This is a genomic window from Kribbella sp. CCNWLW201 (genome assembly GCF_037203805.1).
In the GTDB taxonomy this organism is placed as follows: domain Bacteria; phylum Actinomycetota; class Actinomycetes; order Propionibacteriales; family Kribbellaceae; genus Kribbella.
Genome location: NZ_JBBCBQ010000018.1, coordinates 1 through 111,751 on the forward strand (window position 1 = coordinate 1; position 111,751 = coordinate 111,751).

The 111,751-nt window shown below is 68.5% G+C and carries 112 protein-coding genes, 2 tRNA genes, 1 pseudogene and 2 riboswitches (1 of these 117 cut by a window edge); of the genes and pseudogenes, 66 read left to right on the forward strand and 49 right to left on the reverse strand.

The genetic code is table 11. From position 1 onward, the window contains the following. Positions 1–197 precede the first annotated feature (197 nt). Genes V9K99_RS41140 through glgX form a run of 6 tightly spaced genes read right to left on the reverse strand, consistent with a single transcriptional unit; the run spans position 198 to position 5,703 of the window. Positions 198–1,091 (reverse strand): transglutaminase-like domain-containing protein, encoded by an 894-nt coding sequence (locus V9K99_RS41140; RefSeq protein ID WP_337011429.1) that lies wholly within the window; start codon positions 1,089–1,091, stop codon positions 198–200. After that, positions 1,091–1,915, reverse strand: a complete 825-nt coding sequence (locus V9K99_RS41145) for a MerR family transcriptional regulator (RefSeq protein ID WP_337011427.1) — start codon at positions 1,913–1,915, stop codon at positions 1,091–1,093. Before V9K99_RS41145 ends, V9K99_RS41140 begins: the two co-directional genes overlap by 1 nt. Before the next feature lie 55 nt (positions 1,916–1,970). After that, a complete protein-coding gene (locus V9K99_RS41150; protein WP_337011425.1) occupies positions 1,971–2,357 on the reverse strand; it encodes a hypothetical protein in 387 nt (128 codons plus the stop codon). After that, positions 2,354–2,764: a MarR family winged helix-turn-helix transcriptional regulator gene (locus tag V9K99_RS41155; protein WP_337011423.1), complete on the reverse strand. Its 411-nt coding sequence runs from the start codon at positions 2,762–2,764 to the stop codon at positions 2,354–2,356. The genes V9K99_RS41150 and V9K99_RS41155 overlap by 4 nt, the downstream gene beginning before the upstream one ends. A 28-nt stretch (positions 2,765–2,792) precedes the next feature. Beyond that, on the reverse strand, positions 2,793–3,560 hold the full coding sequence (locus tag V9K99_RS41160; RefSeq protein WP_337011421.1) for an SGNH/GDSL hydrolase family protein: 768 nt from the start codon (positions 3,558–3,560) through the stop codon (positions 2,793–2,795). Between the two features lie 58 nt (positions 3,561–3,618). Beyond that, positions 3,619–5,703 carry a glycogen debranching protein GlgX gene (gene glgX / locus V9K99_RS41165; protein WP_337011420.1) on the reverse strand — a complete coding sequence of 695 codons (2,085 nt, stop codon included), beginning with the start codon at positions 5,701–5,703 and terminating at the stop codon, positions 3,619–3,621. A gap of 144 nt (positions 5,704–5,847) precedes the next feature. Here glgX and V9K99_RS41170 point away from each other — a divergent pair, with 144 nt between their 5' ends. The 6 genes from V9K99_RS41170 to V9K99_RS41195 all read left to right on the forward strand — a co-directional run bounded on the left by V9K99_RS41170 (position 5,848) and on the right by V9K99_RS41195 (position 11,713). Beyond that, positions 5,848–6,915, forward strand: a complete 1,068-nt coding sequence (locus V9K99_RS41170; protein ID WP_337011418.1) for a Gfo/Idh/MocA family protein — start codon at positions 5,848–5,850, stop codon at positions 6,913–6,915. Then, positions 6,912–7,949, forward strand: a complete 1,038-nt coding sequence (locus V9K99_RS41175; RefSeq protein ID WP_337011416.1) for a Gfo/Idh/MocA family protein — start codon at positions 6,912–6,914, stop codon at positions 7,947–7,949. The genes V9K99_RS41170 and V9K99_RS41175 overlap by 4 nt, the downstream gene beginning before the upstream one ends. A gap of 90 nt (positions 7,950–8,039) precedes the next feature. Beyond that, a complete protein-coding gene (locus V9K99_RS41180; protein WP_337011414.1) occupies positions 8,040–8,819 on the forward strand; it encodes an enoyl-CoA hydratase/isomerase family protein in 780 nt (259 codons plus the stop codon). Position 8,820: 1 nt separating this feature from the next. After that, positions 8,821–9,825 (forward strand): class I SAM-dependent methyltransferase, encoded by a 1,005-nt coding sequence (locus V9K99_RS41185; protein WP_337011412.1) that lies wholly within the window; start codon positions 8,821–8,823, stop codon positions 9,823–9,825. Between the two features lie 9 nt (positions 9,826–9,834). After that, positions 9,835–10,695 (forward strand): acyltransferase, encoded by an 861-nt coding sequence (locus tag V9K99_RS41190; RefSeq protein ID WP_337011410.1) that lies wholly within the window; start codon positions 9,835–9,837, stop codon positions 10,693–10,695. Between the two features lie 313 nt (positions 10,696–11,008). After that, complete coding sequence (locus V9K99_RS41195; RefSeq protein ID WP_337011408.1) at positions 11,009–11,713, forward strand: hypothetical protein; 705 nt, start codon at positions 11,009–11,011, stop codon at positions 11,711–11,713. Here the strand turns inward: V9K99_RS41195 and V9K99_RS41200 are convergent. Then, a complete protein-coding gene (locus tag V9K99_RS41200; protein ID WP_337011406.1) occupies positions 11,688–12,428 on the reverse strand; it encodes a class I SAM-dependent methyltransferase in 741 nt (246 codons plus the stop codon). The genes V9K99_RS41195 and V9K99_RS41200 overlap by 26 nt on opposite strands. 199 nt (positions 12,429–12,627) lie before the next feature. Between V9K99_RS41200 and V9K99_RS41205 the strand changes: the two genes are divergently transcribed. The 3 genes from V9K99_RS41205 (at position 12,628) to V9K99_RS41215 (ending at position 15,431) form a co-directional block, all read left to right on the forward strand. Beyond that, on the forward strand, positions 12,628–13,410 hold the full coding sequence (locus tag V9K99_RS41205) for an electron transfer flavoprotein subunit beta/FixA family protein (RefSeq protein WP_337011404.1): 783 nt from the start codon (positions 12,628–12,630) through the stop codon (positions 13,408–13,410). Positions 13,411–13,424: 14 nt separating this feature from the next. Continuing rightward, positions 13,425–14,381, forward strand: coding sequence for an electron transfer flavoprotein subunit alpha/FixB family protein (locus tag V9K99_RS41210; RefSeq protein ID WP_337011401.1), 957 nt, complete (start codon positions 13,425–13,427; stop codon positions 14,379–14,381). Positions 14,382–14,774: 393 nt separating this feature from the next. After that, a complete protein-coding gene (locus V9K99_RS41215) occupies positions 14,775–15,431 on the forward strand; it encodes a nucleotidyltransferase domain-containing protein (RefSeq protein WP_337011399.1) in 657 nt (218 codons plus the stop codon). On the opposite strand, the gene V9K99_RS41220 is transcribed toward V9K99_RS41215, so the two are convergent. Both V9K99_RS41220 and V9K99_RS41225 read right to left on the reverse strand, forming a co-directional pair. Further along, complete coding sequence (locus V9K99_RS41220; protein WP_337011397.1) at positions 15,428–15,904, reverse strand: pyridoxamine 5'-phosphate oxidase family protein; 477 nt, start codon at positions 15,902–15,904, stop codon at positions 15,428–15,430. The genes V9K99_RS41215 and V9K99_RS41220 overlap by 4 nt on opposite strands. An 11-nt stretch (positions 15,905–15,915) precedes the next feature. Continuing rightward, a complete protein-coding gene (locus V9K99_RS41225; RefSeq protein WP_337011394.1) occupies positions 15,916–16,500 on the reverse strand; it encodes a dihydrofolate reductase family protein in 585 nt (194 codons plus the stop codon). A gap of 119 nt (positions 16,501–16,619) precedes the next feature. Between V9K99_RS41225 and V9K99_RS41230 the strand changes: the two genes are divergently transcribed. From V9K99_RS41230 to ligA, 5 genes are all read left to right on the forward strand, one after another. After that, entirely contained in the window at positions 16,620–19,235 is a 2,616-nt protein-coding gene (locus tag V9K99_RS41230; RefSeq protein WP_337011392.1) for an ATP-binding protein, read from the forward strand. Positions 19,236–19,283: 48 nt separating this feature from the next. Then, the gene (locus tag V9K99_RS41235) at positions 19,284–20,486 is read left to right on the forward strand and encodes a cysteine desulfurase family protein (protein ID WP_337011390.1); all 1,203 of its coding nucleotides are present in this window, start codon (positions 19,284–19,286) and stop codon (positions 20,484–20,486) included. Next, a complete protein-coding gene (gene mnmA / locus V9K99_RS41240; protein WP_337011389.1) occupies positions 20,486–21,580 on the forward strand; it encodes a tRNA 2-thiouridine(34) synthase MnmA in 1,095 nt (364 codons plus the stop codon). Before V9K99_RS41235 ends, mnmA begins: the two co-directional genes overlap by 1 nt. After that, positions 21,577–22,557 carry a methionine synthase vitamin-B12 independent gene (locus V9K99_RS41245; protein WP_337011387.1) on the forward strand — a complete coding sequence of 327 codons (981 nt, stop codon included), beginning with the start codon at positions 21,577–21,579 and terminating at the stop codon, positions 22,555–22,557. Before mnmA ends, V9K99_RS41245 begins: the two co-directional genes overlap by 4 nt. A 77-nt stretch (positions 22,558–22,634) precedes the next feature. Beyond that, entirely contained in the window at positions 22,635–24,764 is a 2,130-nt protein-coding gene (gene ligA / locus V9K99_RS41250; RefSeq protein WP_337011385.1) for an NAD-dependent DNA ligase LigA, read from the forward strand. Positions 24,765–24,910: 146 nt separating this feature from the next. On the opposite strand, the gene V9K99_RS41255 is transcribed toward ligA, so the two are convergent. After that, on the reverse strand, positions 24,911–25,243 hold the full coding sequence (locus tag V9K99_RS41255) for a hypothetical protein (RefSeq protein WP_337011383.1): 333 nt from the start codon (positions 25,241–25,243) through the stop codon (positions 24,911–24,913). 81 nt (positions 25,244–25,324) lie between these two features. On the opposite strand from V9K99_RS41255, the gene V9K99_RS41260 reads away from it, so the two are divergent. Both V9K99_RS41260 and V9K99_RS41265 read left to right on the forward strand, forming a co-directional pair. Next, positions 25,325–26,314, forward strand: a complete 990-nt coding sequence (locus V9K99_RS41260) for a hypothetical protein (protein WP_337011381.1) — start codon at positions 25,325–25,327, stop codon at positions 26,312–26,314. Between the two features lie 20 nt (positions 26,315–26,334). Then, a complete protein-coding gene (locus tag V9K99_RS41265) occupies positions 26,335–26,559 on the forward strand; it encodes a hypothetical protein (RefSeq protein WP_337011379.1) in 225 nt (74 codons plus the stop codon). 61 nt (positions 26,560–26,620) lie between these two features. Here V9K99_RS41265 and V9K99_RS41270 read toward each other — a convergent pair whose 3' ends face one another. Next, entirely contained in the window at positions 26,621–27,268 is a 648-nt protein-coding gene (locus tag V9K99_RS41270) for an ACT domain-containing protein (RefSeq protein WP_337011377.1), read from the reverse strand. 222 nt (positions 27,269–27,490) lie between these two features. On the opposite strand from V9K99_RS41270, the gene gatC reads away from it, so the two are divergent. From gatC to gatB, 3 genes are read left to right on the forward strand one after another with little or no spacing between them, the layout of a single operon-like run. Beyond that, entirely contained in the window at positions 27,491–27,787 is a 297-nt protein-coding gene (gatC, locus tag V9K99_RS41275) for an Asp-tRNA(Asn)/Glu-tRNA(Gln) amidotransferase subunit GatC (protein ID WP_337011375.1), read from the forward strand. A 1-nt stretch (position 27,788) separates the two neighbouring features. Then, positions 27,789–29,294 carry an Asp-tRNA(Asn)/Glu-tRNA(Gln) amidotransferase subunit GatA gene (gene gatA / locus V9K99_RS41280; protein ID WP_337011373.1) on the forward strand — a complete coding sequence of 502 codons (1,506 nt, stop codon included), beginning with the start codon at positions 27,789–27,791 and terminating at the stop codon, positions 29,292–29,294. After that, entirely contained in the window at positions 29,291–30,787 is a 1,497-nt protein-coding gene (gatB, locus tag V9K99_RS41285; RefSeq protein WP_337011371.1) for an Asp-tRNA(Asn)/Glu-tRNA(Gln) amidotransferase subunit GatB, read from the forward strand. The genes gatA and gatB overlap by 4 nt, the downstream gene beginning before the upstream one ends. Before the next feature lie 51 nt (positions 30,788–30,838). On the opposite strand, the gene V9K99_RS41290 is transcribed toward gatB, so the two are convergent. The 5 genes from V9K99_RS41290 to V9K99_RS41310 form a co-directional block, all read right to left on the reverse strand. Further along, a complete protein-coding gene (locus V9K99_RS41290; RefSeq protein WP_337011369.1) occupies positions 30,839–31,363 on the reverse strand; it encodes a general stress protein in 525 nt (174 codons plus the stop codon). A gap of 81 nt (positions 31,364–31,444) precedes the next feature. After that, positions 31,445–32,602, reverse strand: a complete 1,158-nt coding sequence (locus tag V9K99_RS41295; RefSeq protein ID WP_337011367.1) for a PQQ-dependent sugar dehydrogenase — start codon at positions 32,600–32,602, stop codon at positions 31,445–31,447. 32 nt (positions 32,603–32,634) lie between these two features. Next, the gene (locus V9K99_RS41300) at positions 32,635–33,540 is read right to left on the reverse strand and encodes an LLM class flavin-dependent oxidoreductase (protein WP_337011365.1); all 906 of its coding nucleotides are present in this window, start codon (positions 33,538–33,540) and stop codon (positions 32,635–32,637) included. A 77-nt stretch (positions 33,541–33,617) separates the two neighbouring features. Then, positions 33,618–34,904, reverse strand: coding sequence for a cyclopropane-fatty-acyl-phospholipid synthase family protein (locus V9K99_RS41305; RefSeq protein WP_337011363.1), 1,287 nt, complete (start codon positions 34,902–34,904; stop codon positions 33,618–33,620). Then, positions 34,901–36,298, reverse strand: a complete 1,398-nt coding sequence (locus tag V9K99_RS41310; protein WP_337011361.1) for an FAD-binding oxidoreductase — start codon at positions 36,296–36,298, stop codon at positions 34,901–34,903. The genes V9K99_RS41305 and V9K99_RS41310 overlap by 4 nt, the downstream gene beginning before the upstream one ends. A 70-nt stretch (positions 36,299–36,368) precedes the next feature. On the opposite strand from V9K99_RS41310, the gene V9K99_RS41315 reads away from it, so the two are divergent. The 3 genes from V9K99_RS41315 to V9K99_RS41325 are packed head-to-tail and all read left to right on the forward strand — an operon-like array spanning position 36,369 to position 38,679. Then, positions 36,369–37,301 carry a 2-hydroxyacid dehydrogenase gene (locus tag V9K99_RS41315; RefSeq protein ID WP_337011359.1) on the forward strand — a complete coding sequence of 311 codons (933 nt, stop codon included), beginning with the start codon at positions 36,369–36,371 and terminating at the stop codon, positions 37,299–37,301. Between the two features lie 12 nt (positions 37,302–37,313). After that, positions 37,314–38,411, forward strand: coding sequence for a WD40/YVTN/BNR-like repeat-containing protein (locus V9K99_RS41320; RefSeq protein WP_337011357.1), 1,098 nt, complete (start codon positions 37,314–37,316; stop codon positions 38,409–38,411). Between the two features lies 1 nt (position 38,412). Next, complete coding sequence (locus tag V9K99_RS41325; protein WP_337011355.1) at positions 38,413–38,679, forward strand: MoaD/ThiS family protein; 267 nt, start codon at positions 38,413–38,415, stop codon at positions 38,677–38,679. A gap of 12 nt (positions 38,680–38,691) precedes the next feature. Here the strand turns inward: V9K99_RS41325 and V9K99_RS41330 are convergent, their stop codons facing one another. Both V9K99_RS41330 and V9K99_RS41335 read right to left on the reverse strand, forming a co-directional pair. Further along, on the reverse strand, positions 38,692–38,865 hold the full coding sequence (locus V9K99_RS41330) for a hypothetical protein (RefSeq protein ID WP_337011353.1): 174 nt from the start codon (positions 38,863–38,865) through the stop codon (positions 38,692–38,694). Positions 38,866–38,901: 36 nt separating this feature from the next. Continuing rightward, the gene (locus V9K99_RS41335) at positions 38,902–39,606 is read right to left on the reverse strand and encodes a hypothetical protein (protein WP_337011351.1); all 705 of its coding nucleotides are present in this window, start codon (positions 39,604–39,606) and stop codon (positions 38,902–38,904) included. 20 nt (positions 39,607–39,626) lie between these two features. Continuing rightward, a riboswitch (ZMP/ZTP riboswitch) is annotated at positions 39,627–39,707 on the reverse strand. A 64-nt stretch (positions 39,708–39,771) separates the two neighbouring features. Between V9K99_RS41335 and V9K99_RS41340 the strand changes: the two genes are divergently transcribed. Then, positions 39,772–40,770: a hypothetical protein gene (locus V9K99_RS41340; RefSeq protein WP_337011349.1), complete on the forward strand. Its 999-nt coding sequence runs from the start codon at positions 39,772–39,774 to the stop codon at positions 40,768–40,770. A 61-nt stretch (positions 40,771–40,831) separates the two neighbouring features. Here V9K99_RS41340 and V9K99_RS41345 read toward each other — a convergent pair. Continuing rightward, a pseudogene (locus V9K99_RS41345) lies at positions 40,832–40,987 on the reverse strand (CHAP domain-containing protein); the annotation flags it as partial. Positions 40,988–41,101: 114 nt separating this feature from the next. On the opposite strand from V9K99_RS41345, the gene ilvD reads away from it, so the two are divergent. Beyond that, positions 41,102–42,769, forward strand: coding sequence for a dihydroxy-acid dehydratase (gene ilvD, locus V9K99_RS41350; protein WP_337011347.1), 1,668 nt, complete (start codon positions 41,102–41,104; stop codon positions 42,767–42,769). Positions 42,770–42,991: 222 nt separating this feature from the next. Here ilvD and V9K99_RS41355 read toward each other — a convergent pair whose 3' ends face one another. Genes V9K99_RS41355 through V9K99_RS41370 form a run of 4 tightly spaced genes read right to left on the reverse strand, consistent with a single transcriptional unit; the run spans position 42,992 to position 46,818 of the window. Next, positions 42,992–44,491, reverse strand: a complete 1,500-nt coding sequence (locus V9K99_RS41355) for a tripartite tricarboxylate transporter permease (RefSeq protein WP_337011345.1) — start codon at positions 44,489–44,491, stop codon at positions 42,992–42,994. A gap of 1 nt (position 44,492) precedes the next feature. After that, on the reverse strand, positions 44,493–44,966 hold the full coding sequence (locus V9K99_RS41360; protein ID WP_337011343.1) for a tripartite tricarboxylate transporter TctB family protein: 474 nt from the start codon (positions 44,964–44,966) through the stop codon (positions 44,493–44,495). After that, entirely contained in the window at positions 44,963–45,949 is a 987-nt protein-coding gene (locus V9K99_RS41365) for a Bug family tripartite tricarboxylate transporter substrate binding protein (protein ID WP_337011341.1), read from the reverse strand. The genes V9K99_RS41360 and V9K99_RS41365 overlap by 4 nt, the downstream gene beginning before the upstream one ends. Next, positions 45,946–46,818, reverse strand: a complete 873-nt coding sequence (locus V9K99_RS41370) for an alpha/beta hydrolase (protein ID WP_337011339.1) — start codon at positions 46,816–46,818, stop codon at positions 45,946–45,948. The genes V9K99_RS41365 and V9K99_RS41370 overlap by 4 nt, the downstream gene beginning before the upstream one ends. On the opposite strand from V9K99_RS41370, the gene V9K99_RS41375 reads away from it, so the two are divergent. The 6 genes from V9K99_RS41375 (at position 46,817) to serA (ending at position 54,690) form a co-directional block, all read left to right on the forward strand. After that, on the forward strand, positions 46,817–47,938 hold the full coding sequence (locus tag V9K99_RS41375; protein WP_337011337.1) for an ArsR/SmtB family transcription factor: 1,122 nt from the start codon (positions 46,817–46,819) through the stop codon (positions 47,936–47,938). The genes V9K99_RS41370 and V9K99_RS41375 overlap by 2 nt on opposite strands. Positions 47,939–48,217: 279 nt before the next feature. Next, the gene (locus V9K99_RS41380; RefSeq protein WP_442914772.1) at positions 48,218–49,966 is read left to right on the forward strand and encodes an acetolactate synthase large subunit; all 1,749 of its coding nucleotides are present in this window, start codon (positions 48,218–48,220) and stop codon (positions 49,964–49,966) included. Continuing rightward, positions 49,966–50,601, forward strand: a complete 636-nt coding sequence (ilvN, locus tag V9K99_RS41385) for an acetolactate synthase small subunit (protein WP_442914771.1) — start codon at positions 49,966–49,968, stop codon at positions 50,599–50,601. Before V9K99_RS41380 ends, ilvN begins: the two co-directional genes overlap by 1 nt. Before the next feature lie 53 nt (positions 50,602–50,654). Continuing rightward, positions 50,655–51,674 carry a ketol-acid reductoisomerase gene (gene ilvC, locus V9K99_RS41390; RefSeq protein WP_337011433.1) on the forward strand — a complete coding sequence of 340 codons (1,020 nt, stop codon included), beginning with the start codon at positions 50,655–50,657 and terminating at the stop codon, positions 51,672–51,674. 110 nt (positions 51,675–51,784) lie between these two features. Next, positions 51,785–52,975 (forward strand): S1 family peptidase, encoded by a 1,191-nt coding sequence (locus V9K99_RS41395; protein ID WP_337011333.1) that lies wholly within the window; start codon positions 51,785–51,787, stop codon positions 52,973–52,975. A gap of 116 nt (positions 52,976–53,091) precedes the next feature. After that, on the forward strand, positions 53,092–54,690 hold the full coding sequence (serA, locus tag V9K99_RS41400; RefSeq protein ID WP_337011331.1) for a phosphoglycerate dehydrogenase: 1,599 nt from the start codon (positions 53,092–53,094) through the stop codon (positions 54,688–54,690). A 100-nt stretch (positions 54,691–54,790) separates the two neighbouring features. Here serA and V9K99_RS41405 read toward each other — a convergent pair whose 3' ends face one another. Then, a complete protein-coding gene (locus V9K99_RS41405; protein ID WP_337011329.1) occupies positions 54,791–55,357 on the reverse strand; it encodes an O-methyltransferase in 567 nt (188 codons plus the stop codon). Between the two features lie 145 nt (positions 55,358–55,502). Here V9K99_RS41405 and V9K99_RS41410 point away from each other — a divergent pair, with 145 nt between their 5' ends. From V9K99_RS41410 to V9K99_RS41440, 7 genes are all read left to right on the forward strand, one after another. Continuing rightward, positions 55,503–55,667: a hypothetical protein gene (locus V9K99_RS41410; RefSeq protein WP_337011327.1), complete on the forward strand. Its 165-nt coding sequence runs from the start codon at positions 55,503–55,505 to the stop codon at positions 55,665–55,667. Then, positions 55,664–56,713, forward strand: a complete 1,050-nt coding sequence (locus V9K99_RS41415) for a 3-isopropylmalate dehydrogenase (RefSeq protein WP_337011325.1) — start codon at positions 55,664–55,666, stop codon at positions 56,711–56,713. The genes V9K99_RS41410 and V9K99_RS41415 overlap by 4 nt, the downstream gene beginning before the upstream one ends. 47 nt (positions 56,714–56,760) lie before the next feature. Continuing rightward, complete coding sequence (locus V9K99_RS41420) at positions 56,761–57,852, forward strand: branched-chain amino acid aminotransferase (protein WP_337011323.1); 1,092 nt, start codon at positions 56,761–56,763, stop codon at positions 57,850–57,852. A 138-nt stretch (positions 57,853–57,990) separates the two neighbouring features. Further along, positions 57,991–58,389 (forward strand): hypothetical protein, encoded by a 399-nt coding sequence (locus V9K99_RS41425; RefSeq protein WP_337011321.1) that lies wholly within the window; start codon positions 57,991–57,993, stop codon positions 58,387–58,389. Between the two features lie 229 nt (positions 58,390–58,618). Continuing rightward, positions 58,619–60,208, forward strand: a complete 1,590-nt coding sequence (gene cimA, locus V9K99_RS41430; RefSeq protein ID WP_337011319.1) for a citramalate synthase — start codon at positions 58,619–58,621, stop codon at positions 60,206–60,208. Beyond that, positions 60,205–60,444: a hypothetical protein gene (locus V9K99_RS41435; protein ID WP_337011317.1), complete on the forward strand. Its 240-nt coding sequence runs from the start codon at positions 60,205–60,207 to the stop codon at positions 60,442–60,444. Before cimA ends, V9K99_RS41435 begins: the two co-directional genes overlap by 4 nt. Positions 60,445–60,627: 183 nt before the next feature. Then, positions 60,628–61,803 carry an alginate lyase family protein gene (locus V9K99_RS41440; protein ID WP_337011315.1) on the forward strand — a complete coding sequence of 392 codons (1,176 nt, stop codon included), beginning with the start codon at positions 60,628–60,630 and terminating at the stop codon, positions 61,801–61,803. Positions 61,804–61,826: 23 nt separating this feature from the next. On the opposite strand, the gene V9K99_RS41445 is transcribed toward V9K99_RS41440, so the two are convergent. From V9K99_RS41445 to V9K99_RS41465, 5 genes are all read right to left on the reverse strand, one after another. Next, on the reverse strand, positions 61,827–63,257 hold the full coding sequence (locus V9K99_RS41445) for an outer membrane protein assembly factor BamB family protein (protein ID WP_337011313.1): 1,431 nt from the start codon (positions 63,255–63,257) through the stop codon (positions 61,827–61,829). A 125-nt stretch (positions 63,258–63,382) separates the two neighbouring features. Then, positions 63,383–64,435 carry a ribonucleotide-diphosphate reductase subunit beta gene (locus tag V9K99_RS41450; protein ID WP_337011311.1) on the reverse strand — a complete coding sequence of 351 codons (1,053 nt, stop codon included), beginning with the start codon at positions 64,433–64,435 and terminating at the stop codon, positions 63,383–63,385. Further along, on the reverse strand, positions 64,432–67,227 hold the full coding sequence (locus tag V9K99_RS41455; RefSeq protein WP_442914773.1) for a ribonucleoside-diphosphate reductase subunit alpha: 2,796 nt from the start codon (positions 67,225–67,227) through the stop codon (positions 64,432–64,434). Before V9K99_RS41455 ends, V9K99_RS41450 begins: the two co-directional genes overlap by 4 nt. 142 nt (positions 67,228–67,369) lie before the next feature. Then, positions 67,370–67,522: riboswitch (cobalamin riboswitch) on the reverse strand. 60 nt (positions 67,523–67,582) lie between these two features. Continuing rightward, positions 67,583–68,164 carry a DinB family protein gene (locus V9K99_RS41460; RefSeq protein WP_337011307.1) on the reverse strand — a complete coding sequence of 194 codons (582 nt, stop codon included), beginning with the start codon at positions 68,162–68,164 and terminating at the stop codon, positions 67,583–67,585. 80 nt (positions 68,165–68,244) lie between these two features. Further along, the gene (locus tag V9K99_RS41465; protein ID WP_337011306.1) at positions 68,245–69,519 is read right to left on the reverse strand and encodes a Fic family protein; all 1,275 of its coding nucleotides are present in this window, start codon (positions 69,517–69,519) and stop codon (positions 68,245–68,247) included. Positions 69,520–69,624: 105 nt separating this feature from the next. Between V9K99_RS41465 and V9K99_RS41470 the strand changes: the two genes are divergently transcribed. From V9K99_RS41470 to V9K99_RS41480, 3 genes are read left to right on the forward strand one after another with little or no spacing between them, the layout of a single operon-like run. Further along, a complete protein-coding gene (locus tag V9K99_RS41470; protein ID WP_337011305.1) occupies positions 69,625–70,365 on the forward strand; it encodes a helix-turn-helix transcriptional regulator in 741 nt (246 codons plus the stop codon). Beyond that, positions 70,365–71,192 (forward strand): class I SAM-dependent methyltransferase, encoded by an 828-nt coding sequence (locus V9K99_RS41475; RefSeq protein WP_337011304.1) that lies wholly within the window; start codon positions 70,365–70,367, stop codon positions 71,190–71,192. The genes V9K99_RS41470 and V9K99_RS41475 overlap by 1 nt, the downstream gene beginning before the upstream one ends. Further along, entirely contained in the window at positions 71,185–71,484 is a 300-nt protein-coding gene (locus V9K99_RS41480) for a class I SAM-dependent methyltransferase (RefSeq protein WP_337011303.1), read from the forward strand. Before V9K99_RS41475 ends, V9K99_RS41480 begins: the two co-directional genes overlap by 8 nt. Positions 71,485–71,680: 196 nt before the next feature. Here V9K99_RS41480 and V9K99_RS41485 read toward each other — a convergent pair whose 3' ends face one another. Beyond that, complete coding sequence (locus V9K99_RS41485) at positions 71,681–72,178, reverse strand: MarR family winged helix-turn-helix transcriptional regulator (protein WP_337011301.1); 498 nt, start codon at positions 72,176–72,178, stop codon at positions 71,681–71,683. Between the two features lie 108 nt (positions 72,179–72,286). Between V9K99_RS41485 and V9K99_RS41490 the strand changes: the two genes are divergently transcribed. Further along, positions 72,287–73,123 carry a hypothetical protein gene (locus tag V9K99_RS41490; protein ID WP_337011299.1) on the forward strand — a complete coding sequence of 279 codons (837 nt, stop codon included), beginning with the start codon at positions 72,287–72,289 and terminating at the stop codon, positions 73,121–73,123. Here the strand turns inward: V9K99_RS41490 and V9K99_RS41495 are convergent. Both V9K99_RS41495 and V9K99_RS41500 read right to left on the reverse strand, forming a co-directional pair. Further along, positions 73,085–73,936 carry a 3-methyladenine DNA glycosylase gene (locus tag V9K99_RS41495; protein WP_337011297.1) on the reverse strand — a complete coding sequence of 284 codons (852 nt, stop codon included), beginning with the start codon at positions 73,934–73,936 and terminating at the stop codon, positions 73,085–73,087. The two genes, V9K99_RS41490 and V9K99_RS41495, sit on opposite strands and share 39 nt — an antisense overlap. After that, positions 73,933–74,415 carry a GNAT family N-acetyltransferase gene (locus tag V9K99_RS41500; protein ID WP_337011295.1) on the reverse strand — a complete coding sequence of 161 codons (483 nt, stop codon included), beginning with the start codon at positions 74,413–74,415 and terminating at the stop codon, positions 73,933–73,935. Before V9K99_RS41500 ends, V9K99_RS41495 begins: the two co-directional genes overlap by 4 nt. A 205-nt stretch (positions 74,416–74,620) precedes the next feature. Between V9K99_RS41500 and V9K99_RS41505 the strand changes: the two genes are divergently transcribed. From V9K99_RS41505 to V9K99_RS41530, 6 genes are all read left to right on the forward strand, one after another. Next, a complete protein-coding gene (locus V9K99_RS41505; RefSeq protein ID WP_337011293.1) occupies positions 74,621–75,409 on the forward strand; it encodes a fumarylacetoacetate hydrolase family protein in 789 nt (262 codons plus the stop codon). After that, positions 75,402–76,937, forward strand: coding sequence for a glutamate--tRNA ligase (gltX, locus tag V9K99_RS41510; protein ID WP_337011291.1), 1,536 nt, complete (start codon positions 75,402–75,404; stop codon positions 76,935–76,937). Before V9K99_RS41505 ends, gltX begins: the two co-directional genes overlap by 8 nt. Next, positions 76,938–77,849, forward strand: a complete 912-nt coding sequence (locus tag V9K99_RS41515; protein WP_337011289.1) for a CPBP family intramembrane glutamic endopeptidase — start codon at positions 76,938–76,940, stop codon at positions 77,847–77,849. It begins immediately after the preceding gene. 117 nt (positions 77,850–77,966) lie between these two features. Continuing rightward, a tRNA-Gln gene (locus V9K99_RS41520) sits at positions 77,967–78,038 on the forward strand. Positions 78,039–78,116: 78 nt separating this feature from the next. After that, a tRNA-Glu gene (locus V9K99_RS41525) sits at positions 78,117–78,192 on the forward strand. Between the two features lie 102 nt (positions 78,193–78,294). Then, positions 78,295–78,993 (forward strand): hemerythrin domain-containing protein, encoded by a 699-nt coding sequence (locus V9K99_RS41530; RefSeq protein ID WP_337011287.1) that lies wholly within the window; start codon positions 78,295–78,297, stop codon positions 78,991–78,993. 1 nt (position 78,994) lies between these two features. On the opposite strand, the gene V9K99_RS41535 is transcribed toward V9K99_RS41530, so the two are convergent. Beyond that, positions 78,995–82,309 carry a BTAD domain-containing putative transcriptional regulator gene (locus tag V9K99_RS41535; protein WP_337011285.1) on the reverse strand — a complete coding sequence of 1,105 codons (3,315 nt, stop codon included), beginning with the start codon at positions 82,307–82,309 and terminating at the stop codon, positions 78,995–78,997. 35 nt (positions 82,310–82,344) lie between these two features. Between V9K99_RS41535 and V9K99_RS41540 the strand changes: the two genes are divergently transcribed. Beyond that, positions 82,345–82,854 carry a 2'-5' RNA ligase family protein gene (locus V9K99_RS41540; protein WP_337011283.1) on the forward strand — a complete coding sequence of 170 codons (510 nt, stop codon included), beginning with the start codon at positions 82,345–82,347 and terminating at the stop codon, positions 82,852–82,854. On the opposite strand, the gene V9K99_RS41545 is transcribed toward V9K99_RS41540, so the two are convergent. Next, positions 82,855–83,574, reverse strand: coding sequence for an IclR family transcriptional regulator (locus V9K99_RS41545; protein ID WP_012922430.1), 720 nt, complete (start codon positions 83,572–83,574; stop codon positions 82,855–82,857). Positions 83,575–83,683: 109 nt separating this feature from the next. Between V9K99_RS41545 and leuC the strand changes: the two genes are divergently transcribed. From leuC to V9K99_RS41570, 5 genes are all read left to right on the forward strand, one after another. Then, positions 83,684–85,114 (forward strand): 3-isopropylmalate dehydratase large subunit, encoded by a 1,431-nt coding sequence (gene leuC / locus V9K99_RS41550; protein ID WP_337011271.1) that lies wholly within the window; start codon positions 83,684–83,686, stop codon positions 85,112–85,114. 13 nt (positions 85,115–85,127) lie between these two features. Next, positions 85,128–85,727 (forward strand): 3-isopropylmalate dehydratase small subunit, encoded by a 600-nt coding sequence (gene leuD, locus V9K99_RS41555; RefSeq protein ID WP_337011269.1) that lies wholly within the window; start codon positions 85,128–85,130, stop codon positions 85,725–85,727. Between the two features lie 290 nt (positions 85,728–86,017). Further along, positions 86,018–87,166: a magnesium/cobalt transporter CorA gene (gene corA / locus V9K99_RS41560; RefSeq protein WP_337011268.1), complete on the forward strand. Its 1,149-nt coding sequence runs from the start codon at positions 86,018–86,020 to the stop codon at positions 87,164–87,166. Between the two features lie 60 nt (positions 87,167–87,226). Next, positions 87,227–87,412: a hypothetical protein gene (locus V9K99_RS41565; RefSeq protein WP_337011266.1), complete on the forward strand. Its 186-nt coding sequence runs from the start codon at positions 87,227–87,229 to the stop codon at positions 87,410–87,412. 200 nt (positions 87,413–87,612) lie between these two features. Next, the gene (locus V9K99_RS41570) at positions 87,613–88,185 is read left to right on the forward strand and encodes an HU family DNA-binding protein (RefSeq protein WP_337011264.1); all 573 of its coding nucleotides are present in this window, start codon (positions 87,613–87,615) and stop codon (positions 88,183–88,185) included. Between the two features lie 101 nt (positions 88,186–88,286). On the opposite strand, the gene V9K99_RS41575 is transcribed toward V9K99_RS41570, so the two are convergent. Both V9K99_RS41575 and cofC read right to left on the reverse strand, forming a co-directional pair. Beyond that, positions 88,287–88,493, reverse strand: coding sequence for a hypothetical protein (locus V9K99_RS41575; protein ID WP_337011262.1), 207 nt, complete (start codon positions 88,491–88,493; stop codon positions 88,287–88,289). A gap of 1 nt (position 88,494) precedes the next feature. Continuing rightward, positions 88,495–89,166, reverse strand: coding sequence for a 2-phospho-L-lactate guanylyltransferase (gene cofC, locus V9K99_RS41580; protein ID WP_337011260.1), 672 nt, complete (start codon positions 89,164–89,166; stop codon positions 88,495–88,497). 16 nt (positions 89,167–89,182) lie between these two features. On the opposite strand from cofC, the gene V9K99_RS41585 reads away from it, so the two are divergent. Genes V9K99_RS41585 through V9K99_RS41595 form a run of 3 tightly spaced genes read left to right on the forward strand, consistent with a single transcriptional unit; the run spans position 89,183 to position 91,889 of the window. Further along, positions 89,183–89,986, forward strand: coding sequence for a lysophospholipid acyltransferase family protein (locus V9K99_RS41585; protein ID WP_337011258.1), 804 nt, complete (start codon positions 89,183–89,185; stop codon positions 89,984–89,986). Further along, entirely contained in the window at positions 89,983–90,987 is a 1,005-nt protein-coding gene (locus tag V9K99_RS41590; protein ID WP_337011256.1) for an NAD(P)H-dependent glycerol-3-phosphate dehydrogenase, read from the forward strand. The genes V9K99_RS41585 and V9K99_RS41590 overlap by 4 nt, the downstream gene beginning before the upstream one ends. Continuing rightward, positions 90,984–91,889 (forward strand): aminoglycoside phosphotransferase family protein, encoded by a 906-nt coding sequence (locus tag V9K99_RS41595; RefSeq protein ID WP_337011255.1) that lies wholly within the window; start codon positions 90,984–90,986, stop codon positions 91,887–91,889. Before V9K99_RS41590 ends, V9K99_RS41595 begins: the two co-directional genes overlap by 4 nt. Here the strand turns inward: V9K99_RS41595 and V9K99_RS41600 are convergent. Then, complete coding sequence (locus tag V9K99_RS41600; protein ID WP_337011254.1) at positions 91,876–92,589, reverse strand: hypothetical protein; 714 nt, start codon at positions 92,587–92,589, stop codon at positions 91,876–91,878. The two genes, V9K99_RS41595 and V9K99_RS41600, sit on opposite strands and share 14 nt — an antisense overlap. Before the next feature lie 163 nt (positions 92,590–92,752). Between V9K99_RS41600 and V9K99_RS41605 the strand changes: the two genes are divergently transcribed. Continuing rightward, on the forward strand, positions 92,753–94,771 hold the full coding sequence (locus V9K99_RS41605) for a sensor histidine kinase (RefSeq protein WP_337011252.1): 2,019 nt from the start codon (positions 92,753–92,755) through the stop codon (positions 94,769–94,771). Then, positions 94,768–95,412, forward strand: coding sequence for a response regulator transcription factor (locus tag V9K99_RS41610; RefSeq protein WP_337011250.1), 645 nt, complete (start codon positions 94,768–94,770; stop codon positions 95,410–95,412). Before V9K99_RS41605 ends, V9K99_RS41610 begins: the two co-directional genes overlap by 4 nt. Here V9K99_RS41610 and V9K99_RS41615 read toward each other — a convergent pair. Continuing rightward, positions 95,409–96,536, reverse strand: coding sequence for an ROK family transcriptional regulator (locus V9K99_RS41615; protein ID WP_337011248.1), 1,128 nt, complete (start codon positions 96,534–96,536; stop codon positions 95,409–95,411). The genes V9K99_RS41610 and V9K99_RS41615 overlap by 4 nt on opposite strands. Before the next feature lie 78 nt (positions 96,537–96,614). Here V9K99_RS41615 and V9K99_RS41620 point away from each other — a divergent pair, with 78 nt between their 5' ends. Together V9K99_RS41620 and V9K99_RS41625 are read left to right on the forward strand one after the other, a co-directional pair. After that, entirely contained in the window at positions 96,615–97,709 is a 1,095-nt protein-coding gene (locus V9K99_RS41620; protein ID WP_337011246.1) for a Gfo/Idh/MocA family protein, read from the forward strand. 11 nt (positions 97,710–97,720) lie between these two features. After that, positions 97,721–98,728, forward strand: coding sequence for a sugar phosphate isomerase/epimerase family protein (locus tag V9K99_RS41625; RefSeq protein WP_337011244.1), 1,008 nt, complete (start codon positions 97,721–97,723; stop codon positions 98,726–98,728). Positions 98,729–98,732: 4 nt separating this feature from the next. Here V9K99_RS41625 and V9K99_RS41630 read toward each other — a convergent pair whose 3' ends face one another. Beyond that, positions 98,733–99,116, reverse strand: a complete 384-nt coding sequence (locus V9K99_RS41630) for a TIGR03618 family F420-dependent PPOX class oxidoreductase (RefSeq protein WP_337011242.1) — start codon at positions 99,114–99,116, stop codon at positions 98,733–98,735. Positions 99,117–99,150: 34 nt separating this feature from the next. Beyond that, complete coding sequence (locus V9K99_RS41635) at positions 99,151–99,741, reverse strand: dihydrofolate reductase family protein (protein ID WP_337011240.1); 591 nt, start codon at positions 99,739–99,741, stop codon at positions 99,151–99,153. Positions 99,742–99,833: 92 nt separating this feature from the next. Between V9K99_RS41635 and V9K99_RS41640 the strand changes: the two genes are divergently transcribed. Continuing rightward, positions 99,834–100,334 (forward strand): winged helix-turn-helix transcriptional regulator, encoded by a 501-nt coding sequence (locus V9K99_RS41640; RefSeq protein WP_337011238.1) that lies wholly within the window; start codon positions 99,834–99,836, stop codon positions 100,332–100,334. On the opposite strand, the gene V9K99_RS41645 is transcribed toward V9K99_RS41640, so the two are convergent. Further along, the gene (locus V9K99_RS41645) at positions 100,275–101,006 is read right to left on the reverse strand and encodes a MerR family transcriptional regulator (protein WP_337011236.1); all 732 of its coding nucleotides are present in this window, start codon (positions 101,004–101,006) and stop codon (positions 100,275–100,277) included. The two genes, V9K99_RS41640 and V9K99_RS41645, sit on opposite strands and share 60 nt — an antisense overlap. Positions 101,007–101,054: 48 nt before the next feature. Between V9K99_RS41645 and V9K99_RS41650 the strand changes: the two genes are divergently transcribed. Beyond that, on the forward strand, positions 101,055–101,306 hold the full coding sequence (locus V9K99_RS41650; RefSeq protein ID WP_337011234.1) for a hypothetical protein: 252 nt from the start codon (positions 101,055–101,057) through the stop codon (positions 101,304–101,306). Here the strand turns inward: V9K99_RS41650 and V9K99_RS41655 are convergent. Then, positions 101,303–102,673 carry an MFS transporter gene (locus V9K99_RS41655; RefSeq protein WP_337011232.1) on the reverse strand — a complete coding sequence of 457 codons (1,371 nt, stop codon included), beginning with the start codon at positions 102,671–102,673 and terminating at the stop codon, positions 101,303–101,305. The two genes, V9K99_RS41650 and V9K99_RS41655, sit on opposite strands and share 4 nt — an antisense overlap. Positions 102,674–102,741: 68 nt before the next feature. Further along, positions 102,742–103,896 (reverse strand): MFS transporter, encoded by a 1,155-nt coding sequence (locus tag V9K99_RS41660; protein WP_337011230.1) that lies wholly within the window; start codon positions 103,894–103,896, stop codon positions 102,742–102,744. A 52-nt stretch (positions 103,897–103,948) separates the two neighbouring features. On the opposite strand from V9K99_RS41660, the gene V9K99_RS41665 reads away from it, so the two are divergent. Together V9K99_RS41665 and V9K99_RS41670 are read left to right on the forward strand one after the other, a co-directional pair. After that, complete coding sequence (locus V9K99_RS41665; protein WP_337011227.1) at positions 103,949–104,710, forward strand: DeoR/GlpR family DNA-binding transcription regulator; 762 nt, start codon at positions 103,949–103,951, stop codon at positions 104,708–104,710. Further along, positions 104,707–105,870 (forward strand): MFS transporter, encoded by a 1,164-nt coding sequence (locus V9K99_RS41670; protein WP_337011225.1) that lies wholly within the window; start codon positions 104,707–104,709, stop codon positions 105,868–105,870. Before V9K99_RS41665 ends, V9K99_RS41670 begins: the two co-directional genes overlap by 4 nt. On the opposite strand, the gene V9K99_RS41675 is transcribed toward V9K99_RS41670, so the two are convergent. Then, a complete protein-coding gene (locus V9K99_RS41675) occupies positions 105,854–106,972 on the reverse strand; it encodes a trans-sulfuration enzyme family protein (RefSeq protein WP_337011223.1) in 1,119 nt (372 codons plus the stop codon). The genes V9K99_RS41670 and V9K99_RS41675 overlap by 17 nt on opposite strands. Before the next feature lie 50 nt (positions 106,973–107,022). Beyond that, entirely contained in the window at positions 107,023–107,631 is a 609-nt protein-coding gene (locus tag V9K99_RS41680) for a TetR/AcrR family transcriptional regulator (protein ID WP_337011222.1), read from the reverse strand. A gap of 144 nt (positions 107,632–107,775) precedes the next feature. Here V9K99_RS41680 and V9K99_RS41685 point away from each other — a divergent pair, with 144 nt between their 5' ends. Beyond that, positions 107,776–108,906, forward strand: a complete 1,131-nt coding sequence (locus tag V9K99_RS41685; protein WP_337011221.1) for a D-alanine--D-alanine ligase family protein — start codon at positions 107,776–107,778, stop codon at positions 108,904–108,906. 43 nt (positions 108,907–108,949) lie between these two features. Here the strand turns inward: V9K99_RS41685 and V9K99_RS41690 are convergent, their stop codons facing one another. The 4 genes from V9K99_RS41690 to V9K99_RS41705 form a co-directional block, all read right to left on the reverse strand. Next, positions 108,950–110,164, reverse strand: coding sequence for an RNA polymerase sigma factor (locus tag V9K99_RS41690; RefSeq protein ID WP_337011219.1), 1,215 nt, complete (start codon positions 110,162–110,164; stop codon positions 108,950–108,952). A gap of 5 nt (positions 110,165–110,169) precedes the next feature. Beyond that, entirely contained in the window at positions 110,170–110,586 is a 417-nt protein-coding gene (locus V9K99_RS41695; RefSeq protein WP_337011217.1) for a YciI family protein, read from the reverse strand. 116 nt (positions 110,587–110,702) lie between these two features. Continuing rightward, on the reverse strand, positions 110,703–111,158 hold the full coding sequence (locus V9K99_RS41700) for a DUF3515 domain-containing protein (protein ID WP_337011215.1): 456 nt from the start codon (positions 111,156–111,158) through the stop codon (positions 110,703–110,705). A gap of 28 nt (positions 111,159–111,186) precedes the next feature. After that, positions 111,187–111,423, reverse strand: a complete 237-nt coding sequence (locus V9K99_RS41705) for an Lrp/AsnC family transcriptional regulator (RefSeq protein WP_026163142.1) — start codon at positions 111,421–111,423, stop codon at positions 111,187–111,189. 139 nt (positions 111,424–111,562) lie between these two features. On the opposite strand from V9K99_RS41705, the gene V9K99_RS41710 reads away from it, so the two are divergent. Beyond that, positions 111,563–111,751 carry the beginning of a thiamine-phosphate kinase gene (locus tag V9K99_RS41710; protein ID WP_337011213.1) on the forward strand. 774 nt of this gene lie beyond the right edge of the window, so 189 of the gene's 963 nt are visible here — the first part of the coding sequence; the start codon lies at positions 111,563–111,565; its stop codon lies beyond the right edge, outside the window.

Sequence of the window (111,751 nt, forward strand, 5' to 3'; positions counted from 1 at the left end):
CGATCCGCGAAGCGGACGCCGAAGGCGCCCTTGACGCACACCGCACCGACTAGCACCATCACGCAGCGGAGACCGCGAAACCACGACCCGTCTCCCCAACAAACCAACCCGCACCTGTACCGCAGCAGAACCCCTGCGGCATAAGCCCGGTACGACAACCGCGTCGCACTTGGTGCTACCGCGTTGGTGTAACTCGCCTACGCCGCTGGGCGTACGAGGTCGATCCACGTGTGTGGGGCGCCGGTGGGGGAGGTGATGTAGGAGCGGCCGGTGGGCCTCAACTCCGGATCGGCCTGATAGCGCTCGGCCAGTTCCTTGGTGGCAGCTTCGTCACCGTTGTCGGAGGCAATCAAGAGGGTTGCGATCTCGTCGGTGAGGTTTACGTCGGCGCCGTCGAGGGTGTCGGTCATGGTGCCCCAGTTGTCCCAGAGGAGGAGCTCGTCGCCTTGCAGGTGGGCGAGTTGGTGGTGGACGTAGTTGCGGATGAACCAGCCGCCGCTGATCGGGGAGCCGGGGTCGATGCCGAAGAGGGTCTCGTCGAGTTCGCCGGCGCGTACGCCGAGCCAGACCTCAGCAGCCGAGAGGAACGGACCGCGGGGTGCCTTGAGGAATGGGCCGCGCGGCATGTCCTGCAGATCGAAGGGTTCCTTTCCGGCCGGATCGAGTTGGGCGTCGATCATCACCCAGCGGTCGCCGTTCCAGTACTCCGCGACGACGTGGTCGTGGTGGTACCCGTCGCTGAAGTAGTCGCCGAAGCCGATCCGGCTGCGGGCCGGGATCCCCTTGTGCCGAAGGGCTGAGACGAACATCAGCGTGTAGTCCCGGCAGCACCCGACGATCCGGTCGACCGGCTCCCTTGGTACGGCGAGCGCCGTACCGTTGCGCTTCTGGTCCGTCGTCAGCATCGACGAAACCCAGCGGTGGTCGATCTCGGCCAGGCGGTCGCCGGTGAACGTGATCCCGCCGCCGCGGTAGTGGATGATCAGGTTTTGCACGACGGCCGCGATACCGCCGACGTCGTCCGGCAGTGCGTCGAAGAGGTGCGCGTGTACGCCGGGGTCGCTGTACTCGGTCTGAACCGCGTAGTCCATCAGTGCTTCCTTTCGAGTATGGGCTGAGCGATGTCGACGGCCGGCTGGTTGCGGGGGAGCAGGTGACAGTCGGGCAGATAGACCTCGCGCGGCGGACCGGCGGTCGCCTCCCCGGTCGAACGGACCCAGTCGTCGACCAGGTCGTAGGCGAGCATGATCCGCGGGTACACGCACTCGTCCATGGTGATGGTGCAGTACGCCTCCCGGTGGGCCGGTTCGACCCGGATCGCGATCGACCCGGACGGATCCACCAGCCCCTCGAACGGCACGCACACCTCGACGGTCGCCTCGGCCTCCGGTGTCACCGCACCGTGGTAGATCACCCACGACCCACCGGTCAGCGTCGCCCCGGCGGACTCGAGGTACCTGCGGATGTCGTCGGTCGAGGTCACGATCACCCCGATCAGCGACTGCTGGTCGGTGTCGGACCGGATCGCCGCGATCTTCGTCTCCGGTACGTCGCGAGTCAGCACCGGCCGGGGTGACAACCCAGGGGATCCCGACCGCGAGAGCCGGTCGCGCAGGTAGTCGAGTGTCGCCCGTCGAGCCGCGGTGGTCGCCTCCTCGGCCGCCCACCACCGGTCGAGCCGGATCAGTGCCTCCTCGTCCGATCCCGCCAGTACTTCGGCGATCGTGGTCAACGGCATGTCCAACTGCCGCAGCACACTGATCCGCCGGGCGCGCTCGAGCTGCTCCTCGTCGTACAGGCGATACCCGTTAGACGGGTCGACCTGCGCGGGTGGCAGCAGCCCGGACACGTCGTACAACCGCAACGCTTTGTGCGAGAGCCCAGTACGCCGCCCGAACTCACTGATCGTCAACACGAGAACATCAAACCCCCTGCCCCAAGGGCAAGGTAAAGCCCCGCCGGGTGAGGCGTCACACCGGAAACGCGTGTAGGTCCGGCTCTACCCAGCGGCGTCGTGCGGTCGGGGAGGCCAGGGTGCGTGAGTTGTAGAACCGGGTCAGGAGCCGCCTGTCCAGCAGGCCGGGGTTCCGTCGCAGCAACTCGTCGAACGTTTCACCCGGTGCCTCGGCCATGTGATACGCGGTCAGCTCCACCCACGCCCGGCTCACCGTCGCGTTGTACTTCTGTGGCGCCCCCGCATACCGCGCGGTCCGCTGGATGCCGTCACTGATCAACTCGACCGCCTGGTCAGTCCCACACCGCCGTACGGCGAGCCACGTCAGCTTCACGTGCTCCCGATGACCGAACCGCTCGGCGGTCGCCATCACTTCACCCATCAAGTCGTCGAACGTACTCACACCGCCCCCAACGCCGTCAGCACCCGCCGCGCCTGCTTCACCGAGCCGGCCGGGATCCCCTGCAAGGCCCGCCCTTCCAGCGATGCGAAAGCCTTCTGCACTCGACCCGCATTCTTCACACCAGCCGACGTCAGCGAGATCTCCACCGCTCGCCGATCACCCGCCCGCGGCGCGCGAGTGATGTGCCCCTTCTGCTCCAGCCGATCCAGTACGCCGGTCAGCGTCGTCGGCCGTACTCCGGCCGCGGCCCCGATCTCCGACACCGTCCGCCCGCGACCGTCGGCCAGATTCGCCAGCACGTTCAGCTCGGAAGCCGTCAGCCCCAGATCGGCCAGCTCCGTTCCCAGCACCTGCAACGTCACATGCGTGGCCCGCTGCAACACCACCAGCAACAACTCATCATCCACGGATCCAGATTATCCGGATCCGTAGTATTCAGCCAGTGACTTTCGCGGGCAGGGCGGCGAGGAGGGCGTCGGCGTGGCGGCGGTAGCCGAGGTTGTTGGGATGGAAGGAGTCGGGGGCCAGGAGACCGCGCCAGGGTGGGCGGGCGTGGCGGGAGACCTCGGCGACCGGGAGCCCGCGTCCGGTGGCGGTGGTGTTGATGAACTGGTTGATGCCGGTGACGTACGGGCTGCAGACGCCGCCGACCCGCCAGAATCGGTCCGGGACGGTCAGGTCCATCACCACCGACGACGACGGCAGACGGTCGATCACCGCGCGCAGGTGCGTCCGGAATCGCCGAGGTGGTGTGGCGAGAATGTCGTTGTTGCCGATCCCGCACGTCACCAACTCGGCACCGAGTCCCTCGACCAACGGCAGCTGGTCGTCCAGCACGTGACGGGTCTGCGCGCCGGAGCGGGACAGATTGACCACCCGCCACGGACGTCCGGTGCGGCGGAGTGCGTTGAGCACCTGGCCGACGTACCCATGCAACGGTGACGACGCCCCGAGCCCCTGCGCTGTCGAGTCGCCGAGCACGACCCACAGCGGCCCATCGGCGGCCAGTGCGTCCGAGTTCTGCCGGGTCCAGAAATCCGCGTAGGTCCGGGCCTGTACGTCGACGTAGGCGACCCCGTCGACCCACCGCTGAAACGCATGACGCGACGACGTCCGCTCGGCCTCACCCATCCGCATCACGGCTCGATGCAGCGCGCCGATCGGCGTCGTACGTTCGCGAGCCCCTCGGCGCAGCAACAACATTGGTCCCCCCCGGAAGTGAACAGACGGTGACCAATAACTGTACTTCCGGGATCAAGCCTCACAAAGCGCGCAGCAACACCAGACAGCGAGGCGCGAGCGGGACAGTGGCACCGGCTTCGACCTCGGTGACCATCGAGTTGCTGGTGTCGAGCACCACCTCGTACGCCGGCGCCCACGAAGCATCCGGTACGACGACCTGCCGGACCTCCGGTGTCGCGTTCAGCGCCATCAGGAACGAGCTGTCCGTCAGAGCGTTGCCCTCGGCATCGGTCGCCCGGAGTGCGTCACCGGCCAGGAACATCCCGATCGTCCTGAGACTGCCGTCGTACCAGTCGGCCTCGGTCATCTCGCCACCGTGCGGCGCGATCCAGGACAGGTCCTTGCGGCCGCCGTCGACCACGGGCTCGCCGGAGAAGTAGTGCCACTGACGCAGGACCGGGTGTGCTGCCCGGAGCGCGAGCAGCTTCTTCGTCAGCTCGAGATGATCGGACCAAGCCTCCGGCAACGACCAGTCGAACCATGACAACGAGCTGTCCTGGCAGTAAGCGTTGTTGTTGCCGTGCTGCGTCCGCCCGCACTCGTCCCCGGCGGTGATCATCGGTACGCCGGTGGACAGGATCAGCGTGGACATCAGGTTCGCCATCTGCCGTTTGCGCAAGGCGATCACGGCCGGGTCGTCGGTCTCGCCCTCGACGCCGCAGTTCCAGGACCGGTTGTCGTCGGTGCCGTCCCGGTTGTCCTCGTGATTGGCCTCGTTGTGCTTGTGGTTGTAGCTGACCAGGTCGCGCAGCGTGAACCCGTCGTGCGCGGTGATGAAGTTGATCGACGCGTACGGGTAGCGCCCGTCGTCGCCGTACAGGTCGCTCGAACCGGACAGCCGGTAGGCCAGGTCCTTCACCCCGTCGGAGGTGTTCCGCCAGACGTCGCGCACGCTGTCGCGGAACTTGCCGTTCCACTCCGACCACGGCGTGCCGAAGTTGCCGACCTGGTAGCCGAACGGGCCGATGTCCCACGGCTCGGAGATCAGCTTGACCCGGCCGAGCACCGGATCCGCCGCGACCTCGGCCAGGAACGGATGGTCGACCGTGTCCACCTCGTGCCGCTCGTTGCGGATCAGCGTCACGGCCAGGTCGAACCGGAACCCGTCGACGCCCATCTCCTCGACCCAGTACCGCAGCGAGTCCATCACCAGCCGGCGGACCTGCGGATGCGAGGTGTCGACCGAGTTGCCCGTCCCGGTGACGTCGTACATCGTCCCGCCGTGGCCGAGCCGGTAGTACGCCCGGTTGTCGAGACCGCGGAAACTCAGCGTCGGCCCGTCGAAGCCGCCCTCGGCGGTGTGGTTGTAGACCACGTCCAGGATCACTTCGATGCCGGCGGCATGGAACGCGGCCACCATCGCCTTGAACTCCGCGACCTGCTCACCGCGCGAACCCGACGACGAGTACGGCGCGTGCGGCGCGAAGTAGCTGAGGCTGTTGTAACCCCAGTAGTTCGGCAACCCTCGCGCGGCGATCGCCGGCTCGGTCAGGAAATGGTGGATCGGCAACAACTCGACCGACGTGACACCGAGGTCGACCAGATAGTTGATCACCGACGGATGCGCCAGACCGGCGTACGTCCCGCGCTGATGCTCGGGTACGTCGGGATGGAGTTTGGTGAACCCCTTGGTGTGCAACTCGTAGATGACTGTCTCGCCCCAGTGCACCGGCCGGCTGATCGGGGGCGGCGGCTCCGACGGGGCAACGACCACACTGACTGGGACATGACCCGCCGAGTCCCCGTCCGACGAGTCGTAGATCAGAGGACTCGAGTAATCGAGCGAGCCGTCGACCGCCCGCGCGTACGGGTCGAGCAGCAGCTTGGACGGGTTGAACCGCAACCCGTGCGACGGATCGAACGGACCGTGTACCCGGTATCCGTACCGTTGCCCATGGCCCACTCCCGGGACGAACCCGGTCCAGCACTCACCGGTATGGGCCAGATCCAGATTCCGCTGACTGCCGTCGTCCGCGATCAGCGCGAGTTCGACGCGTTCGGCGGCGGGGGCCCACAGGGTGAAGGTCGTGCCATCGGTCTGGACCACTGCCCCCAGGTGGAGCCCGGTGTCGAGAGCACTCGGGGCGGCGGTCGCTTCGGTCACCGGCACATTCTGCACAAGTCCTCTCAAACCGTCGCGGGTGCAGGGTGAGTTATCGATAACAATGTTCGTTGTGCTCGTGAGACGGTTGTTGCGAACGTCTGTGCGCAATGATACGCAAGGATCGTTACTAACTTACCCACCCTGGTGCGAACCGAAGCAGGATTTCTCCGGACTCGAGGAAGGGATCTCATGTCGGAACAGTTGGCCGGTCTGACCGTCGGCCTGATCGGCGCGGGCAACATCGCGCACGTGCACGTCTCCGCCTGGAAGGCACTCGGCGCGCGCGTCCTGGTGTACTCCGAGGCCGGCGCGGCCGAACTCGCCGACCAGTACGGGCTGGAGGTCGCGCCGTCGCTGGACGGCCTCCTGGCGGAGGTGGAGTTCGTCGACATCGTCACTCCGTCGCCGACGCACAAGGAGATCGCGCTGGCCGCGATCAAGGCGGGTCGCAACGTGATCTGCGAGAAGCCGCTGACGCTGACCGCGTCAGACTCGCACGAGGTGATCGCGGCCGCCGCGGCCGCCGGCGTGAAGATCTACCCGGCCCACGTGGTCCGGTTCTTCCCGGCCTACAGCGCGGCGTACGACGCCATCCGCGCGGGCCGGATCGGCGAGGTCGCCGTGGCCCGGTTCTTCCGCCAGGCCTCGTCGCCCGCGGGTGCCGGGTGGTACCGCGACGTGGCCCGCTCCGGCGGCGTGATCATGGACCTGATGGTGCACGACCTCGACCAGGCCCGGTGGCTGTGCGGCGAGGTCACCAGCGTGTACGCCGTACAGAACCCACCGACCGTGGACGGGATCAGCCCGGTCAACGTGGCGGCGCATGTCACCCTCACCCATGACACCGGCGCGATCAGCCATTGCCGTGCGACCTGGGGTGCGACGGGGACGAAGTTCCAATCCGGATTCAGTGTCGCGGGCGCGTCCGGCGTACTGAAGTACTCCTCCGAGGAGGACACCGGGTACTCCGAGGAGTTGCAGGACGGAGACGTCGGTGGCGACCTGCTCATCCCGGCGTCGACGCTGGGGGAGAGCCCCTATCTGACGCAGCTTCGTGAGCTCGCTCTTGGTCTGCGCGGTGGACCAGAGCCTCGGGTGCTCGCCGCTGACGGAGCGACCGCGGTCTACCTGGCTGAGGCTGCCCGGTCGTCCATGGAGACCGGCCGCACCATCGACATGACAACCTTCGACCCGTCGGGAGCAGTGGCATGAAGGTCGCAATCGCTTCGTTCGCTCACACCCACGCCTCGTCGTACGCGTCCTTGCTCGGTGCCATGCCGGACGTCGACGTACTCTCGGCCGACCCCGACGGAGCCTCCGCTCCCGACGCGGGCCCGCGAGGCTTCGCGTTTGCCGAGAAGCATGGTGTGGCCTACGTCGACTCGTACGACGAACTGTTCGACTGGGGCCCGGATGCCGTCGTGGTGACGAGCGAGAACGCATTGCACCGCGAACTGGTCGAGCGGGCCGCGGCTGTGGGTGCACACGTGCTCTGTGAGAAGCCGCTGGCCACTGAGGTCGCCGATGGCGAGGCGATGCTGGCCGCTTGCGAGGAGGCCGGTGCGATCCTGATGATCGCCTACCCGGTTCGGTTCGCGCCGTCGTACCTGCGGCTGCGCGCCTCCGTCGAAGCCGGGAAGCTCGGCGACGTATTCGCCGTACTGGGGACGAACAACGGGAAGATCCCGTACGACCAGCGGCAGTGGTTCACCGACGCGAAGCTGGCCGGTGGGGGAGCGCTGGTCGACCACACCGTGCATTGTGCCGACCTGATCGACGGGCTGACCGGTGGAGCCTCGGCAAAACGGGTCTATGCGGCCGCGAACCACGTCCTGCACCAGGACAAGGGGGTCGCCGTGGAGACCGGTGGGCTGGTCACGGTCACCTACGACAACGGGCTGTTGGCAACCATCGACTGCTCCTGGAGCGTGCCGGACAACGGCCCGACCTGGGGTGGCGTGTCCCTGCAGGTGACCGGGACCAACGGGTCGGTCGAGATCGAGCCGTTCCTTGCCCACGTCGGCGGGACGGACGCGTCCGGTGAGGTGTTTCTGCCGATCGGCACCAACCTGGACTCGTCGATGCTAGGCACTTTCCTGACGGCGGTCCGCGAGTCCGGTCCGGCGGTGGCTCGTACGGCGCCGGCCGTCGTACCGCAGCCGGATGGAACTGTGGGCCTGCGCACCCTCAAGATCGTCGACGCAGCGCGGCGATCGGCGCTCTCGGGTCAGCCGGTCGATCTGTAGCCTCCCCGCAGTACAAGTACGTCGAGTGGTCCGGTACGGTGCCGGGGTTGTGACCGACGGGCAGGACCCTGGATTGTAAGGAGCGAGGCGATGGGCGAGTTCGTCAACCTCACCGTGAGTGATGGTGTGGGCACGATCCGGCTGGACCGGCCGAAGATGAACGCGCTGAACGTCCAGGTCCAGGAGGAGATCCGGGCCGCCGCTCTCGAGGCGGCCGCGAACGACGAGGTCCGCGCGGTGGTCATCTACGGCGGCGAGCGGGTGTTCGCGGCCGGTGCGGACATCAAGGAGATGGCCGACATGTCGTACGCCGACATGGTCAAGCGCTCCGGGCCGCTGCAGTCCTCACTGTCCGCGGTCGCCGCGATCCCGAAGCCGACGGTCGCGGCCATCACCGGGTACGCCCTGGGCGGTGGCTGCGAACTGGCCCTGTGCGCCGACTACCGGATCGCCGCCGAGGACGCCAAGCTCGGCCAGCCGGAGATCCTGCTCGGCATCATCCCCGGCGCCGGCGGCACGCAGCGGCTGTCCCGGCTGATCGGTCCGTCCAAGGCCAAGGACCTGATCTACACCGGACGGTTCGTGGACGCCGCCGAGTCGCTCTCGCTGGGCCTGGTCGACAAGGTTGTGCCTGCCGCTGAGGTGTACGACGCGGCTGTCGCTTGGGCTGGTCAGTTCGCACGCGGCGCCGCGCTCGCGCTGCGGGCCGCCAAGGAGGCGATCGACTCCGGGCTCGGCGTGGACCTGGGCACCGGGCTGGAGATCGAGCGGCAGCAGTTCGCCGCGCTGTTCGCCACCGAGGACCGCGCGATCGGGATGAAGTCCTTCGTCGAGAACGGCCCCGGCAAGGCCGAGTTCAAGGGAATCTGAGTTGACCCCATCTGCTGACAAGTCCGTCGCCGACAGGCCCGCCGCCACCGCCGAAGAGGTCGAGGCGGCCTGGAACGACAACAAGCTCGCCCAGGTGCTCTACCACGACTGGGAGGCGTCGACGTACGACGAGAAGTGGTCGATCTCGTACGACGAACGCTGCGTCACCTACGCCCGCGACCGCTTCACCGCGATCGCCGGCTCGGACGGCTGGCCGTACGGCAAGTCGCTGGAGATCGGTGCCGGCACCGGCTTCTTCACGCTGAACCTCAAGCTGGCCGGCGTACTGGCCGAGGCCCATGTCACCGACCTCTCGCCGGGCATGGTCGAGGCGGCCAAGAAGAACGCCAAGACCCTCGGCTTCGCGATCGAGGGCCGGGTCGCCGACGCGGAGAAGCTGCCGTACGACGACGACACCTTCGACCTGGTCATCGGGCATGCCGTCATCCACCACATCCCGGATGTCGAACTCGCCTTCCGCGAGATGCTGCGCGTGCTCAAGCCGGGCGGCCGCTTCGTCATCTGCGGCGAACCCACCCGGTACGGCGACTTCGTGGCGCGCCGCCTGTCCCGCTTCACCTGGTGGGCGACGACGAACCTGACCAAGCTCCCGGCGCTGACCGACTGGCGCCGGCCGCAGTCCGAGCTGGACGAGTCGTCACGGGCCGCCGCGCTGGAGGCCGTAGTCGATCTGCACACGTTCGACCCGGACACGCTGGCCCGGATGGCCTCGCGTGCGGGTGCCGTCGACGTACGCACGGTGACCGAGGAGCTGCTGGCGGCGTGGGTCGGGTGGCCGATCCGCACGTTCGAGGCCGCCGTACCGGAGCAGAAACTCGGGTTCGGGTGGCGGATGTTCGCGTACAAGTCGTGGCTGCAGCTGTCCAAGGTGGACAAGGTGCTGTCCTCCGTCGTACCGGACGAGCTGTACTACAACGTCTCTATTACAGCCGTAGCGACCGGGGTGGTGGGGCGGGACAAGAACAGCGTGCCATCCGCGCAGTAGGGTGATTGGATGCGGTTGCTGACCGCGGCGAATCTGCGCTGGGTGGTGCGCCACCGGGCGTGGACGCCGTACTACCTGACGCGCTACTGGCGGTTCGCCTGGTTCAAGCTGCGTCACCCCGGCGTGATCACCGAGGGCTTCGTCTTCCTGGGCAAGAAGCTGGAGATCGTGGCGCGGCCCGGTCACGGCCGGATCATCCTCGGCAAGTGGGTGCACCTGGGGGACGAGACCCGGCTGCGCGCGCACGAGGGCACGCTGCGGATCGGCGACAAGGTGGTGTTCGCCCGCGACGTCACGGTCAACTGCTACCTGGACATCGAGATCGGTGCCTCCACGCTGATCGCGGACTGGACCTACATCTGCGACTTCGACCACAAGACCGAGGATCTCGGCCTGCCGATCAAGGACCAGGGCCTGGTCAAGTCGCCGGTCCGGATCGGCCCGGACTGCTGGCTGGCCACCAAGGTCACCGTCACCCGCGGAACCGATATCGGTCGCGGCGTGGTGATCGGCGCGAACAGTGTTGCCCGTGGCAACATTCCTTCGTACGCCGTCGCCGCCGGGGTACCGGCCGTGGTCGTTGCCGACCGCACCGCCCGGTACGCCGCCGACGCCACCCGGCGGGCCTACCTGGCCGGGCTGGCCGAGGCGAACGACCGCACCGCAGCCCGTCTCCGCGCCGGCGTTCCACTCGAGGTCCCGAGTAGGAGCGCCGTACCGGGGGAAGCTGAGGGTGATGGCAACGCTGCGGCTGGTGAGGGAAGTGACAACGAGGGGTTCTCAAGTTACTCACCGGTCGGGCACTATGTCCCACACGTTCGGTCGGACGGCGACCGGTTGACCGTCGGAGAGGAGACGCAGCGTGGCTGAGCAGACCGGGACCGACCCAACCGATCGGTCTCTGCTCGATCAGGCGGCGGCCGACGACTCGATCACCCAGGCGCGGATCCGCGCCGTGGACCCGGTTCCGATCGTGACCGAACCCGGCAGCGCTACGTTGGAACCAGCGCTTGAAACGAGTGCTGAACCGCCGGCGGCGGTTCGGAACGTGGGTGTGAACCGAAGGCTGGACCCAGAAGTGCAGGCAGTGGACGGCAGGACAGCGGCACCGGCCCCGCTCGCGGGGGCCCGGCGCAGGTTGTCGCCGCGCCCTGTCCCGGTCAGCCGGCGGAGGAGACCGCCGGTGCAGGAGACCGTGACGGCGACGGACGAGGAACCGACCCCGGCTGAGGAGATGGACGACGTGGGTACGCATGAGGAGAAGGCGGCGGACACCGAGAAGGCGGTGAAGCCACCGGAAGAGGGTGCCGACAAAGCTGCCGAGGCGAGCGGCCGTGGTTCGACCGCGACGGTGACGAAGCCGGCCCGGCCGAAGACCGCGGCGGAGATCGTCGCCGAGCAGCGGGCCCGGGAGAAGGCTGCGGCCGAGTCGGCCGCTCCTGTAAAGGATGCCAGCGGCAAGGATCCGGCGGAGACGTCGGTGACCAAGCCGGTGACCAAGGTGCCGGCCGCGTCGGTTGCTGCGAAGTCCGGTGCCGCAGGCAACAAAGCCCCGGCCGGGTCGTCCGGTAAGGGCAAGCAGGCGCTGAGTTCGGTGGGCTCCGGAGTGCGGAGGCTGCGGAACCTGATCGCCTCGCTGATCTGGCTCGTCGCGGTGATCGCGGCCGCGGTGCTGGCGCTCGGCGCGCTGTTCACCGCGCTCGATCAGACCAACCAGAGCAACGAGATCGTGCGCTGGGTGCTGGAACGCGGGCACGACCTGGTCGGCCCGTTCAAGGACCTGTTCCGGCTGGAGACCGCGAAGAACACCCTGCTGGTGAACTGGGGTATCGCCGCGCTGGTCTACCTGATCGCAGGCAAGATCATCGAGCGGTTCGTCCGGCCTTAGCTTTCGCGACGAGCAGCAGATCGAGGGATTCGTCCAGGTCGCCTGGGCGAATCTCGAAGTCGTCGTGGCGCGTGCTCGTCACCAACGTGGTCAGGTTGTCGTCCCAGGCGTCGTACCCGATCGCCAGTTGGGCGTCCACACAGGAGCCGTACTGCGCTTCCCACGTGCGCAGGCGGTTGCCGTGGTGGAGTCCGAGTGCGTGCGTGATCTCGAAGTGCGGCTCGAGCAGTTCGGCGAACTCCGCGGCCGTCAGCTCGCGCGTGTGGTACCAGTTCCCGCTCGGGAAGGTCAGCCGGTTCGGCGTGCTGAGGATGAGCGTTCCCTCGGGTGCCAGGATGCGCGCGCACTCGGTGATGAAGCGCGGCTGCTCCCACAGGTGCTCGATCGTCTGCAGCGAGGTGATCAGGTCGAAGGTCGCGTCGGCGAACCCGGTCTGGACGAGGTTGCCGCGGACCACATCGACCTGTGGATAAACGCGGCGGACGTGCCGAAGAGTCGTATCTTCATAGTCGAGACCGGTCACGGAGTCCGCCCCGGCCAGGCGGAGTTGCTCCGCGCCGTACCCCTCGCCGCAGCCGGCGTCGAGGACGCGGCCGGTCAGTGCCAGGTTGGCTGAGATCCAGCGGTAGGCGGCCTCGTGGCGCGCGAACCAGTAGTTCTCGTGCCAGATCCCGGGCGCAGTTCTCTCGCCGGTGAGCGGTAACGTCTCGGTCACCTGGGTCAGCCTAGTGTTTCTCGATGAAGCAGCGGTGTGTGTTTGCACGTCACAGCCGTGTCCACTTGTTCTGTGCCGTCGGCTCGGCTAAGCAGGCAGGGCCGGACTGTGATGGGACTCGCACGGGATTATGTTTCTCGTGAGTAACATCCGTGGCAGGCTTGGGAGAGACCGTTAACCAGAAGGGGTCCCACACGCTATGAAGATCGTCGTCTGCGCGAAGTTCGTGCCGGATGCCACCGCGGACCGCCGCTTCCGCCCGGAGGACAACACGGTGGACCGCGCCGGTGTCGACGGGTTGTTGTCCGAGTTGGACGAATATGCCGTCGAGACCGCACTGACCGTCAAGGAGTCCGGTGATGCCGAGGTGACGGTGCTGACCGTCGGCCCGGAGCAGGCCGCCGACGCGGTGAAGAAGGGTCTGCAGATGGGCGCCGATGCCGGTGTCCACGTTCTGGATGACGCGATCCATGGTTCGGATGCGGTGGCGACCTCGCTGATCTTGTCGAAGGCGCTGGCCAAGCTCGAGGCCGACCTGGTCGTGTTCGGGATGGGTTCGACCGACGGGTCTATGGGTGTCGTCCCGGCGATGGTGTCGGAGCGGCTCGGGCTGCCGGCCGTGACGCTGGGCTCGGACGTCACCGTCGACGGGCAGACCGTGCGGATCCGCCGCGACGGCGACACCGCGAGCGACACGATCGAGGGCACGCTCCCGCTGGTGCTGAGCGTGTCGGATCAGGCGAACGAGCCGCGGTACCCGTCGTTCAAGGGCATCATGGCGGCGAAGAAGAAGCCGGTGCAGACCTGGTCGCTGGCCGACCTGGAGATCTCGCCGGACCAGGTGGGCGGCGCGTCGGCTTGGACCGAGGTGGTCGAGGTGACCGCCCGTCCGCCGCGGACCGCCGGCACGATCGTCACCGACGAGGACGGTAGCGGCGCTACCCAGCTCGTCGAGTTCCTGTCCACCAACAAGTTCCTCTGAGGGGCGATCAGTTCATGTCGAACGTTCTGGTTCTCGTTGACCACACCGGTGGAAAGGTCCGCAAGACGACCGCGGAACTGCTCACCATCGCCCGCCGGCTCGGCGAGCCGGTCGCGGTCTACATCGGCGACGGTGTGCAGGACGCGCTGCCGGCGCTCGGTCAGTACGGCGCGACCAAGGTGATCGCGCTCTCGAACCCGGAGCTGTCCCAGTTCCTGGTCGCGCCGAAGGCCGAGGCGCTGCAGCAGGTCGCGGCCAAGATCGAGCCGTCCGCGATCCTGATCTCCTCGTCCGCCGAGGGCAAGGAGATCGCCGCCCGGCTGGCGGTCAAGCTGGACTCCGGCCTGATCACCGACGCCGTCGACGTCGCCGCCGGTGACGGTGGCCCGGTCACCACGCAGTCGGTGTTCGCCGGTAACTACTCGGTCCAGGCCAAGGTCACCCACGGCACGCCGATCATCACGGTCAAGCCGAACGCGGCCACCCCGGAGGCCGCGGAGACCTCGCCGGAGGTGGAGGAGTTCGACGTCTCGATCTCCGACGTCGCCAAGACCGCCAAGATCGTGGAGTCGAAGCCGCGGGAGGCGACCGGTCGTCCGGAGCTGACCGAGGCCGCGATCATCGTGTCCGGTGGTCGCGGGACCGGCGGTGACTTCGGTCCGGTCGAGGCGTTCGCCGACTCCCTCGGTGCCGCGGTCGGTGCGTCGCGTGCGGCGGTCGACTCGGGCTGGTACCCGCACGCCTACCAGGTCGGCCAGACCGGCAAGACCGTGTCGCCGCAGCTGTACGTCGCGGCCGGTATCTCCGGTGCGATCCAGCACCGCGCGGGTATGCAGACCTCGAAGACCATCGTGGCCGTCAACAAGGACGAAGAGGCCCCGATCTTCGAGCTGGTCGACTTCGGCGTCGTCGGCGACCTCCACAAGGTCCTCCCCGCCGCCACCGAAGAAGTCACCAAGCGCAAGTCCTGAACCACAAAGGCTGGGTCCCTTCCCCCGGGGACCCAGCCCCCCGACCGGAGCTCACCCCTCGACCTCCGGCCCCGACGGCCCGGCCCGGCTCCCCTCCCGAGCCGGGCCGTCGCACGTCTACGGTCGCGCTATCCCACCGCACGCAACTGGCCGGTGCGAGGCACCTGGCACGATCCGCCGTGGTGGTGGGTCAGCTAACCAGAGTGTGGGTAGGCCCATCGGACTTTGGTTGGCGAACCCACCCTCTGATGGGCTGACCTGCCGTGAGGTGGGCTGAAAACCCTCCCAGTCCGTGGGAAGGCAGCTGGCACGATGAAACCCGAGCTTTCTGGAGGCGGCACCAGGCGTCGGGGACTGGGCGGCCGAGGCCCGGGGGACGACTGAGGGGGACTTGTGGAGGAGCGGGTTTGGTATGACGAGGGGCTCGAGGGGGAGGAGTTGGTGTTTCAGCGGTTGTATGGGCCGTGGAAGGCGTCGACTCCGGTGGAGGCGCGGGAGTTGCTGGAGGGGTACGACGGGGAGTGGTGGATCGCCGGTGGTTGGGCGATCGACGCGTTCACCGGGGTACGACGGGAACATGAGGACGTCGACGTATCACTCTGGCGTCGCGACACCGAGAAACTGCGCACCTACCTGAAGGGCCGCTACGACGTCTGGTCCAACGCCGGTGGACGGTTGCAGCCACTGACGGACGAGCGCCCGGAACTGCCCGAGGACGCGGTCCAGATCTGGTTGCGCAAACATGCCTTGGCGCCGTGGGAGTTCGACCTGCAGCCCAACCCCGACCGCGACGGCCGCTGGGTGTTCCGGCGGGACCCGGCCCTCGACTACGCCCTCGACGACATCACCTGGATCGCGTCGGACGGCATCCGCTACCTCACCCCCGAAATGGCCCTCACCTTCAAAGCCCTCCTCAACCGCCCCAAAGACAACCAAGACCTCGCCGCCGCACTACCCAAGCTCACCGAAACCCAGCGGACCTGGCTCGCCGACATGATCGAGCACCTGCACCCCGATCACCCGTGGCTGGTCCGCATCCGCGAGAGCTAGACCCAGACCGGGCGGCGAGAGTCGATGCCCGTGCCGTACTCGGGGTCTCGGCCGCGGACGAGGATCCAGTGATCGGTGGCCCGGGCCCGGTAGAGGCGGAGGTCGGCGGGGGCGCGGAGCTCGTCGGCGGTGAAGGTGCGGAGTTCGCCGAGGCGGGCCGAGTAGAGGGCCGCGCAGCGCTCGAGTTCGTCGTCGGGGACCAGGCCGGCCTGGGCGCGGAGATAGACGGCCGACGCTTGGCCGATGGGGACGCTGGAGTCGAAGATGGCGATGCTGACGTTCGGGCGGCTGGTGATGTTGAGGGAGTGCTCGGAGTCCGGGGACGAGACCCAGTAGAAGTCGGTGTGGCCGTCGGGGGTGAAGTACACCGGCGTGATCCACGGGAGGCCGTCGGCGTCCACGGTGGCGATGGCCATGTACTTGTTCGCTTCGATGACCGCGGCTGCGCGCTGGTCGAAGATCTCCTGCGACATCACAGTTCCTTTCAGGCAACGTCGTACGTGAGGTGGGCCGCGGCCGGGGTGACGGCGGCGTCGCGCTGGATCAGTCGGACGGGTGCGATCGTCGTACGTTCGAACAGTGGGGTGCCCTCGCCGAGCACGATCGGCGTCAGGTGGATGCGTACCTCGTCCACCAGGCCGGCGTACAGGTACTGGCGGCACAGGTGACCGCCGCCCATGATCATCACGTCTTTGTCGCCGGCCGCGTCCTGAGCGCGCTCGAGCGCCTGATGGATCCCGTCCGTGGCGAACTCGAAGCCGTCCAGTCGCGCCCGCGCGGGCTTGTGCGAGGTGACGACGAAGATCGGCGGCCGCCCTTCGTCGGCAGTGGATTCAGGCCAGCCGTGCGGCCCGTCGATGAAGTCGAACGTACGACGGCCCACCAGCACCGCGCCGACGCCGGCCTGGGTCCGGTCGAGCGCCTCGCGGTCGGCGGCGGTCCGGTCGTCGCCGACGATCCAGTCGTGCAGGGGCTCGCCGCCGATGCCGAGGCCGTGGGCGAGATCCGCTCCGGGTCCGGTCACGAACCCGTCCAGCGACATGGTGATGTCGACCAACACGCGTCCCATCATCTGCTCCGTTCGCTTCGAGGAAGTGACACCAGACTGCGAGCCGGTGGTACGGAATGTCGTCCGTGCCCACCACCGAACCACCACGGATCGCACCGCCGCGCGGGCATGATGGGCTCGTGACCAGCCCGACGGAGGTGTCCGCCCGCGAGGCGGAAGTGCTGGCCGCGCTCGCCGGCGGACGCTCCAACGCCCAGATCGCGCGCCAATTGCACATCAGCGTGCGCACCGTCGAAAGCCACATCTCGTCGTTGCTGCGCAAGTACGGCGTCGCGGACCGCCGCGAGCTGGCCGGCCTGGCTGAGCTGTCGAACACCGATCACCGCGGCTTCACCACGCTGGCAAGCCCCGGTACGACGTTCGTCGGTCGCGAGCACGAGCAGACGGAGTTGCTGGCGGCCTTAGGCAGTAACAGGCTGGTGAGCCTGCTCGGCCCGGGTGGTGTCGGCAAGACCCGGTTGGCCCTGCGGGTCGCGGCCGAGGTCGGCGGTAACTATCCGTACGGCGGTGCGTTCGTGGACCTGGTCCCGGTCCGGCCCGGGTTCGTCGTGGCCGCGGTCGCTGAGGCACTCGGCGTACGCGAGCAACCGCCACAGACTCTGATTGACGCTCTGCTGGAGCGACTGCAACGAGGGCGGGCCCTGCTCGTGCTCGACAACTGTGAGCACCTGGTCGAGGAGGTCGGCGACCTGGTTGCGCGGATCCTGACCCAGGCGCCGGAGACCGCCGTACTGGTGACTAGCCGGGAGCGGATCGGTGTGGCGGGGGAGCGGCCGGTGCAGTTGGGTCCGCTGGCGCTTGGGTCCGAGGCAGAGCAGCTGTTTCGGGACCGGGCCGCCTTGGTCGCGCCGGAGCTCGACGAGCAGGTCACTACCCAGGTGTGCGCCGGGCTGGACGGCGTACCGCTGGCAATTGAGCTTGCCGCGGCTCGGGCTGGTTCGCTGGGACCAGACGGGTTGCTGGCCGCGCTGGACGACCGGCTGCGACTGTTGGCGGGTGGACGCGGGCCGAACGAGCGGCACCACTCCCTGGCACAGGTGATCGGGTGGAGCTACGAGCTGCTTGACGATGCCGAGCGAGCGCTGTTCCGGCGGCTGGGTGTCTTCGTCGGCGGGTTCGACCTCAGTGCGGCAGCGGCCACCAGCCCAGCGAGCAGTCGCGGTGAGGTGAGCGACCTGCTCGGCCGCCTGACCGACAAGAGCCTGCTGCACCGGACCCAGCTCGATGGCACCAGCAGGTGGCGCATGCTGGAGACGGTCCGCGTCTTCGCACTGGACGAGCTCGGCCGACGCGGTGAGTACGACGAGGTCGCGCTCAAGCACCTGGCGTGGGCCGACAGCACCGCCGACCGCCTGGAGACGCGACTCATCCAGGGTGACGACTGGCAGAGCGAGTTCGACCAGGTGACCGCGGACCTCCGGGCCGCGGTTGGTCGGCCGGAGACCGACGTACGACGGTTGGCGCGGCGACTGGCACACCTGACGTTCGCCCGGAAGCGGTTCGTCGAGGCCCGCGAGCACTACCTCACCGCAGCGGCACACGCTGCGGACGCGACTCAGCTGTACGACGATCTCCGCGACGCAGCCGATGCCGCTCTGGCGGTTGCTGACGGCACCCACGCCTACCAACTGATGGAGAGGGCAGCCGCCGCAGCGGACAACCAACAGCTCAGGCAGGATGCGCTCGCGTACGCCGTCGTGATCCGGAACCGTTACGAGGGCACCTTCCCAGAGACGGCGGACCGCGGCGCGAGCCTGCTTCCGGACGAACCCGGTCTCGACCGGGTGCAGGTCGACATCGCCCGCGCCTGGGTCGCACGGCCGGAGCTCGGACCCGCGGAGGCCGCGGTCGAGGCGGCGCGGCAGGCGAAGGATCCGCTCGCGGTGATGAACGCTCTGGACGTGTACGGCGCCGCCGTCGCTTCCGCCGGCCGGTACGAGGACGCGTGGCTGGCCGCCAAGGAGAGGTTCGCGCTCGGCGCTTCCCTCCCACACCACGATCCCCGGGCGGTCGCCGAGATCGTGGACGCGTTCCACGTCGTCTCCACGTCTGCGATCGCGGTCGGTGACCTGACGGAGGCAGTCCGGCTGGCTCTTCTCACCGACGATCCGGTGCACGGGCACCCGTACATCACCGCGCCACGGCGAATTCGTGCCTTCGCGCTCAGCGGGCTCTTCGACGAGGCCGTGCGCGCGGCCGACGTGATGTGGAACGGCTGGCGTGCCGCCGGATGTCCGCCGACCGCGTGGATGTCGTCGGCCGCGGCCGCCGCGGCGCTGGCGCACGGGCTGCTCGGCACCGGCCAGGCCGACGTCTGGCGGGCTCGCGCCCTGGAGATCGCCGGAGTCGACGAACCGGAGGACGCGCAGATGCTGTGGACAACCGCAGTCTTCGCCGACGCCCGCCTGGCCGTGCACCGGTTCGACTCCGGCGCCGAGGTCGGCGACGCCGAGAGGCTGGTCCGGCGTTGCTTCGCCGACTTCCCCCAACCGTGGTGGATCCCGTACGCGCACGCCGCGGGCGCCGAGTTGGCGGTCGTTGCCGCTCTGCCAGACGCCGAGCAGTACCTCGACGCGGCGGCGTCCGAGAACGGCTGGGCGGACGCCGTCCTGCTCCGCGCCCGCGGCCGGCTGACCGGCGACGCGGCCGCCCTCACCCAGGCGGCGGACCGGTTCGAGCGGATCGGGGCGGGTTTCGAGCACGACCTCACGCTCAGCCTGCTGTCCCACCGTTGAGGCCCGAGGAGCGGGAACAACCGGAACAGACATACCCTTGAATCCGATATGACTTCTTCCGACCGTCGCACGGTGTACCTGGACCACGCGGCGACGACTCCGATGCTGCCGGCGGCGATCGAGGCGATGAGCCATCACCTCGCGCGCACCGGCAATGCGTCGTCCCTGCACGGCTCCGGTCGCGCCGCCCGCCGGACGGTCGAGGAATCCCGCGAGACGATCGCCGCGGCGCTGGGGGCGCAGCCGAGTGAAGTCGTGTTCACCTCAGGCGGTACGGAGGCCGACAACCTCGCCCTGAAGGGGCTGTGGTGGGCCCGGCTGGCCGAGGACCCGCGCCGCCGCCGGATCCTGCTCAGTGGGGTCGAGCATCACGCCGTACTGGATCCGGCCGTCTGGCTGGCGCAGCACGAGAAGGCCGAGATCGAGTGGCTGCCGGTCGACGAGCTGGGCCGGGTGCGGCCGGACGACGTACGGCGGGCCGTCGAACAGGACCCGGAGTCCGTGTCGTTCGTCACGTTGATGATGGCGAACAACGAGGTCGGGACGATCCAGCCGATCCAGGAGATCGCCGCGCTGGCCCGCGAGTACGGCATCCCGGTGCACACCGACGCGGTGCAGGCAGTCGGCCAGGTGCCGGTGGACTTCGCCGAGCTGGGTGTGGACGCCATGACGGTGTCCGCGCACAAGCTCGGCGGTCCCTACGGGATCGGTGCGCTCGTCGTCCACAAGGAGACCAAGCTGACGCCGGTCCTGCACGGTGGCGGTCAGGAGCGCGACGTACGGTCGGGCACGCTCGACGCGCCCGCGACGGCCGGGTTCGCGGTCGCTGTGGAGCACGCGATCAAGCACCAGGCGGACGAGGCACGCCGGCTCACCGAGCTGCGGGACGCGCTGGTCAGCGGTGTGGTGAACACGGTCGAGGGCGCGCAGTTGTCGGGCGACCCGACGGATCGTTTGCCCAATAACGCACACTTGTCCTTCAGCGGCTGCGAGGGTGACTCGCTGTTGCTGTTGCTCGACGCGCGCGGGATCGAAGTCTCCACCGGGTCCGCGTGCAACGCCGGGGTCGCCGAGCCGAGTCATGTCCTGCTGGCCATGGGGTACGACGACCAGCGGGCGCGCGGATCGCTCCGGTTCACGCTGGGACACACGACCACCCGCGCGGATATCGACGCCGTACTGGAGAACATCGGACCGGTGGTGGAGCGGGCCAAGTCCGCCGGTCTGCAGAACGTGGGAAGGAACACCTGATGCGGGTACTCGCAGCCATGTCCGGCGGGGTCGACTCCGCCGTCGCGGCGGCGCGGATGGCCGAGGCCGGGCACGACGTGGTCGGAGTGCACCTGGCGCTGAGCCGCAACCCGCAGTCGTACCGCAGTGGCGCGCGCGGCTGCTGCACGATCGAGGACTCCCGCGACGCCCGCCGGGCCGCGGACGTGATCGGCATCCCGTTCTACGTCTGGGACCTGGCCGAGCGGTTCCACGCCGATGTGGTCGAGGATTTCGTCAGCGAGTACGCCGCCGGTCGCACCCCGAACCCGTGTCTGCGCTGCAACGAGAAGGTCAAGTTCAGCGCCGTACTGGAGCGGGCTCTGGCGCTGGACTTCGATGCGGTCGCGACCGGTCATTACGCGCGGATCGTGGACACGGCCGACGGCGCTCGTGAGTTGCACCAGGCCGTGGACCCGGCCAAGGACCAGTCTTATGTGCTCGGCGTGCTCACGCAGCAGCAACTGAAGCACGCGTTCTTCCCGCTCGGTGACACGGTCAAGACGGAAGTCCGGGAAGAGGCCGAGCGGCGTGGATTGTCGGTGGCGGCCAAGCCGGACAGCCACGACATCTGCTTCATTGCCGACGGCAACACTCCGGGCTTCCTCAGCAAGCATCTGGGCGAGGCGCCCGGCGACATCGTCGACGCGCAGGGCAACAAGCTCGGCGAGCACAAGGGCACCCACGGGTTCACCGTCGGTCAGCGCAAGGGGCTGCGGATCGGTACGCCGGCCGCCGACGGCAAGCCGCGGTTCGTGCTGGACATCAGCCCGGTCGACCGCACCGTCACCGTCGGATCGCGCGAAGAGCTCGCGGTGTCGGCGCTGACCGCGTCCAAGCCGCGGTGGTGTGGTCCCGCGCCGACCTCAGAGCTGCATGTGAAGGCGCAGCTACGCGCGCACGGCGAGCAGGTCGCCGTCACCGCGCGCCTCGAGGGTGACCAGGTGCTGGTCTCATTCGACGAGCCGACGTCCGCGGTCGCACCCGGTCAGGCAGTCGTCCTGTACGACGGCACCCGGGTGATCGGGTCCGCCACGATCGACACCGTGTCGCGGGTGGCGGCACAACACGCATGACAACTACTGGCCTGGGTTCGCTGCCGGGTGACGACATCCGGGAGTGGACCAAGGTTCTGCTTGGTGCTGTCGACATCCCGTTCCTGGCTGAGCTTCCGGTGCGTCCGTACGGCGACATGCTCAGCCGTGCGGTCGCCGTACTGACTCAGCTTGCTGTTGACCTGCAGCCGGCTGGGTGGCGGCTCACGGGTGGTAGTGACCCTCGGGCGAGTCTGGATCAGCGGCGGGCGCGTTCACTGCTGGCTGAGGATCTGGACGTGCTCGAAGAGCTAGCGGACGGTTACACCGGGCCACTGAAGCTGCAGTTGACCGGGCCGTGGACTCTGGCGGCCACGGTCGAGCTGCCGCGTGGTGACAAGGTGCTAGCGGACCACGGGGCTCGTCGGGACCTGGCCGAGGCGTTGGCGCTAGGCCTTGGTGACCATGTGGCAGAGGTGCGACGCCGGGTGCCTGGGGCGGAGCTCGTCGTACAGGTGGATGAGCCGGGTCTGCCCGCCGTACTCGCTGGAGCTGTGCCAACGGCGTCTGGGTGGAGCAAGCACCGGTCTGTGGACGGTCCGGGCGCAGTGGAGCTGCTGAGCCTCGTCACCACCGCTGCACCCACAGTGGTGCACTGCTGCGCTGCACGCCCACCCATCGAGGTCTTCACCAAGTCCGGTGCCACAGGTGTCGCAGTGGACATCTCACTCCTCACCAACGCCGCTTGGGACCAGATCGCCATCGCATCCGAAGCCGGGACCACCCTCTACGCAGGCGTGGTCCCGACGACTGGTCCACTGCCGAACCAGGAGCAGGCCGCCGATCCGCTGGTACGACGCTGGCGTGAGCTCGGTCTGGACCCGGAGCTCCTGAAGGAGGTCGTCATCACGCCGGCCTGCGGCCTCGCCGCCTCCCCGTCACCAGCCGACGCCCGCGCCCGCCTCGACCTCCTCCGCAAGACAGCAGACGTCGTCGCCGAGGCCGCGGACAACACCTAAGCGTCCGTGCCCGCACCACAGCGCGGCCGGTCTTTTCTTTCCCTGGAAACGTCGGTGGGCGGTTGTAGGTTTTGCCTATGAGCACGGAGATTCCGGAGACGACTGCCGCCGAACAGCCTGCCGCGCCGCCTGAGGTGCGTGAGCGGCATGCCGCCTTGAGCCAGGAGATCGAGGAGCACCGGGTCAGGTACTACCTGTCCACCTCGACCATCTCGGACGCGGACTTCGACGCGCTGATGCACGAGCTGGAGGGGCTCGAGGAGCAGTACAACGAGCTCCGGACGCCGGACTCGCCGACGCAGAAGGTCGGCGTACCGATCTCCACCCTCTTCACCGCGGTGCAGCACCCGACCCGGATGGAGAGCCTGGCGAACGCGTTCTCGGCCGAGCAGATGGAGGCCTGGGCCAAGCGGCTCGAGCGTGAGGTGACCGTCAAGCAGATCAACGACAGCGGATTCCTGTGTGAGCTGAAGGTGGACGGCCTGGCGCTCGACCTGGTGTACGAGAACGGTCGCCTGGTCAGCGGTGCGACCCGCGGCGACGGCCGTACCGGTGAGGACGTCAGCCTGAACGTCCGCACCATCAAGAGCATCCCGAACGAGCTGAAGGGCAAGGATCTGCCGTCCTTCCTGGAGGTCCGCGGCGAGGTCTACTTCCGGGTCGAGGACTTCGAGGAGCTGAACGCACAGCTGGTCGAGGCGGGCAAGGACCCGTTCTCCAACCCGCGCAACAGCGCCGCCGGATCGCTACGGCAGAAGGATCCGCGGGTCTCCGCGAGTCGCCCGCTGCGTTTCGTCGTCCACGGCCTGGGCCGGGTCGACGGGTATCACATCGGCCGGCTGTCGGAGGCGTACGAGCAGCTCAAGGCGTGGGGCCTGCCGGTCAGCGACCGCGCCCGCCGGGTCGACACGCTCGACCAGGTGAACGAGTTCATCGCGTACTACGGCGAGAACCGGCACTCCGTCGACCACGAGATCGACGGGGTCGTGGTCAAGGTGGACGAGGTCGACCTGCAGCGCGCGCTCGGATCCACCTCGAGCGCACCGCGCTGGGCGATCGCGTACAAGTACCCGCCGGAGGAGGTCACCACCAAGCTCCTCGACATCGAGGTGAACGTCGGACGGACCGGCCGCGTCACGCCGTACGGGAAGATGGAGCCGGTCCGGGTGGCCGGGTCGACGGTCGAGTTCGCCACCCTCCACAACGCGCAGGAGGTCAAGCGCAAGGGCGTCTGGATCGGCGACACCGTCGTACTGCGCAAGGCCGGTGACGTGATCCCGGAGATCCTCGGCCCCGTGGTCGAGCTGCGGCCGGACGACGCCCGTGAGTTCGTGATGCCGACCGAGTGCCCGTCCTGCGGTACGACGTTGCGCCCGATGAAGGAAGGCGATGTCGACATCCGGTGCCCGAACTCGCAATCCTGCCCGGCGCAGTTGCGGGAGCGGATCTTCCACCTGGCCGGGCGGTCCGGGTTCGACATCGAGGTGCTCGGGTTCAAGGCCGCCGACGCGCTGATCGGTGACGAGCTGATCACCGACGAGGGCGACCTGTTCGGGCTGACCGAGGAGGATCTGGCCCGCAGTTCGTTCTTCACCACCAAGGCCGGGGCGCTGTCGGCGAATGCTCAGCGACTACTCGCGAACCTCGAGACAGCCAAGACGCAGCCGCTCGCGCGTGGTCTGGTGGCACTGTCGATCCGGCACGTCGGCCCGACCGCAGCGCAGGCGCTGGCCGCCGTGTACGACGACATCGAGGCGATCCGCGCGGCGAGCGAGGAGGAGCTGTCCGAGATCGAGGGGGTCGGGCCGACCATCGCGCATGCGGTGATCGAGTGGTTCGAGGTCGACTGGCACCAGGCGATCGTCGACAAATGGCAGGCAGCCGGCGTCCAGTTGCGTCAGGAGCGCACCGGGCCGAGCGTGCCGCAGACCCTCACCGGCCTGTCGATCGTGGTAACGGGGACGGTCGAGGGCTTCAGCCGGGACGAGGCGACCGAGGCCATCGTGTCCCGCGGCGGCAAGGCCGCCAGCTCGGTGTCCAAGAAGACGTCGTTCGTCGTGGTGGGCGATTCGCCGGGCTCCAAGTACGACAAGGCCGTCCAGCTCGGAGTGCCGATTCTGGACGCGCCCGGCTTCCAGGTTCTCCTCGACGAGGGCGCCGAAGCAGCCACCAAGGTCGCCACCACGCCCGAGCCTGGTGACGCTTAGCACAAAACCGTTTGCAGCCCGGTGGATCCGGCGGCTCGGCTGAGCCGTCGGACTGTTAACTTTGCACGTCTATACGTGGGTCAAAAGGAGCGAATATGACGACGCCGCCGCAGGGACCGTGGGGTCCTGGGCAGCCGGGGGGCCAGTCAGGCGGGCAGCAAGGGGGACAGGGAGGCCAAGGCGGTTGGGGACAACAGCAACCTCCTGGCCAGGGTGGTGGCGGTTGGGGACAACGCCCCCAGCAGCCTCCACAGCAGGGCCAGCCTCCGCAGCAAGGCGGTGGCGGCTGGGGACAGCAGCCAGGACGACCGCAGCCCGGTCAGCCGGCCCAGGGCCAGCCCGGACGACCGGGTCCCGGCCAGCAGGGCCAGCCAGGCCAGAGCGGTGGTGGCTGGGGTCAGCGTTCCCCGCAGCAGGGCGGTAGCTCCTACGAGCAGAAGCCGTGGAGCCAGCAAGGCGCTCAGCAAGGTGGCTGGCACCAGCAGCAGGGCCAGCCCGGGCAGCCGCAGTGGCAGCAGGGCGGCGGCTCCAAGGGACCAGGTGGCATCGGCAAGGACAAGATGCCGCTGCTGATCGGCGGTGGCGTGGTCGGCATCGTGCTGATCGGTCTGCTCGTCTTCCTCGGCGTCAAGGCGCTCGGCGGCGACGACGAGCCCATCGCGAACCCGACCACCACGCAGTCCGGCGAGCCGACCGGCAACCCGACCAACGGCGGCGACAACAACGGTTCGCTCGGCAACGCGACCGGTCAGGCCAAGACGGCGACCGAGAAGCTCCAGAGCGCCGGCTACCTGTGCAGCGACCTGTTCAACACCGGTCAGGGCGCACACCGCGGCTGCTTCAAGTACGACGGCCCGACCGAGGCCGAGGCGGTCTTCCAGTTCCAGACTGACGGCACGATCATCGGCGTCCTGCTGACCTCGCAGAACGAGGACAACGTCAACAACGCCGCCGTCACCTTCGACGCGGCGCTGCAGGCGATCGGCAACGACACCTTCGGCGGCGACCAGGTCAAGAAGATCCAGGACGCGGTCAAGACCGGCCAGAAGGAGCAGAAGGTCGGCAGCACCTGGGGCGAGTTCAAGTTGCAGAACGACGGTGACGAGCTGCAACTGTCCGGCGGCAAGTCCGGGTCGGACTCGTTCGACCTGCCGCGGAAGAGCTTCGACACCACCGAGACGCAGCTGATCACCGCGCTGAAGGCGAAGAAGTACACCTGCACGACCTCCTGCAGCAAGCAGGTCGGCAAGTACGGCTCGCAGCGGATCTACTCCTACGCCAGCAAGGACGAGGGCATCCGGTCGCTGGAGATGAGCGCCTCGGGTGATCCCGACGACGTCAAGACCGCGCTGCCGGCCGCGGTGAACGACGCCTTCGGCGCGCTGAAGGGCGACGATGTGGCGGCCCTGAAGGCGTACGTTCAGGCGCACAACGACGGCAAGTCGTACGCTGCTTATGTAGCCGGATGGCGGATCGAGATCATCGCCAACAACGAGGACTCCTACGCGTCCTCGCGGATCTCGATCCGGTACGAGACGTTCTACGTCTGAGCAGGCGTGACAGGAGTCGGATGAAGTTCCCCAGGGAGAAGCGGGAGTCACGGACGGTGGTCACCCCACCGCCCGAGGCACTCCAGCGCGTCGACGGCGGCGGTCCCTGGGGCCCGACCCAGTTCGACCTCCCGGACCGCAGCGGCAGCAACAGCCAGACGATCCTGATCGTCGTCCTGGTCGGCGTCGTCGTACTGCTGATCCTGGCCGGCCTCTGGACCTTCGCCTACTTCCGCTTCAGCTAGAAACCTCGAAAGCCTCCCTCTCCAGCACCTGGAGGGGGAGGCTTTCTGTCGGTACGACGAGTTACGCGGTGGCGCGGATCGTGACGGCCAGGGAGGCCAGGTAGCTGAGGCGGGCCACTTCGGAGCCGAGGAACTCGGGGCCGCCGCGGCGGCCGATCACGAGAACGCGGCGGCCGGAGTCCAGTGGGGCCGCGACCAGCACCGACTCGGCCAGGCCCTTGTGGTCATCCGGAGCCGCCAGCGTCGTGGCCTTCTCCAGCGGCAGCCAGTTGTCGGCCACCTGCCCGAATTCCGGCGTCGCACTCGTTTCCAGCGCGACCTTCACCTCACTGCCGGTGCCGTCCAGCAGCGCAGCCCAGTCGGCGTGCAGTACGGCGGGTGACTGTTCGACCAGGATGTCGATTGCGTCCGCTGGAGCCGACGTCATCTGCTCGACGGCTTCGAGGTCCATGTGCAGTCCGCCGCCGGCGCCGTACCGGGAGAACCAGATGACCTCGACGCCGGCCACGCCGTTACAGGCGGAGACCAGGCGGTCGGGCAGGACACCGGGTGGCAGGTCGACCACGATGTCGTCGACGGCGGTGCCGTTCTCTCGCCGGTGTTCGACGATCTCGATCGCGTGGATGTCGGCGTTCACCTCACCGAGGGCGGTGGCCACCGTGCCCAGAGAACCGGGCCGGTCCGGGATGATCAATCGCAGCAGGAACACCGAACGATCATCTCCCAGCCGATCACCATGCGCGTAACGCCCTGTCGCGGCCAATGTTACAGAGCGGAACCCGGGGACACGCCCGGCCCTCTCGGCTGATGAACAAGAGCGCATTGTCCACAGGCCGGGGGATGAGGCAACACGAGCGTCACGGGAGCCCACTAGGATGGCCGGGTCCGGTCGGAAATCAGCCGGTCATCCTGCGAAACATTGGATCAGTTCATGCCTTCGATTACCCGCGAAGAGGTCGCGCACCTGGCGCGACTGGCGCGGATCGAGCTCACCGACGCCGAGCTCGACCACCTCGCACCGCAGCTCGACCAGATCATCGCCCTGGTCGGGCAGGTCAGCCAGGTGGCCGCGGACGACATCCCGCCGACCTCGCACGCCCTGCCGATCACCAACGTGATGCGCGAGGACGTGAATGTGCCGTGCCTCACGCCGGAGCAGGCGCTGTCCGGCGCGCCGGCCGCGGAGGAGCAGCGATTCCGGGTGCCGCGGATCCTGGAGGAGGACTGACATGAGCGAATTGATCCGTAAGACCGCGGTCGAGCTCGCGGAGCTGATGACGTCCGGTCAGGCCAGCTCGGTGGAGATCACCCAGGCGCACCTGGACCGGATCGCGGCCGTCGACGGTTCCGTGCGGGCCTTCCTGCACGTCGACACCGAGGGCGCGCTGGCGCAGGCCGCCGAGGTGGACAAGAAGCGTGTCGCCGGGGAGAAGCTCGGCCCGCTCGCCGGTGTCCCGCTGGCGCTGAAGGACGTGCTCACCCAGGAGGGTGTGCCGACCACGGCCGGCTCGAAGATCCTCGAGGGCTGGAAGCCGCCGTACGACTCGACCGTGGTCAAGCGGTTGAAGGCGGCCGGCATCGTCATCCTCGGCAAGACCAACATGGACGAGTTCGCGATGGGCTCCTCGACGGAGAACTCGGCGTACGGCACCACCCACAACCCGTGGGACCTGAGCCGGATCCCGGGTGGTTCCGGTGGAGGTTCCTCGGCGGCGATCTCGGCGTACGAGGCACCGCTCGCGATCGGCACCGACACCGGCGGCTCGATCCGGCAGCCCGGTGCGTTCACCGGCACGGTCGGGGTCAAGCCGACGTACGGCGGCACGTCGCGGTACGGACTGATCGCGCTGGCCTCGAGCCTGGACACGCCCGGCCCGTGTGCGCGGACGACGATGGACACCGCGCTGCTGCACGAGGCGATCGCCGGGTACGACCCGATGGACTCGACCTCGATCAAGCAGGCCGTCCCGCCGGTGGTCGAGGCGGCCCGGCGCGCGGATGTGAACGGTCTGCGCATCGGTGTGGTCAAGGAGCTCGGCGGTGAGGGTTACCAGCCGGGTGTCGAGGCGCGCTTCCACGAGGCGGTCGAGCTGCTCACCAAGCTCGGCGCCGAGGTGGTCGAGGTGTCCTGCCCGCACTTCGAGTACGCGCTGCCGGCGTACTACCTGATCCTGCCGAGCGAGGCCTCGTCCAACCTGGCCAAGTTCGACGCGATGCGGTACGGGCTGCGGGTCGGCGACGACGGCGAGAACAGTGCGGAGAAGGTGATGAGCCTGACCCGCGAGGCCGGCTTCGGCGACGAGGTCAAGCGGCGCATCATGCTCGGCACACACGCGCTGTCCAGCGGGTACTACGACGCGTACTACGGCCAGGCGCAGAAGGTGCGGACGCTGATCCAGCGTGACTTCGCCAACGCCTACGAGCAGGTCGACGTCCTCGTGTCGCCGGCAACGCCGACGACCGCGTTCCCGATCGGCGACCGGGCCGACGACCCGATCGCGATGTACAAGAACGACCTCTGCACGATCCCGGTCAACCTGGCCGGCAACGCGGCCGCGTCGTTCCCCTGCGGCCTGGCCGACGAGGACAACCTGCCGGTCGGCTTCCACGTGATGGCCCCGGTGATGCGCGACGACCTGCTGTACCAGGTCGGCTCCGCGCTCGAGGCCGCGTTGGCCGAGCAGTGGGGTGGCGTCCTGATGGCACAGGCTCCGGAGCTGGAGGTGACACGATGACCGCGAACGTCCTCGAGATCGACGACGCGCTGGCGCAGTACGACCCGGTGATGGGCCTCGAGGTCCACGTCGAGCTGAACACGAAGTCGAAGATGTTCTGCGGCTGCCCGACCGAGTTCGGCGCGCCGCCGAACACGCAGACCTGCCCGGTCTGCCTCGGCCTGCCGGGTGCGCTGCCGGTGGTGAACGCCAAGGCGGTCGAGGCCGCGATCAAGATCGGCCTGGCGCTGAACTGCGAGATCGCCGAGTGGTGCCGGTTCGCCCGGAAGAACTACTTCTACCCGGACATGCCGAAGAACTTCCAGACCTCCCAGTACGACGAGCCGATCGCGTACAACGGGTGGACCGAGGTGGTGGTCGACGGCGAGACGTACCGGATCGAGATCGAGCGCGCCCACATGGAGGAGGACACCGGCAAGTCCACCCACGTCGGTGGCGCGACCGGCCGGATCCACGGCGCGTCGCACTCGCTGGTCGACTACAACCGGGCCGGGATCCCGCTGATCGAGATCGTCACCAAGACGATCGAGGTGCCGGGGGAGAAGGCGGCCGCGGTGGCGCGGGCCTACGTCAGCATGCTGCGGGACCTGCTGCTCGCGCTCGGTGTCTCCGATGTCCGGATGGACCAGGGCTCGCTGCGCTGCGACGCGAACGTCTCGCTGAAGCCGACCGGTTCCCCCACGTTCGGGACCCGGACCGAGACGAAGAACGTGAACTCGTTCCGTTCGGTCGAGCGCGCGGTGACCTACGAGATCACCCGGCAGGCGGCGATCCTGTCGACCGGCGGCAAGGTGGTGCAGGAGACCCGGCACTGGCACGAGGACACCGGGATCACCACGTCCGGCCGGGAGAAGTCGGACGCGGAGGACTACCGGTACTTCCCGGAGCCGGACCTGGTCCCGGTCGCCCCGTCCCGTGAGTGGGTCGAGGAGATCCGCGCTTCGTTGCCGGAGGCACCTTCTCTGCGCCGGGTCCGGCTGCAGACGGACTGGGGCTTCACCGACCTGGAGATGCGCGACGTCATCAACGGCAACGCGCTGGAGCCGATCGTGGCGACGGTCGAGCTCGGGGTGACCCCGGCCGCGGCGAAGAAGTGGTGGCTGGGTGAGCTGGCCCGGGCGGCGAACGAGTCCGGTCAGGACCTCGACGCGCTCGGTGTCGGCCCGGCCGAGGTCGCCGAGGTGCAGAAGCTCGTCGACTCGGGTTCGCTGAACGACAAGCTGGCGCGGCAGGTCTTCGACGGCCTGATCAAGCGTGAAGGTACGCCGGCCGAGATCGTCAAGGCCCGCGGCCTCGAGCTGGTCTCGGACGACTCCGCCCTGATCGAGGCGATCGACCGGGCCATCGCGGCCAACCCAGACGTGGTCGAGAAGGTCAACTCCGGCAAGCCGGCCGCGGCGGGCGCCCTGATCGGTGCCGTGATGAAGGACATGCGCGGTCAGGCGGACGCGGCGAAGGTCCGTGAGCTCCTGAACGCCAAGCTGGGGATCTGAGCTGATGGGTGCCCGGGGTCAGCTGACTGGCTGACCCCGGAGCCCAGCTGTTCAGGCGGCGTTGCGCTGAGCTGGGGGAGCGTCGGCGATGGCCTGGCGTTCCACCCGGCCGTCGTCCACGTCGTCGGCGTCGGCGAGCAGGGTCCGGGCGACCGAGAGCTCCTCGACCGGGCAGCGGATCTCGAAGCTGGTCGGCACCACCTCGGTCGCGACCGCGTCCGGCCGGTTACGGATCAGGCCGCGGAAAAGTCCCCACAGTGTCCCGAGCAGGACGCCGTACACGAAGCCCCAGACGACGACGGCGAGACCGGTCAGGCTGGTCTCGGCCACCAGCGTGACGAATACACCGGCCAGCAGCCCCAGCACAGCGCCCTGCCCGGCGCCGACGGCGGTCAGCTTGACCACCGGCACGGCCTGGGGTTTTCGGGCCAGCCGGAGATCGGCCCCGACGATACCCAGCGACCCGGCGTCCATCCCGTAACTTCGCAGATAGTCCACTGTCCGCTGAGCACCCTCGAAGGTGCTCGCCGAAGCGATCACACTGCTGGGGACCATGGGCGCCTGATCGGGCCGCATCACCAACTCCTCCCTCAAAGCCTGGGGTTTCTTCCACTAGTACCAGACGGCCGGTAACCCCAAACGGTTGGCGGGAAACAGTCAGCGGCTGATCGTGATGCGAAGGATCCGATCGTCGCCGTCGCGGGTGTTGCCGCGGCCGTCGGTGTTCGACGTGGTCAGCCAGAGCGAGCCGTCCGGCGCGGCCTCGACCGTGCGGAGCCGGCCGAACTCGTTGGTGAAGAACGCCTGCGGCTCACCGATTCGCTTGCCTCCGGCAACCGGGATCGCCCACAACCGCTCACCGCGCAGCGACGCCATGAACACGTGCCCCTGGGCGAACGCGATCCCCGACGGTGACGCGTCACTCGTCCGCCACTGCGCGATCGGGTCTGTCATCCCGTCCAGGCCCTCGATCCCCTCCGCGGCCGGCCAGCCGTAGTTCGCGCCGGAGGTGATCGCGTTCAGTTCGTCCCAGGTGTTCTGCCCGAACTCGGCGGCGTACAACTGGTTCCCGTCGAACGCGAGACCCTGGACGTTCCGGTGGCCCTTGGAGTACCAGACCCGGCCGCCCGGGTTCCCCGGCGCGGCCTTGCCGTCGGTCGTGATGCGAAGGACCTTCCCGCCCAGCGAGCCGTCGTCCTGCGAGTTCGGCCGGTCGGCGCCGTCGCCCGTCCCGGCGTAGAGGAAACCGTCCGGCCCGAACCGCAGCCGCCCGCCGTTGTGGATCGACGCCTCCGGGATCCCGTCCAGGATCACCTGCTGGTCGCTGAGCCGGTTGTTCTGGTACGTCAGCCGGGCGATCCGGTTGTCGCCGCCGGCGCTGTAGTACGCGTAGATGTACGGGCGGCTCGGGTACTGCGGGTCGACCGCCAGCCCGAGGAGTCCGCCCTCCGACGACGGGTCCACGTCGTCGACCTCACCGACCTCGGTCACCTGGCCGCCCGCGACCCGCTTGATCTTCGCCGAGTCGCGCTCACTCACCAATGCACTCTGGTCGGGCAGGAACGCCAGTCCCCACGGCACCTCGATCCCGGTCGCCACCGTCGAAGCCACGGTCAGCTTCACCGGTCCCTGCGGGGCAGCGGTGCTCCGCGGCGCCGACGTCGTACCTGGGCTCGTCGGTGCGGGCGTCGTACTGGTTGCCGAAGTCCCCGAACCGGAGGGCTCCCCACCGTCGCCGGAGCACCCGGCCGCGAGCGCGAGCGCGGTCACCATCACCGCGGTACGAGACCCCTGCCTGACCATCGTCTTGACCACGCCGTCTCCTCGGTCCGATGCGTGCCTCCAAACTAGCGGCTCACACCAGCCCGTACGGCGGGAATCACCTGGCTCGCGATCAATTCGAGCGACCGCATGGCCGTCTGATGGGAGACCGTCGGCAGCCGGAGCCAGTGGGCGAAGTGGACGAACCGGGTGGCCTCGTGCAGCGCGATCAACCGGTCCGCGACGTCGTCCGGCGTGCCCACGAGGTAGTCCTCGCGACGCAGCGGCGGCGGCTCGGTCCCGCCGTACGACGCGATTTCACCTTCCAGGTAAGCGATTCCCGGCGCCGCGTCGGCCCAGGCGCGATCCGCGTCATCGTCCACGTGCATGATCCCGGTGCAGATCAGCGGCGGTGGATTGTCGACAACCTCGTCCAGCAGTTTCCGCCGGGCGATCAGATCGGCCGGGGTCGCGCAGTAAATGATCACGCCATCACCCAGCCGCGCCGCCCGCTGCAGCCCGGCCGCGGTCACGCCAGCGACGTAGATCGGAATCTTCCCCTGCGGCCGCGGGGTCACCTCGTCGCTCGACCAAGCCTCCCGGATGACCCGTACGCCCTCCTCGAGCAGCGCCCCACGCCGGCGCCGGTCCACCCCGAACGCGGCGAACTCTCGCTCCGAATACCCCTGCCCGACCCCGAGCATCATCCGACCACCCGACACCAGGTCGACCACCGCCGCTTCCTCGGCCACCCGCAACGGATGATGAAGCGGCAACACCAAAATATTCGTCCCAACCCGGATCCGAGACGTCCGCGCAGCCAGCACCGCCCCCATCACCAACGGCGCCGGCAACATCCCATCCCCAGTCAGGTGATGCTCAGACACCCACACTCCGTCAAACCCCAGCCGGTCGGCGGCGACCACCTCCTCAACCCGATCCCCGCCGTACCCCTCCTCCCGAACATCCATCAAAACCCCGAACTCGATCATTCAACCCACCCTCACCCCACCCACCGGCCGAGGTCCAATGCCGACTCGGCGCACATTTCATGCGCCGAGGACATGGATCAGCTGAGCCAGGTGGGACGGAGGGGGAAGTGGGCGTCGGCGTTGGTGTCCAGTTTTACGGCTAGGACTTGGTGGAGTTGGGTGGTGTTGCGTTCGAAGCCGACTCGGCAGGCGGCCAGGTAGAGGCCCCAGATCTTGGCGGTGGGGTAGCCGACTTCGGCGACTGCCTCGTTCCAGTGGGCGACCAGGTTGTCGGACCAGGCTCCGAGGGTGAGTGCGTAGTGCTCGCGCAGGTTCTCCTCGTGGCGGACCTCGAAACCGGCGTCCTGGGCCTCGGCGATGATCCGGCCGGAGCCGATCAGTTCGCCGTCGGGGAAGATGTAGCGGTCGATGAACGCGCCGGTCGAGCGGTACCGGTTGTCCGGCCGGGTGATGCTGTGGTTGAGCAGCCGGCCGCCCGGCTTCAGCCGGTCGAGCAGGAAGCCGAAGTACGACGGGTAGTTGCGGACGCCGATGTGTTCGGTCAGGCCGATCGAGCTGATCGCGTCGAAGTCGCGCTCGGCCACGTCGCGGTAGTCCAGGAAGCGCACCTCGGCGAGATCCTCCAGGCCCTCGCGCTCGATCGCCTCGGCCGCCCATTCGGCCTGGGCCGACGACAAGGTGACGCCGAGCGCCTTGACGCCGTACTCGCGGGCCGCGTGCCGGACCATGCCGCCCCAGCCGCAGCCGACGTCGAGAAGTCGTTGCCCTGGGCGCAGATCGAGTTTGCGCGCGACCAGGTCGTACTTCTCCGCCTGGGCCTGCTCGAGGGTCGCGTCCAGCGACGGGTAGACGGCACACGTGTACGTCATCGACGGGCCGAGGATGTACTCGTAGAACGTGTTCGACACGTCGTAGTGGTGGTGGATGGCCGCCCGGTCCCGGGTCCGCGAGTGCCGTAGTCCTTCGAAGGTACGACGCCACTTCGGCAGGTGCTCCTGCGGCGGTGGAGGCGGCGGCTTCAGGTGGTTCCAGCCCAGCCCGCGGACGATCCGCAACGCCTCCGCGGGCGTCGGGCGCTCGAAGTGGAACTGGTTGAGCATCATCTGCATCAGCGCGTACGGATTACCTGGATGTACGCCGGTGATCTCCAGGTCACCCATGACGTAGGCACGGACCAGCCCGAGATCGCCGGGCGCGGTCAGCACGTAGGACAGGCCTCGCTCGGAGGCCAGATGCATGTGGATCGGCGAGTCTTCCGGTCCGGTCGCGCTGCCGTCGTACGCCGTGAAGCGGAACGGAAGCCCATCGGGTGTCACGGTCGTCAGCGCTTCGGCGATCGAAACCCGGGTCTCGAGGGTTGTCATCGGCGTGTCACCGCCTTCTCGTAGAGCCCGGTGAGCCGGGCATCGGGATCGTAGCGTTTCTTGACCTCAGTCAGGGCCGGGACGTTGTAGAGCCGGTCGAAGGTCTCCCGGTCGTAGTAAGCGTCGGAGTACAGGGACTTGTGCCCGCCGAACTCGGCGACGGCCGCCTCGATGCGACGGTTGACGTCACCGTCGGCGGCGCCGGGTTCGATCGGCACGGTGCCCCAGAAGCCGACATTGACGTACGTCGTTCCCGGCTCGAGCGGGTACAGCGGCCAGGCCGTCGTACCGCGGAGTCGTAGCGGGCACAGCCAGACCGGGCGCATCCCGACTTCGGTGTCGAACCAGCGCAGGAAGGCGGCCAGCCGGGTGACCGGGATCTCGACGTCCTGGACCACGCGTTCGCGCTCCGGGTGGCCGCGGCGGCGATTGATGCGGGCGGCAACCTGATGCCGGTTCTCGAAGCCGATGATCTTGTGGAACACGTCGCTCCGCCGCCAGCGCTTGGGCCACAGCCGCCGTACCAGCGGCTTCTGCGCGCCGAACGCGGCCGAGCACCAGAACCAGTCGGTGTCCCAGCGCCACAGATAGTCGTACGCGGTGAGGAAGTCCTTCTGGCGTTGCTGGATCGAGCGGTAGTAGATCTGCTGACCGGTGTAGTCACTCGCCTTCCCCCGCGATGAGTATGGCACGGCGGCATCGCTGTTGCGGCCCAGCGTCAGATACGCCTCGGACGGGCTGAACGCGACACCGTCGACGAAGTGCACCGGCTCGCCGTCGTACGTGCCGGAGGCAACGATCTCCTCGATCGCCGGGGACAGCCGGTCCAGTCCGAGCCGGACATGCCGGAGGGCGACGTACGGCGAGATGCGGTCGAGCTCGATCTTCAGCCGGGTCGCGTAGCCGAGCGTGCCGTAGGAGTTGGGGAACGTGCGGAACAGCTCCGCGTGCTCACCCTCGGGCCGGGCGGTGACGATGTCGCCGGCGCCGGTGAGGATGTCGAGTTCGAGCACGGACTCGTGCGGCAGACCGGCCCGGAACGACGAGGACTCGATCCCGAGCCCGGTCACCGCGCCGCCGAGCGTGATCGTCTTCAGTTGCGGTACGACCATCGGCGTCAGCCCGTGCGGAAGGGTCGCGGCGACCAGGTCCTCGTATGTGCACATGCCCTGGACGTCGGCCGTCCGGGCGGCCGCGTCGACGCTGATCACCCCGGTCAGGCCCGACACGTCGAGCCCCGGCCGCTCGATCTCGGTCCGCGGCCGGAACAGGTTCGAACTGCGCTTCGCCAGCCGCACCGGCTCCCCAGGAGGGATGCGCTGGTACGACGAACGCAGCCGTCCTACCGCCTGATCGTGCTCAACGGTCGCAGCCAGATCCGATGTCGAAGGCACCGATCCAATGTACGACGATCCGGTGGACAGCGGGATGAAAATTGTCCAGGCGGGCGAGTAGGTTCGGGACATGGCTGATGTGGTGAAGGCATGGCTGCCCTGGGAGGACGCGGAATCGACCCTCGGCGGGGTGCCGGCGGGATTCGACGTGGAGTGGTATGCCGGTGGCGAGCGGCCGGGCTCGATCGACCAGGTGGAGTTCTACGTGCCCGCGTACATGGGCGGCTCCGACGTGGTCGAGGTGGTCCGCGACATGCCCGCGCTGAAGGTGGTGCAGCTGCAGACCGCCGGGTTCGAGAACGTGCTGCCGCACCTGGCCGAGGGCGTCACGTTGTGCAACGCCCGTGGGGTCCACGATGCCTCCACCGCCGAGCTCGCGGTCGGCCTGATCCTGGCGTCGTACCGGCGCCTGCCGCGCGCCGTGCGGAACCAGGAGCAGCAGGTCTGGCCTGCGTCGTACGACGAGATGGACGACTCGCTCGCGGATCGCACGGTGCTGATCCTCGGGTACGGGTCGATCGGGGAGGCGCTGGAGCGGCGGCTGACCGGGTTCGAGTGCGAGATCATCCGGGTCGCGCGGCGGGAGCGGGAGGGCGTGCACCCGATCTCCGAGCTGCCCGAGTTGCTGCCGCTGGCGGACGTCGTCGTACTGCTGACCCCGGCGACGGCCGAAACCCGCGGGATGGTGGACAGCAAGTTCCTGGCTCAGCTGAAGGAGGGCGCGCTGCTGGTGAATGTCGCGCGCGGTGTCGTGGTGGACACCGATGCGTTGCTGACCGAGCTGGCGAGCGGCCGGATCCGCGCCGCGCTGGACGTCACCGATCCCGAGCCGTTGCCCGCCGGACATCCGCTGTGGTCTGCTCCGAACGTGCTGGTCAATCCGCACCGTGGGGGTGCCTCGACGGCGTTCCAGCCGCGCGTCGCCCGGTTGGTGCGCACGCAGCTGGAGCGGTACGCGGCGGGCGAACCATTGATCAACGTGGTGGGGGGTCCACCGCGATAAAGGAGGACAACGATGTCCGAAACCGTACTGCTGATCGGAACCAAGAAAGGGCTCTGGATCGGCCGGAGTGACGCCGCGCGCCGGGAGTGGACCCTGGACGGGCCGGTGCCGCAGTTCGAGATGCAGGGTGTGTACGCGGTCGGGATCGACACCCGCGGCGATCAGCCACGGGTGTTCGCGGGTGGGACGAGTGAGCACTGGGGGCCGGCGGTTTTCCACAGTGACGACCTCGGCAAGACCTGGGACGAGCCGCCGGAGGGTTCGATCGGGTTCCCGAAGGACGCCGACACCTCGCTCGAGCGCGTCTGGCAGATCCAGCCAGGGCCGGCCGGCCAGCCCGGAGTCGTGTACGCCGGTTCCGAGCCGTCGGCGTTGTGGAAGTCCACCGACGGGGGAGTGACGTTCGAGCTGGTCAGCGGCCTGTGGGACCACCCGCACCGCAAGGAGTGGGGTGCCGGTTTCGGCGGTCAGGCGATCCACACCGTGCTGCCGCATCCGACCGATCCCGACCGCGTCAGCGTGGCGATGTCGACCGGGGGCGTCTACCAGACGTCGGACGGTGGCGAGACGTGGTCGCCGAGGAACCAGGGGATCCAGGCGAAGTTCTTCCCCGATCCCTACCCCGAGTTCGGTCAGTGTGTGCACAAGCTCGCCGCGCATCCCGACGTACCGGAGCGGATGTTCGCGCAGAACCACCACGGGGTCTACCGGTCCGACGACGGCGGGGCGATCTGGAAGTCGATCGCGGACGGGCTGCCGTCGGACTTCGGATTCCCGATCGCGGTACACCCGCACGAGCCGGAGACGGTCTACGTCTTCCCGCTGATCGCGGACGGGAACCGGATCCCCACCGACGCGAAGTGCCGCGTCTTCCGCTCCCGCGACGCCGGGTCCACCTGGGAGGCGCTGACGAACGGGCTGCCCGACGTACCGTCGTACGCGCCGGTCCTCCGGGACGCGATGTGCATGGACACGGCCGACCCGGCCGGGGTGTACCTGGGCACGCGTGACGGCTGCGTCTACGCCAGCGCCGACGCGGGCGACACCTGGACCGAGGTCGCGCGGCACCTCCCGGACGTGCTGACCGTCCGCGCCGCCGTAGTGGGCTGAGATGGCGATCGGGGTCAAGCTGCCGACCGTGCTGAGACCGTTCGCGGGCGGCGCCGAGCGGGTCGAGGTCGACGGAGCCACCGTCGGCGAGGTCGTCGCCGCCCTGGACCCGGTCCTGCGTCGCCGGCTGACCGACGAGCAGGGCGCAGTACGGCGGCACGTGAACATCTACCTCGGCAACGACAACATCCGCGACCTGGACGGTCTCGGTACGACGCTGAAGGACGGGGACGAACTGATGATCCTCCCCAGCGTGGCAGGCGGCTGAGCACCTTTCGCCTCAGTGGCGGAACAACCGGAGCCCGGTCTGCGACAGGCTGATCCCCAGCTTGTCGCAGGCCGCGGCGACCTCATCCGAGCGGATCGACCCACCCGGCTCGGCGAGGTAGCGAACGCCGTGCCGGTGCGCTTCGATGATGTTGTCGACGAACGGGATCGCCCCGTCCGAGACCATCGCGACATCCTGCAGCGCCTCGGTCGAATGCCGGGCCTACCACGTCGACGCCTTCTCACCGGCCAGCCGGGTGCAGTCGATCCGCGACTGCTGCCCGGCGCCGATGCCGATCGCCATCCCGTCCTTGACCATCGCGACTGTGTTCGACTGCGTGTACCGCGCCACGACCATCCCCAGCAGCAGATCCCGCGCCGCACCCTCGGGCAGACCAGGGTCCAGCAACGACCGATCCACCGGCGCCGCATCCCGCTCCTGCGTCAGCCGAACGCCGTACACCTCACGGACCTCCTCCTTGGCAGGCTCGAACGTCGGGTCCGCCTCGAGCACCAGGAAGCTGCCGCGCTTCTTCCCCGCGAGTACGCCGACCACGCCTTCGTCGTACCCGGGAGCGATGATCCCGTCGCAGACCAGCCGTTTGAGTACGGCCGCGAGCTCTGCGTCGACCGGGTGCGACACCGTGACGAAATCGCCGTACGACGACTTGGGATCGGCATCCCGCGCCCGTTCATACGCACTGGTCACGGTGTCGGCGACCGCGGCACCGGCGGGGGAGACGTGCTTGAACGACGCCGCGGCCGGCAGACCGAGCAGAGCTGAGGCTTCGCGGACCAGCTGCCAGCCGGTCAGTGCATCGAGCACATTGATGTACGACGGTGAGCCGCTGACCACCGTGAACGGCCACTGGCCGAGCGCCGTGACGGAGGCGGACTGATGGGGATTCATGCCGTAGCGCAACTGCATCGGACAACCTCCGAGAAGTTCGGAGGCGCCCAGGCGGACGACGCCTTGTCTGTCATCCGCTCCACGGTGGTGCTCCACCCTCGCCAGTCGCGGTACGACCGCAGCTTATTGCACGAAGGTGCAAAGCTCGTCCCGGCGGCCGAAACCCGGCCTACCATCGCGCGTATGGGGATCTTTTCGCGGAAGCAGCCGGCGGGAGCGGCGACGGAGGGGCTACGGCTGGATCAGGCGTGGGCCGATCCGGAGCTCGACGCCGCCTACGCCGCAGTCCGTGGGGGCGATCTCTCGACCGGGACGGAACTGCTCAAGGCCTCGCCGCAGAACACCGATCGGCGCTCGTTCCGGGCGATGGGGCTGGGGAAGGCGGCCATCGGTCACAGCGAGCAGCTCGAGCTGCGGCTGGAGGCTGTGCCGGGTGACCCGGACCTGCTGCTGTGGCTGGGGCAGACGCTGGTGTTCGAGGCCTGGGAGGTGCGGACCGGGGCGTGGGCGGAGCAGGTCTCCGAGCAGCGGTTCGCGACCTTCCACGACATCCTCCGTACGGCGGCTGAGGTGCTGGACTACGGCATCGCGGCCGCCCCGGACGACGCGGCGCCCTGGGAGGTGCTGCAGTGGGTGGCGATCGGCCTGCAGGCGTCGATGGACGACAAGAACGACATCTTCCGGTCCGCGATGGAGCGGCACCCGGCCAGCTACCAGGCACACAGTGGTCGGGTGCAGGCGCTGGCACCGAAGTGGTCGGGCCTCGACATCGCCCAGATCGTCCGCTTCGGCGACCAGACCGTCGCGAACGCCCAGCCGGGTAGTGCGCTCTGTGCGGTCGCCGCGATGGTGGCCAACGAGGTGTGGGTCGACGTACTGAGTGACAGCGAGTTGACGAAGATGCAGCGTGGCGCTCGGTACACGCGGGAGATCACCAACCGGAAGCATGTCTTGCTCGCCGCCCGCGACAAGTGGCTGGTGCCCGGTCGCGAGCCCGAGGTGGCCGACATCTCCGCGCACGGCACGATGGCCTTCGCCCTCAAGACCGTCGGAGCGAAGGCCGCCGCGATGGAACAGGCCGCCCTGACCCAAGGCCGAATCGAAAGCGTCCCCTGGGCCTACACCAACGCCCCAGACCCCCTCACAGCCTTCACCACCGCCGTCACCAAACAAATGGCCTAGGTGGCAGCTTGCGTCCGAAGATCTGTGGCCTATAGCCCTCGGATCTTCGGACGCAGAAGGACTAGTGGGCAGAGACCCAGCCGTAGATGTTGGCGGAGTTGCCTTCGACGGTGGTGATCGTGCCGTTGCCGACGGCAACCACGACGCCGGTGTGCACGCTGGTGCTCGTGCTCTGCGGTCCGGTGCCGTAGAGCACGATGTCGCCGGGCTTCATCCCGGAGTTGCCGGAGTGGGCGCGGCGAGTATGTAATTAACTGACAACACAAAATCACAGCGTCGTTAATTTACCCGGGAATGCCCGTCCCGGTACGGCGGCCCTAGAGTGTGCCCCATGGTCGATGTGAAGCCACGCAGCCGGACAGTGACCGACGGGCTGGAAGCCACGGCAAGCAGAGGCATGCTTCGGGCTGTCGGGATGGGGGATGACGACTGGGTGAAACCCCAGGTCGGGGTCGCGTCCAGCTGGAACGAGATCACCCCGTGCAATCTCTCCCTGGACCGGCTCGCGAAGGCGGTCAAGGAGGGCGTGCACGCGGCCGGCGGGTACCCGCTGGAGTTCGGCACGATCAGCGTGTCCGACGGCATCTCGATGGGCCACGTCGGCATGCACTACTCACTCGTCAGCCGGGAGATCATCGCCGACTCGGTCGAGACAGTGATGGAGGCCGAGCGGCTGGACGGCTCGGTGCTGCTGGCCGGCTGTGACAAGTCGCTGCCCGGGATGCTGATGGCCGCGGCCCGCCTCGACCTGGCCTCGGTCTTCCTGTACGCCGGTTCGATCATGCCCGGCCGGCTCGGCGACAAGGACGTCACGATCATCGACGCCTTCGAGGCGGTCGGTGCGTGCGTCCGCGGCCTGATCACCCGGGAGGAGGTCGACGCGGTCGAGCGGGCGATCTGCCCGGGGGAAGGTGCCTGCGGCGGGATGTACACGGCCAACACGATGGCCGCGTCCGCCGAGGCGCTCGGGATGTCGCTGCCCGGGTCGGCCGCGCCGCCCGCGGTGGATCGGCGCCGCGACGGGTACGCCCGTAAGTCCGGTGAGGCGGTCGTCGGCCTGCTGCAGAAGGGGATCACAGCCCGTCAGATCCTGACCAAGGAGGCGTTCGAGAACGCGATCGCCGTGGTGATGGCGCTCGGTGGCTCGACGAACGCCGTACTGCATCTGCTCGCGATCGCTCGCGAGGCCGAGGTCGACCTCACGTTGGACGACTTCAACCGGATCGGCGACCGGGTGCCGCACCTCGGCGACCTCAAGCCGTTCGGCCGCTACGTGATGACGGACGTCGACCACGTCGGCGGGATCCCGGTGGTGATGCGGGCGCTGCTCGACGCCGGCCTGCTGCACGGCGACTGCATGACCGTGACCGGCAAGACGATGGCCGAGAACCTGGCCGACATCGCGCCGCCGGACGTCGACGGTGTGATCATCCGCGCGCTGGACAAGCCGATCCACGGCACCGGCGGGATCACCATCCTGCACGGCTCGCTCGCGCCCGAGGGGGCTGTGGTGAAGAGCGCCGGGTTCGCCTCCGACGTGTTCGAGGGTACGGCGCGCGTCTTCGACGGCGAGCGTGGAGCGATGGACGCTGTCGCCTCCCTGAAGGCCGGCGACGTCGTCGTCATCCGCTACGAAGGCCCGAAGGGCGGCCCGGGCATGCGCGAGATGCTCGCGGTCACCGGCGCGATCAAGGGCGCCGGCCTGGGCAAGGACGTCCTGCTGCTCACCGACGGACGCTTCTCCGGCGGTACGACGGGACTCTGCGTCGGCCACGTCGCCCCGGAGGCCGTCGACGGCGGCCCGATCGCGTTCGTCCAGGACGGCGACCGGATCACCCTCGACGTCAAGAACCGCACCCTCGAACTCCACGTCACCCCCGAGGAACTCGAGAACCGCCGCGCCGGCTGGACCCCGAAGACCCCAGCCATCACCAAGGGCGTCCTCGGCAAATACACCCGCCTGGTCCGCTCAGCCTCCGAAGGCGCCGTCTGCATCTGACCCTCCCGCCACTGAAGCCACCGTGCTGCCTTGAGCTCCCGCCACTGAAGCCACCGTGCCGCCCCAGGTCCCGCCACTGAAGCCACCGTGTCGAGTGTGAGCACCTTGCTGTCGGCAACCGTTTGCCGACAGCAAGGTTCCGACACTCGGTGATGGCGGACCCGTCTGTTCCCGCGAGTGAAGCCACCGTGCCGGTGACTCGGGCGGGGTGGTACGACGGCCTTAGTCGGCGACGGCCGGGATCTTCGCGGACCTGCGCAGTACGACGGGAAGGATCAAGCAGGCGGCCGCGATCGCGAGGATGATCGCCGAGACCGGGCGGGTCACGAACACGCTTGGGTCGCCCTCGCTGAAGGCCAGGGCGCGCCGGAACTGGACCTCCATCAGCGGGCCGAGCACGGCACCGAGGATCAGTGGCGCGACCGGGTAGCCGCCGCGACGCAGCGCGAACCCGACCAGGCCGAAGCCGTAGGCGACGAACAGTTCGAAGACACTGGCACCGGTGGAGTAGACGCCGAGGGTGGCGAAGACCAGGATGGCGGCGGTGAGGAGAGGCGCGGGGACGCGCAACAGCTTCACCCAGATGCGGACCAGCGGCAGGTTGAGCACCAGCAGCATCACGTTGCCGATATAGAGGCTCGCGATCAGCGTCCACACCAGCACCGGCTGCTGGTCGAACAACTGCGGCCCCGGCTGCACGTTGTAGATCTGGAACGCGATCAGCAAGATGCTCGCGGTCGCCGACGTCGGAATCCCGAGCGTCAGGAGCGGCACGAGCACGCCCGAGAAGGCCGCGTTGTTCGCCGCCTCCGGTCCGGCCACGCCCTCGATCGCACCCTTCCCGAACTCCTCCGGGTGCTTCGACAGCCGCTTCTCCACGTTGTAGCTCAGGAACGTCGGCAGCTCCGCTCCTCCAGCCGGCAACGATCCGATCGGCAGCCCGAACGCCGTACCCCGCAACCAAGCAGGCCACGATCGCCGGAAATCGTCCCGCGTCATCCCAAGCCGGCCCTCGACCGTCACCGCCGGACCGGCACCCCGATCCCGCGATGCCGCGGTCGCCACCGCCTCGGCAACCGCGAAGAGCCCGACCGCGAGCGCCACCACCGGCAACCCTTCGAAGAGTTGCGGTACGCCGAACGCCAGCCGGGGCTGACCGGTCAGCTGATCGATCCCGACCAGCCCGATCGCCAGCCCGAGGAACAGGCTCGACAACCCGCGCACGATCGACGGCCCCATCAGCGACGTCACGGTGACGAAGGCGAGCACCATGATCGAGAAGTACTCGGCCGGCTGGATCAGCTTGGCGATCGACGACATCGCCGGCGCCAGGAACGTGATCACCACGGTCGAGATCGTGCCGGCCACGAACGAACCGATCGCCGCCGTCGCCAGCGCCGCCCCGGCCCGGCCCGCCCGCGACATCGGATAACCCTCGAGCGTCGTCGGGATCGACGCCGTCTCGCCGGGGATGTTGAGCAGGATCGCCGTCGTCGACCCGCCGTACATGCCGCCGTAGTAGATCCCGGCGAACATCACGAACGCGCTCGTCGGCTCGAACACGAACGTCAACGGCAGCAGCAGCGCGATCGTCGTGGCCGGCCCCAGCCCCGGCAGGACGCCGACCAGCGTGCCGATGGTGACACCGAGCAGCGCCAACAACAGATTGGTCGGGCTGAGCGCGTTCCCGAAACCGTCGAACAGACTCGACAGTACGTCCATCTCAGATCGCCAGCCTGACCAGGCCCGGCGGCAGCGTGATGCCGAGCACCCGATCGAACAGCACGTACGTCGCCAACGCGAGCACGACCGCGATCAGGGCGTCGCGCACCAGCCGCCGACTGCCCAAGACTCGTGCACACACGACGAAGAACACCGTGGTCGCCTGCCAGTACCCGACCGGCACGAGCAGGGCGGCATAGCCGGCAAGTGCGGCAACCAGAATGAGCACGGGCCGCCAATGGATGGGCTCGGAGCCAGCGTCCGCCTCGAGCGTCTGCCCGGTGCGCCACGCCTGCACCACGCCGATCACGGCGACGAGGCCCAGGCCGCCACCGACCAGCAGCGGGAACGCCCGTGGGCCGACGGCCTGATAGCCGCCACCCTCCGGGATCCGGAAGGCCGACACCAGGACGATCACGGCGGCAGCCAGGAACCCGACAGCGACCACCCGCCGCGACCAGTCCGTCGTACTCACTTGGCGAGGCCCATTTCGGTCAGGATCGCGGTGATCTGGGTGCGCTGGTCGGTCAGGACCTTCTTGAAGTCGTCACCCGGCGTCCAGGCGTCGACCCAGTTGTTCTGCTTCAGCACCTGCTGCCAGCACGAGCTCTGCCGCATCTTGTCGACCATCGCGATGACGTCCTTCTGCTGCTCCGCCGACAGCCCGGCCGGCGCCATCACGCCCGCCAGCGTGGTCACCGCCTTGTCCGCCAGCCCGAGCTCCTTCAACGTCGGAGCGTCGACGCCCTCGACCCGCTCGGAGCCGTCGACCGCCAGGACTCGCAGCGCACCGGCCTGGATCTGCGGCTTCAGCTCGACGACCGTGTCGATACCGACCGTCGCCGCGCCGCTCAGCAACAGGTTCATCGACTCGCCACCACCGGCCGTCGGGACGTAGTTCACGTCCTTCACCGCAACGCCCTGCCCCTTGGCCAGCCCGGCCACCGTCAGGTGTCCCGGTCCACCGAGCGATCCACCCGTCCACTTCACCCCGCGCGGGTTCTGCTTCAACGCCGCCAGCAACGCGGGCAGATCGGCGTACGGCGACTTCTTCGGTACGACGATCGCACTCGGGCCGCGGCTCAGACCGGCGATCGGGGTGAGCGTGGTCAGGTCGACGGGGGAGTGGTTGTTGACGATGCCGCCGAGCATGGTCGCGCTGTCCATCACCATCAGCTGGTACGGATCCCCGGTGTGCTTGACGAACTGGGCCAGCCCGATCGTGCCGCCGGCACCGGGCACGTTGGTCACGGTCGCCTTCTGCGAGGTGATCTTGCACTGGCTGAGCGCGTTCGCGATGCCGCGCGCCCGGGTGTCCCAGCCACCGCCGGGACTGCCCGGCGCGAGGATCGACAACGGCTTGCTGGGGTAGGTGTCGGCCGCCTCAGTGGTGCTCTCGCCGACCGCGCAACCGGTGGTCAGGACGAGCAGTGCGGCGAGTGTGGACAGGCGTTTCATCGTGCGTCCTCCAGGATCGTGGCGAAGAAGTCCTTGACCGGTTCGAGAACGCGCATGGGTTCGTGCGCGACACCGGGCACCAGGTCGAACCGGACCGTGATCCCGTGCTCGGTGAAGTTGTCCCGGAGCGCCTGTAGGCGTTCGATCCGGGTCACGCCGTGGGCGTCGGCGCCGTCCATCCAGTTCGTGTCACCCGGGTTGTTGATCTCCCAGGTCTCCACGTCGTCGGCGCCGACCACCATCTGTACCGGCACCCGGCGCAGCTCGTCGATCCGGGGTGGGTGACCGAACTCGTCGGCGAACGTAGCGGTCCCGGTCCACCAGGGCCGGTCCGGGTCGAGATAGGTGATCCGCCCGGGTGCACCGATCGACAACCCGGCGAGCCGGTCGGGGTGCAGGTAGCCGAACCGGTGGACGAACTGCCCACCTCCGGAGAACCCGTGCAACAGGAAGCGATCGGTGCTCACCTTGAACCGCGCCCCGACCTCGTCCACCATCGCCAGCAGCACCTGGTCGAAGCGGATCTCGCCGTACCGGATGAACTTGAAGTTGTGCAGGTCGTCCGGATCCCCGATCCCGGCCGGGAACAGCGGCGCCAGGACGAGGCAGCCGTGCTCCTCGGCCCAGTCGGCGAAGTTGTCCCGGTACTGCGGCCCACGCCGACCCGTTCCGTGCTGCAGTACGACGAGCGGCACCGGCGGACCGTCGGGCGTATGAGCCGTCGGCACGTACAGGCAGTAGGAGAACCGCTGGTCGTAACGGGACGCAAAGATCGTGGTGGATCCGGCCAGGTAGAAACCGACGGGATCGTTAACCGGCAGGGTGCCTGACCGGGGCGGAGGGGTGGGGATCGCATCCAATGCAGCCATGAACCGCAGCCTGGAGAAGCCCGCACGCAGCGGCAAGGACATTGCCGCGAACGCGGTAATCTGCCCCGTGGCCGTCACGCTCCTGCTGCCTGCCCCCGCATTGTCCCCGGACCCGAGCCCGATCACGGTCCGTACGTCGCCGCTGGCCGAGCTGTGCGCCTGCCTGCACGCCCTGGACGAGCCGGACCATCACCCGGCCGCCGCCCGCTGGGTCGCCCGCGTTCATGCCGGGGCCGACGAGGATCTGCTGTCCCGCGCGACCGCGTGGGCGCCGCTGTGGAGCGCCTTCCGGGCCCGCTATCTCCTCCCGCTCACCCCGGGACCGCGCCGTACCCTCGAGGAAGAGTTGCAGGACATCGAGGCGATCCCGATCGACGACTTCGTCACGATGACCCTGCAGGCGTTGATCGGCAAGAACAACGCGGCCATCGGCGACGACGTACTCCATCGCCTGCGGCTCATCTCGTCCAGCCGCCTCGAGTTGGGGTCGCGCGTCCGTGCGGATCCCGACGGGTTCCGGACCAGCTTGCTGGATTTCCTGACCGATTTCGCGGCCGCCGCGTTCACGCCGGAATGGCCGGCCATGAAGGCGGTTCTCGACCGGGAAGCTACTGCCCGCGAGCACACCCTGCATCGCCGCGGTCCGCTCGCACTGGCCGATCTACCCGCCGCCACTGCCCTTGATGGCCGGATCGTCTTGGACAAGCTCTACAACGCGACCGTCCAGATCGATGCGCACCGCCCGTGTCTGCTGGTGCCGACGCTCTACGGGCAGCCGCACTTCGTGGTGAAGCACTATCCCGGCTATCCCGTGGTCATCCAGTACGGCATGAGTCCCTCGACGGCTCCCTCGCTGGAGACCATCCGGCACCGGCTCGCCGTACTGCAGGATCCCACCCGGCTCAGGCTTTGCTACGCGATCCTGCGTAACCCGGTCGCCACGTCGGAGTTAGCCAACCAGTTGGGTATGAGCGCGCCGCAGGTCTCCCGGCATCTGCGCAAGCTTCGCGAGGCCGAGCTCGTGCACGTCCATCGGCGCGGGTCTGTCGTCTACTACCAACTCGACGCCGCCGCGATCGAACGCCTCGGCCCGCAGCTGCTGTCCGTCCTCTATCGGTAAGACGGGCATCTCAGGGAATGGGACACTCCGGCGCCGAACTTGACCCGGTCGCGGTGTGTCGGCGAGTGTTGCCTACATGCGATCGATTCTCCTCGTACTTGTGCGGCGCGCCGACTGACGCGACCACAGAGTCGAGCGCGCCCCCTTCAGCCCACCCGGCGGAGGGGGTTTTTTGTTGCCAGGGCGACTATCTGCGACCCAGAAGTGACCTGAAGACAAACAAGAGCGAGGATGGATCGGTCGCGATAAGCCAAACGTGACAGGACAAGGAAGGCACTCATGAGTGAGCAGCTGACCGGGGCACAGGCTCTGATCCGCGCACTGGAACATGCCGGGGTGGACACCGTCTTCGGCATCCCGGGTGGCGCGATCCTCCCGGCGTACGACCCGATGCTCGACTCGACCCAGATCCGCCACATCCTGGTACGTCACGAGCAGGGCGCCGGCCACGCGGCCCAGGGGTACGCCTCGGCGTCGGGCAAGGTGGGCGTCTGCATGGCCACCTCCGGCCCCGGCGCGACGAACCTGGTGACGCCGATCGCCGACGCGTACATGGACTCGGTCCCGCTGGTCGCGATCACCGGTCAGGTGGCCAGCGCCGCGATCGGCACGGACGCGTTCCAGGAGGCCGACATCCGCGGCATCACGATGCCGATCACCAAGCACAACTTCCTGGTCAACGACCCGAACGACATCGCCAGCACCGTCGCCGAGGCGTTCCACATCGCCTCGACCGGCCGGCCCGGCCCGGTGCTCGTCGACGTGACCAAGGACGCGATGCAGGCAAAGGTCGACTTCCAGTGGCCGACCGAGCTCTCGCTGCCCGGCTACCGACCGGTGACCCGCCCGCACCCGAAGCAGGTGCGTGAGGCGGCCCGGCTGATCGCGGCCGCCGAGAAGCCGGTCCTGTACGTCGGCGGCGGCGTGATCCGGGCCAAGGCCCACGCCGAACTGAAGGAACTCGCGGAGCTCCTCGGCCTCCCGGTGGTCACCACGCTGATGGCCCGCGGCGCGCTGCCCGACACCCACGACCTGCACTTCGGCATGCCCGGTATGCACGGCTCGGTGTCCGCGGTCGGCGCACTGCAGCGCTCCGATCTGCTGATCTGCCTGGGCGCGCGGTTCGACGACCGGGTGACCGGCAAGCTCGACTCGTTCGCGCCCGAGGCGAAGGTGATCCACGCCGACATCGACCCGGCCGAGATCGGCAAGAACCGGGCCGCCGACGTGCCGATCGTGGGTGACTGCAAGGAGGTCATCAGCGACCTCATCGGCGCACTCCGGACCGAGATCGCCAACACCGGCCGCACTCCGTCGTACGACGCCTGGCGGCACCAGCTGGAGGCGGTCCGGGCGAAGTACCCGGTCGCGTACGACGAACCCGAGGACGGCACGCTGTCCCCGCAGTACGTGATCGAGCGGATCGGCAAGATCGCCGGCCCGGACGCCGTCTACACCGCGGGCGTCGGCCAGCACCAGATGTGGGCCGCGCACTACCTGCCGTTCGAGAAGCCAGGCCACTGGCTGAACTCCGGCGGCCTCGGCACCATGGGGTACGCCGTTCCGGCCGCGATGGGCGCCAAGGTCGCCCGGCCCGACAAGACCGTCTGGGCGATCGACGGTGACGGCTGCTTCCAGATGACCAACCAGGAGCTCGTCACCTGTGCGCTGGAAGGCATCCCGATCAAGGTCGCGGTGATCAACAACCAGTCGCTGGGCATGGTCCGGCAGTGGCAGACGCTGTTCTACGACAAGCGCTACTCCAACACCGACCTGCACTCGGCCCGGATCCCGGACTTCGCCAAGCTGGCCGAGGCGATGGGCGGCGTCGGGCTGCGCTGCTCCGACCGCGACTCGGTCGACGCGACGATCGAGAAGGCGATGGCGGTCACCGACGCGCCGGTGGTGGTCGACTTCGTCGTGCACCGCGACGCGATGGTCTGGCCGATGGTCGCGGCCGGCACCAGCAACGACGACATCCAGATCGCCCGCGACATGGCGCCCACCTGGGACAGCGAGGAGCTGTGATGAGCAAGCACACACTGTCGATCCTGGTGGAGAACAAGCACGGTGTGCTGGCCCGGGTGGCGGCGCTGATCTCGCGGCGTGGGTTCAACATCGATTCCCTCGCGGTCGGTCCGACCGAGCACCCCGAGGTGTCCCGGATGACCATCGCGGTCAGCGTGGACGAGCAGCCTTTGGAGCAGATCACCAAGCAGCTGAACAAGCTGGTGAACGTGATCAAGATCGTCGAACTCGAGCCCAGCCAGACGGTTCAGCGCGAACTGCTGCTGGTGAAGGTGAAGGCGGACACCCTGACCAGGGGACAGGTGCTGGAGACCGTCCAGCTGTTCCGTGCGAAGGTGGTGGACGTGGCTCCGGACGCGATCACGATCGAGGCGACCGGTAATCCCGACAAACTCGAGGCCATGCTCCGGGTGCTGGAACCCTTCGGCGTCCGCGAGCTGGTGCAGTCCGGCATGGTGGCGATCGGCCGGGGCAGTCGCTCCATCTCCGACCGCACCCTGCGGCCGGTCCCGGTGCCACCGCCGCACGTCGCTTCGGGCACCCCGAACGTCCAGGCGCAACCCGCCGATCGACCGCACCACCCGGTCCCGACGCCGCCGCCGGGCCGACCCGTAGCCCCGGCCCGCCAGGCCTGAGCGCCGTACCCACACCCAGAATTCAAGGAGAAGAGCTCCAAGTGGCAGCTGAAATGTTCTACGACGACAACGCCGACCTGTCGGTGATCCAGGGCCGGCACGTGGCCGTGCTCGGCTACGGCAGCCAGGGCCACGCCCACGCGCTGTCGCTGCGCGACTCCGGCGTCGACGTCCGCGTCGGTCTGCCGGAGGGCTCCAAGAGCCGGGCCAAGGCCGAGGCCCAGGGCCTGCGGGTGCTCACCCCGGCCGAGGCCTGCGAGGAGGCCGACGTGATCGTCGTCCTCGCGCCGGACCCGGCCCAGCGCAAGCTGTACGCCGAGGCGATCGAGCCGAACCTGGTCGACGGCGACGCGCTCGTCTTCGGTCACGGCTTCAACATCCGGTTCGGCTACATCAAGCCGCCGGCCGGTGTGGACGTGTTCATGGTCGCCCCGAAGGGCCCGGGTCACCTGGTCCGCCGGGAGTACACCGAGGGTCGCGGCGTACCGGTGCTGGTAGCGGTCGAGCAGGACGCCTCCGGCAAGGCCTGGGACCTGGCGCTCTCGTACGCCAAGGGCATCGGCGGCCTGCGGGCCGGCGGTATCAAGACCACCTTCACCGAGGAGACCGAGACCGACCTGTTCGGTGAGCAGGCCGTCCTCTGCGGGGGTGTGTCGGCGCTGATCCAGGCCGGCTTCGAGACGCTGACCGAGGCCGGCTACCAGCCCGAGGTCGCGTACTTCGAGTGCCTGCACGAGCTCAAGCTGATCGTCGACCTGATCTACGAAGGCGGTATCGCCAAGCAGCGCTGGTCGGTCTCCGACACGGCCGAGTACGGCGACTACGTGTCCGGCCCGCGGATCATCGACGCGTCGGTGAAGGCCCGGATGAAGGAGGTCCTCGGCGACATCACCGACGGCACCTTCGCCGCCCGGTTCATCGCCGACCAGGACGCCGGCGCGCCGGAGTTCGCCGAGTTCCGCAAGCAGAGCGAGTCGCACCCGATCGAGGCCGTCGGCAAGGAACTGCGCGGCCTGATGGCGTGGGTCAAGTCCCACGACGAGGACTACGTCGAGGGCACCGCGGCCCGCTGACGCGCCGAAACAAAGTCGAGGTCCGGGGCACCCAGGTGGGTGGCCCGGACCTTGTCTTTTGGCACAATCAGTGACGAATCCGATGCGGGTGATTTGGGGGGTGAGCGGTGGTGGAGGACGGCAGGCAGCTGCCGCGGCCGCCTCGGCGTGTCCCCGCGGGTGCCGCCACGCTCACCCAGCTCCAGACCAGCACCCCGCGTCCGCCGGAGCCACCACCACGGCAACCGTGGATCTTCGGCCGGTTCCTGGCCGGTTTCGTGGTCTTCCTGCTCATCGTCGCCGCTGGTGCGACCGCGGGCTGGTTCCTCCGCGACCAGAACCTGCGGATCGACACCGAACAGGTCCTGGACTCGACCGGCCACGCTGTCGTCCGGGTGCTGGCCACGACCTGCGCGGGGACCGGTGAGGCGTCCGGCGTCCTCACCGACGGCGGCCGGATCCTCACCGCCGGGTCCGCGGTCGAGCAGCCGCTGTCGATCATCGTCGTGACCCCGGACAACCGGATCCGGCGGGCCAATCTGCTCGGCACCAGCGCGGACGGCGTCGCCGTACTGCACCTGATCGGGCAACTGGACGTAACCCCGCTGCCGCTTGCCGTCTCGGACCCGGACCCGAAGGCCGAGCGCGCGCTGATCGGTTACACCGCGGCCGGCAAGCAGGCGATCCAGTCGGTCGGTACGGCGGAGCAGCCGACGGCACTGAGCACGATCATGAACGCGGCCAAACTCGGCGGCCCGGTCGTCGACAAGGCCGGCCAGGTGGTCGGTGTCGTCGTCGGTGACACGGTCCCGGCCAGCACAATCATCGGTGTCGACAAGCTGCGCGAGTACGTCGCACCGCGGTCCGCCGGGATCACCGCCCGGGACGGTACGTGCACGCAGTCGCGTGGGCCGCAGAGCGCGATCGTCCCGGACCTCCAGGTCGCGAGCACTCCACTCGCCGCGGAAGCCCACCGGCTGCTCGGCAACTACCTGACCCTGGAGAACCAGCGCGACTTCACCGCACTGCAGGGGCTGTACTCCAAGCAGTTGAAGAAGACGCTGACCGTCGCGCGGGACAGCCGGAGCCACCAGACGTCGTACCTGTTCGGCGCCAAGCTCACCGAGGTCAGTCCGGACGGCGACGGCGGTGCGTACGCCCGGACGACGTACAACGCGCTGTTCTCACCGATCGCCAGCGGAGCCGACGGCCAGAGCTGCAACCGGCTGGACGTGCGCTACCGCATGGTCCGGCAGGGCGGGAAGCTCGTCATCGACCAGGCCAAGCAGATGGCGGATCCGGTCAGCTGCGACAGTGAGTGACCGGGATTCGGGTCCCCGCACCCGGGCCCGGAACGGACGGGGTACCATCGACTCAGCGGGCACAGCGCGGTGCTCTGATGATCATGAGCCCAACCGCTTCTGCAGGAGATTTCTCCATGACTGACGTAACCCGGCCCGTCGTCCTGATCGCCGAAGAGCTCAGCCCGGCCACCGTCGAGGCGCTCGGCCCCGACTTCGAGATCCGGCACACCAACGGCGCCGACCGCGCCGAACTGATCCCGGCCATCGCCGACGTCGACGCCATCCTGATCCGCAGCGCCACCAAGGTGGACGCCGAGGCCTTGGCCGCCGCCAAGCGGCTGAAGGTCGTCGCCCGGGCCGGTGTCGGCCTGGACAACGTGGACGTGAAGGCCGCCACCCAGGCGGGCGTGATGGTGGTCAACGCGCCGACCTCCAACATCGTCAGCGCCGCCGAGCTCGCGGTCGCGCTGCTGCTCGCCGCCGCGCGCCGGGTCCCGGCCGCCGACCAGTCGCTGAAGAACGGCGAGTGGAAGCGCAGCAAGTACTCCGGTGTCGAGCTGTTCGAGAAGACCGTCGGCATCGTCGGCCTGGGCAAGATCGGCGTCCTGGTCGCCCAGCGGCTGGCCGCCTTCGGCATGAACGTGATCGCCTACGACCCGTACGTGCAGGCCGGCCGGGCCGCGCAGATGGGCGTCCGGCTCGCCACCCTCGACGAGCTGCTCAAGGTCAGCGACTTCATCTCGGTGCACCTGCCGAAGACCCCGGAGACGATCGGCCTGATCGGCGACGAGGAGCTGCACAAGGTCAAGCCCGAGGTCATCATCGTCAACGCGGCCCGCGGCGGCATCGTCGACGAGCAGGCGCTGCACAGTGCGCTGAAGGAAGGCCGGGTGGCCGGCGCCGGCCTGGACGTGTTCGCGACCGAGCCGTGCACCGACTCGCCACTGTTCGAGTTCGAGAACGTGGTCGCCACCCCGCACCTGGGCGCCTCCACCGACGAAGCGCAGGAGAAGGCCGGGATCGCGGTCGCCAAGTCGGTCCGGCTGGCGCTGTCGGGTGAGCTCGTCCCGGACGCGGTCAACGTCCAGGGCGGCGTCATCGCCGAGGACGTCCGGCCGGGGATCGCGCTGACCGAGAAGCTCGGCCGGATCTTCACCGCGCTGGCCGGCGGCGTCGCGCAGCAGCTCGACGTCGAGGTCCGCGGTGAGATCACGCAGTACGACGTGAAGGTGCTCGAGCTGGCCGCGCTGAAGGGCGTGTTCGCCGATGTGGTCGAGGACAACGTCTCGTACGTGAACGCCCCGCTGCTGGCGGCCGAGCGCGGCCTCGAGGTGCGCCTGGTCACCGACCACGACAGCCCGGAGCACCGCAACCTGATCACCCTGCGCGGCACTCTCGCCGACGGGGCCCAGGTGTCGGTGAGCGGCACGCTGGTCGGCGTACGGCAGTCCGAGCGGCTGGTCGAGGTGGACGGGTTCGACGTCGAGATCGAGCTGTCGGCGCACCTGGCCTTCCTCACCTACGAGGACCGGCCGGGCATCGTCGGCCAGATCGGCCGCATCCTCGGCGACGCCGACGTGAACATCGCCGGGATGCAGGTCAGCCGGGACCGCAAGGGCGGCAAGGCCCTGGTCGCGCTGGCCGTCGACTCCGCGATCGCCACGGCGGTCCTGGACGACATCGCCACCGCGGTTCAGGCGGACACCGCCCGTACGGTGGACCTTGAAGCCTGATTCAAAGGAACGACTGCTTTACTAGAGGGTAGTCAGCCGCCCGCAGGCGCATGGCGGCTGATGAGGGCCCGAGCCCAATGGCTCGGGCCCGCCTTCATGTTCAGCGCCGGGTGGCCAGCAGTACGGCGGCGTCGGCGGCGACCATCACCTCGACGGTGGTGAAGCGCTTGTCCATCAGCCACTCCTGCCGCAGCGTGTCGACCCGCCCCTCGTACATCGGCGGCCACACCGCGGACGGCGTGAAGTCGTCCAGTACGACGAACCCGCCGGGCTCGACCACATCGGCGATGATGTCGCGGGCCGAGAGCTTCGCCTCCCGCGCGTCCACGAACAGCAGCGAGAACGGGCCGCGCTCGATCAAAGCGGTCCAGTCAGCCGAGACGACCTCGATCCGCTCGTCGTCGGCGAACAGTTCGGCCACCACCTTCGCCAGCTGCGGATCGCTCTCCGCGGTGACGATCCGGGTGCCCTCGCCGGCGCCGCTGCGCAACCAGGCCGAGCCGACGCCGCAGCCGGTCCCGAGTTCACCGAGCAGGCCGGTCTTCGAGGCGGCCAGGGTCGCGAGCAGCCGGCCGGTTTCGTTCCGGGTCGAGCTGACGAATCCGCGCCGGCCGGACAGGCTGAGGGCCGCCGATACCAGCGGCGGCAGTTCTGGAGGAGCACTCACCGGCTGAGAGTCGCACAGCATCGGTCCAGTCCTGGCACCGACATCTCACATCCCGGGACAAGCTGCCCGCATAGTGGTGAAATAGTCGGACGTCAGAGTAAATTCGGGGCCATTCATGCCGCCCGCGACCAGACCGGAGTGCAGCATGTATGACATGTACCCAGCCAACTGGCCCGCGATCGACGCCCGCGAGCGGAAAGCGGCCCGGCGCCGCCGTCCGGCCCGCCGTACCGCCGACACGACCTCCGAGGCCAGGCTGGCGCAAGAAGCGATCAACCGTCTCTACAACGGGGGAGAACCCAAGAAGTGAGCACCGACAAGACCTTCACGCTGGCCGTCGTCCCCGGTGACGGGATCGGACCCGAGGTGACCACCGAGGCGCTGAAGGTGCTCGACGCGGTCGCCGCTCAGCATGGCGTGACGTTCGAGCGGACCGAGTACGACCTCGGCGCGCGGCGCTGGCACGCCACTGGTGAGACGCTGCCGGATGCCGAGCTGGAGGAGATCCGCAAGCACGACGCGATCCTGCTCGGTGCGATCGGTGACCCGACAGTCCCGTCCGGCACGCTCGAGCGCGGCCTGCTGCTGAAGCTCCGGTTCACCCTCGACCACTACGTGAACCTGCGCCCGTCGAAGATCTACCCGTCGGTCGGCTCCCCGCTGGCGAACCCGGGCGAGGTCGACTTCGTCGTCGTCCGCGAGGGCACCGAGGGCCCGTACACCGGCAACGGTGGCGCGCTCCGCGTCGGGACGCCGGCCGAGATCGCCACCGAGGTGTCGGTCAACACGGCGTACGGCGTCGAGCGGGTCATCCGGGACGCGTTCGCCCGGGCCCAGGCGCGGCCGCGCAAGAAGCTCACCCTGGTGCACAAGAACAACGTCCTCGTGTACGCCGGTCACCTGTGGAAGCGGACCTTCGACGCGGTGGCCGAGGAGTACCCGGAGATCGCGGTCGACTACCTGCACGTGGATGCGGCGACCATCTTCCTGGTCACCGACCCGGCCCGGTTCGACGTGATCGTCACCGACAACCTGTTCGGCGACATCATCACCGACCTGGCCGCCGCGATCAGCGGTGGGATCGGGCTGGCCGCCAGCGCCAACATCAACCCGGACCGGACCGCGCCGAGCATGTTCGAGCCGGTGCACGGCTCCGCCCCGGACATCGCCGGCCAGCAGAAGGCCGACCCGACCGCCGCGATCCTGTCCGCCGCGCTGCTCTGCGACCACCTCGGCCTGACCGAGGCCGCGGCCGCGATCGAGGCGGCCGTGACGGCCGATATCGAGGAGCGCACCGGCGCCGCCCGGACCACCGCCGAGATCGGCGACGCGATCGCCAAGCGCGCCCTGGGCTGAGAGGCGGAGTCTCGCATGACCACTTGGCCAAGAGGTACGGTGCGGCTATGAGCGCCGATCTGCAGTTCACCGTTGAGCCAACCACCACACCGGCCAGCGACGACCAGCGCGCCGCGATCCTGGCGAACCCGGGATTCGGGCAGAACTTCTCCGACCACATGGCGATCGCCACCTGGGACAAGGAGAACGGCTGGCACGACGCGAGGATCACCGCCTTCGGACCGCTGGAGCTGTCTCCGGCCACCGCGGTGTTCCACTACGCCCAGACCATCTTCGAGGGGATGAAGGCCTACCGGCATCCCGACGACTCGATCCACATGTTCCGCCCCGAGGCCAACGCGGCCCGGTTCGCGAGGTCCGCGCACCGGCTCGCGCTCCCGGAGCTGCCCGAGGCGGCCTTCCTGGACTCGCTGCGGAAGCTGGTCGAGCTCGACCGCGAATGGGTGCCTGGCGGTGGTGAGACGTCGCTCTACCTGCGGCCGTTCATGTTCGGCTCGGACCCGTTCCTCGGCGTTCGCCCGTCGGCCCGGGTCACGTACTGCGTGATCGCCTCGCCGGCCGGTTCCTACTTCGCGAACGGCGTCAAGCCGGTCCGGATCTGGCTGAGCGAGGAGTACACCCGGGCCGCCCCCGGCGGCACCGGCGCGGCCAAGACGGGCGGCAACTACGCCTCGTCGCTGCTCGCCCAGGCCGAGGCCATCGAGCAGGGCTGTGACCAGGTCGCCTTCCTCGACGCGGTGGAGAAGAAGTGGGTCGAGGAGCTCGGCGGGATGAACCTGTACTTCGTCCTCGACGACAACTCCGTCGTCACCCCGGAGCTGTCCGGCACCATCCTCGAGGGCGTCACCCGCGACTCGATCCTGAAGCTCGTCACCGACCTCGGGTACCACGTCACCGAGCGGAAGATCTCGATCGACGAGTGGCGTGACGGCGCCGCCTCGGGCAAGATCCGCGAGGTCTTCGCCTGCGGCACCGCAGCGGTGATCACGCCGGTCGCGTCGCTGAAGTGGAAGGATGGCGAGGTCCAGGTGGCCGACGGCAACGGTGGCCCGGTCACCGCCGCGGTCCGCAGCGCCCTCCTCGACGTCCAGTACGGCCGCGCCGCCGACCCCCACAACTGGATGACCCGCGTCTGCTGAGTCCTCCCGCCGTACGTCCGAAGAACTGTGGCCCACAACCCACAGTTCTTCGGACGTTGTGATTTCAGGATCTTTTCAGGATTGGGGTGTGGACGGATGGTCGCTGCCGGCGGTGCGGGTTCGATAGGGTCGGGCGCCATGAGCAGCTTCCCGGACGACGTCGAGGCCTACTATGCGGAGCTCGCCGAGCGGCGGGGCTGGTCGCCCGAAACGGCGGCGGCGATCCGGTCGACCGTCGAGCTGATCCGGGATCTCGATCGCGGCACCGCTCCGCGCACGTACGGCGCCCTGGCCGCCGACGACGGCACCGACTGGCTGTACGAGGCGGTCTGGCACGAGCGCGAGTGGGTCGTCATCCGCCAGCTCGGCGCGGCCGAGGACGGCACGCTCACCCGGTACTGGTGGCAGCGTCTCGAGGACGATGAGGGCATCCTCACAGACCGGGCCCTGGACCGGGACGAATGGGGCCTGCGGCCTTTGTCCCGCGAGGACTTCTACACCGCCTGGGACGACCCCGGCTGGTCCCTCACGGCCTGATACCTGAACTCTGCGGTACTCCGCAGTACTGAATGTTCGTGATTCGAGACAATCTCGCCACCCGTCGGACAGGTTGTGGCAGACTGCGAAATGTCATGAAGAACTACCGGGTCATTATTCTCTAGGCGCGCTCAGCCGGCAGTACCTGAGCGCGCAGACCTCTCGCACCTTGCGGGAGGTTTTTTGTTTGCCCCAGATTGCACACCGCCAGCCCCTCGGAAGGCCGATCATGAGCATCTCGGACGAGTTCCACGTCTATGACACGACTCTGCGCGACGGCGCGCAGCAGGAGGGGCTGGCGCTGTCCGTCGCCGACAAGATCGCCATCGCGCAGCACCTGGACGACCTGGGGGTCGGCTTCATCGAGGGTGGCTGGCCGGGCGCGGTGCCGAAGGACACCGAGTTCTTCGAGCGGGCCCGGACCGAGCTGCACCTGCGCAACGCGACGTTCGCCGCGTTCGGCGCGACCCGCAAGCCCGAGTCCGCGGCGGCCGACGACCCGCAGGTCGCCGCGCTGCGGGACTCCGGCGCCTCCGTGGTCACACTCGTTGCCAAGAGCCACGATGCCCATGTCGAACGCGCCCTGCGTACGACGCTCGACGAGAACCTCCGGATGGTCGCCGACACGGTCCGCCACCTGCGCGAGCACGGCCAGCGGGTCTTCCTCGACACCGAGCACTTCTTCGACGGCTACCGCGCCAACCGCGACTACGCCCTCGAGGTAGTAAGGGTCGCCGCCGAGGCCGGCGCCGACGTAGTCGCCTTGTGCGACACCAACGGTGGGACGCTGCCGCGGGAGTTGCAGGACATCGTCCGCGACGTCCTCGAATCGACCGGCGCCCGGCTCGGCATCCACTGTCACAACGACGCCGGCTGCGCGGTGGCGAACACGATCGCCGCCGTCGAGGCCGGCGTCACGCACGTCCAGGGCACCATCAACGGGTACGGCGAACGGACCGGCAACGCGGACCTGCTCGCGATCGTCGCCAACCTCGAACTCAAGCGGGAGATGGAACTGCTCCCGGCCGGCAAGCTGGCCGAGTCGTTCCGGATCGCCCACGCGATCGCCGAAGTGACGAACGTGCCGCCGTCGACCCGGCAGCCGTACGTCGGTGTGTCCGCCTTCGCCCACAAGGCGGGGCTGCACGCCAGTGCCATCAAGGTGGATCCCGACCTCTACCAGCACACGGATCCCGCCCGGGTCGGCAACGACATGCGGATGCTCGTCTCCGAGATGGCCGGCCGGGCCAGTATCGAGCTGAAGGGCCGCGAACTCGGCTTCGACCTCGGCAACGACCGCGAACTGGTCAGCCGGGTGACCGACCGGGTCAAGGAGATGGAGGCCCGCGGCTACACGTTCGAGGCCGCCGACGCGTCCTTCGAGCTGCTCCTCACCGAGGAGGTCACCGGGCAGCGGGCCAGCTTCTTCGACGTCGAGTCGTGGCGGGTGATCACTGAGTCGCGCGCCGACGGCGAGGCGGTGTCGGAGTCGACGGTGAAGCTGGTCGCGGCCGGCGAGCGGGAGATCGTCACCGGTGAAGGCAACGGGCCGGTGAACGCCCTCGACCACGCGCTGCGGACCGCGATCGAGCGCGCGTACCCGGTGGTGAACAAGTTCGAGCTGGTCGACTACAAGGTCCGCATCCTCGACCAGGGCCATGGCACCGACGCGGTGATCAGAGTCCTGATCGAGACCGCGGACGGCGAAGGATCGTGGGTGACCGTCGGAGTCGGCGCGAACATCGTCGAGGCGTCCTGGGAAGCCCTAGTCGACGGCTTCACCTACGGCCTGCTCCGACACAAGGAGGTCGTCCGATGAGCGTCCTCGCTGTCCAGCGAACCGTCACCGTCCTCACCGCGCAGGTCGTCGAGACCGACGGCCTGATCGCACGCATCGCCGTACTGCTGAACCCGTACGACGTCCGCGAGCTCAGCCTCTCCCTCGACGAGGGACGCCTGCGCATCGTCGTCGAAGGCGACGGCTTCGACGCCGGCCGAGTCTCCGCCCGCCTCGAGAAAATCGTCGGCGTACTCGAGGTAGCCGCCATCAGCTGAGCCGGCCGGTAACGCAACCTTCCCGGCATATTGGTCCTGGTTGGCTCCTGCTGGAGTGGTGTCGGGAAACCGGTTTTACGGCGGATGGCCTTGCCCTGCTGGCCAAATGGGTTTGGTCAGGAAGGTTTAATAGGTCGGAGTTCGGTAGAACTTCCTGTGCCCGCCCACGCACAGGAGGCCGCCATGCTCCGCTCACTCCTCGCCAGCGTTCTCATCGCGGCGATGCTGGTGCCGGCCGGTACCGGCACTGCCGCGCCCCCACCGCCGACGCCGGCCGCGTTCAGCCATCCCGGCGTACTGGTCGACAAAGCGCAACTGGACTTCGCCCGCCAGCAGGTCAAGGCGGGCGCTCAACCGCAGAAAGCGGCGTACGACGCCATGAAGGCGAGCACGTACGCCGCCTTGTCCTACACGCCGAAACCGCGCGCGATCGTCGAGTGCGGCTCGAACTCCATCCCGAACAACGGCTGCTCCGACGAGCGCAACGACGCCCTCGCGGCCTACACCCACGCACTCCTCTGGTACATCGACCGCGACCCGCGCAACGCCCAGAAGGCGATCGAGATCATGGACGCCTGGTCCGCGGTGCTGCAGGATCACACGAACTCGAACGCCCCGCTGCAGACCGGCTGGTCCGGTGCATCCTTCTCCCGGGCCGGCGAGCTGATCAAGTGGACGTACGACGGGAAGTGGGCGCAGCGTGGACGCTTCGAGCGGATGCTGCGCGATATCTACCTGCCCGAGATCCGCAACGGTGCAGGCTGCAAGAACGGCAACTGGGAGCTGATCATGATGGACGCGGCGATCGGTATCGCCGTCTTCCTGGACGACCGGCCAGCGTTCGACAAGGCGATCGCGATCTGGCGCGGCCGGGTGCCGGGGTACATCTACGAGAAGACCGACGGACCGTTGCCGAAGGCACCATCGACCTGCCCGATGGACACCCCCGAGGAGATCGTCGACTACTGGCAGGGCCAGTCCACCTTCTCCAACGGGCTCGCGCAGGAGACCTGCCGCGACTTCGGCCACACCGGCTGGGGCCTGACCGCCGCCACCCACGTCGCCGAAACGGCCTGGCACCAAGGCGTCAATCTGTACGGCGAGGTGAACAAGCGGCTGACCGACGCCTACTACTTCCACACCCGCCTGGAGAACGGTGCGCCGACGCCGCCGGACCTCTGCGGTGGCACCGTGAAGTTGGGCCTCGGCGCGGTGACCGAAATCGTCTACAACCACTACCACAACCGCCTGGGCCAGCCGATGCCGACGACACTGCGCTACACCGAGGCCAAGCGTCCCGCCGGTGCCAACTACTTCTTCGCCTGGGAAACCCTCACCCACGCCAACAATCCCCGCTGATCCGCTGTCGGGGACCGCGGACACTAGTTCTTCCGGAGCGCCACGATTCGTCTGCCCGACTGGATGAGTTGGCCGGCGGTCTCGAAGGAACCGCGGCCCCCGGCCGTCGCGGTGGCGACCTGACCCTGGGCGGCGCCGTTGACGATCAGCGTGTAGCGACTGCTCTCGGCACCCACCGCGTCGGCGACAGAGGTTTGTGCGACCGCCGTATCGTCGGACAGTTGCTCGATCTGCAGATCGACCGGGCGGCCGCGCCCGTCCAGGTTCACCAGTTCGCCGGTGACGGTGTCGGCCACGGCCTCTGCGTCGAGCTTGCTCTCATAGTCGCGTTTCTCGACCACGACATAGCGGCCGCTGACTTGGCCGTCGAACCAGTTCACAGACCAGCCGTCCTTGAACTTCACGTCTCGAAGGGCGCCGGTCTCGGGATTGATGCAGACGGCTTTGTTGCCGTAGAGCACCCGCGCTTGACCGTCGAGGACGTCCAGCACCTCGGTGACGCTGCCCCTGACGAACGGGCTCACCCAGGATCGGCCGCCGGCAAGCGCGGTTCCCTTGGCTGCGCGGCGTGCCTCGTCGTACCCGAACTCGATGAAGGTCTTTCCCGCGATGGCGAAGTCGTTGCTCTTGGGGTGGACTGTGGCCGCCACCCGGCCAGTGCGTGCGTCCAGAACCGCTACCGGCCGATCCGACGTGTTCGGCCCGCCGTCGACGGCGATCCAGTCGGAGTGCGGCGCCCAGCGCCTCGGGTTGTAGCCGCTCTGACCGCCCGACCCCGCGGTCGCTCCACCAGGGTGTGTCCAGAGCTTCTGACCGGTCCGCAGATCCAGCCCTGTCGTCGTAGCGTCGCTGCTGAACACGACCACGTCGTCGTTCGCGGTGAAGGGCTGTTGGTCTGGGATGTCCTGCTGCCACTTGGTCTTGCCGTCGGCGATCGAGATGACTGCCGCCTTGGAGTCATCGTCGACGAGGAGCAGGGAATCCCCTCCCAGCTGCTTCCACTCGGCGACGCCTGAACTGAAGAAACCGCTCGTCCACACCTCGCGACCATCAGTGGTCGCCCGGCCTCGCAACGCATGGGTGCGGCGGTTCAGCGTGACCGCGATGCCGTCGTGGGCCGCGACCAGGTTCACGTCTTCGTCGACCGTCCATCCGGGTGGCGCGATCGGCGGGATCCGGACCACGAGTACTCCGGTGGCAATCACCGCGACAGCGGCAACCGCCGCGCCGATCCGCCGTTCGATGCTGAGCTGTCGTGACACAACGGTGAGCGCGACGGCCGCGATCACCAGCGCGGCGATCCACGCCATCCATCCCCAATCGAGGACGACGGTCAGTGTGCCGGCGACAACGGCAACGGCGAGGACGACGAACGCCGCGATGGTTCGCCGGCGTGCTCGCTGCTGTCTGCCCTTGGCGATGTCTTCGGCCAGGCTGGACTCGACGTCAGGCATTCAGATCCTCGCTGTGGGGCGGTGATGGGACCGCAAGCATGTCAAACGAGCAGGCCCGCGGCCGTTCCCGGCCCGACGGCACTGGACCGTCAGGCCAGGAGCACGGTTCGCCGGCCGCGGGAACCTCAGTCCCAGCTGAGACCGCTCGACGACTGGTACTCGATCACGCGGGTCTCGAAGAAGTTCTTCTCCTTCTTCAGGTCCATCACCTCCGACATCCACCCGAACGGGTTCCGGGTCTCGCCGAAGATCGGGGCCAGGCCGATCTGCTCCGCCCGGCGATCGGTGATGAAATGCATGTACTGCTCGCACAATTCCGCGGTCAGCCCGAGCATGCCGTTCGGCATCGTCGCGCGCCCATAGGCCACCTCGAGCTCACACGCCTCGGTCAGCATCTGCCGCACCTCGGCCTGGAACGCGGGTGTCCACAGGCGCGGGTTCTCCTGCTTGATCTGGTTGATGCAGTCGATGCCGAAGTTCAGGTGGATCGACTCGTCGCGCAGGATGTACTGGTACTGCTCGGCGATCCCGACCATCTTGTTCCGCCGGCCGAGCGACAGGATCTGCGCGAACCCGGTGTAGAACCACATCCCCTCGAACACCACATAGAACGCGATCAGGTCACGCAGGAACGCGGTGTCGGCCTCCGGCGTCCCGGTGCGGAAGTCCGGGTCCTCCAGGTGCTGGGTGTACTTCAGCGCCCAGGCGTCCTTGTCCGAGATCGACGGCACTTCTCGGTACATGTTGAACAACTCGCCTTCGTCGAGGCCGAGCGACGTACAGATGTACTGGAAGGTGTGCGTGTGCACGGCCTCCTCGAACGCCTGGCGGAGCAGGTACTGCCGGCACTCGGGGTTGGTCAGCTGCCGGTAGACGGCGAGGACGATGTTGTTCGCGACCAGCGACTCCGCGGTGGCGAAGAAGCCGAGGTTCCGCTTCAGCATCAACCGCTCGTCGTCGGTCAGGCCGTCCCGCGACTTCCAGAGCGCGATGTCGGCCTGCATGGACACCTCGGTCGGCATCCAGTGGTTGTTGCACCCGGCAAGGTACTTCTCCCAGGCCCAGCGGTACTTCAACGGCAGCAGTTGATTGACGTCGGCCCGCGCATTGATCATCGCCTTGTCCGCGACGTGCACCCGCTCGGCGCCAACGGAGATCTCGCCCAATCCGGTGGTCACTGGCACGCCTCGCATTCCGGGTCATCGATGGCACATACCGCGACGGGTACGGCGTTCAGCCGCCCATCCGTGCCCTGCAGCGTGGACTTCTCCACGTGGGTCGCTGACTGGGAACGTAGGTAATAAGTCGTCTTGAGGCCATGGCGCCATGCCGACCGGTAGAGCTCGTCCAGCGCCCGGCCCGACGGTGCGGACATGTAGAGGTTCAGCGACTGCGCCTGGTCGATCCACTTCTGCCGCCGCGACGCCGCCTTCACCAGCCACTGCGGATCGATCTCGAACGCGGTCGCATACAACTCGCGCAGGTCGGCCGGGATCCGCTCGATCCCAGCCAGGATGCCGTCGTGATACTTCAGATCCGACACCATCACCTGGTCCCACAACCCGCGCGCCTTGAGATCGGCGACCAGGTACGGGTTCGCCACGGTGAACTCGCCGGACATGTTCGACTTCACGAACAGGTTGCTGTACGTCGGCTCGATCGACTGACTCACCCCGCAGATGTTGGAGATCGTCGCGGTTGGCGCGATCGCCATCACGTTGGAGTTGCGCATCCCGTCCCGGCGGATCTTGGCACGCAGCGCGTCCCAATCGAGTTGCTTGCTCTCGTCAACGATCACGTCGCCGTCCCGGGCCGCTCGGAGCAACGCGATCGAGTCGATCGGCAGGATGCCCTGGCTCCACAGCGAACCGTCGTACGTCGAGTAGCTGCCGCGCTCGGCGGCGAGATCGCTGGACGCCTCGATCGCGTGGTAACTGATCTGCTCCATCGAGCTGTCGGCGAAGGCGACGGCCGCGTCGGAGGAGTAGGGGATCCGCAGCGTGAACAGCGCGTCCGCGAACCCCATCAGGCCGAGACCGACCGGGCGGTGCCGCTGGTTCGCGCGCTCGGACTCCGGGGTGGTGTAGAAGTTCACGTCGATGACGTTGTCGAGCATCCGCACCGCCGTCTTCACGGTGTCGCGAAGCAATTCGGCGTCGAGACCGTCTTCGGTCAGATGCGCGACCAGGTTGACCGAACCGAGGTTGCAGACGGCCGTTTCGTCGACCGTGGTGTTGAGAGTGATCTCGGTGCACAGGTTCGACGAGTGGACCACGCCGTCGTGCTGCTGCGGCGACCGCAGGTTGCAGGCGTCCTTGAAGGTGATCCAGGGGTGCCCGGTCTCGAACAGCACAGTCAGCATCCGCCGCCACAGCTCGACCGCCCGGACCCGCCGGAACACCTTGATCTCACCCCGGTCGGCGGCTTCCTCATAACCGCGGTAGGCCGTGGCGAACGCGGCGCCGTACAGGTCGTGGAGGTCGGGAACCTCGTCGGGGGAGAAGAGGGTCCACTGGCCGTCCGCCTCGACCCGCTGCATGAACAGGTCGGGAACCCAGTTCGCCGTGTTCATGTCGTGAGTCCGGCGCCGCTCGTCGCCGGTGTTCTTGCGGAGGTCGAGGAACTCCTCGATATCGATGTGCCAGGTCTCCAGGTAGGCACAGACCGCGCCCTTGCGCTTACCTCCCTGGTTGACCGCGACCGCGGTGTCGTTGGCGATCTTCAGGAACGGTACGACGCCCTGCGACTCACCGTTGGTGCCGCGGATCTTCGCGCCGATGCCGCGGACCGGGGTCCAGTCGTTGCCGAGACCGCCGGAGTACTTGGCGAGCAGGGCGTTGTTGCGGATCTTGGTGAAGATGCCGGCCAGGTCGTCCTCGACGGTGGTCAGGAAGCACGACGACAACTGCGGCCGGGTCGTCCCGGCGTTGAACAGCGTCGGCGTCGACGACATGAACCGGAACGAGCTGAGCAGCTCGTAGAACTGGATCGCCCGTGCCTCCCGGTCGTCCTCGCGCAGCGCCATCCCCATCGCGACCCGGAGGAAGAACACCTGCGGCAGCTCGTACCGGACCTTGTCGATGTGCAACAGATAGCGGTCGTACAGGGTCTGCAGGCCGAGGAACGCGAAGTCGAGATCCCGCTCGGGCCGGATCGCTGCGGCGAGCCTGGTCAGGTCGAACGCGGCCAGCTCCGGGTCGAGCTGACCCGCCTCGATCCCGGTCCGGATGTACTCCGGGAAGTACGCCGGGTACGCCGTGGTCATATCGGCCTGGCTCGCCTGACGCGGCCCACCATGGACGCGACCGAGCGCCTCGCGGCGGATCTGGTCCAGCAGCAGGCGGGACGCGGCGAAGCTGTACTGCGGCTCGGTCTCGACGTAGGACCGGGCGGCCATCACCAGCGCGAGCTCCACCTCGTGCTGCGCGATGCCGTCGTAGCAGGAGCCGAGGGTCTCGTCGAGGATCAGGTCGGGGTCGACAGAGTCGAGGCCGTCGGCCGCCTCCGCGACGATCACGCGCAGCCGGTCGACGTCCAGCGGTGAGGTGCTGCCGTCGGCGGCGCGGACGCTGATCGCCGGCTTCTCGGTGACGCCGGCCGGGTCGGCGGGCGTGCGGGCCTTGGTGCGCTCTTCCCGGTACAGGACGTACGCGCGGGCAACCTGGTGCTCACCGGTGCGCATCAGCGCCAGCTCGACCTGGTCCTGGATGTCCTCGACCTGGACGCTGCGACGGGCGTCACCGCGGCTGGTCAGGGCGTCGACGACCCGGCCGGTCAGGTCGGTCACCAGGTCGCGGACCCGGTGCGTGCTGCCGGCCTCGGCTCCCTCGACGGCGAGGAACGCCTTGGTCATGGCGACCGAGATCTTGGCCTGGTCGAATGCGGTACTGCTGCCGTCGCGGCGGACGACGGTCAACTGGATCGGTTGGGCGGCCTCGATGGCCGCCACCGATCGGGATGACGAAGCGATGGTCACAGATGCTCTTTCCACACGAGTTCGGAGGATCGCGGACACTCGCGGGTGGGGAGCATGACGGGACAGGCAGCACCGGCCGGGATTACTCCTGTCACGCCCTGCGACCCGCCCTCGAGGTCTCGGACCGCGTGCACCGGCGGTGCACGCGCCGGTGGCAGGTATCCGGACTCGCGGAAGGCTTCCGCTCACCGTTGCGGGGCAGCTCCGGAGTCGCACCGGATTCCCCTGTTGCCTCGGAACGGCCCACCAAGTCAGCCGGCCGCTCCGAACCACCAGCAGTAGCGATGCTAGGCCGCCACACCTAGATCTAGTGGTAGCGCCACGCCGCGTGTCGCACATGTTGTGGTCCTCACGCTGCTGCCGCATAGAGATCCTGGAGCGTCATGATCTCCGAGCCGTGGTGGATGAGCTCGCGGTTGAGGCGCAGCACGACGTGACCGAACGGCTCGCCGGCGTCGAGCTCGGTCGCCTGGCTGAGGCCGACGGTCATCACCTGTTCCTCGTCCAGTGCGGCGATCGAGTCCTGCCACGCATCCACCCAGTGCGTCAGCCAGGCGACCGCGTCCCGGGCGTTGCCGTGCAAGGTGATGTCGGCGCGCCCTTGCCGGCTCCCGCCGAACGTCCACTCCCAGCGTTCGAAGAACTGCTCGGTCAGGTGGGCGATCAACCACGCGATCGTCCGCGGCCCGCGGTGGTCGGGCTCATCAGGCCATTGGGCGACCCACTCCCCGGAGCCGAGTGATCGGAACCGGCCGGCGTAGTGGCGCCGTACGACGGTCAGCGCCTCGCTGCTCGGCTGCCAGAAGTACTGCTCGTCGGTCAGCTCGGCGAGCCGGCCGGACAACACCATCCAGCTGAAGCCGAGCTGGCCGCGGACCATCGCCATCGCCGATGGGCGGTGCAGGATGTCCCAGTCGAACGGCTCCGGCATCACGTTTCCTCACGCTCCCCGTCGAGATTTGCAGCAGGATCGAACATGTGTTCGAATTCTTGCCTGACGGGAGGAGAAAGTCAATGTGCACGGTGTGTTGGTTCTGGCCTCGACGGCACTGGTCTGGTAGGCGGTTCGATCCTGGTATCGGCCGCCGGGCTGGCGAAGCGCCGTTCGAGCAGGGTGAAGGCGTCGATCAATTCGGGCGCCTCGTAGACGCGGTTCCGCCGACCGTCGGTGACCTCGCGCAGGATGCGAGCCTCGACCAACCTGGCGAGTGCCTGGTTGGCGGCCTGTTGCGATCGGTCGATCAGCCGCGCTGCGCCGGCCAGGGTGAGCACAGGCGCGGCCGGGAGCGTATCGATCAGCAGCTCCACGGCCGAGCCGGCCCGGATCGGTGCGGCGCGCTCACGCCAGGCGGTCTTGAGGTCGGCCGCGGTTCGCTCGAATCGCGCCGCCTCCGCGGTCGCGTGACTGCACGCGGCGGCGAACATGAGCAGCCACTGGTTGGCCGCCGTCCGGGCGCGTGGGCCGGTCGGCTTGCCGATGTGCCGGAAGGCGGTGAGCGCCTCGACGTACTGCGTCGCGTGCGTCGCGAGGGACAGCGACACCGGCGGGACGGTCCGCTCGACCAAACCTTCCGCGCGCAGGATCAGGTGGATCAGTGCCCGCCCGGTCCGTCCGTTGCCGTCGGCAAAGGGGTGGATCGTCTCGAACTGGGCGTGCGCGATCGCGGTCTTCGCCAGCACCGGCAGGCGAGACTCGCGGACGAATGTCATCAGGTCGGCCAGCAGTTCGGGGATCAGCTGGGCCGGCGGCGGGACGTAGTACGCCTCGGCGGGGGAGCGGCCACCGATCCAGTTCTGCAGGTACCGGATCTCGCCGCCGAATTCCGGGCTGGGCGAATGCGCCATCAGCCGGCGATGAGCTTCGAGCAGGTGCTCGACCTCGAGCTTGTCACCGGCCCGCACGGACTCGGTCACCCAGGTCATCGCGTCGACCGCGCCGAGCACCTCCTCGGCGGTCACATCACGCTGCCCCTCCCGCAGCACCTCCGCCTTCAACAGTCGCCGCGCGCCGACGACCAGCCCCTCGATCTGCGACGACCCCACCGCCTCGGCCCGCAGCAGCAGTCGCGCCAGCGCCTCACTGTTCGTCAGCACGGCGGCAGTCGCATCAAGCCGGCCGAGATCGCCGGCCGCGTCCTCCAGTGCGGCCAGCACTTCATCACTCAGGTCGAACACCCGCCCGACCAGCGGGTCCGGGAAGTACAACTCGTACGACCCGCCCAACCGCTCCGCCCGGGTGAACCCATCCGGGTGCCCGGGCCACCGATGCAACTCCACACGAGCCATGACCAACGCCCCTTCCTTGTTCAAGGTTACCCCACAACCTTGAATAAGGCTCCAGTACCGGTTTGTCCCTGTTGGGTGCGGGCGGGGCCGAGCAGGCTGGTCGCCATGGGACAGTTCGCTGAAGTCGCATCGGGATCTGGTTCTCTCGCGATCGAGGGTCTGGTCGGCGAGTTGCGCGAGATGGTTGAGGGGTTGCGCGACCGCGAGCGGATCCGATTGCTGACCGAGTCGGCCGCTATCGGCGCGTGCCAGCGAGCGCTGCGGAGCGGCGCACAGGACCAGCTGGTGTCGCTCTGTACTGCGCTGCCGCCGCTGACCGAGCTCAACGACCAGGTCGGTCCAGCGAGCTGCCGGGAGATCTACCCGGCGGCTGTGTTCTCCAGTGCCGTCCACCGGCGCTGGGCGGCGGATCGGGTCGGCGTCGGCCGTCGGATTCGCACGCTGCCATCGGTCGCCGCCGGGGTGACCGTCGCCGACGAGGACGCGGCTTTGGTCGTGATCCCCAGTGACGACAGTGGCGGCGAGGTTCGTGCTGTCCACATCCGCGACGTCGCATTGGTCCGGCCGATGCGGAGCTTCCTCGAATCCGCCTGGCTCGCCGCGCTACCGGTCACCTCGGCGTCCCCTGCTCCCGCCTTGACTCGCCGCCAGTACGCAATCGGCAACCTGCTCTCCGACGGCCTCAAGGACGAGGTGATCGCCCGCAGCCTCGGCCTCTCCTTGCGCACCATCCGGGCCGAGGTCTCCGCGCTCTGCACGGCACTCGATGCGGCCTCCCGCTTTCAGGCCGGCGCTCGCTTCGCGCGGCTGACCACAGTGACCCCGGAGGTTGACAGGCTGTGCTGATGACGCTGGATGCGGATGCCCTGCGGATGGTGGCGGCCAACGAGGCGGATTGGGATGCTCGGGCGCCGTTGCATGCGGCGAGCGGGTTCTACAGTCGGCCCGCGGAGTACTGGTTCGCGGACTACGAGTGGGAGGATCTCGGTCCGCTCGAGGGGCGCGACGTACTGCATCTGCAGTGTCATCTGGGGACGGAGACCATCGCGTTCGCCCGACGAGGGGCGCGGGCGATCGGTCTGGATCTGTCCGCGCGGTCGCTCGAGGAGGCTCGGCGGATCGCGGCCGACGCCGGCCTGGAAATCGAGTACGTGCACGCCAATGTGTACGACGCGGTGGACGCGCTGCCGGGTCGTCAGTTCGACGTCGTGTACACGGGCAAGGGCGCGCTCTGCTATCTACCCGATCTGCAGCACTGGGCAGAGGTGGTCCGCGAACTCCTCAAACCCGGCGGTGCGCTGTACATCGTCGAGTTCCACCCGCTCCTCAACGCACTCCGCCCGGTCTCGCTTCCCGGTGAATCAGACGATCTGACCATCCGCACCGACTACCTGGAAGGTCGCGGGCCGATCGCCCACGACTCGACCACGACGTACACCGGTGACGAGGTGCCCGGCCGCCAACGCAGCTACGAATGGCGGCACGGTCTCGGCGAACTGGTCACCACGCTCGCAGCCGCCGGTCTCAGCATCACCACCCTGCGCGAGTCCGAAGTCCTGCAGTGGCCGCGCTGGCCTACCATGCAGCAAACCCCGGAAGGCTGGTGGCGCCTCCCTGATGAGTTCCCACGCATCCCGCTCCTCTTCGCACTGAAGGCCACGAAAGATGAATGACAACGGGCGGGCGCAGCGCGAGAGCGATCTGATCAGCTACTACAGCAACGAGATTCGGGATCGTCAGGGGCGAGGGCTGTCCGACGACCGGGTCCGGACGCGTACGTCGTACCTGCGCAAGTTGGATGCGCGGGCCGCCTCGGTGCTGGAGTTGCCGTTCGAGGACAGGACGTTCGAGGCGGGCTGGACGATGAGCACGTTGCTGCACATCGCGGACGAGGATCTCGACGACGCACTCGCGGAGATCGTTCGGGTGCTGCGGCCGGGCGCTCCGTTGGGGATCGGCCTGTGAGGCGACGAGGTCGGTGGCGAACGAGTCTGGCAGGACGATTCCGGCTTCGGCCCGGGCCGCTTCTTCAGCATCCGCACTGACGACGCGATGCAGGAAGCTCTCGCGCGCCACGGAGCCGTCGAACAGTGGCTGTCCTGGCGCGACGGCGACAGCCCGATGCACTACCAGTGGGCGGTCCTGCGGACGCCGGCCTGAATCACTCAGCGGCTCGGCGGCGGGTGGCGTGCGCGCGGCCTTGGGTTCGTAGGGTTGTCGTTTCTGTCTGGGCGTGTTCGCGGCCTTGGCGGAGGAAGTCGAGGAGAAACCTCAGCTGGGTGTCGGAGTACTCCGAGATCTGCTGGTGCCAGCGTTCGCCGATCGGTTCGTAGTACCGGCCGATGTCGGCGACGCGCTCGGGAATGACCTGGACGACGACGCGGCGGCGGTCAGCGGGGTCGGGTTCGCGCCGGACGTAGCCGGCCCGCTCGAGCCGGTCGACCAGGCGGGTGACGGCGCCCGTGGTCATCCCCATCAGATCGGCCAGCCGCCGTACCCCCGCGGGCCCGATCTCCAGCAGAGCACCGATCGCGTGCACGTCGGTCAACGGCATGCCGAGCTGGTCGGCGACAGCGATCTGGAAGCGCGTCGCCGCCGAGATGTACCACGGCATCTCCTGGATCAGGGCGTCCAGGAGTTCGTCACGCGTGCTGGCCATGGACCAAACCTACGGGTTCCCCTGAACCATCCCTGGTAATTGCTCCAAGCAGTAGCTGCTTGAAGCAGCGAAATGCTTGACTCCGATCAATCGAGAGGAGTCAGTGTCATGAAGCCGTACTTCCTGGTGGTGCCGTTCAGTGCCGTGGTCACCGGACTGTTCAACCTCGGCGAGTTCCTGCCGTGGCCGATCGCCGTCCTGCTCGGCGCGACCTGGGGCCTCCTCGTCGGCCTGGTTGCGTACCGGATTCGCTATCGATGGGCCGAGGATGCACTGATCGCGATCGGCGCGGCCGGGTTCGCGTTCGCGGGGTGCGGCGGGCTGATGGCGATCCTGCTGCTCAAGGGCGCGTTGAACAGTACGTCGCTCACCGGTGAGGCGCTGGAGCAGATGTTCCTGCCGTCGATCCCGTACTACATCGCCGTCAACAGCATCCTCGAGATCCTCGTCATCCCGCTGATCCTGTACGTCGGATGGCGTCCCGGCCGGCGCCGGATCCTGATCGTGGCCGCTGCCGCCCTCTACTTCGCGATGCGGGTCTGGACCTATCTCGCCTTCGTCCCTGCCCGCCTGGGCTGGGCCGACTCCGATCACTCCACCCAGCCGCTGACGCCGGCCGAGCGCAGGCAGGCCTTCGACGACCTGATGCTCAATGATCCCCGCTGGATCCTGCTGCTGGTGATGTTCGCACTGCTGTTACTAGCGGCGTTGTTGGGGTCCGCGGAAGGCGACGTACAGGATCGAGACTCCGGCCGCGGCGATGATCGGGCCGACGATGGCCCAGAAGCTGCTGCCGGTCATCGAGCTGCCCTCGAGGTACCCGAGCCCCTGGAACGTGAAGATCGCCCCGGACACAGTGAGCAGCGCGCCGAGCGCGATCGCGACGATCTTCCCCATACGATGACCCTAGCCCAGCAGTTCGTCGCACAGCGCCACGAGTTGTAGCCGGAGTGGGCGGGCGCGGGTGGCGAAGGAGCGTTGGGCGGCGGCGTACTCGGCTTTGCCGGCTGGCGTTTCGATCGGCACGGGGGAGTAGCCGAGGGCGGACAGGTCGTACGGCGAGGCACGCATGTCCAACGTCCGGATGTCGCGGGCGAGCTCGAAGCAGTCCAGTACAAGCGAGCTCGGCGTGAACGGCATCAGCTTGCAGGCCCACTTGTAGAGGTCCATGTTGGCGTGCAGGCAGCCGCCTTGTTCCAGCGCAGGCTGGGATTCACGCGTGGGTTGCAGGACATTCAACCCACGCGCCGGGGTGGTGAAGAAGCGGAAGGCATCGAAGTGCGAGCACGCGATCTTGTGCGACTCCACCACCGAATCGGTGCCCTCGGCACCTAGTCGCAGCGGCCACTTCTCATGCCGTACGTCGGACGTCCGGTAGACCATCGCCCATTCGTGCAACCCGAAACAGCCGAACTGTGGCTGACGATCCGCGGTCGCGGCCAGCAACCGCCCGATCCACTGAATGCTGTCGCGCCGGCGAGACACCTCGGCCGGATCCACGAATGCCGCCCCGTCGACGTACGTGTAGCCGCGGCGTCCGTCGTACTCGACAGCTTCAAGCAGACGGATGCCGGGTCCGGGGTGCCAGATGCGGAGCTGGTTGGGGCGGGTGGGGTAGTAGGTGAAGAGGAAGTCCTCGACCGGGTGTGCCTCGCGACGCTTCCGGCGGTCCACGTGATCGGCGACCAGCCCGTCGACACGCACTCGATGGGCGTCAGCCAATGACGTCCATTCGGCGGGGCTCAGAGCGACAGTCACAGGTCCAGGGAGAAGGCGTGGAGATCGACACCGGGGATCGGGGACCAGTCGCGCTCGGGAATGCGGACGAAGCCGAGGCGGTCGTAGATGCGGTGCGCCGAGGTCATGTAGACCGCGCTGCTCATCACCAGGCGGCGGAGGCCCAGCTCCCGGGACCGTTCGACGCAGCGCTCGGTCAGAGCTGTGCCGATGCCCAGTCCGCGAGCCCGCCCCGCGACGCCGAGCATCCGGAACTCGCCCTCGTCGTCCAGCCCGATCTCCCGGTAGACAGAGCCCGGTGGGCAGAAGGTGACGGTGCCGAGCAGCCCGTCCTCGTCCGCCGCGACCCACAGCTCCGCCTTGGCGGCCCGGTCGGCGGCCGCACGCAGCGTCATCGCGTAGTCGCCCTTGACGAAACCGTCGTGTGCGTACGCCTCCACAGTCAGCTCGCCGACGGCGTCGTACTCGCCCGGAACGGCCAGCCGGATCTGACTAGTCACCGGATAACTGTCTCATTGAGGGGGCGTCTCCTGGCCCCCCGCCTACTGCGGGGCACTCGGCACGGCACCTCGCCGCACTGGAGCAAAGGCCACGATGGAAAGCATCGAGGCCTTCACTCCAGCACGCCGATGCACCGCACCGAGCACCTCTCGCTACGGCAGGGGACCAGGAGACGCCCCCTGGCCCCGACGGTAGGCTCGGGCCGTGCGTATCGCCAGATTCTCCGTGGACGACGAGCCGAAGTACGGCGTCGTCGAGACCGACGACCCCGAAGGGCTCGTCGGTACCGTCTCCGTGCTCGACTCGGACCCGCTCTACCGGCCGGTCCAGTTCACCGGGGAGAAGGTGCAACTGGCCGACGTCCGGCTGCTCGCGCCGGTGATCCCGCGCAGCAAGGTGGTCTGTGTCGGCCGGAACTACGCCGCGCACGCCGCCGAGCTCGGCAACGAGGTGCCGAAGGAGCCGATGATCTTCCTCAAGCCGAACACGAGTGTGATCGGCCCGCGCGACGGCATCGTCTATCCGGAGCAGACCAACAACCTGCACTTCGAGGGCGAGCTGGCGATCGTGATCGGCCGGATCTGCCGCGACCTGCCCAAGGAGCGGGTCAACGAGGTGATCTTCGGCTACACGGTGGCCAACGACGTGACCGCGCGCGACCTGCAGAAGACCGACGGGCAGTGGGCCCGGGCCAAGGGGTACGACACGTTCTGCCCGCTCGGCCCGTGGATCAGCACCGAGCTCGACGTGTCCGACCTGCGCGTGACCACCGAGGTGAACGGCGAGCCGAAGCAGGACGGGCGGACCTCGCAGTTCATCTTCGGCATCCCGGAGGTGCTGGCCTACATCACCTCCTTCACCACGCTGCTGCCCGGCGACGTGGTGCTCACCGGTACCCCCGCGGGTGTCGGCCCGATGCTGCCCGGCGACGAGGTCTCGGTCAGCATCGAAGGAATCGGAACTCTGACGAACAAGGTGATCGTGCGTGACTGACAAGCCTGCCCCGACCGGCGACGACGTCCTCGGAGGCTTGGAACCGAACCAGGTGCGGCTGCGGTTCGCCCCGTCCCCGACCGGCCTCCTGCACGTCGGAAACATCCGTACGGCGCTGTTCGCGTGGGCGTTCGCCCGGCACTTCGGCGGCAAGCTGGTGCTGCGGATCGAGGACACCGACACTGCCCGGAACACGCCCGAGGGTCTGCAGTTCACCCTCGAGTCGCTGCGCTGGCTGGGAATCGACTGGGACGAAGGCCCCGAGGCCGGAGGCGACCGCGGCCCCTACCTGCAGTCCGAGCGGATGGACATCTACGCCGACGTGGTGGCGAAGCTGCTCGCCGCGGGCAAGGCCTACCACTGCTACTGCTCGCAGGAGGAGCTCGACCAGCGCCGCGAGAAGGCTCGTTCGGCCGGGCAGCACAGCGGGTACGACGGCCACTGCCGCGTCCTGACCGACGAGCAGGTCAAGGCGTACGTCGAGGAAGGCCGCCGGCCCGTGGTCCGGCTGCGGATGCCCGACCGGCCGATCGTCTTCGACGACCTGGTCCGTGGCGAGATCACCTTCCTGCCGGAGAACCTGGGCGACTACGTCCTGGTCCGGGCGAACGGTCACCCGCTGTACCCGCTGGTGAACCCGGTCGACGACGCGCTGATGGAGATCACCCACGTACTGCGCGGCGAGGACCTGCTCCCGTCGACGCCGCGGCAGATCGCGCTCTACGAGGCGCTGGCCGAGATCGGCGTGGGCAGCGGCCGGACGCCGCGGTTCGGGCACCTGCCGTTCGTGATGGGCGAGGGCAACAAGAAGCTGTCCAAGCGGGATCCGAGCTCCAGCCTCGGTGAATACATGGAGCGCGGCTTCCTGCCCGAGGGCCTGCTGAACTACCTGGCCCTGCTCGGCTGGTCGATCGCCGACGACCGCGACGTCTTCACCATGGCCGAGATGATCGAGGCCTTCGACATCCGCAAGGTGAACGCGAACGCGGCCCGGTTCGACCCGAAGAAGTGCGAGGCGATCAACGCCGCGCACATGCGGCTGCTGGACCCGGAGGTGTTCGCCCAGCGGATGATCCCGTTCCTGGCCAAGGAAGGGGTGCTGCCGGCCGAGCCGTCGGACGACCAGTTCGCCGTCCTGCGGGCCGCCGTACCGCTGGTGCAGGAGCGGATGAACACCCTGTCGGAGTCGGTCGACATGCTCGGCTTCCTGTTCGTCGACGAGGACGCGTTCACGCTCGACCCGGATGCCGCCGGCAAGGTGCTGACCGGCGACGCGGGTGCCGTTCTGGAGGCGTCGGTCAAGGCGCTTTCCGACGCCGAATGGACCACCGAGGCGATCGAGGCGGCCTTGCGTACGTCGCTCATCGAAGGACTCGGCCTGAAGCCGAAGAACGCGTTCGGCCCGGTCCGGGTGGCGATCTCCGGACGCCGGATCTCGCCGCCGCTGTTCGAGTCGCTGGAGCTGCTGGGCCGCGAGAAGTCGCTGCACCGGCTCGAGCAGGCTCGCGCGTCACTACTGGCGGACTAGATGCCGAACGCGGTTGAAGCTCAGCCGTACGACCGGCTGCTGCGGAACTCCGAGACTCCGAACGGGTACGTGATCCTCGGGGCGTTCACGATCTTCGCCGGCTGGATCTTCGCCAGTCTGGTGATCCTGACCGTCCAGCGGGGGATCCGGACCGACCCCGAGGGGACCGTCTCCTGGTTCGGGCTGCTGGCGACGAACCTGTCGCTGATCGTGCTGATCCCGCTGAGCATGCTGGTCGCGCAGAAGCTCAACCGGCAGACACCGGGGCTGTTGTCCTCGGTGATCGGCCGGCTGCGGTGGCGGTCGCTGGGGTTGTTCGCCGTGGCCGCCGTACTGCTCGAGCTTGTGATGCTCGGTGTCATCCAGCTCGGCGGGGTCGAGCTGCTGGGCGACGGGAACGGCGGGATCGCACCGGATGCTGCCGGAGTGATCGCTGTCACGCTGCTCACGTCGACGTTCCAGGCAGCGGGCGAGGAGTACTTCTTCCGCGGATATCTGCTGCAGGCGGTCGGTGCGCTGGTGCGGAGCTCGGTGGTGGCGGTGGTCGTCACCACCGTGCTGTTCACGATGGCGCACGGGATCTGGCCGTGGGAGAGCCCGGCGTTGTTCCTGGACCGGTTCGCGTTCGGGTTGGTGGCCGGGTTCCTCGTCGTACGGACCGGTGGGCTGGAGGCGTCGATCGCGGCGCATGCGGCGAACAACGTGGTGACGTTCGTGTTCGCGGCGCTGACCGACAGCGTGGGCGCCAGCCTGGGCGCCGACGACGCTCCGTGGTCGTTGGTGGCCGTCGACATCGTGAAGTTCGTGGCGTTCGGTCTGGTGGCGTTGTGGCTGGCGCGGCGGACGAAGCTGGCGACCGTTTGCGACCTGCCGCTGACGCCTGCTCCGGCGCCTGGCAAGAGGCTGGTGTGACGGGAGTGACAACTCGCCAGGGGGACCCCGTTTTGGTGTCCGGGCCCTTGCTCGGGTACTCTCTTCGAGCCAGGTTGTGAGGGCGGAGACGAACTCACAACGGCAGTGAAATGCCTTTGGGGTATGGGGTAATTGGCAGCCCGTCTGATTCTGGTTCAGTTAGTCTAGGTTCGAGTCCTAGTACCCCAGCGGATTGGACCGCACCGATGGAAATCGGTAGAGTTCAACCTCGTTGCCCGGCCCGCAAGGACCGGTCGACAACCCTCTGGCCCCGTTGTGTAGCGGCCTAGCACGCCGCCCTCTCAAGGCGGTAGCGCGGGTTCGAATCCCGTCGGGGCTACCAGAGAAAACGGCCTCCCATCCACGATGGGGGGCCGTTCTGCTTGGGGTACGACCCCAAGCCGGCCCCAAGCGTTTTCCAAGTGGGCCGCGGCACGGTAGGTACATGACCGATCAGTTGATGTTGCCGGGGCAGGCGGCGGCACCGCCGGGGCCTGTGGACCTGACTGCCATGTACGTGATGCACCACGGGTTCCGCCGTGACCTCACCGTCTTCAAGGCCGCCGTGGCCGCTACGCCGCCGGAGGACCGGACCACCTGGCGCGCACTCGCCGCCCGCTGGGGCAAGTTCGTCGAGATCCTGCACAAGCACCACACCGGTGAGGACGCCGGCCTGTGGCCGCTCCTGATGGCGAAGGCGGATGCCGCCGGCCAGGCCACGCTGGAGGCGATGGAGAGCGAGCACACCGAGATCGACCCGCTGCTTGCGTCCTGTACGGCGGGGTTCGAGCGGCTGGCGTCGTACAACGATGCCGACGCGCGTGATGCCCTGGAGGTCCGGGTGGTCGCCCTCGGCGAGCACCTGGTGCGGCATCTGGCCCACGAGGAGCGCGACGCCATGGCCCTGGTGCAGCGCTACCTGGTCGATGCCGACTGGCATCGGCTCGAGAAGGAGCACTTCAAGCCCGCTTATGGCCCGCGGGACATCCCGTTCGTCGCGTCCTGGGGCCTGCACGAGCTGCCGGCCGAACACTTCGGCCGAGTGCGCGACTCGATGGCCGGACGGCCGATGGAACTGGTCTGGCGGGTCTTCTGGCGACGGCCGTTCGAGCGCCGTGAGCGCGTGGCTTTCCGCTACGCGTGATTCAGAATCCGCCGCGATCCCGCTGCTCGCGCCACCACTGCGCGACCAGCGGGATCTCCCATTCCGCGCACAGTTCCAGGGCCGCATCGGCGTGCCTGGCGGCGATCTCCCGCTCGCCCGTCGCCATCGCGGCGAAGGCCAGAAAGGCATCCACCGGACCGATCGCCACCGAGAACCCCGCGCTGCAGATCCGTCCCGCGTACGGGCTCAGCCACTGGTACAGCGCCCGCGCCGCGTCCGGCTCCTTCAACGCGAAGGCGACCTCGGCCGCGACACAGCGCTGGTGCATGGACACCCAGTCGTCGGTGGCCGGAACCAGCACGCCCTCGCCCATGGCGCGCGCCTCGTCCAGCCGGCCGGCCCGGACGAGAAGCCATTGGACGGTGAGCTCGAACGGCATCGGGCTGACCGGCAGCATCGCCTGGAAGGCCGGGATGATCTCCGCGATCCGGCCCCGCCACAGTTGGACGCACGCGACCCCGGAGACCAGCGACTCGTCCCGCTGGGGAAGGGAGGCGCCGGCGATGAGTTCGCGCCGCTCCTCGAGCAGTCGCTCCGCGTCGGCGAACCGCCCTTGCATCGCCAGCCACGGTGACTCGAGCTCGCCGAGGACGAGGAGGGCGGACACCAGGCGCCGCGGCTCGGCGATCGCCCTGACCCGGCTGATCTCGGCCCGCATCTCCGCGATCTGGCCGAGTTCACCGGTGACGGTCGCCCGGAGCGTCCGGGCGAGCACCTCTCGGATCGGATCGGACCGGTCGACCGCAATCGCGATGGCCTCGTCCGCCAGCCGCAGCCGGTCCGGTGCGGTGGCCGCACGCCAACTGGCCATGAACGCGACCTGGCAGGCCCACACCAGTAGCGCGGGATCGCCGAGCCTGCGTGCCATCGCCATGCCCTGCTCGACCAACGCCTCCCGGTAGGCAGGTGCGTCCGCGTGATAGAGCTCTGTCGCCAGGACGAGGAGCGCCCGGCAGCGCAGCTCGCTGTCGTCGGCAGGCAACTCCCGCAGCGCCCGTCGCAGTACGCCGATCATGAACGGGTCTGTCTGCCCGTAGCGGCGGTTCTGCCACAAGGCGCCCTCCGCCGTACCGACCGCGGCTTGCGTCATGCGTACGACGTCGCCTAGCTGCTCGGCCTCCTGTACGGCGGCTGTGAGAGCGGCGTCCACGCCGTCCCGGTCGACCGCCCAACGGCACGCATCGGCTCGTGCCATCAAGAGGTCATACCGATCGAGCGGTGTTGCGGAGCCATCGTTCTGCTGTGCGTCGAGTGCGGCCGCGAGCAGTGTGGCGGCCTCGTCGTACGCGTAGAGCCGGCCCGCCTGCTCGGCAGCCTCGGCAGCTGCGCGCCAGGCTCGTGCAGCGTGCGCCGGTCCGGCAGCCAGCCAGTGCCGCGCTGTCTCGGACGGTGCCGCGGTGCCCTCGACCACGGTCGCGATCGCCGCGTGACGGCGAGCACGCCGGGCTGCCGGCAGACCGGAATACACCACGTCACGGACCAGTGCATGGGCGAACCGGAACCGCTCCACCCGGTCGCCCTCGGCGATGACACCAGCGGCCAGCGCGGGATCGAGCTGGTCCAGTGCCTCATCCTCGTTTCGGCCGGCGGCAGCGGCGAGGACCGCGAGGTCGAACTCCCGGCCGATGACGGCGGCGGTCCGCAACAGCTCGCCGGTTGTCTCCGGCAACCGCGCGACGCGACGAGCGACGATGTCGGTCACCGCCGCCGGCACATCGTCGCCGGTGCCGCCGCGGAGGAGTTCGACGAGGAAGAACGGGTTCCCGTCCGTCCGCGCATGCAGTGCTTCGGCCTCACCCGGAGCGGGCGTGCGATGGGCCGTGAGCTCGACGAGGGCGGCCGCCTCGGCGGTCGAGAGCCCTGCTAGATCCAGGCGCAGTGCGTGCCGCCGCGCCAGGCTTTCGGCCACTTGCGCGAGCGGGCCCGTGAGCTCGGTGGTGGCCCTGCGGGTGGCAACGACGAGCAGGCGCCCGGTGTCGAGCATGGCCGCCAGATGTCCCAGCAGCTTGAGCGACGACGGCGCAGCCCAGTGCAGATCGTCGAGAATCACGACCAGCGGCCGAACCGCGGACGCGGCGACGAGGACGTCCGTCATCATCGTCCACAGCCGGAACCGCGCGACGTCCACATCCTCGGGAGGCGCCTGAGCCCCTGCCTCCAGCAGTCCGGCCAACTCGGCGTGCTGGTCGTCGGCGGGTATGGCGTCCGCCAGCGCGCGCAAGACACCCATCCACGGCCACATCGGCGGCGCGCCCTCGTCCTCCGAACACCGCCCGGTGAGTACGACGAACCCGCGGGCACGCGCCCGGGTCGAGATCTCCGCCGCCAGCCTGGTCTTGCCGATCCCCGGCTCTCCGACCAGTACGGCGAACTGGGGCCCGGCCATCGCCTGCTCCAACAGGCCCTCGAGCGCAGCGAGCTCGGCGGTCCGCCCAACGAACGAAGATCCCTTCGGGAACCCATTGACCGGCTTCTTCGGCCGCCACACGAGCGCCGGGTCCTGACGCAGTACGGCGGTTTCGAGTTCGCGCAAGGTGGTCCCCGGGTCCAACCCGAGCTCGTCCGCCATGAGCCGACGGACCTGGCGCAGTGCGTCGAGCGCATCGGCCTGCCGACCGGTGCCGGCGAGTGCCAGCACGCGCAACGTCCACAGCCTTTCCCGCAACGGGTATTCGGCCGTGAGCGCCTCCAACTCCGCGGCGACCGTCGCGTGCCGGCCGAGCGCCAAGCGGGCGACCGCACGATCCTCCAGCGCCACCAGCCGGAGTTCTTCGAGCCGGGCCCGTTCGGCAGTGGCCGCGGGGATGTCGTCCAGCTCCGTGTACGGCGTCCCGCGCCACAACGCCAGCGCGTCGTCCAACGCACTGATGATCCTGTTCAGTTCGCCCTGATCCAGATCGGGCGCTGTGATCGACCCGGACACCTCATCCGACCAGGCACCGAGACGATCGTGGGCCGCGTCCACGGTCGAGGCGAAACGTGCGGCGTCGAGGCTGTCCGCGGGGAGCCGGAGGGCGTAGCCGGGAGCAACCGTCACCACGACGGTCGGCAGCGTGCGGGCCGGGCGATCCGGCTCGAGTGCCTTGCGGACGCCGGCCAGATACGCCTGCAGCGTCGACATCGCGCTCGGTGGAGGGGTGTCCCGCCACAGCATGTCGATGAGACTGTCCACCGCCACCGGCTGTCCGCCGTACAGCGCGAGGGCCGAAAGCAACATCCGCTGCTTCCGGCCACCGAGTTCAACCGGCTCCCCGTCCCGCAGGACTTCCGCCGCCCCAAGGATCCCCACCCTCATTTCGCGAGAGTACGTCAGCGCGGGAGGCTGTAGCCATGGCATTGGCGGTCTGTTGGCTGTTCGACCGGCGGTCCGAGCGGATCCTGCGGGCTCTCTGGGACCGGCTGGAGAATGTCGGCGTACCGACGCTCAAGTCCCACACCCACGGCCGGCACGTGCCGCATCTTTCGCTGGCAGTCTTGCGGGAATGGGACCACGACAAGGTCACCAAAGCCGTCCAGCCCTTGCTGGGCGATCCGATCAGCTTGTACTTCGATGCGCTGGGGACGTTCCGCCGTGGCCGGGCCTGGCTCGTGCCGGCCATCGGCCTGGAGGTGCTGGAACGCCAGGAGCAAGTGGTCTCGGCGGTCACCGAGACGGGGGCTGATCTGCACCGGCACTACCAACCAGGGCGCTGGGTGCCGCACTGCACCCTCGCTCCTCGCGTTCCACTGGTCGCTCTGCCGATCCTGGCGGCGGCCGTGTACGACGTACTGCCGCTCGAGACGACTGCTGACCATGCCGCCCTCATCGACAGCGGCACCGGTCAGATCTGGCCGCTCTGACTACTCGGAGGCGCGGCGGAGGGCTTCGGAGAGGCGTTCGGCGGCGGCCATGACGGCGGGGGCGTGCATCCGGCCGGGCTGGCGGGAGAGACGCTCGATCGGGCCGGAGACGGAGACGGCGGCAATCACCTTGCCGCTGGGGGAGCGGACCGGAGCCGAGACAGAGGCGACGCCCTGCTCACGTTCGCCGACCGAGTGGGCCCAGCCGCGACGCCGTACGCCGGCCAGCGCGGCAGCGTTGAAGGTCGCGTTGTGGAGGCCGCGGTGCATCCGCTCCGGGTCCTCCCAGGCAAGCAGTATTTGGGCAGCCGACCCGGCCGCCATGGTCAGCTGGCTGCCGACCGGCACCGTGTCGCGCAGACCGGACGGACGCTCGGCGGCCGCGACACAGACGCGGTACTCACCCTGCCGACGGAACAACTGCGCCGACTCACCCGTGATGTCGCGCAGTCGCGCCAGCACCGGACCGGCGGTCGCCAGCAGCCGGTCCTCACCGGCCGCCGAGGCCAACTCGCTGAGTCGCGGTCCGAGCACGAACCGTCCCTGCATGTCCCGGCCGACCAGACGGTGGTGCTCGAGCGCCACCGCCAGCCGGTGCGCGGTCGGGCGGGCCAGACCGGTGGCCGCGACCAGTCCGGCCAGGGTCGCCGGCCCGGACTCGAGCGCGGACAGAACGAGGGCTGCTTTGTCGAGAACGCCGACTCCGCTAGAGTTGTCCATGAGACGATATTGCCGTCTCGAATCGTGGAACGCAAGTCGCTTCCGGGACACAATCGAGAGCACTGTGAGCGATACGGCACCTCACCACACACCTCAAAGGAGAAGTCTGATGGGTAGGACGTTGTCGGAAAAGGTCTGGGATGCGCACGTCGTGCGCCATGCCGACGGAGAGCCCGACCTCCTCTACATCGACCTTCACCTGGTGCACGAGGTGACCAGCCCGCAGGCCTTCGACGGTCTGCGGCTGGCCGGTCGTCCGGTACGGCGCCCGGACCTGACCATCGCCACCGAGGACCACAACGTCCCGACCTTCGACGTGGACAAGCCGATCGCCGACCCGGTGTCGCGGACCCAGGTGGAAACGCTGCGGAAGAACGCCGAGGAGTTCGGCATCCGGATCCACACCCTGGGTGACCCGGACCAGGGCGTCGTGCACGTGATCGGCCCGCAGCTCGGCCTGACCCAGCCCGGGATGACCGTGGTCTGCGGTGACAGCCACACCTCCACCCACGGCGCGTTCGGCGCGATCGCCTTCGGCATCGGTACCAGCGAGGTCGAGCACGTGCTGGCCACCCAGACCCTGATGCAGGCCCGGCCGAAGACGATGGCGGTCACGGTCGACGGCGTACTGCCCGACGGTGTCTCGGCCAAGGACCTGGTGCTGGCGCTGATCGCGAAGGTCGGCACCGGCGGCGGCCAGGGCTACATCGTCGAGTACCGCGGCGAGGCGATCCGGGCGCTGAGCATGGAAGCCCGGATGACGATCTGCAACATGTCGATCGAGTGGGGCGCCAAGGCCGGCATGATCGCGCCGGACGAGACCACGTTCTTCTACCTGCGGGACAAACCGCACGCGCCGCAGGGTGTCGACTGGGAAGCCGCGGTCGAGTACTGGAAGAGCCTGGCCACCGACGAGGACGCCACCTTCGACCGCGAGGTCGTGCTGCGCGCCGAGGACATCGCCCCGTTCGTCACCTGGGGCACCAACCCGGGCCAGGGCATCCCGCTGTCGGCCAACGTGCCGTCGCCGGACGACTTCGAGAACGAGAACGACCGGGTCGCGGCCGAGCGGGCCCTGGAGTACATGGGCCTGACGGCAGGTACGCCGATGCGCGAGATCCACGTGGACACGGTGTTCCTGGGCTCCTGCACCAACGGCCGGATCGAGGACCTGCGGGCCGCCGCCGGTGTGCTGGCCGGCCGGAAGGTTGCCGAGGGCACCAGGATGCTCGTGGTCCCGGGCTCCGGCCGGGTCCGGCTGCAGGCCGAGGCCGAGGGCCTGGACCAGATCTTCAAGGCCGCCGGCGCCGAGTGGCGCGGGGCGGGCTGCTCGATGTGCCTGGGCATGAACCCGGACCAGCTGGCCCCGGGTGAGCGCAGCGCCTCCACGTCGAACCGGAACTTCGAAGGCCGTCAGGGCAAGGGCGGTCGCACCCACCTGGTCTCGCCGCTGGTCGCCGCCGCGACCGCGGTGACCGGAACCCTCGCGGCCCCGGCGGATCTGCAGCCGCTGGACGTCGCCGTACCCGAGAACGTCTGAGGAGACTGGGAACATGGAAGCCTTCATCCAGCACATCGGTACGGCGGCTCCGCTGCGCCGCAGCAACGTCGACACCGACCAGATCATCCCGGCCGTCTACCTGAAGCGGGTCACCCGGACCGGCTTCGAGGACGGGCTGTTCGCGGCCTGGCGCAACGACCCCGAGTTCGTCTTGAACCAGCCGCAGTACGACGGGGTCTCGGTGCTCGTCGCCGGTCCCGACTTCGGCACCGGATCGTCGCGGGAGCACGCGGTCTGGGCATTGCTCGACTACGGGTTCCGGGTCGTGGTGTCGTCGCGGTTCGCCGACATCTTCCGCGGCAACTCGGGCAAGTCCGGATTGCTCGCGGCCCTGGTGACGCAGGACGTCGTGGAGCAGTTGTGGGCCACGATCGAGGCCGACCCGGGCACCAAGGTCACGGTGGACCTGGAGCACAAGACGATCTCGGCCGGTGACGTGTCCGCGCCGTTCGAGATCGACGACTACACCCGCTACCGGCTGCTGAACGGCCTCGACGACGTCGGCATCACCTTGTCGCACGAGGCCGATATCGCCGCCTACGAAGCGACCCGCCCGTCCTTCAAGCCGGCCACCCTGCCCGCCAAGGCCTAGTCACCACTGCAAAGGTTTCGCCCATCCCCGCTTCGGGGGTGGGCGAAACCTTTGTGTAACGGACGGAACATGTCCGGCGATAACTCTGGTGTTACCCTTGCGGGGTTGTCAGTACAAGGCTTGCGAGATCTGGGAGGTGAGGCGCTCATGAACAGCGATCCCTCCAGACATACCGATCTCGCTCGACCTTCGAGAGGCTGATACTTCCTTCTCTTGATGCGGCCTGGGTGCCGCGGGGGTCGGGCAGACGTGTGCCCACATACACCCGCAACACCGCATCTGGAGGACTCATGTCCGACCTGCGCACGCGCACGCTCCGTGCCTTCAGCCGCACCCCGTCGAACCGCGCCGCCGCCCGTCGTGCCGTCCAGCCGCCGATCGAGCCGCCGGTCCACGACAGCACCCCGAAGCCCAAGGGGCACAGCGTCGTCGACAGTGCGATCTACAGCGACGGCCGCCGGGTCGCGTCGCCGGAGTCGCTGGCCGACACCTATCGCGTGCTGCACAAGTCGCCGAAGAGCCTGGCCTGGATCGGCCTGTACCGGCCGGACCGGCGCGAACTCGCCTCGCTGGCCCAGGAGTTCGACCTGCACGAGCTGGCGATCGAGGACGCCATCCAGGCCCATCAGCGGCCGAAGCTCGAGCGCTACGGCGACACGTTGTTCGTCGTCCTGAAGGCCGCTCGCTACCGGGACGCGACCGAGGAGGTCGAGTTCGGCGAGGTGCACGTGTTCGTCGGCCCGGACTTCGTGGTGACGGTCCGGCATGCCGAGGCGCCCAATCTGGCCGCGGTACGGCGCCGGGTCGAACGCGACCCCGAGTTGCTCAACCGCGGGACCGAGGCCGTGCTCTACGCGATCATGGACAAGGTCGTCGACGGGTACGCGCCGGTGGTGGCCGGCCTGGAGAACGACATCGACGAGATCGAGACCGAGGTGTTCCGCGGTGACCCGAAGGTGTCGCGGCGCATCTACGAGCTGTCCCGTGAGGTGATCGAGTTCCAGCGCGCGACCCGGCCGCTGGCCGGCATGCTGGAGCAGCTGCGCGGCGGGTTCGAGAAGTACGGCATCGACGAGGAACTGCAGCGCTCGTTGCGTGACGTCGCCGACCACGTCACCGAGGTGGTGGAGAAGGTTGCCGGGTTCCGCGAACTGCTGCGCGACATCCTGACCGTGAACGCGACCCTGGTGGCCCAGCAGCAAAACGAGGAGATGAAGAGCCTCGCGATCGCCAGCAGCGCGCAGAACGAAGAGGTCAAGAAGATCTCCGCGTGGGCGGCCATCCTGTTCGCGCCGACCCTGATCGGCACCGTCTACGGGATGAACTTCGACCACATGCCCGAGCTGCACTGGCAGTACGGCTACCCGTTCGCGGTCGGCCTGATGGCGATGGTCTGCGGCAGTCTGTACGTGATCTTCAAGCGCCTCAGCTGGCTCTGAATGCCCGGTGCCCAACGCGGGCACTAGTGTTCAGACAGCTGAAGACCTTGGAGGCGGACCATGTGGTTGTTCCTGCGCCGGCGCCTGATCATGTGGGCCGTACTGGCGATCGCCGTACCGTTGCTGGACTGGTTGCTCGGCAAAGTGGCGACCGAGTTGCGTGCCAGGAAGGGCGACTCGGCCGTGACCCGCGGCCTCGACACGGCCCAATCGGGGCTTCGAGTACTGCGCGGCAAGCGTCGCTAGCCGGTCACGGATGGGCATCGGTTCGTTGCTCAGAAGGGGATTCGGGGCCCCGGAACGGCCGAATCGGGCGAAATTGTGGCACGAATCGCCTAAAACAAGGCCGAATTGCCGCGTTGGTGTTTGTGAACCGCGTGTTGAGTCCATAACGTTCCTGTGAGATCGAGCGCTGTGCTCGACGCCTACGTTCACGGAGGGAAGCAGTGAACAAGAGTGAGTTGGTCGGAGCGCTCGCAGTGCACTTCGACGGAAACCGCCGCCAGGCCCAGCACGCGTTGGAGTCGGTGATCGACACCATCCAGCGTGAGCTGACCAAGAAGGGTGGCAAGGTCGCCATCACCGGTTTCGGTGCCTTCGAGGCCATCGAGCGTGGGGCGCGCATCGTGCGCAACCCGCGGACCGGTGAGACCAAGCGTGCCAAGAAGACCACGGTGCCGAAGTTCCGCGCGGGTGCGGAGCTGAAGGCCGTTGTCTCCGGTGCGAAGAAGCTGCCGAAGCTGGTCGTGCCGAAGCCGGCCGCGACCGCCACCAAGGCGGCTGCCCCGGCCAAGAAGGCCGCTCCGGCCAAGGCCGCGGCGACCAAGACCGTTGCCAAGAAGGCTCCGGTCAAGAAGGCCCCGGCCAAGACCGTTGCCAAGAAGGCCCCGGTCAAGAAGGCCCCGGCCAAGACCGTTGCCAAGAAGGCCCCGGTCAAGAAGGCGACCGTCGCCAAGAAGGCGCCGGCCAAGAAGGCCCCCGCCAAGAAGGCTCCGGCGAAGCGCGCAGCTTCTCGCTGACCTTCAGCACTGCAGCACCGCAACACCAGCGAAGGCCGGTCACCCCACTCCAGGGGCGACCGGCCTTCGCTCTGTCGTTGAGAGGTGCCTGCGGCAACCTTCTACAGCTCGGTGATGAAGTCCACCTTGGTAATGGCCAGATCTGCCCCGGAACCGGTGGTTTCCAGCCGCACCCGCTGGCCGACGCGCAGATGCCGCACCGGTGTGTCGGACACGGCGTGCACGGTGAAGGGCAGTTCGACACCCCGGTCGGTCAGGACCGCACCGGAGAAGGTCTCGGTGTCGTAGCGGCTCACGGTTCCTTGCATATCAGCAGGCTAGCCCTTCGGTCCCGGTGGCGGCGCCGAGTACCAGCGACATCACATCGGCCGTCGCCGGACCCACCCCGAGTTGTACGGCGTGGGCCAGATCGGCCGCCGTGTCGACGTCACGCCGTACCGACTCGATGCCGGAAAGCTCGATCGGGACCGCCCCCGACACTTGGTGGGCTAGTGCGGAACCCACGCCGAAGCGGGGATCCAGCGCAATCCCGGGCGCTGCGGCGAGCAACGTCGTACCGGTGCCGGGGAGGTCGATCACGAACGATCGCGGTGCCACACAGGCAGCCAGTACGGCGGTCAGCTCGGCCGGCCGGAGTGCCGGGAGATCCGCGGAGAGGGCAACGACTCCGTGGTTCGGGAACTCGGCAGCGGCGACCGCGGCACCATGCAGCAAGGCTTCGTTGAGACCAGCGGAGGGGAGGTCCGGGACCACCCGCGCACCCACCGCGGTCACGTCCGCGGCGACGACCGGGTCGTCGGTGACGACCAGCACCGCGTGGACCAGGGGAGAGGCGAGGGCGGCCGCAGTAGTGTCGACAGCAAAGGACCGGGCCAGCTCCGGGCGGTGCTGGGGGTAGGCCGCAGCGAGGCGGCTCTTCGCGATCGCCGTACGCTTCACCGGGATCGCCAGGGTCCAGGGAGCGACCTGTAGGTCTGCCATCAGGCAGGATTCTCCCATGACGGACGGCAGTGACGAGCACCAGGAGGCAGCAGTGGACGGCCAGCCCAGTAAGACGCCGGATCCTCGGCCGCGGCGGGGCTTCTGGTTCGGCCTGGTGGTCCTGCTCGTCAAGCCGTTCATGCTGACCTTCACCAAGCCGGAGTTCACCGGCCGCGAGAACATGCCGCGGTCCGGCGGGGTGGTGTTCGCGCCGAACCACATCTCCCACTTCGACCCGCTGGTGCTCGGGTTCTACATCTGGGAGTGCCGGCGGATCCCGCGGTTCCTGGGCAAGGCGTCGGTGTTCAAGATCCCGGTGCTGGGCCGGATCATCTCCAGTGCCGGGCAGATCCCGGTGTACCGGGAGTCGACTCAGGCCGCGGACGCGTTCCGCGATGCCGTCGCCGCGGTCGAGCGAGGTGAGGCTGTGGGGGTCTATCCGGAAGGCACCATCACCCGCGATCCGGATCTGTGGCCGATGAGCGGCAAGACCGGTGTCGCCCGGATCGCGTTGCGGACCGGCTGCCCGGTGATCCCGATCGCCAACTGGGGCGCGCAGGACGTGATCAGGTCGTACACCGGCCGGACGAAGATCAGGTTGCTGCCACGCAAGACGATCAAGGTACGGGCCGGGAAACCGGTCGACCTGAGCGCGTTCGAGGGCAAGCCGCTCACCAACCAGCTGTTGCACGAGGCAACCGAGGTGATCATGCACGCGGTCGCCGAGACACTCGGCGAGCTGCGCGGTGAGACCCCGCCCAAAGAACTCTTCGACCTACGCAAGGCCCGGTCCGAGAACGACGGTGAGGAGAAGGCATGACGAAGGTTGCGGTGTTCGGGGCCGGATCCTGGGGTACGGCGTTCGCCACGGTGCTGGCGAACGCGGGGAACCAGGTGTCCATCTGGGGCCGGCGTGAATCGCTGTGCGAAGCGATCAACACCCAACACGAGAACCCCGACTACCTGCCCGGGATCCGTCTCCCGGACGCGATCACCGCGACCCACGATCCGGCTGCGGCCGCGGCCGGCGCGGAAGCCGTCGTACTGGCCGTGCCCAGTCAGTCGCTGCGCGACAACCTGAAGGACTGGGCCGGCGTGCTGCCCAACGCCGTACCCCTGGTGAGCCTGATGAAAGGCGTCGAGGTCGGTACGACGAAGCGGATGAGCGAGGTGATCGCCGAGCTCACCGGCGCCGGCCCGGAGCGGATCGCGGTCGTGTCGGGTCCGAACCTGGCCCGCGAGATCGCCGAAGGACAGCCGGCCGCGTCGGTGGTCGCGTGTGCCGACGAGGGGACCGCGACCCGGTTGCAGAAGTTGTGCCACTCGCAGACGTTCCGCCCGTACACGAACAACGACGTGATCGGCTGCGAGCTCGGCGGCGCGACCAAGAACGTCATCGCCCTGGCCGTCGGGATGGCCATCGGCCTCGGCTTCGGAGACAACGCCAGAGCATCCGTGATCACCCGCGGCCTGGTCGAAACAGCCCGCCTGGGTACGGCGCTCGGTGCCGACGAGCACACCTTCTCCGGCCTGGCCGGCTTGGGCGACCTCGTCGCGACTTGCTCGTCACCGCTGTCCCGCAACCGGACCTTCGGCGAGAAACTCGGCCAGGGGATGACCGTGGCAGACATCGCCGGTGCGACGCGGCAGGTGGCCGAAGGCGTGAAGTCCTGCGCGTCGATCACCGAACTGGCCCACCACCACGACGTCGAGATGCCGATCGCCGAACACGTCACCAAGGTCGTCGCCGGCGAGATGACCCCCAAGGACATGCTCTTCAGCCTCGTCTCCCGCTCCGCCAAGTCGGAACGCTGGGGATGATCCCGGCAGCCTTCGCCCGCGGCACGCTCGAACGCGAAGGGGAATCGGCCAAGCTCTGGTTGGCCGAGCTACCTGCGATCGTCGAGGGTTTGCTGTCGCGGTGGGAGTGCTCCGTCGACGGTGCCGTCACGCACGGCCGGGTCGGCGTGATCGTGCCGGTCCGGTGTGCTGCCGGCTCTGCGGTGATCAAGGTGTCCTTTCCGCATCCAGGCAACCTGCACGAGCCGGATGCGCTCGCCGCGTGGGGTGGGGGTGGTGCCGTTCTCCTGCATGAGCGGGAGGACGAACTGTTCGCGATGCTGCTGGAGCGCGTGCATCCGGCCACCCTTGCCGACGCCGCGGATGCGGCCAGGGTGGCCGGTCAGCTCAGCCGCCGGCTGGCGATCCCCGCTCCGGCCGGTCTGCCCCGGCTGCAGGATCGCGCGGACGAGTGGGACGAGCAGTTACGCAAGGATGCCTTCGAGTTGGAGCATCGGCTGCCGGCTTCGGCGCTGGACGCCGCACTGGCCGTCATCGACGAACTCGGCCGGGATCAGCCGGACACTGTCATCCACGGCGATCTCCATCCCAACAACATCCTGCGTGCGGACCGGGAGCCCTGGCTGGCCGTCGATCCCAAGGGTTGGGTGGGGGATCCGGCCTACGACGGCGCCACGTTCCTCCGGCCGCGTGCACTGGCACTGATCGAGTCCGACGATCTGGTCAAGGCACTCCACCACGAGCTCGAGGTCTTCGCCGAGGCCGCGGAACTTGATCCGGCTCGGCTTCGTCTGTGGGCCCACCTGCGCGCGGTCCAGGACGCCTTCCATGGCCGTCGGCACGGATTCGGCGTGGCCCGGCAGGGTCCACTCCTGGACCGGCTCATCGCGGTGGTGGATCACCTGGCCGTCAGCTGGCGCTGACGGGAGCGACCGGCGGAAGGTCGAAGTCGTCGTTGCGCATCCGGAGCAGGGCGACGCTGGCACCGGCGAACCCGACGGCGGCGACCAGGAGACCGATGCCGGCGGCAACGTGCCCGGGCAGGAACGGGTGGGTGAAGCCGCCGAGGGCGAGGGCGATCCCCATCCAGGCCGGGGCGACGCGGCTGCGCCACAGGGCGATGCCGAGCAGCAGGAGGCCGAAGGTGATGGCGAGGATGAACAGCAGTCCGCCGATCAGCGTGGTGGGTTGTTCGGCCATCGCGGCGCCGAGCTTCGTCATGGTGGCGCTGTCCAGCCCTTCAGTGACCGTCAGGTACTCCAACGTCACCACGCCTGGCAGCAGGAAGAACCCGGCACTCAGGCCGGTCAGCGCGATCAGCCCGCCGACGGTGGACAGCCGTGGTGCGGCGCGATGGCTCACCCAGGCGACGGCGATCACGGCCGGGATCAGCAGGAAGAACGGTGCCTGGACCCACTGCAGCAGTTCGAAGCGGCCGGGATCCGCGGTCACCGCTGCGAGGTTCGTCTCGAACGGCGCGCCGCCGTCGACCGGGCTGAACAGGTAGTACAAGCCCTGGACCAGCATGGGCAGCGGCGCGATGACGGCGAGCAGAACCCGCCAGAAGCCCCGGACGTCACGTGGTGTCCGAGTGGCTCGTGCAGTGGTCGAGGTGGTTGTCATGAGGTACTCCTTCAGAAGCCGGAACGCTGACTTGGCTTCAGCCTCCGATGTGGGTGGCCCCAGCCGGCAGGGCAACGGCAGCCGGGACGATCGAGAAAGGTTCCTGGGTCGCGTGGGGGTCGGCCCCTACGCGATCGTGGGGTCGTGGCCCGATGATGAGCAGGTGAGCGCCAAGCCTGAGGAGAGCCGCCGGCTGAAGCCGGCTGCCACTGGGGTGCTGCTCGTGGCGGTCGCGGAGGCGGCTGTGACAGCTTGGGCCGCTGCCGCGTCGGGCCTGGGCTGGGAGCGCCTGGTCGGCCTGTTCGTGGTGACGAACGCGATCATCGGACTGTCGCTGGCACTGGCCGGCTGGCCTATCGCCTACTACCACCCGCGCAACCTCGTCGGCTGGTCGCTGCTTGTCGGCGGATGCTTCTACGGCGCAACAGGGACCGGCCTCAGCCTGGTGGCGTGGGCAGGGGAGCCGACCGTCCCCTGGCGCGTTCTTGCCACCGTGACCAACGGCAGTTGGAGCTGGGCATTGACCCTGTTCCTCCCGTTGGCGCTGGTGCTCTTCCCGGACGGCCGGTTGCCCGGTCGCGGTTGGCGGTGGCTCGTCGTCGTACTGGTGGGCAGCGCGGTGCTGTGGACCGGCGCCGGTGTGCTCGACCCGAACGGCGGACTGACCGCCGAAGTAGGCGTTCCCGGCTACCCGGCCTGGTCCGGGTTCTGGCAGATCGTCTGGTTCCAGGTCGCCGGCCAGTTCGGTCTGCTGGCTGGTTTCGCCGGTGCCCTGGCGGCCTTGATCGTGCGCTATTGGCGTGGGCCGGAGAAGGTCCGTCGCCAAATCCTGTGGTTGCTGATGGCACTGATCGTGATGCTCACCTGCTTCGCGATCGAGTCCACCGTCGAGTCGGAGTCGCTGCTGCTCGGCGTCGTACCCATCCTGCTTCTTCCGTTGTCGATCGCCATCGCGATCCTGCGGTACCAGCTGCTGGATATCCGGCTGGTGGTCTCTCGCTCGGTGCTGTACCTGCTGCTGACCGGTGGTGTGGTCGCTGCCTACCTGGCTCTGGTCCTGCTGCTTGACCAGACGGTACGTCGGCAGGTCTCGCTCAACTCGTCAGTGCTCGCGACCCTGGTGATCGCGCTGGCGTTCAACCCGGTGCGAGTCTGGCTGCAGCGACTGATCCATCGGGCGTTCTACGGTGCGCGCAGGGACCCCGTCAGCGCCATCGCCGAGGTCGGCGCGCAGATCGGAGCGGCAGCCGGCGCCGGCCTGACGGGCGTCCTGGAGGCACTCTGCCGGGTGATGCGCTTCCCCGCCGCTGCCGTCGTCATCGAGGGCAGCCAGATCGCTGTTCACGGCGAGCTGCCCGCGCACCGGCACGCTGTCGTACTGCGCTCTGGTGACGACAGGCTGGGTGAGCTTGTCATCGGCCTGCGCTACGGGGAGTCTCGGCTGGACGCGGCCGACGAGCAGGTGCTGAGCCTGCTCGCCGCACCGTTGGCAGTGGCGGTGCAGGCCGGCCGACTGGCCGCCGAACTGCGGGACTCCCGGGAACGCATCGTCAGCGGCCGGGAGGAGGAACGCCGGCGCATCCGTCGCGACCTGCACGACGGGCTCGGCCCGGTTCTGACCGGGGTGGTGCTCAGCGCCGACGCGGCACGACGGCTGCTCCGGACCGACCCGGACCGTAGCTCCGAGCTGCTGGCCGGGCTGCGCGACCAGACGATCGGAGCGATCGAGGAGATCCGGCGACTGGTGTACGGCCTGCGGCCGCCCGCACTGGACGGACTGGGCCTGCTGGGTGCGCTGCGGGAGTACGCCATGATGGTGTCCCGCCGAAGCGACGGTGCTGCGCTGGCCGTGACAGTCGAGGCACCGCCCGCGCTGGCTGAGCTGTCGGCCGCCGTGGAAGTCGCCACCTACCGGATCGCCACCGAGGCCCTGACCAACGTCGTCCGGCACTCCACTGCGACGATCGCCGCCGTACGCCTCAGCGTCGACGCCGACGCGCTGCACCTGGAGATCCGCGACAACGGGGTGAACTCCGGTGCGCCGTGGCAGCCTGGCGTCGGACTCACCTCGATCAGCGAGCGGACCGCCGAGTTGGGTGGGCAGTTCGAGATCCAGTACGACGGGACGGGTTGCTCCGTCAGCGTCGTGCTTCCCCTGACATCAACGGCGGTGGGGGTATGACACTGCGGATCGTGGTCGCGGACGACCACGGCATCGTCCGGGAAGGGCTCGGCGCCCTGCTCTCGGCACATGACGGGTACGAACTCGCCGGCACTGCGGCCACCGGAGCAGAGGCAGTTCGGGCCGCCGTCACGTTGCACCCCGATGTCGTCGTGATGGACATCCAGATGCCAGACCTGACCGGCATCGAGGCCACCAGGCAGATCACCCGGGCCGCACCGGATGTCGCCGTACTCATCCTGACCATGTTCGATGACGACGAGTCCGTTTTCGCCGCGATGCGCGCAGGTGCCCGCGGCTACGTGCTCAAGGGAGCCGCCCCGGACAACGTCATCCGCGCCATCGCGGCGGTTGCGGCCGGCGAAGCCATCTTCGGTCCCGGTGTCGCCCGCCGGGCACTGGCCTACCTGTCCGGACCGCGCACTGACCAGCCCGCCTTCCCTGAGCTGACCCCGCGGGAGCGGGAAGTCCTCGACCTCATCGCCGCCGGGCTCGGCAACGCAACGATCGCCGCCCGGCTCGGCCTGGCGCAGGCGACCGTCGGCAACCACATCACGAACATCTTCGGAAAGCTCCAGGTCGCCAGCCGTGCGGAGGCGATCATCCGGGCCCGCTCCGCCGGTCTCGGCGACGATCGCTAGGCGCTGGCGAGGGTGTGCTGGAGGACGAGGGTGGCGGCGCCGCGGAGGGCGGCGTCCTGGCCGGACCGTGAGGTGACCACGCGCAGGTCGGTGGTGGCCAGGGGCAACGATCTGGCATAGATCGCTTCCCGGATCCCGGCGAGCAGGCTGTCGCCGGCTTGGGAGAGTGAGCCGCCGACCACGATCACCGACGGGTTGAGCAAACTGACGCAGGCCGCCAGCACAGTGCCGATCTCACGACCCGCTTGGCGAACGGCCTGAGTCGCGGCCGTGTCTCCGGCGCGCACCAACTCGATGATGTCCCGACTGCCTTGCACTCCCAGCTGCGCGGCGATCGCCGCAGACGAAGCGATGGCTTCCAGGCAGCCGCTGTTCCCGCAACGGCAGAGCTCCGTGTGCCCGGGAGTCTGGATGTGACCGATGTCGCCGGCCGCTCCTTGCGCACCTCGATGCAGCCGGCCACCGCTGATCACGCCGGCACCGATCCCGGTCGCGACCTTCAAGAACAGGAGGTGTTCGACGTCGGCATACTCGGTCGCGTGCTCACCGAGGGCCATGATGTTCACGTCGTTGTCGACCAGCACCGGTCCGGCGAGTTCACGGCTCAGTCGTCCGACGACGTCGTACGAGTCCCAGCCCGGCATGATCGGCGGATGGTTCGGCCGCCCGGTGCTGTGCTCGACGGGTCCCGGCAGCCCGACTCCCGTGCCCGCCAGGTCATCGACGGACCGACGGGCCTTCTTCAGCAACGCGCGCCCGGTCCGCGCGACCGCACTCAGAACCGCCTCAGGTCCCTCCGCGATGTTCAGCGGCATCGTGGCCCGATCGAGGATGTCGCCCGTCAGATCGGTGAGGGCAACGGACAGATGGGTTGCCCCGACGTCCGCCGCGAGGATCAGCCGTGCGCTCGGGTTGAACCGGAACCGCGCCGGCGGCCGTCCACCGGTCGACGCCGCTTCACCCGACGGTACGACGAGACCGGCCGCCACCAACTCCTCGATCCGGCCGGTCACGGTCGACCGGGCCAGACCGCTGAGGTCGATGAGTTCGGCCCGGGTCCGCGGCCGCCCGTCGAGGAGCAAGCGCAGTACCTCGCCGCTTCCCGCCGTACCGAGATCACTCATGCTGCGCCGGACTTCCGTCGATGGGCTGCTGGACTTTTGCTTGACAGGGTTCAAAAGTGTCACATAGCGTCCTTCAGCGTGTCCACCAGTGCGCGCAAGCTTCGGGTCGGGATCGTCGGCGGCGGCTTCATGGGTCGTGTCCACGGCAGGTCCGCGCTGGTCGCGGGCGCTCACGTAGTCGGTGCGGTCGGGTCGACACCGGCACGGGCGGAGGCGGCCGCCGAGGCGACCGGCGCCGAGCGCGGTTTCGCCGACCTCGACGAACTGCTTGCCGCCGACATCGACGTGGTCCACGTCTGTACGCCGAACACCACGCACCTCGCGGTGACCCTGCAGGCGCTGGAAGCCGGCAAGCACGTCATCTGCGAGAAGCCACTCGCAACCTCCGTTCAGGACGCGGCCGGACTCCATGCGGCCGCGCTCGAGGGGGAGCGAGTCGGCACCGTGCCGTTCGTGTACCGCTACCACCCGATGGTCCGCGAGCTCCGGACCCGGATCGCCGAGGGCGAGGCCGGCGTGATCACCAGCCTGCACGGGTCGTACCTGCAGGACTGGCTGGCCGGCGAGGACGACCAGAACTGGCGTGTCGACGACGAAGCCGGCGGCCCGTCGCGGACGTTCGCCGACATCGGGTCCCATTGGTGCGATCTGACCGAGTTCGTCACCGGCGACCGGATCCAGGCCATCAGCGCACAGCTGCGGACCGTTCGTTCGCAACGCGGTGGGGCCGAGGTCCGCACCGAGGATCTGGCGACCGCTCAGTTCCGCACCGAGGCCGGAGTGCTCGGCACGATCGTGGTCAGCCAGGTCGCGGCCGGCCGGAAGAACCGGTTGTACCTGGAGGTGTCCGGGACCGAGTCGAGTTTCGGCTTCGACCAGGAGGACCCGGATCGGTTGTGGGTCGGCCGTCGTACCGCGTCGCAGCTGCTCACCCGCGATCCCGAGACGCTGAGCCCGCCCGCCGCACGGGTGAACCGGCTGCCGGCCGGGCACGCGCAGGGGTACCAGGACGCGTTCGACAGCTTCGTCGCCGACAGCTATGCCGCCGTACTGGGTGACCGCCCGGACGGCCTGCCCGATTTCGCCGCCGGTGCGCGGTCCGCCCGGCTGGTCGACGCCGTACTGCGTTCGGCCGCCGCGGACAGCGCCTGGATCACAGTCGACAACTCTTAGGAGCCAGTGAGATGCCACGTCCGATCACGTTGTTCACGGGTCAGTGGGCCGACCTGCCGTTCGAGGAGGTCTGCCAGTTCGCCTCGGAGGCGGGGTACGACGGTGTCGAGATCGCCTGCTCCGGTGACCACTTCGACGTCCAGCAGGCGGTCGAGGACGACTCCTACGTCCAGGGCCGGCATGACATCCTGGCGAAGTACAACCTGAAGGTCTTCGCGATCTCCAACCACCTGGTCGGCCAGGCGGTGTGCGACAACCCGATCGACTTCCGGCACCAGGCGATCGTGCCGTCGCGGGTCTGGGGCGACGGTGATCCGGAAGGTGTCCGGCAGCGGGCGGCCGAGGACCTGAAGAACACCGCGCGGGCCGCGGCCAAGCTCGGGGTGAACACGGTGATCGGCTTCACCGGCTCGTCCATCTGGCAGTACGTCGCCATGTTCCCGCCGGTGCCCGCCGAGCGGATCGCGGCCGGCTACCAGGACTTCGCGGACCGGTGGAACCCGATCCTCGATGTCTTCGACGAGGTCGGCGTACGGTTCGCCCACGAGGTGCACCCGTCCGAGATCGCGTACGACTACTGGACCACGCAGCTCACGCTGGAGGCGATCGGTCACCGCGAGGCGTTCGGGCTGAACTGGGACCCGAGCCACATGGTCTGGCAGGACATCGACCCGGTCGCGTTCCTGTGGGACTTCAAGGACCGGATCTACCACGTCGACTGCAAGGACACCCGGATGCGGACCGGCGGCGGCCGCAACGGCCGGCTCGGCTCGCACCTGCCGTGGGGTGACCCGCGGCGCGGCTGGGACTTCTACTCGACCGGCCACGGCGACGTGCAGTGGGAGGACTGCTTCCGCGTCCTGAACTCGATCGGGTACGACGGTCCGATCTCGGTCGAATGGGAAGACGCCGGGATGGAGCGCAAGGTCGGCGCGGCCGAGGCGGTCAACGTCATCCGCGGCCTGGCCTTCGACAAGCCCGCGGCGGCCTTCGACGCGGCCTTCGCCACGGACAAGTAGGCCGTCAGCTCATCCCCACCTGCTGGCGCTCGGGCTCGATCAGGGCGATGACGCGCTCCTGCTCGCGCGGGTATGGCTGGCCGATGTACTTCATCGCGATCTGGTCGACGATCTTCCAGCCTTCGTCGCCCTCCAGCCATTCGACGACGCGACCGCGCACGATGATCGGCTCGAACGGGTTGTCGAGCGGAGTCAGGGACAGCGCAACCCGCGGATCGCGCCGCAGGTTGCGCGCCTTCCGCGAGTCCGGCCCGGTCAGGAAGGCGATGCGTTCTCCCACTGTCGTGACCCACAACGGCACGGAGTGCGGACCGCCATCGGGCAACACGGTGGCAAGGTGCGCAACCGCGGTGGTGTCGAGCACACGGCGTACGTCGGCATTCAGCATGACAATCAGCTCCTGGCGAGGTTGGTGACGAGGATCATCGCTGGACCTCGTAGTGGAGGTGGGTGACGCCCGGGGCGGGGACGACGTCGATGATGCGCAGTTGGATGTGGTCGGGGAGCGCCTGGAAGTAGGGGCGGCCGCCGCCGAGCAGGATCGGGATCTGGTGGAGGACGAGTTCGTCGACAAGACCCGCCTTCAGGGCCTCGGTGACGACACCGCCGCCCATCAGCGCGACGTCCTTGTCGCCGGCCGCTTCTTTGGCCGCTGCGACCGCGTCCTCGATCCCGGTGGTGATCAGCGTCTGGCGATCGCTCACTTCTGCCGGCCGGTGGCTGACGACGAACAGGGGCGCTGTCGGGTGCGGGCTTCCGCCGCCGAAGCGCTCGGAGTCCTCGAAGGTGTTGCGGCCCGCGAGAGAAGCGCCGACGCGACTGGCGAGTGAGTCGAACAGGCGGGCGCTGGGCTCGCTGAGCTTGAAGCCGTCGAACACCTGGCTGGGTACGTCGCCGTCGAAGTACCAGTCGAAGAGCATGCCGCCGTCGCCGAGCCCTCGCCCCGGGCCGGGGTCGCGACCGGTGATGTACCCGTCGACCGAGACCGAGAGTGCGCTGATGACCTTGCTCATCCTGGGTGATCCCTTCGTGGGTTCCTTCAAGAGACTCCATGACCGTAGCAGTTGGAGTTCCGTAAGGGAACCCCAACTGCTAGATTGGCTACATGCAACGCACCAACTTCGGTGAACTGGTCTGCTCGATCGCCCGCACCCTCGACGTGATCGGGGAGCCGTGGTCGCCCCTCATCCTGCGCGACGTGTGGGTCGGGATGCGCCGGTTCGACGAGCTCCAGGCGGACCTCAAGATCTCGCGCAAGGTGCTGACCGAGCGGCTCAACCACCTCGTCGACCACGGCGTGCTCGAGCGTCGTCCGTACGACAACCGCCCGCGGTACGAGTACCACCTGACGGAGAAGGGCACCGAGCTCGTCGACCTGCTCATGGTCATGAAGGGCTGGGGCGACAAGTGGCTGGCGGGCGAAGCTGGACCACCGGTCCTCTACCGCCACCACGCCTGCGGCGAGATCGCCGACGTCGAACTCCACTGCACCCACTGTGACAAACCCATGCACGCAACTGACGTCGACGTACTCCCAGGCCCGGCGTTACAGCTGTTGGAGGCGGCGACGGATGAGCGTGTCGAGCCGCAGCCAGGCCGGCGATGAGGCGTTGACGGTGCTCTGCAGGAGCTGCGGGATCGCCGAATCCGTCGTCTGCCCTGGGAGGTTGCCGGGGTCGTCGTAGCGCTGGACTGTCTCGTCCACGATGCGCTGTGCGAGCTCGTCGAGGTACGGATCGGCCGGATCGAGGTCGTGGGCCTGGTCGTAGGCGAGATAGAGCCTCCGCAGCGCCGGGTCGGTCAGGGCGTCGGCCTGGTCGCGGAAGAGGTCGGAGGCGATCTCGGGATGCGTGGCGTAGACGATGATCCACAGATCGCGTTCCAGCTCGACCCAGCGTGCGGTGAAACCGAGCTTCTCGAGTTCCTGCAGATGGCGTTCCACGTCCGCGGGCAGCAATCGGATGTCGCCGGCGGCAAGCTTGCGCAGTTGCCGCTGGGTGTCGCGCAGTCGCCGGATGCGGGCGGTCAGGTCAGCGTCGATCTGCTGCAGCGCGTCCCCGAAGTCCTCTGTCGTGCCGAGGTCGCGGATTCGGGCGAGCGGTACGCCGGCCTCGGCCAGGGTCCGGATCCTGATCAGCTCGACGACGGCCTGAGCGCCGTACCGGCGGTATCCCGACGAGTCGCGTTCAGGCTCGGGCAGGAGGCCCTTGGCGTGGTAGACGCGCACGGTCTTGGTCGACACCCCGACGTACCGGGCCAGCTGTCCGATGGTGAGCACACAGCCATTGTTGACCTTGCCCTAGGGGCAATGTTGGACGATCGGGCTATGACCGACTGGGAGACGCTTCGGGCGTTGGCTGATGAGGGGAACGAGAAGGCGCTGGATCGGCTTGCTGATCTGGCTGATGAGCGGAATGACGTGGCGGCGTTGAGCGAGTTGCTGGATGAGGGGTGTGAGCGGGCCGGCGAGCACCTCACCCGCCGCGCCGTCGCCGCCAACGATCTGCTGGAACTGCAGCGGATCCGCGATGCCGGGTACGACGAAGCCGGTGAGGTGCTCGACCGTTTGCTCGACTAGACCGTCGCCAGCTCCGCCGTGGGCTGGCAGGCGCTGACCTTGGCCGCGCGCGGACGCAGTCCGAACCAGACCAGGACCACGCTGACCAGAGTCAGGGCCACGTCCACCGACAGGGCGAGGTGCATGCCGGTCAGGTGCACGGCCTGCGTGGCGGCGATCGCGGCGAGAACCGGCGTACCGACGGTGCCGGCGACCTCCTGAGTCATCGAGGTCAGTCCGGTCGCCAAGCCCTGCTCTCCGTCCGGCACGGCGGACGTCCCCGCCACCGTGTACGCCACGATGGCCGCCACGTGTCCGTAGAACCCGATGAACAACGCCGGGATCAGCACCACGAGCGCGAGGACCCGGTTGGTACCAAGGAATACCAGCGGAAGCGTTGCCAGCCCCTGCACCGCCATGCTCACGGTCAGGACCTTGCGGTAGCCGAAGCGCCCGATGATGCGCCCGGCAACCACTCCGGCAGCCACCGACGCCAGACCCGGGATGCCGAACACGAGACCGGTCGCGAGCGGGGACAGACCAAGAGTCTGCTGCAGATACAGCGTGGTCAGGAAGATCATCGCGGGCTCCATCGAGCACACCACGAGCCCCGCGTAGTTGCCCCACGCCACCGACGGCTGCCGCAGAATGCGCACCGGGACGAGCGCTGTGGTGGACCGCCGCTCGATCAACCAGAACGCGACCAGCAGCAGTACGCCGACGATCGCAGTAGGCATGCTCCGCTCGATCACGGCATAGATCACGGCCAGCAGACCACCGGTCACCGTCACAGCACCGGGTACGTCGAGCTTCGCCCGCACAGCCGCCGTACTCTCGCGAATCACGAACGGCGTGAGGACCAGAACGGTCACCACGACTGGCACGTTGATGAAGAACGCCGCCCGCCACCCGAGCAGGCTCACCAGCGCACCGCCGACCAGTGCGCCAACGGCAAAGCCAGCAGACAGCAGCGCACCCCGCAGACCCAGCACACGCGCACGCACCGCGCCATCCACAAAGGTCGTGGTCAGCAACGCCAGTGACGTCGGCAACGCCATCGCGGTGGCCAGACCCTGCAGCACCCGAGCGGTCAGCAGCAACTCAGCGTTGACCGCGAAGCCGCCCAGCAACGACGCCCCGGCCAGCAGAACCATGCCGGCCAGGAACAGCCTGCGCCTACCGAAGTAGTCCGCCAATCGCCCGAACAGCAGCGCGAAACCGGCCGCAGGCAGCGCGAAGGCCGAGGTGATCCACGGCAACCCTTCCGGCCCCAGCCCGACGCCTGCACCCGCCTGTGGCAGCGCGATGTTCAGTATCGAGAAGTCGACCGACAGCATGAAGCCGGCACCGAGTAGCACCAGCAGAACGACGCGTTGACGCAGATCCATGAGAAGCTCCAAGTAGCAACCGATTGGTTGCTACATTATGGCAACCGATTGGTTGCGTCAATCCCCTCTCAGGCGATCCGGGAGCGGTTGCGAGTGCGCAGTACCGGGGCGAACGCGGCCAATCCGGTCGCGAGCAAGGTCACCACCAGGAACGAGATCGTCAGACTGCTCGCCTGGGCGATCCCGCCGATGATCGACGGCGCCACCAGTCCGGAGGCGTACGTGATGGTCGCAACGCCGGCGATCGCGTGGCTCGAGTTGGCGTCCGTGTGCCCGGCCGCCGCGAACGCGAGCGGTACGACGACCGCGATCCCGCCCCCGATCAGCCCGAACCCGGCCATCGCGACCACCGGATGCGGTGCGACGACGACCAGTACGCCGCCCGCCGTGGCGATCACGCCACTCCACCGAACCGTCCGTACGGCGCCGAAGCGGTCGATCACCGCATCACCCGTGAGCCGCGCGATCGCCATCGTCAACGTGAAGCCCGTGGTCGCCGCGGCCGCCACACCCGCCGAACTGTCGAGGATGTCGCGCAGATACACCGCCGACCAGTCCAGGCTCGCGCCCTCCGCGAACACCGCGCAGAACCCGACCGCCCCGATCAGCAACGCCGACCGCGGCGGCAACGCGAACCGCGCCGGCGGCTCCTCGTCATCCGCCGGATGGATGTTCAGCACGAACTGACACACCACGGCACCGATCACAGTCAGTACGGCGGCCGCCAGCGCATGGTGGATCTGGGCGCTCAACCCGGTATGCGCGGCAACGGTCCCCAGCGCCGACCCGATCAGCGCACCGACACTCCACATGCCGTGCAGGCCGGACATGATCGACTTGTCCAGCTGGTGTTCGACCTCGACGCCGAGTGCGTTCATCGCGACATCGGCCATCCCCGCCGTACCGCCGTACACGAAGAGTGCTGCGCACAACGTGAGCAGGTTGGGGGAGAGGGATGGTAGTACCAATGCGAGTGTCCACAGGGCGAGCAGACCCCGGAGTGCGTGCCGGGTCCCGAGGGTGTGCGTGACGCGGGCCGCGAGCGGCATCATCAGCGCCGCGCCGAGTGCCGGGAACGCGAGCGCCAACCCGAGTTGGCCGGCGGACACCCCGGAGTGCTCCTGAATCCACGGCACCCGGGTGGCGAACGAGCCTGTGACCGCGCCGTGCACACAGAAGACCGCGGCTACGGCATACCGGGATCGGCGGACGTCGTTAGCCACAGGCAAACACTCACTTTGTTTGATCGAACATCTGGATGGTAGATTTCTGCGCATGAGGAGCGCAGAACGGCACCAAGTGATCGTAGAACGACTGCGCAGGCTGGACCGAGTCTCCGTCCAGGAACTGGTCGAGGCCACTGAGGCCTCAGATATGACGGTCCGTCGCGATCTCGACTTCCTGGCCGCTCAGGGCGTCCTCAAACGCATCCACGGTGGCGCCGTCTCGGCGATGCCGTCCGGGGTCGAGCCGCCGTACTCGCTCCGAGCCCAGGCGGCCCTTGCCGCCAAGCGCGCCATCGCCGCGGCCGCCGTCGCGCACATCCGCGACGGCGAGACCATCGTCCTCGACAGCGGTACGACGGCCCTCGAGGTGGCCAAGCTCCTCCACGACCGCGCGGTCACCGTCATGCCGCTCTCGCTGCGGATCGCGCAGGAGCTGGCCGAGGCGCCGCGGATCCGGTTGTTGATGCCTGGGGGAGAGGCACGCAAAGGTGAGTTGTCACTGGTCGGCCCGCTGACCATCGCCTCGCTGCGCGCGCTGCGTTTCGACCTGGCCGTGCTCAGTCCGTGTGCTTTCAGCCTCGATGCCGGGCTGACCGCGTTCGACCTGGGTGACGCCGAGGTCAAGCAGGAGGCGCTCGCCGTCGCCACCCGGTCGATGGTGCTTGCCGACGGCGCCAAGTGGGACCGTGCCGCACTCGCCTACGTGTGTCCGGCCGACCGCCCCGACCTGATCATCACCGACCCCACTGCGCCGGAGGAACAACGCACCATGCTCACCCAACGTGGAGTCCTGGTCGAGGTGACGTCTTGACGGCACTTTTGGCCGGCCCTTCGGCGCCGCCCCGAGCCGCCCGGATCGCCACCTGGATCTACTTCGGCCTGAACGGTTTCGCCGTCGGCATGTGGGTCGTCCACATCCCCAGCATCGAACACGCCACCAACATCTCGCACAGCACGCTCGGACTCCTGCTCCTAGTGCTCGGCGGTGCCGCCTTCCTCGGCATGCAGGTCGCCGGCCCGCTCGTCGACCGCCTCGGCCAACGCCGCCTGGTCCCGGCCGCCGGTGTTCTCCTCGGCATCGCCCTGTTCTGGCCGGGTCACGCCCACAACTGGTGGACGCTCGGCCTCACCCTCATCGTCATCGGCTTCGCCAACGGCTCCTTGGACGTCGGCATGAACGCCCAGGCCGTCGTGGTCGAACGCGGCTATCCACGCCCGATCATGGCCGCGTTCCACGCGATGTGGTCGATCGGCGGTGCCTTCGCCGCGCTGATCGGATCCGCCACCCTGCGAGCCGACGTACCGACGCCCGTAACCCTCAGCCTGGCCGGTGTGCTCTGCATCGTCGTGTCCCTGGCCGCCGGCCGTTTCTTGATCGAGGCAACGACCGAGGAGCACGAGGAGCAGGAGGAACGCGCGAAGCCGCCGGCCAAGCTGGTCTGGGCGCTCGGCGGTCTCGCCTTCGGCCTGATGCTCGCCGAGGGTGTCGCCAACGACTGGGCGGCGCTGCAGTTCCGCGACATCCTCGGTACGTCGGTCAGTACGGCGGCCTTCGCGTACGGCGCCTTCGCCGTCGCGATGACCGTCGGGCGTTTCCTCACCGACCGAGTGGCGGCCGTCGTCGGCCCGGCCGCGATCGTCCGCTACGGCGCCGCGATGGCGGCGGTGGGCCTGACGATCGTGATCGTCGTACCGTGGGTGCCGGTCGCCCTGTTCGGCTGGGCGTTGTTCGGTCTCGGCCTGGCCGGCGGCGTACCGCAACTCTTCACCGCCGCCGGCAACCTCGACCCGCGCGCGGCCGGCGCCCTGATGGCCCGCGTGGTCGGACTCGGGTACGTCGGTCTGCTGGCCGGCCCGGCGTTGATCGGCGGACTCGCGCACTGGATGCCGCTGAACATCGCGTTCATCCTGCCGGTCGTGTTGTGCGTGCTGACGTTCTTCGGCGGGCCGGTGCTCAAATCCCGGTCTTGAGCGCTTGGTCGAGATCGGCCCAGAGGTCGTCAGGGTGCTCGATCCCGACGGACAGGCGGATCAGGTCAGTCGGGATGGTCGGCGCCTCGATCGGCCAGCGGTGGCGGCGTTCGAGCATCGACTCGACCCCGCCGAGGCTGGTCGCGTGTACCCAGAGCGCCGTACTCTCGCAGACCCGCTGAGCGCCTTCCGCGTCACCACCGAGCTCGAACGCCAGGATTGCGCCGTACCCGGACATCTGCGCGGTGGCCCTGGCATGCCCCGGGTCTGTTTGCAGGCCTGGGTACCGCACGCGGCTGACCCGTGGATGCTGGAGCAGACGCTCAGCCAGGAGCGCGGCGTTCGACTGCGCTCGCTCAAGCCGCAGCGCCAGCGTGCGGAGACCGCGCAGCGCCAGCCACGCCTCCATCGGCCCCGGGATGGCGCCCAGATTGCGCCGACGGAGGTCGAGCGCGCTCCACAGGTCGTCGTCGGCGGTGACGATCGCGCCGAGCACTACATCCGAATGACCCGAGATGAACTTCGTTGCCGAGTGCATCACGATGTCAGCGCCCAGCTTGATCGGCTGCTGCAGTAGCGGCGTCGCGAACGTGTTGTCGACGACAACGGTCGCGCCGGCCGCCCGGCCTGCTGCCGAGATCGCCGGCAGATCGGCGACCTCCATCGCCGGATTGGTCGGCGACTCGATCCACAACAGGTCCGTGTGCTGGACCTGGACCGCCTCGGTGACTCGTGCGGTGTCGGCGATGTCGACTCTCTGCACAGTCAGCCGGCCGGTCGCCGCCTGCTGGTCGAGCAGCGCGAGTACGCCGGAATACGCGTGTTGCGGCGCGACGACCCGGCCCCCGAGCGGGACTAGATCGGCGATCGCGGCCACCGCCGCCATCCCCGACGCGAACGTCAGGCCACGCCCACCCTCGAGCTCCCCGAGGGTCTCCTCGAGTGCGGTCCACGCATCGTTCCCGAAGCGCCCGTAACCACGGTCCCCGCCCGCGACGTAGGTCGAGCTGAAGATGGGGGAGTTGCCGACGGGTGCGTTCGGCACCCGCTCCGGGCGGCCGGCGTGGACGACAACGGTCGAGGGATCGAGATCGGAGGCCATGGGGGAATTCTCGCGGCTGCGGACACCGGCCCGACGAGCGGGGCCGTCGGCTACCGCGCTTCGACGGCGGGCAGTGGGATACCGCCGCCGCACAGCAGCGTCATCGCGCGACGGGCGAGTTCTTTGACCTCGGTGCCATCGGGATTCTCGGCCCAGATCCGGACCACGGTCTCGATGATGTTCATCGCGATCCCGGCGGCCAGCGCGGCGGTGAACTCGACGTCCTGCGGGTCGTCACCGGGCAGTCGCCGTACCAGCTCGTCGGTCAGCTCGTTGCGGAACCGCCAGATCATCTCGTTGAGGTGAGCGCTCACCGACGCCGTCTGCGACGCCAGGTCGAACACGGCGCGAACGCGGTCCGGGTTGCTCTCCAGTTGGTCCAGCACCCGCTCGATCACCGACTGCAGGCCGTCCGGCAGCTCCACCTCGGGCTGCTCGCGGAACCAGGCGACCGCTCCCAGCAGACAGTCCTCGACGAACTCGAGGACGAGGGTCTCCTTGGTCGGGAAGTACCGGTACAGCGTGCTCGGGCCGACCTCGGCGGCCGCGGCGATCTGCTCCACCGTGGTCCGGCCGAAGCCGTGGTCGGTGAACAGCTCGAACGCCTTGTCCGCGATCAGCCGGCGGGTCCGCTCCCGCTTGAGTTCGCGCAGTCCCATCTCCACCTCCGCGGGCAGAGTACCGGTTGGGCGACTCGCCGTCGCCGGTTCAAACCGAGGCGTGACGACTACTGAACGCGATCTGAAGAGCTCTTAACCGAACCCCGGTCGGATCCTGATCGCGGGGCCGCTACAGTCGAGCCGGTGAGTGAGTACTCGAGGGAACAGCGCAAACCCCGTGTCGCCGTGGTCTTCGGCGGCCGGTCGAGCGAACACGCCATCTCCTGTGTGACCGCGGCCAACGTGCTGCAGGCGATCGACCGGGACAAGTACGACGTGGTCCCGATCGGCATCAGCACCAGCGGCCACTGGGTGCTGGAGAGCGGCGACCCGGAGCGGCTGTCGATCACCGACGGCAAGCTCCCGGAGGTCGACGTGACGGCACTGCCGGTGCTGTTCGGCGCGAACCGCGAACTCGTGGTGAGCGAACCGGACCGGGTACCGAGCACGCTCGGCGAGGTGGACGTGGTCTTCCCGCTACTACACGGCCCGTGGGGTGAGGACGGCACCATCCAGGGCCTGCTCGAGATGTCCGACATCCGGTACGTCGGGTCCGGCGTACTGTCCAGCGCGGTCGGCATGGACAAGCACTACATGAAGGTCGTCTTCCAGGCCGCCGGCCTCGAGGTCACCCCGTACGTCGTCATCCGCGACCGGGACTGGACCCGCGACCCCGCCGCCTGTCGCGAGGCGGTCGACGCACTCGGTTACCCGGTCTTCGTGAAGCCGTGCCGCGGCGGATCCAGCCTGGGCATCAGCAAGGTCAACAACCTGGCCGAACTCGACGACGCGGTGGTCGAGGCCCGCGCCCACGACCCGAAGGTGATCGTCGAGGCGTCCGCGAAGAGCCCGCGCGAGATCGAGGTCGGCGTCCTCGGCGGCCTGGACGGCGGACCGGCCGAGGTCAGCGTCTGCGGCGAGATCGCGGTCTCCGGCGGCGGACACGACTTCTACGACTTCGAGACCAAGTACCTGCCCGAAGGCGAGGAGTACACCGCCCTCTCCGTCCCCGCCGACCTCCCCGAGGAGATCGCGGCCGACATCCGCGCCAAGGCACTCACCGCCTTCGACGCCATCGAGGGCGAGGGCCTGGCCCGCGTCGACTTCTTCCTCGACGCCGACGGCCGGGTCATCATCAACGAGATCAACACCATGCCCGGGTTCACCCCGACCAGCATGTTCCCGCGCCTCTGGGCCGCCACCGGCGTCGACTACCCCGCGCTGGTCGAACGCCTCCTGACCCTGGCCCTGACCCGCCCCACCGGCCTCCGCTGATCCCACCCCGCCGCCCGCCCAGGCGGGTGGCGGGGAGCAGCACTCATAGGCGCCTCGCCCGCTCGTAGAGGTACCGCTGCTGCGGCAAACTCGTCGTCCGACTCGCAGCCTCCTCGTACGCCGCCCGCGCACCCACCGCGTCCCCGGACATCTCCAGCAGATGCGCCCTCACCGCCGACAGCCGGTGATCCGACGCGATCCGCTCGTCGCCCTCGATCGTGGCCAGTAGTTTCAGCCCGTCATCCGGCCCACGCGCCATCGCCACCGCGACCACCTGGTTCAACGCGACCATCGGGTTGTCGACCAACTGCAGCAACACCTCGTACAACGCGACGATCTGCGCCCAGTCGGTCTCCTCCGCCGACGGCGCCTCGTCATGCACAGCCGCGATCGCCGCCTGCAGTTGATAAGGCCCCACCGGCCCCCGCGGCAACGCCGCCGTGATCAGCCCAACTCCCTCCTGAATCAACTCCGGAATCCACAACGACCGATCCTGCTCGTCCATCGGCACCAGCTCACCCAACGGCCCGGTCCGGGCCGGACGCCGCGCATCCGTCAGCAGCATCAACGCCAGCAACCCGGCCACCTCGCTGTCATCGGGCAGCAACCGATGCAGCATCCGCGCCAGCCGGATCCCTTCCGCCGCCAACTCCACGCGTTGCAGACTCGGCCCCGTCGTACTCGCGTAGCCCTCGTTGAAGATCAGGTACACGACCTTCAGCACCGCGCCCAGCCGCTCGTCCCGATCCGCCGGCAGCGCGAACCGGGCCCCACTGTCCTTCACGCTCGCCTTGGCCCGGCTGATCCGCCGGGTCATCGTCGCCTCCGGCACCAGGAACGCCCGCGCGATCTCGGCCGTCGTGAGACCGCCGACCGCCCGCAGCGTCAATGCGATCTGCGACGCCGGCGACAGCGACGGATGGCAGCACATGAACAGCAGGATCAGCGTGTCGTCGGTATCCGCGGTCCGCTCACCCGGCCCTGGTTCGGGCGTCGTCGCCCACTGCGCCACCCGGTCCTCGCGCCGTTGACGGGCCTGCTCACGACGCAGCAGATCCGTCAGCCGGCGCGAGGCCACCGTGATCAACCACCCGCGCGGGTTGTCCGGGACACCCTCCACAGGCCACTGCTGCGACGCGGCCAGCAAGGCCTCCTGCACCGCGTCTTCCGCGGTGTCGAAGTGCCCGTACCGCCGCACCAGCGCCCCGAGCACCTGTGGGGTCAGCTCACGCAGCAGATCGTGGAGAGCGGCGGACATCGCGATCAGTCCAGGATCTCGCCGCGGCCCTCGATGACCGGCCGCACGTCGGCGTACGCGGTCGCACGGACGAACTCAGGCGCTGGTGTGTCCCCGAGCCGGGCCGCGATCTCGGTCGCCCGGTCGAACGACTCGCACTCGACGATCCAGTAGCCGGCCAGCACCTCCTGGGTCTCGGCGTACGGACCGTCCGTCACCACCGCGGCACCGTCCTTCGAGCCCAGCCGCCTGGTCAGCACCGGCGCCGCGAGCCCACGGGTCTCGACCAGTTCACCCGACTCGATCAGGTCGTTGTTGAACTTCTCCATGAACGCGCCCATCGCGGCGAAGTCCTCGGCGGTCCACGCCGGCTTGCCGGTGTCCTTGCCCGCCATCCCGTCGTAGTCCTGCTGCGACGCGTACGTGAGGATCATGTACTTCATCGGAATCTCCCGTCGTCCCGGGCACCACCTCGGTGCCTCTCGCCTGGTACGTCGCCCCCGCCGGATCGAACCGGACACCGCCGACGAACTTTGCTTGCGATTGGAGTATGCCGTTGTCAGGTACAGGGAGTGATGAGTTTGTTGAACCTGTGGACAGCGTCCGAGACGTCGGTCAGGGCGTTGGCCTCGGGGGCGTACTTGGCCGGGACGGCGACCTCGAAATAGACCTGCCGGCCGATGGTGGTGAAGATGACCCCGTTCTCGACTTCCTTGGCGAACCAGCCGACGCCGTTCACCTCGAAGCACTGCGACTGCGCCTCGGCCATCCCGGCCGGTGGGGCGACCCCACAGGTGACCTCGATCGGCGGATCGCCGTACGCGGTGGTGAGCGGGCTGACCGGCTCGGTCTTGCGCCGTTCGGCGTCCAGGACCTTCGCGGGCAGCGCCTTCACCAGCGGCTCACAGGCCGCCGCGACCTCGGGTGCGGGAGACGGTACGGCGACGGGCGCGGGGCCCGGGCTGCACCCGGCCAGCAGGATCAGACCGAGTGCAGCGAACAGGACTTTGGGCATGCGAAAGGACGGCGGGACCCCGTGGCGATCAGATGTGGACGACGGGGCAGGTCAGCGTGCGGGTGATGCCGGGCACGTTCTGGACCTTGGCAACCACCAGTTTGCCCAGTTCGTCGACGTTGCGGGCTTCAGCACGGACGATCACGTCGTACGGACCGGTGACGTCCTCGGCCAGGGTGACGCCCTGGACCTCGGCGATCTGTGCCGCGACGTCGGCTGCTTTGCCGACCTCGGTCTGGATCAGGATGTAGGCCTGGACCACCACGTCGTTCTCCACTCAGTCGTCCTCAGCTGGCTCCGGCCGTACCCATTGCAGGGGTACTGCGAGACGGCCGGGCGTACTCTTCGTTGCCCGGTCACGGTACCGCCTAGACTCCGGTTGGCGATATGGGAGGTCTGCTGACGTGACAGAGACGTTGGGGAGCACGGGTGAGTTCGGCCTGATCGCGGCCGTCACCAAAGGGCTGTCCACAGGTGAGGACGTCCTGGTCGGGCCTGGCGACGACGCGGCCGTGGTGGCGGTGCCGGACGGCCGGATGGTGATCACGACCGATTTGCTGGTGGAGGGCCGCCACTTCCGCCAGGACTGGTCC

Excerpts from the sequence above, each read along its gene's own strand:
- V9K99_RS41140 (WP_337011429.1), bottom strand. The coding sequence starts at position 1,091 with ATGGACTACGCGGTTCAGACCGAGTACAGCGACCCCGGCGTACACGCG.
- V9K99_RS41160 (WP_337011421.1), bottom strand. The coding sequence starts at position 3,560 with ATGTTGTTGCTGCGCCGAGGGGCTCGCGAACGTACGACGCCGATCGGC.
- V9K99_RS41175 (WP_337011416.1), top strand. The coding sequence starts at position 6,912 with ATGAAGGTCGCAATCGCTTCGTTCGCTCACACCCACGCCTCGTCGTAC.
- V9K99_RS41180 (WP_337011414.1), top strand. The coding sequence starts at position 8,040 with ATGGGCGAGTTCGTCAACCTCACCGTGAGTGATGGTGTGGGCACGATC.
- V9K99_RS41190 (WP_337011410.1), top strand. The coding sequence starts at position 9,835 with ATGCGGTTGCTGACCGCGGCGAATCTGCGCTGGGTGGTGCGCCACCGG.
- V9K99_RS41205 (WP_337011404.1), top strand. The coding sequence starts at position 12,628 with ATGAAGATCGTCGTCTGCGCGAAGTTCGTGCCGGATGCCACCGCGGAC.
- V9K99_RS41210 (WP_337011401.1), top strand. The coding sequence starts at position 13,425 with ATGTCGAACGTTCTGGTTCTCGTTGACCACACCGGTGGAAAGGTCCGC.
- V9K99_RS41220 (WP_337011397.1), bottom strand. The coding sequence starts at position 15,904 with ATGTCGCAGGAGATCTTCGACCAGCGCGCAGCCGCGGTCATCGAAGCG.
- V9K99_RS41225 (WP_337011394.1), bottom strand. The coding sequence starts at position 16,500 with ATGGGACGCGTGTTGGTCGACATCACCATGTCGCTGGACGGGTTCGTG.
- V9K99_RS41235 (WP_337011390.1), top strand. The coding sequence starts at position 19,284 with ATGACTTCTTCCGACCGTCGCACGGTGTACCTGGACCACGCGGCGACG.
- mnmA (WP_337011389.1), top strand. The coding sequence starts at position 20,486 with ATGCGGGTACTCGCAGCCATGTCCGGCGGGGTCGACTCCGCCGTCGCG.
- V9K99_RS41245 (WP_337011387.1), top strand. The coding sequence starts at position 21,577 with ATGACAACTACTGGCCTGGGTTCGCTGCCGGGTGACGACATCCGGGAG.
- ligA (WP_337011385.1), top strand. The coding sequence starts at position 22,635 with ATGAGCACGGAGATTCCGGAGACGACTGCCGCCGAACAGCCTGCCGCG.
- V9K99_RS41260 (WP_337011381.1), top strand. The coding sequence starts at position 25,325 with ATGCCGCTGCTGATCGGCGGTGGCGTGGTCGGCATCGTGCTGATCGGT.
- V9K99_RS41265 (WP_337011379.1), top strand. The coding sequence starts at position 26,335 with ATGAAGTTCCCCAGGGAGAAGCGGGAGTCACGGACGGTGGTCACCCCA.
- gatC (WP_337011375.1), top strand. The coding sequence starts at position 27,491 with ATGCCTTCGATTACCCGCGAAGAGGTCGCGCACCTGGCGCGACTGGCG.
- gatA (WP_337011373.1), top strand. The coding sequence starts at position 27,789 with ATGAGCGAATTGATCCGTAAGACCGCGGTCGAGCTCGCGGAGCTGATG.
- gatB (WP_337011371.1), top strand. The coding sequence starts at position 29,291 with ATGACCGCGAACGTCCTCGAGATCGACGACGCGCTGGCGCAGTACGAC.
- V9K99_RS41290 (WP_337011369.1), bottom strand. The coding sequence starts at position 31,363 with ATGCGGCCCGATCAGGCGCCCATGGTCCCCAGCAGTGTGATCGCTTCG.
- V9K99_RS41300 (WP_337011365.1), bottom strand. The coding sequence starts at position 33,540 with ATGATCGAGTTCGGGGTTTTGATGGATGTTCGGGAGGAGGGGTACGGC.
- V9K99_RS41305 (WP_337011363.1), bottom strand. The coding sequence starts at position 34,904 with ATGACAACCCTCGAGACCCGGGTTTCGATCGCCGAAGCGCTGACGACC.
- V9K99_RS41315 (WP_337011359.1), top strand. The coding sequence starts at position 36,369 with ATGGCTGATGTGGTGAAGGCATGGCTGCCCTGGGAGGACGCGGAATCG.
- V9K99_RS41320 (WP_337011357.1), top strand. The coding sequence starts at position 37,314 with ATGTCCGAAACCGTACTGCTGATCGGAACCAAGAAAGGGCTCTGGATC.
- V9K99_RS41325 (WP_337011355.1), top strand. The coding sequence starts at position 38,413 with ATGGCGATCGGGGTCAAGCTGCCGACCGTGCTGAGACCGTTCGCGGGC.
- V9K99_RS41330 (WP_337011353.1), bottom strand. The coding sequence starts at position 38,865 with ATGGTCTCGGACGGGGCGATCCCGTTCGTCGACAACATCATCGAAGCG.
- V9K99_RS41335 (WP_337011351.1), bottom strand. The coding sequence starts at position 39,606 with ATGCAGTTGCGCTACGGCATGAATCCCCATCAGTCCGCCTCCGTCACG.
- V9K99_RS41340 (WP_337011349.1), top strand. The coding sequence starts at position 39,772 with ATGGGGATCTTTTCGCGGAAGCAGCCGGCGGGAGCGGCGACGGAGGGG.
- ilvD (WP_337011347.1), top strand. The coding sequence starts at position 41,102 with ATGGTCGATGTGAAGCCACGCAGCCGGACAGTGACCGACGGGCTGGAA.
- V9K99_RS41355 (WP_337011345.1), bottom strand. The coding sequence starts at position 44,491 with ATGGACGTACTGTCGAGTCTGTTCGACGGTTTCGGGAACGCGCTCAGC.
- V9K99_RS41365 (WP_337011341.1), bottom strand. The coding sequence starts at position 45,949 with ATGAAACGCCTGTCCACACTCGCCGCACTGCTCGTCCTGACCACCGGT.
- V9K99_RS41375 (WP_337011337.1), top strand. The coding sequence starts at position 46,817 with ATGAACCGCAGCCTGGAGAAGCCCGCACGCAGCGGCAAGGACATTGCC.
- V9K99_RS41370 (WP_337011339.1), bottom strand. The coding sequence starts at position 46,818 with ATGGCTGCATTGGATGCGATCCCCACCCCTCCGCCCCGGTCAGGCACC.
- V9K99_RS41380 (WP_442914772.1), top strand. The coding sequence starts at position 48,218 with ATGAGTGAGCAGCTGACCGGGGCACAGGCTCTGATCCGCGCACTGGAA.
- ilvN (WP_442914771.1), top strand. The coding sequence starts at position 49,966 with ATGAGCAAGCACACACTGTCGATCCTGGTGGAGAACAAGCACGGTGTG.
- ilvC (WP_337011433.1), top strand. The coding sequence starts at position 50,655 with ATGTTCTACGACGACAACGCCGACCTGTCGGTGATCCAGGGCCGGCAC.
- serA (WP_337011331.1), top strand. The coding sequence starts at position 53,092 with ATGACTGACGTAACCCGGCCCGTCGTCCTGATCGCCGAAGAGCTCAGC.
- V9K99_RS41410 (WP_337011327.1), top strand. The coding sequence starts at position 55,503 with ATGTATGACATGTACCCAGCCAACTGGCCCGCGATCGACGCCCGCGAG.
- V9K99_RS41420 (WP_337011323.1), top strand. The coding sequence starts at position 56,761 with ATGAGCGCCGATCTGCAGTTCACCGTTGAGCCAACCACCACACCGGCC.
- V9K99_RS41425 (WP_337011321.1), top strand. The coding sequence starts at position 57,991 with ATGAGCAGCTTCCCGGACGACGTCGAGGCCTACTATGCGGAGCTCGCC.
- cimA (WP_337011319.1), top strand. The coding sequence starts at position 58,619 with ATGAGCATCTCGGACGAGTTCCACGTCTATGACACGACTCTGCGCGAC.
- V9K99_RS41435 (WP_337011317.1), top strand. The coding sequence starts at position 60,205 with ATGAGCGTCCTCGCTGTCCAGCGAACCGTCACCGTCCTCACCGCGCAG.
- V9K99_RS41440 (WP_337011315.1), top strand. The coding sequence starts at position 60,628 with ATGCTCCGCTCACTCCTCGCCAGCGTTCTCATCGCGGCGATGCTGGTG.
- V9K99_RS41445 (WP_337011313.1), bottom strand. The coding sequence starts at position 63,257 with ATGCCTGACGTCGAGTCCAGCCTGGCCGAAGACATCGCCAAGGGCAGA.
- V9K99_RS41460 (WP_337011307.1), bottom strand. The coding sequence starts at position 68,164 with ATGCCGGAGCCGTTCGACTGGGACATCCTGCACCGCCCATCGGCGATG.
- V9K99_RS41465 (WP_337011306.1), bottom strand. The coding sequence starts at position 69,519 with ATGGCTCGTGTGGAGTTGCATCGGTGGCCCGGGCACCCGGATGGGTTC.
- V9K99_RS41470 (WP_337011305.1), top strand. The coding sequence starts at position 69,625 with ATGGGACAGTTCGCTGAAGTCGCATCGGGATCTGGTTCTCTCGCGATC.
- V9K99_RS41475 (WP_337011304.1), top strand. The coding sequence starts at position 70,365 with ATGACGCTGGATGCGGATGCCCTGCGGATGGTGGCGGCCAACGAGGCG.
- V9K99_RS41480 (WP_337011303.1), top strand. The coding sequence starts at position 71,185 with ATGAATGACAACGGGCGGGCGCAGCGCGAGAGCGATCTGATCAGCTAC.
- V9K99_RS41485 (WP_337011301.1), bottom strand. The coding sequence starts at position 72,178 with ATGGCCAGCACGCGTGACGAACTCCTGGACGCCCTGATCCAGGAGATG.
- V9K99_RS41490 (WP_337011299.1), top strand. The coding sequence starts at position 72,287 with ATGAAGCCGTACTTCCTGGTGGTGCCGTTCAGTGCCGTGGTCACCGGA.
- V9K99_RS41515 (WP_337011289.1), top strand. The coding sequence starts at position 76,938 with ATGCCGAACGCGGTTGAAGCTCAGCCGTACGACCGGCTGCTGCGGAAC.
- V9K99_RS41530 (WP_337011287.1), top strand. The coding sequence starts at position 78,295 with ATGACCGATCAGTTGATGTTGCCGGGGCAGGCGGCGGCACCGCCGGGG.
- V9K99_RS41535 (WP_337011285.1), bottom strand. The coding sequence starts at position 82,309 with ATGAGGGTGGGGATCCTTGGGGCGGCGGAAGTCCTGCGGGACGGGGAG.
- V9K99_RS41540 (WP_337011283.1), top strand. The coding sequence starts at position 82,345 with ATGGCATTGGCGGTCTGTTGGCTGTTCGACCGGCGGTCCGAGCGGATC.
- V9K99_RS41545 (WP_012922430.1), bottom strand. The coding sequence starts at position 83,574 with ATGGACAACTCTAGCGGAGTCGGCGTTCTCGACAAAGCAGCCCTCGTT.
- leuC (WP_337011271.1), top strand. The coding sequence starts at position 83,684 with ATGGGTAGGACGTTGTCGGAAAAGGTCTGGGATGCGCACGTCGTGCGC.
- leuD (WP_337011269.1), top strand. The coding sequence starts at position 85,128 with ATGGAAGCCTTCATCCAGCACATCGGTACGGCGGCTCCGCTGCGCCGC.
- corA (WP_337011268.1), top strand. The coding sequence starts at position 86,018 with ATGTCCGACCTGCGCACGCGCACGCTCCGTGCCTTCAGCCGCACCCCG.
- V9K99_RS41565 (WP_337011266.1), top strand. The coding sequence starts at position 87,227 with ATGTGGTTGTTCCTGCGCCGGCGCCTGATCATGTGGGCCGTACTGGCG.
- V9K99_RS41575 (WP_337011262.1), bottom strand. The coding sequence starts at position 88,493 with ATGCAAGGAACCGTGAGCCGCTACGACACCGAGACCTTCTCCGGTGCG.
- cofC (WP_337011260.1), bottom strand. The coding sequence starts at position 89,166 with ATGGCAGACCTACAGGTCGCTCCCTGGACCCTGGCGATCCCGGTGAAG.
- V9K99_RS41585 (WP_337011258.1), top strand. The coding sequence starts at position 89,183 with ATGACGGACGGCAGTGACGAGCACCAGGAGGCAGCAGTGGACGGCCAG.
- V9K99_RS41590 (WP_337011256.1), top strand. The coding sequence starts at position 89,983 with ATGACGAAGGTTGCGGTGTTCGGGGCCGGATCCTGGGGTACGGCGTTC.
- V9K99_RS41595 (WP_337011255.1), top strand. The coding sequence starts at position 90,984 with ATGATCCCGGCAGCCTTCGCCCGCGGCACGCTCGAACGCGAAGGGGAA.
- V9K99_RS41600 (WP_337011254.1), bottom strand. The coding sequence starts at position 92,589 with ATGACAACCACCTCGACCACTGCACGAGCCACTCGGACACCACGTGAC.
- V9K99_RS41610 (WP_337011250.1), top strand. The coding sequence starts at position 94,768 with ATGACACTGCGGATCGTGGTCGCGGACGACCACGGCATCGTCCGGGAA.
- V9K99_RS41615 (WP_337011248.1), bottom strand. The coding sequence starts at position 96,536 with ATGAGTGATCTCGGTACGGCGGGAAGCGGCGAGGTACTGCGCTTGCTC.
- V9K99_RS41625 (WP_337011244.1), top strand. The coding sequence starts at position 97,721 with ATGCCACGTCCGATCACGTTGTTCACGGGTCAGTGGGCCGACCTGCCG.
- V9K99_RS41630 (WP_337011242.1), bottom strand. The coding sequence starts at position 99,116 with ATGCTGAATGCCGACGTACGCCGTGTGCTCGACACCACCGCGGTTGCG.
- V9K99_RS41635 (WP_337011240.1), bottom strand. The coding sequence starts at position 99,741 with ATGAGCAAGGTCATCAGCGCACTCTCGGTCTCGGTCGACGGGTACATC.
- V9K99_RS41640 (WP_337011238.1), top strand. The coding sequence starts at position 99,834 with ATGCAACGCACCAACTTCGGTGAACTGGTCTGCTCGATCGCCCGCACC.
- V9K99_RS41650 (WP_337011234.1), top strand. The coding sequence starts at position 101,055 with ATGACCGACTGGGAGACGCTTCGGGCGTTGGCTGATGAGGGGAACGAG.
- V9K99_RS41655 (WP_337011232.1), bottom strand. The coding sequence starts at position 102,673 with ATGGATCTGCGTCAACGCGTCGTTCTGCTGGTGCTACTCGGTGCCGGC.
- V9K99_RS41665 (WP_337011227.1), top strand. The coding sequence starts at position 103,949 with ATGAGGAGCGCAGAACGGCACCAAGTGATCGTAGAACGACTGCGCAGG.
- V9K99_RS41675 (WP_337011223.1), bottom strand. The coding sequence starts at position 106,972 with ATGGCCTCCGATCTCGATCCCTCGACCGTTGTCGTCCACGCCGGCCGC.
- V9K99_RS41680 (WP_337011222.1), bottom strand. The coding sequence starts at position 107,631 with ATGGGACTGCGCGAACTCAAGCGGGAGCGGACCCGCCGGCTGATCGCG.
- V9K99_RS41690 (WP_337011219.1), bottom strand. The coding sequence starts at position 110,164 with ATGTCCGCCGCTCTCCACGATCTGCTGCGTGAGCTGACCCCACAGGTG.
- V9K99_RS41695 (WP_337011217.1), bottom strand. The coding sequence starts at position 110,586 with ATGAAGTACATGATCCTCACGTACGCGTCGCAGCAGGACTACGACGGG.
- V9K99_RS41700 (WP_337011215.1), bottom strand. The coding sequence starts at position 111,158 with ATGCCCAAAGTCCTGTTCGCTGCACTCGGTCTGATCCTGCTGGCCGGG.